The 113118-nt window shown below is 70.6% G+C and carries 106 protein-coding genes and 1 tRNA gene (1 of these 107 only partly in view); 37 read left to right on the plus strand and 70 right to left on the minus strand.

Annotated elements, in window-relative coordinates:
* The 3 genes from ACWCRJ_RS16755 to glgB all read left to right on the plus strand — a co-directional run.
* Positions 1-356: alpha-glucosidase C-terminal domain-containing protein (locus ACWCRJ_RS16755; RefSeq protein WP_450939976.1), on the plus strand; the 356-nt coding region annotated here is incomplete at its 5' end.
* A gap of 93 nt (positions 357-449) precedes the next feature.
* Positions 450-1901, plus strand: a complete 1452-nt coding sequence (locus tag ACWCRJ_RS16760; protein ID WP_450939977.1) for a maltokinase N-terminal cap-like domain-containing protein — start codon at positions 450-452, stop codon at positions 1899-1901.
* A gap of 38 nt (positions 1902-1939) precedes the next feature.
* Positions 1940-5248 (plus strand): 1,4-alpha-glucan branching enzyme, encoded by a 3309-nt coding sequence (gene glgB / locus ACWCRJ_RS16765; RefSeq protein ID WP_450939978.1) that lies wholly within the window; start codon positions 1940-1942, stop codon positions 5246-5248.
* 168 nt (positions 5249-5416) lie between these two features.
* Here the strand turns inward: glgB and ACWCRJ_RS16770 are convergent, their stop codons facing one another.
* The 5 genes from ACWCRJ_RS16770 to ACWCRJ_RS16790 form a co-directional block, all read right to left on the minus strand.
* Positions 5417-6886, minus strand: coding sequence for a cytochrome (locus ACWCRJ_RS16770; RefSeq protein ID WP_450939979.1), 1470 nt, complete (start codon positions 6884-6886; stop codon positions 5417-5419).
* 145 nt (positions 6887-7031) lie between these two features.
* Positions 7032-9275 (minus strand): HelD family protein, encoded by a 2244-nt coding sequence (locus ACWCRJ_RS16775; protein WP_450940144.1) that lies wholly within the window; start codon positions 9273-9275, stop codon positions 7032-7034.
* Between the two features lie 184 nt (positions 9276-9459).
* The gene (locus ACWCRJ_RS16780) at positions 9460-9774 is read right to left on the minus strand and encodes a thioredoxin family protein (RefSeq protein ID WP_046919038.1); all 315 of its coding nucleotides are present in this window, start codon (positions 9772-9774) and stop codon (positions 9460-9462) included.
* Between the two features lie 14 nt (positions 9775-9788).
* Positions 9789-10217, minus strand: coding sequence for a MerR family transcriptional regulator (locus ACWCRJ_RS16785; RefSeq protein ID WP_046919036.1), 429 nt, complete (start codon positions 10215-10217; stop codon positions 9789-9791).
* Between the two features lie 214 nt (positions 10218-10431).
* Positions 10432-11808 carry a cation:dicarboxylate symporter family transporter gene (locus tag ACWCRJ_RS16790; protein WP_450939980.1) on the minus strand — a complete coding sequence of 459 codons (1377 nt, stop codon included), beginning with the start codon at positions 11806-11808 and terminating at the stop codon, positions 10432-10434.
* A gap of 488 nt (positions 11809-12296) precedes the next feature.
* Here ACWCRJ_RS16790 and ACWCRJ_RS16795 point away from each other — a divergent pair, with 488 nt between their 5' ends.
* The 5 genes from ACWCRJ_RS16795 (at position 12297) to ACWCRJ_RS16815 (ending at position 17985) form a co-directional block, all read left to right on the plus strand.
* A complete protein-coding gene (locus tag ACWCRJ_RS16795; protein ID WP_450939981.1) occupies positions 12297-14006 on the plus strand; it encodes an ATP-binding protein in 1710 nt (569 codons plus the stop codon).
* Positions 14003-14686: a response regulator gene (locus ACWCRJ_RS16800; RefSeq protein ID WP_037695526.1), complete on the plus strand. Its 684-nt coding sequence runs from the start codon at positions 14003-14005 to the stop codon at positions 14684-14686. Before ACWCRJ_RS16795 ends, ACWCRJ_RS16800 begins: the two co-directional genes overlap by 4 nt.
* Before the next feature lie 125 nt (positions 14687-14811).
* On the plus strand, positions 14812-16224 hold the full coding sequence (locus tag ACWCRJ_RS16805) for an extracellular solute-binding protein (protein ID WP_450939982.1): 1413 nt from the start codon (positions 14812-14814) through the stop codon (positions 16222-16224).
* Positions 16225-16234: 10 nt separating this feature from the next.
* Positions 16235-17128 (plus strand): carbohydrate ABC transporter permease, encoded by an 894-nt coding sequence (locus ACWCRJ_RS16810; RefSeq protein ID WP_450939983.1) that lies wholly within the window; start codon positions 16235-16237, stop codon positions 17126-17128.
* Positions 17129-17133: 5 nt separating this feature from the next.
* Positions 17134-17985 (plus strand): carbohydrate ABC transporter permease, encoded by an 852-nt coding sequence (locus tag ACWCRJ_RS16815; RefSeq protein ID WP_450939984.1) that lies wholly within the window; start codon positions 17134-17136, stop codon positions 17983-17985.
* A gap of 42 nt (positions 17986-18027) precedes the next feature.
* Here the strand turns inward: ACWCRJ_RS16815 and ACWCRJ_RS16820 are convergent, their stop codons facing one another.
* Complete coding sequence (locus ACWCRJ_RS16820; protein WP_450939985.1) at positions 18028-18477, minus strand: PPOX class F420-dependent oxidoreductase; 450 nt, start codon at positions 18475-18477, stop codon at positions 18028-18030.
* 144 nt (positions 18478-18621) lie between these two features.
* On the opposite strand from ACWCRJ_RS16820, the gene ACWCRJ_RS16825 reads away from it, so the two are divergent.
* On the plus strand, positions 18622-19395 hold the full coding sequence (locus tag ACWCRJ_RS16825; RefSeq protein ID WP_450939986.1) for a helix-turn-helix domain-containing protein: 774 nt from the start codon (positions 18622-18624) through the stop codon (positions 19393-19395).
* Between the two features lie 34 nt (positions 19396-19429).
* On the opposite strand, the gene ACWCRJ_RS16830 is transcribed toward ACWCRJ_RS16825, so the two are convergent.
* Complete coding sequence (locus ACWCRJ_RS16830) at positions 19430-20455, minus strand: ATP-dependent 6-phosphofructokinase (protein WP_450939987.1); 1026 nt, start codon at positions 20453-20455, stop codon at positions 19430-19432.
* Positions 20456-20722: 267 nt separating this feature from the next.
* On the opposite strand from ACWCRJ_RS16830, the gene pta reads away from it, so the two are divergent.
* The 3 genes from pta (at position 20723) to pyk (ending at position 25650) form a co-directional block, all read left to right on the plus strand.
* Positions 20723-22861, plus strand: a complete 2139-nt coding sequence (pta, locus tag ACWCRJ_RS16835; RefSeq protein WP_450939988.1) for a phosphate acetyltransferase — start codon at positions 20723-20725, stop codon at positions 22859-22861.
* A 20-nt stretch (positions 22862-22881) separates the two neighbouring features.
* Positions 22882-24087 carry an acetate kinase gene (locus ACWCRJ_RS16840; protein ID WP_450939989.1) on the plus strand — a complete coding sequence of 402 codons (1206 nt, stop codon included), beginning with the start codon at positions 22882-22884 and terminating at the stop codon, positions 24085-24087.
* A 132-nt stretch (positions 24088-24219) separates the two neighbouring features.
* Complete coding sequence (gene pyk, locus ACWCRJ_RS16845; protein ID WP_450939990.1) at positions 24220-25650, plus strand: pyruvate kinase; 1431 nt, start codon at positions 24220-24222, stop codon at positions 25648-25650.
* Positions 25651-25773: 123 nt separating this feature from the next.
* On the opposite strand, the gene ACWCRJ_RS16850 is transcribed toward pyk, so the two are convergent.
* From ACWCRJ_RS16850 to ACWCRJ_RS16865, 4 genes are all read right to left on the minus strand, one after another.
* Positions 25774-27171 carry a hypothetical protein gene (locus ACWCRJ_RS16850; RefSeq protein WP_450939991.1) on the minus strand — a complete coding sequence of 466 codons (1398 nt, stop codon included), beginning with the start codon at positions 27169-27171 and terminating at the stop codon, positions 25774-25776.
* On the minus strand, positions 27161-27799 hold the full coding sequence (locus tag ACWCRJ_RS16855) for a DUF6114 domain-containing protein (protein ID WP_450939992.1): 639 nt from the start codon (positions 27797-27799) through the stop codon (positions 27161-27163). The genes ACWCRJ_RS16850 and ACWCRJ_RS16855 overlap by 11 nt, the downstream gene beginning before the upstream one ends.
* Before the next feature lie 160 nt (positions 27800-27959).
* Positions 27960-28595, minus strand: a complete 636-nt coding sequence (locus tag ACWCRJ_RS16860) for a DUF6230 family protein (RefSeq protein WP_275456042.1) — start codon at positions 28593-28595, stop codon at positions 27960-27962.
* Between the two features lie 698 nt (positions 28596-29293).
* Positions 29294-30271 carry a tetratricopeptide repeat protein gene (locus ACWCRJ_RS16865; RefSeq protein ID WP_450939993.1) on the minus strand — a complete coding sequence of 326 codons (978 nt, stop codon included), beginning with the start codon at positions 30269-30271 and terminating at the stop codon, positions 29294-29296.
* A 190-nt stretch (positions 30272-30461) separates the two neighbouring features.
* Here ACWCRJ_RS16865 and ACWCRJ_RS16870 point away from each other — a divergent pair, with 190 nt between their 5' ends.
* Positions 30462-31103, plus strand: coding sequence for a TetR/AcrR family transcriptional regulator (locus tag ACWCRJ_RS16870; protein ID WP_450939994.1), 642 nt, complete (start codon positions 30462-30464; stop codon positions 31101-31103).
* Between the two features lie 239 nt (positions 31104-31342).
* Here ACWCRJ_RS16870 and ACWCRJ_RS16875 read toward each other — a convergent pair whose 3' ends face one another.
* Complete coding sequence (locus tag ACWCRJ_RS16875) at positions 31343-33043, minus strand: acyl-CoA mutase large subunit family protein (protein WP_450939995.1); 1701 nt, start codon at positions 33041-33043, stop codon at positions 31343-31345.
* Positions 33044-33138: 95 nt separating this feature from the next.
* On the opposite strand from ACWCRJ_RS16875, the gene ACWCRJ_RS16880 reads away from it, so the two are divergent.
* Positions 33139-33480 (plus strand): DUF3817 domain-containing protein, encoded by a 342-nt coding sequence (locus tag ACWCRJ_RS16880; RefSeq protein WP_046914801.1) that lies wholly within the window; start codon positions 33139-33141, stop codon positions 33478-33480.
* 65 nt (positions 33481-33545) lie between these two features.
* Here the strand turns inward: ACWCRJ_RS16880 and ACWCRJ_RS16885 are convergent, their stop codons facing one another.
* The 6 genes from ACWCRJ_RS16885 to ACWCRJ_RS16910 form a co-directional block, all read right to left on the minus strand.
* Complete coding sequence (locus ACWCRJ_RS16885; protein WP_046914800.1) at positions 33546-34055, minus strand: MarR family winged helix-turn-helix transcriptional regulator; 510 nt, start codon at positions 34053-34055, stop codon at positions 33546-33548.
* Between the two features lie 121 nt (positions 34056-34176).
* Positions 34177-34809, minus strand: coding sequence for a TetR/AcrR family transcriptional regulator (locus ACWCRJ_RS16890; RefSeq protein ID WP_046914799.1), 633 nt, complete (start codon positions 34807-34809; stop codon positions 34177-34179).
* The gene (locus ACWCRJ_RS16895; protein ID WP_450939996.1) at positions 34806-35462 is read right to left on the minus strand and encodes a DUF4166 domain-containing protein; all 657 of its coding nucleotides are present in this window, start codon (positions 35460-35462) and stop codon (positions 34806-34808) included. The genes ACWCRJ_RS16890 and ACWCRJ_RS16895 overlap by 4 nt, the downstream gene beginning before the upstream one ends.
* Before the next feature lie 83 nt (positions 35463-35545).
* Positions 35546-36292 carry a hypothetical protein gene (locus ACWCRJ_RS16900; protein ID WP_450939997.1) on the minus strand — a complete coding sequence of 249 codons (747 nt, stop codon included), beginning with the start codon at positions 36290-36292 and terminating at the stop codon, positions 35546-35548.
* 150 nt (positions 36293-36442) lie between these two features.
* Positions 36443-36736, minus strand: coding sequence for an MTH1187 family thiamine-binding protein (locus ACWCRJ_RS16905; protein ID WP_450939998.1), 294 nt, complete (start codon positions 36734-36736; stop codon positions 36443-36445).
* Positions 36733-37092, minus strand: coding sequence for a DUF3817 domain-containing protein (locus ACWCRJ_RS16910; protein WP_450939999.1), 360 nt, complete (start codon positions 37090-37092; stop codon positions 36733-36735). Before ACWCRJ_RS16910 ends, ACWCRJ_RS16905 begins: the two co-directional genes overlap by 4 nt.
* A 200-nt stretch (positions 37093-37292) precedes the next feature.
* On the opposite strand from ACWCRJ_RS16910, the gene ACWCRJ_RS16915 reads away from it, so the two are divergent.
* The 4 genes from ACWCRJ_RS16915 (at position 37293) to ACWCRJ_RS16930 (ending at position 39991) form a co-directional block, all read left to right on the plus strand.
* Complete coding sequence (locus tag ACWCRJ_RS16915; RefSeq protein ID WP_005480171.1) at positions 37293-37925, plus strand: AIM24 family protein; 633 nt, start codon at positions 37293-37295, stop codon at positions 37923-37925.
* Position 37926: 1 nt separating this feature from the next.
* Complete coding sequence (locus ACWCRJ_RS16920; protein WP_450940000.1) at positions 37927-38577, plus strand: AIM24 family protein; 651 nt, start codon at positions 37927-37929, stop codon at positions 38575-38577.
* 2 nt (positions 38578-38579) lie between these two features.
* Positions 38580-39377, plus strand: coding sequence for an AIM24 family protein (locus tag ACWCRJ_RS16925; RefSeq protein ID WP_450940145.1), 798 nt, complete (start codon positions 38580-38582; stop codon positions 39375-39377).
* A 137-nt stretch (positions 39378-39514) separates the two neighbouring features.
* Positions 39515-39991, plus strand: coding sequence for a MarR family winged helix-turn-helix transcriptional regulator (locus ACWCRJ_RS16930; RefSeq protein ID WP_005480174.1), 477 nt, complete (start codon positions 39515-39517; stop codon positions 39989-39991).
* Between the two features lie 33 nt (positions 39992-40024).
* Here the strand turns inward: ACWCRJ_RS16930 and ACWCRJ_RS16935 are convergent, their stop codons facing one another.
* Positions 40025-41527 (minus strand): ATP-binding protein, encoded by a 1503-nt coding sequence (locus ACWCRJ_RS16935; protein ID WP_450940001.1) that lies wholly within the window; start codon positions 41525-41527, stop codon positions 40025-40027.
* Complete coding sequence (locus tag ACWCRJ_RS16940; RefSeq protein WP_450940002.1) at positions 41524-42192, minus strand: response regulator transcription factor; 669 nt, start codon at positions 42190-42192, stop codon at positions 41524-41526. The genes ACWCRJ_RS16935 and ACWCRJ_RS16940 overlap by 4 nt, the downstream gene beginning before the upstream one ends.
* Positions 42193-42364: 172 nt before the next feature.
* Here ACWCRJ_RS16940 and ACWCRJ_RS16945 point away from each other — a divergent pair, with 172 nt between their 5' ends.
* Positions 42365-43078 carry a PepSY domain-containing protein gene (locus ACWCRJ_RS16945; RefSeq protein WP_450940003.1) on the plus strand — a complete coding sequence of 238 codons (714 nt, stop codon included), beginning with the start codon at positions 42365-42367 and terminating at the stop codon, positions 43076-43078.
* Between the two features lie 88 nt (positions 43079-43166).
* Here ACWCRJ_RS16945 and ACWCRJ_RS16950 read toward each other — a convergent pair whose 3' ends face one another.
* The 3 genes from ACWCRJ_RS16950 to ACWCRJ_RS16960 form a co-directional block, all read right to left on the minus strand.
* Positions 43167-44384, minus strand: a complete 1218-nt coding sequence (locus tag ACWCRJ_RS16950; protein WP_450940004.1) for an MFS transporter — start codon at positions 44382-44384, stop codon at positions 43167-43169.
* 181 nt (positions 44385-44565) lie between these two features.
* The gene (gene meaB, locus ACWCRJ_RS16955; RefSeq protein WP_450940146.1) at positions 44566-45522 is read right to left on the minus strand and encodes a methylmalonyl Co-A mutase-associated GTPase MeaB; all 957 of its coding nucleotides are present in this window, start codon (positions 45520-45522) and stop codon (positions 44566-44568) included.
* Positions 45523-45566: 44 nt separating this feature from the next.
* Complete coding sequence (locus tag ACWCRJ_RS16960) at positions 45567-46769, minus strand: acetyl-CoA C-acetyltransferase (protein ID WP_450940005.1); 1203 nt, start codon at positions 46767-46769, stop codon at positions 45567-45569.
* Between the two features lie 152 nt (positions 46770-46921).
* Between ACWCRJ_RS16960 and mce the strand changes: the two genes are divergently transcribed.
* The 7 genes from mce to ACWCRJ_RS16995 all read left to right on the plus strand — a co-directional run bounded on the left by mce (position 46922) and on the right by ACWCRJ_RS16995 (position 57306).
* Entirely contained in the window at positions 46922-47362 is a 441-nt protein-coding gene (gene mce / locus ACWCRJ_RS16965; protein ID WP_046914787.1) for a methylmalonyl-CoA epimerase, read from the plus strand.
* A gap of 277 nt (positions 47363-47639) precedes the next feature.
* Positions 47640-51491 (plus strand): polarized growth protein Scy, encoded by a 3852-nt coding sequence (gene scy / locus ACWCRJ_RS16970; RefSeq protein WP_450940006.1) that lies wholly within the window; start codon positions 47640-47642, stop codon positions 51489-51491.
* A gap of 236 nt (positions 51492-51727) precedes the next feature.
* Positions 51728-52666, plus strand: a complete 939-nt coding sequence (locus tag ACWCRJ_RS16975) for a coiled-coil domain-containing protein (RefSeq protein WP_013000631.1) — start codon at positions 51728-51730, stop codon at positions 52664-52666.
* Between the two features lie 556 nt (positions 52667-53222).
* Positions 53223-54191, plus strand: coding sequence for an ATP-binding cassette domain-containing protein (locus ACWCRJ_RS16980; protein WP_450940007.1), 969 nt, complete (start codon positions 53223-53225; stop codon positions 54189-54191).
* A 2-nt stretch (positions 54192-54193) separates the two neighbouring features.
* On the plus strand, positions 54194-54964 hold the full coding sequence (locus ACWCRJ_RS16985) for an ABC transporter permease (protein WP_450940008.1): 771 nt from the start codon (positions 54194-54196) through the stop codon (positions 54962-54964).
* Between the two features lie 210 nt (positions 54965-55174).
* Positions 55175-56443: an ABC transporter ATP-binding protein gene (locus tag ACWCRJ_RS16990; protein WP_450940009.1), complete on the plus strand. Its 1269-nt coding sequence runs from the start codon at positions 55175-55177 to the stop codon at positions 56441-56443.
* A complete protein-coding gene (locus ACWCRJ_RS16995; protein WP_450940010.1) occupies positions 56440-57306 on the plus strand; it encodes an ABC transporter permease subunit in 867 nt (288 codons plus the stop codon). The genes ACWCRJ_RS16990 and ACWCRJ_RS16995 overlap by 4 nt, the downstream gene beginning before the upstream one ends.
* Positions 57307-57323: 17 nt before the next feature.
* On the opposite strand, the gene ACWCRJ_RS17000 is transcribed toward ACWCRJ_RS16995, so the two are convergent.
* Positions 57324-57674: a hypothetical protein gene (locus ACWCRJ_RS17000; protein ID WP_005480199.1), complete on the minus strand. Its 351-nt coding sequence runs from the start codon at positions 57672-57674 to the stop codon at positions 57324-57326.
* Positions 57675-57895: 221 nt separating this feature from the next.
* On the opposite strand from ACWCRJ_RS17000, the gene ACWCRJ_RS17005 reads away from it, so the two are divergent.
* Positions 57896-58924 (plus strand): LLM class flavin-dependent oxidoreductase, encoded by a 1029-nt coding sequence (locus ACWCRJ_RS17005; protein ID WP_450940011.1) that lies wholly within the window; start codon positions 57896-57898, stop codon positions 58922-58924.
* A 79-nt stretch (positions 58925-59003) separates the two neighbouring features.
* Here ACWCRJ_RS17005 and ACWCRJ_RS17010 read toward each other — a convergent pair whose 3' ends face one another.
* A complete protein-coding gene (locus tag ACWCRJ_RS17010) occupies positions 59004-59396 on the minus strand; it encodes an SCO5389 family protein (protein WP_005480204.1) in 393 nt (130 codons plus the stop codon).
* Between the two features lie 394 nt (positions 59397-59790).
* Between ACWCRJ_RS17010 and nucS the strand changes: the two genes are divergently transcribed.
* On the plus strand, positions 59791-60462 hold the full coding sequence (gene nucS, locus ACWCRJ_RS17015; RefSeq protein WP_046917293.1) for an endonuclease NucS: 672 nt from the start codon (positions 59791-59793) through the stop codon (positions 60460-60462).
* A 104-nt stretch (positions 60463-60566) separates the two neighbouring features.
* Here the strand turns inward: nucS and ACWCRJ_RS17020 are convergent, their stop codons facing one another.
* The 4 genes from ACWCRJ_RS17020 to ACWCRJ_RS17035 form a co-directional block, all read right to left on the minus strand.
* Positions 60567-63149: an ATP-binding protein gene (locus ACWCRJ_RS17020; protein WP_450940012.1), complete on the minus strand. Its 2583-nt coding sequence runs from the start codon at positions 63147-63149 to the stop codon at positions 60567-60569.
* 375 nt (positions 63150-63524) lie between these two features.
* Positions 63525-63848, minus strand: coding sequence for an STAS domain-containing protein (locus ACWCRJ_RS17025; RefSeq protein WP_033526497.1), 324 nt, complete (start codon positions 63846-63848; stop codon positions 63525-63527).
* A gap of 184 nt (positions 63849-64032) precedes the next feature.
* Positions 64033-64881: a 3-hydroxyacyl-CoA dehydrogenase family protein gene (locus ACWCRJ_RS17030; RefSeq protein ID WP_046917269.1), complete on the minus strand. Its 849-nt coding sequence runs from the start codon at positions 64879-64881 to the stop codon at positions 64033-64035.
* Between the two features lie 129 nt (positions 64882-65010).
* Positions 65011-65652, minus strand: coding sequence for a TetR/AcrR family transcriptional regulator (locus ACWCRJ_RS17035; protein WP_450940013.1), 642 nt, complete (start codon positions 65650-65652; stop codon positions 65011-65013).
* Between the two features lie 101 nt (positions 65653-65753).
* On the opposite strand from ACWCRJ_RS17035, the gene ACWCRJ_RS17040 reads away from it, so the two are divergent.
* From ACWCRJ_RS17040 to ACWCRJ_RS17050, 3 genes are read left to right on the plus strand one after another with little or no spacing between them, the layout of a single operon-like run.
* Positions 65754-66536: an ABC transporter ATP-binding protein gene (locus tag ACWCRJ_RS17040; protein ID WP_450940014.1), complete on the plus strand. Its 783-nt coding sequence runs from the start codon at positions 65754-65756 to the stop codon at positions 66534-66536.
* A gap of 19 nt (positions 66537-66555) precedes the next feature.
* Positions 66556-67305 carry an ABC transporter permease gene (locus ACWCRJ_RS17045; RefSeq protein ID WP_450940015.1) on the plus strand — a complete coding sequence of 250 codons (750 nt, stop codon included), beginning with the start codon at positions 66556-66558 and terminating at the stop codon, positions 67303-67305.
* 13 nt (positions 67306-67318) lie between these two features.
* Positions 67319-67891 (plus strand): cob(I)yrinic acid a,c-diamide adenosyltransferase, encoded by a 573-nt coding sequence (locus ACWCRJ_RS17050; protein WP_450940016.1) that lies wholly within the window; start codon positions 67319-67321, stop codon positions 67889-67891.
* A 16-nt stretch (positions 67892-67907) separates the two neighbouring features.
* On the opposite strand, the gene ACWCRJ_RS17055 is transcribed toward ACWCRJ_RS17050, so the two are convergent.
* Both ACWCRJ_RS17055 and ACWCRJ_RS17060 read right to left on the minus strand, forming a co-directional pair.
* A complete protein-coding gene (locus ACWCRJ_RS17055; protein ID WP_450940017.1) occupies positions 67908-68114 on the minus strand; it encodes a DUF5708 family protein in 207 nt (68 codons plus the stop codon).
* Positions 68111-68698, minus strand: coding sequence for a hypothetical protein (locus ACWCRJ_RS17060; RefSeq protein WP_450940018.1), 588 nt, complete (start codon positions 68696-68698; stop codon positions 68111-68113). Before ACWCRJ_RS17060 ends, ACWCRJ_RS17055 begins: the two co-directional genes overlap by 4 nt.
* Positions 68699-68850: 152 nt before the next feature.
* Here ACWCRJ_RS17060 and ACWCRJ_RS17065 point away from each other — a divergent pair, with 152 nt between their 5' ends.
* From ACWCRJ_RS17065 to ACWCRJ_RS17075, 3 genes are all read left to right on the plus strand, one after another.
* Positions 68851-70038: a sensor histidine kinase gene (locus ACWCRJ_RS17065; protein WP_450940019.1), complete on the plus strand. Its 1188-nt coding sequence runs from the start codon at positions 68851-68853 to the stop codon at positions 70036-70038.
* Positions 70035-70676, plus strand: a complete 642-nt coding sequence (locus tag ACWCRJ_RS17070; RefSeq protein ID WP_450940020.1) for a response regulator — start codon at positions 70035-70037, stop codon at positions 70674-70676. Before ACWCRJ_RS17065 ends, ACWCRJ_RS17070 begins: the two co-directional genes overlap by 4 nt.
* 126 nt (positions 70677-70802) lie before the next feature.
* The gene (locus tag ACWCRJ_RS17075) at positions 70803-72623 is read left to right on the plus strand and encodes a glycosyl hydrolase family 18 protein (protein WP_450940021.1); all 1821 of its coding nucleotides are present in this window, start codon (positions 70803-70805) and stop codon (positions 72621-72623) included.
* A 77-nt stretch (positions 72624-72700) separates the two neighbouring features.
* Here the strand turns inward: ACWCRJ_RS17075 and ACWCRJ_RS17080 are convergent, their stop codons facing one another.
* The 26 genes from ACWCRJ_RS17080 to ACWCRJ_RS17205 form a co-directional block, all read right to left on the minus strand.
* Entirely contained in the window at positions 72701-73153 is a 453-nt protein-coding gene (locus ACWCRJ_RS17080; RefSeq protein WP_450940022.1) for a DUF2550 domain-containing protein, read from the minus strand.
* A 149-nt stretch (positions 73154-73302) separates the two neighbouring features.
* A complete protein-coding gene (locus ACWCRJ_RS17085; RefSeq protein WP_005480240.1) occupies positions 73303-73677 on the minus strand; it encodes a F0F1 ATP synthase subunit epsilon in 375 nt (124 codons plus the stop codon).
* A gap of 204 nt (positions 73678-73881) precedes the next feature.
* Entirely contained in the window at positions 73882-75318 is a 1437-nt protein-coding gene (atpD, locus tag ACWCRJ_RS17090) for a F0F1 ATP synthase subunit beta (RefSeq protein WP_450940023.1), read from the minus strand.
* Positions 75318-76235, minus strand: coding sequence for a F0F1 ATP synthase subunit gamma (locus ACWCRJ_RS17095; protein WP_450940024.1), 918 nt, complete (start codon positions 76233-76235; stop codon positions 75318-75320). Before ACWCRJ_RS17095 ends, atpD begins: the two co-directional genes overlap by 1 nt.
* Positions 76236-76256: 21 nt before the next feature.
* Positions 76257-77852 carry a F0F1 ATP synthase subunit alpha gene (gene atpA / locus ACWCRJ_RS17100; protein WP_319235907.1) on the minus strand — a complete coding sequence of 532 codons (1596 nt, stop codon included), beginning with the start codon at positions 77850-77852 and terminating at the stop codon, positions 76257-76259.
* 144 nt (positions 77853-77996) lie between these two features.
* Positions 77997-78812 (minus strand): F0F1 ATP synthase subunit delta, encoded by an 816-nt coding sequence (locus ACWCRJ_RS17105; protein ID WP_450940025.1) that lies wholly within the window; start codon positions 78810-78812, stop codon positions 77997-77999.
* Positions 78809-79357 (minus strand): F0F1 ATP synthase subunit B, encoded by a 549-nt coding sequence (locus ACWCRJ_RS17110; RefSeq protein ID WP_450940026.1) that lies wholly within the window; start codon positions 79355-79357, stop codon positions 78809-78811. Before ACWCRJ_RS17110 ends, ACWCRJ_RS17105 begins: the two co-directional genes overlap by 4 nt.
* A 40-nt stretch (positions 79358-79397) precedes the next feature.
* Positions 79398-79631, minus strand: a complete 234-nt coding sequence (gene atpE / locus ACWCRJ_RS17115) for an ATP synthase F0 subunit C (RefSeq protein WP_013000660.1) — start codon at positions 79629-79631, stop codon at positions 79398-79400.
* Between the two features lie 76 nt (positions 79632-79707).
* Positions 79708-80478 carry a F0F1 ATP synthase subunit A gene (atpB, locus tag ACWCRJ_RS17120; RefSeq protein ID WP_013000661.1) on the minus strand — a complete coding sequence of 257 codons (771 nt, stop codon included), beginning with the start codon at positions 80476-80478 and terminating at the stop codon, positions 79708-79710.
* 273 nt (positions 80479-80751) lie between these two features.
* On the minus strand, positions 80752-81189 hold the full coding sequence (locus ACWCRJ_RS17125; protein ID WP_005480260.1) for a hypothetical protein: 438 nt from the start codon (positions 81187-81189) through the stop codon (positions 80752-80754).
* Between the two features lie 443 nt (positions 81190-81632).
* The gene (locus tag ACWCRJ_RS17130) at positions 81633-82928 is read right to left on the minus strand and encodes an MraY family glycosyltransferase (protein WP_450940027.1); all 1296 of its coding nucleotides are present in this window, start codon (positions 82926-82928) and stop codon (positions 81633-81635) included.
* A gap of 129 nt (positions 82929-83057) precedes the next feature.
* Entirely contained in the window at positions 83058-84296 is a 1239-nt protein-coding gene (locus tag ACWCRJ_RS17135; RefSeq protein ID WP_450940028.1) for a serine hydroxymethyltransferase, read from the minus strand.
* 225 nt (positions 84297-84521) lie between these two features.
* Complete coding sequence (locus ACWCRJ_RS17140) at positions 84522-85193, minus strand: arsenate reductase/protein-tyrosine-phosphatase family protein (protein ID WP_046917282.1); 672 nt, start codon at positions 85191-85193, stop codon at positions 84522-84524.
* A complete protein-coding gene (locus ACWCRJ_RS17145) occupies positions 85190-85837 on the minus strand; it encodes an L-threonylcarbamoyladenylate synthase (RefSeq protein WP_046917283.1) in 648 nt (215 codons plus the stop codon). The genes ACWCRJ_RS17140 and ACWCRJ_RS17145 overlap by 4 nt, the downstream gene beginning before the upstream one ends.
* A gap of 77 nt (positions 85838-85914) precedes the next feature.
* Positions 85915-86760: a peptide chain release factor N(5)-glutamine methyltransferase gene (gene prmC, locus ACWCRJ_RS17150; protein ID WP_450940029.1), complete on the minus strand. Its 846-nt coding sequence runs from the start codon at positions 86758-86760 to the stop codon at positions 85915-85917.
* Between the two features lie 39 nt (positions 86761-86799).
* Positions 86800-87876 (minus strand): peptide chain release factor 1, encoded by a 1077-nt coding sequence (prfA, locus tag ACWCRJ_RS17155; protein WP_381192642.1) that lies wholly within the window; start codon positions 87874-87876, stop codon positions 86800-86802.
* A 138-nt stretch (positions 87877-88014) separates the two neighbouring features.
* Complete coding sequence (rpmE, locus tag ACWCRJ_RS17160) at positions 88015-88236, minus strand: 50S ribosomal protein L31 (RefSeq protein WP_028804216.1); 222 nt, start codon at positions 88234-88236, stop codon at positions 88015-88017.
* Positions 88237-88472: 236 nt separating this feature from the next.
* A complete protein-coding gene (locus ACWCRJ_RS17165; protein ID WP_450940030.1) occupies positions 88473-89624 on the minus strand; it encodes an LCP family protein in 1152 nt (383 codons plus the stop codon).
* Between the two features lie 211 nt (positions 89625-89835).
* Positions 89836-91545: a trypsin-like serine protease gene (locus ACWCRJ_RS17170; RefSeq protein WP_450940147.1), complete on the minus strand. Its 1710-nt coding sequence runs from the start codon at positions 91543-91545 to the stop codon at positions 89836-89838.
* Positions 91546-91725: 180 nt separating this feature from the next.
* Positions 91726-93792: a transcription termination factor Rho gene (rho, locus tag ACWCRJ_RS17175; protein WP_450940031.1), complete on the minus strand. Its 2067-nt coding sequence runs from the start codon at positions 93790-93792 to the stop codon at positions 91726-91728.
* 409 nt (positions 93793-94201) lie between these two features.
* Positions 94202-95155 carry a homoserine kinase gene (gene thrB / locus ACWCRJ_RS17180; RefSeq protein WP_450940032.1) on the minus strand — a complete coding sequence of 318 codons (954 nt, stop codon included), beginning with the start codon at positions 95153-95155 and terminating at the stop codon, positions 94202-94204.
* A gap of 300 nt (positions 95156-95455) precedes the next feature.
* Positions 95456-96514: a threonine synthase gene (thrC, locus tag ACWCRJ_RS17185; protein WP_450940033.1), complete on the minus strand. Its 1059-nt coding sequence runs from the start codon at positions 96512-96514 to the stop codon at positions 95456-95458.
* A 6-nt stretch (positions 96515-96520) separates the two neighbouring features.
* Positions 96521-97819 (minus strand): homoserine dehydrogenase, encoded by a 1299-nt coding sequence (locus ACWCRJ_RS17190; protein WP_028796530.1) that lies wholly within the window; start codon positions 97817-97819, stop codon positions 96521-96523.
* Between the two features lie 190 nt (positions 97820-98009).
* A complete protein-coding gene (gene lysA / locus ACWCRJ_RS17195; RefSeq protein ID WP_450940034.1) occupies positions 98010-99401 on the minus strand; it encodes a diaminopimelate decarboxylase in 1392 nt (463 codons plus the stop codon).
* A gap of 270 nt (positions 99402-99671) precedes the next feature.
* Positions 99672-100931, minus strand: coding sequence for an ArgS-related anticodon-binding protein NrtL (nrtL, locus tag ACWCRJ_RS17200; protein WP_450940035.1), 1260 nt, complete (start codon positions 100929-100931; stop codon positions 99672-99674).
* A gap of 237 nt (positions 100932-101168) precedes the next feature.
* Positions 101169-101660 (minus strand): response regulator, encoded by a 492-nt coding sequence (locus ACWCRJ_RS17205; protein WP_450940036.1) that lies wholly within the window; start codon positions 101658-101660, stop codon positions 101169-101171.
* Between the two features lie 173 nt (positions 101661-101833).
* On the opposite strand from ACWCRJ_RS17205, the gene ACWCRJ_RS17210 reads away from it, so the two are divergent.
* Together ACWCRJ_RS17210 and ACWCRJ_RS17215 are read left to right on the plus strand one after the other, a co-directional pair.
* Positions 101834-101905: transfer RNA gene (locus ACWCRJ_RS17210), tRNA-Arg, on the plus strand.
* 291 nt (positions 101906-102196) lie between these two features.
* On the plus strand, positions 102197-102928 hold the full coding sequence (locus ACWCRJ_RS17215) for a DUF6308 family protein (RefSeq protein ID WP_450940037.1): 732 nt from the start codon (positions 102197-102199) through the stop codon (positions 102926-102928).
* Positions 102929-103054: 126 nt separating this feature from the next.
* Here the strand turns inward: ACWCRJ_RS17215 and ACWCRJ_RS17220 are convergent, their stop codons facing one another.
* The 9 genes from ACWCRJ_RS17220 to ACWCRJ_RS17260 all read right to left on the minus strand — a co-directional run bounded on the left by ACWCRJ_RS17220 (position 103055) and on the right by ACWCRJ_RS17260 (position 109339).
* Entirely contained in the window at positions 103055-104461 is a 1407-nt protein-coding gene (locus tag ACWCRJ_RS17220; protein ID WP_450940038.1) for a tyrosine-type recombinase/integrase, read from the minus strand.
* Positions 104458-104628: a helix-turn-helix transcriptional regulator gene (locus ACWCRJ_RS17225; RefSeq protein WP_005480293.1), complete on the minus strand. Its 171-nt coding sequence runs from the start codon at positions 104626-104628 to the stop codon at positions 104458-104460. Before ACWCRJ_RS17225 ends, ACWCRJ_RS17220 begins: the two co-directional genes overlap by 4 nt.
* Positions 104628-105992, minus strand: a complete 1365-nt coding sequence (locus ACWCRJ_RS17230) for a replication initiator (protein WP_450940039.1) — start codon at positions 105990-105992, stop codon at positions 104628-104630. The genes ACWCRJ_RS17225 and ACWCRJ_RS17230 overlap by 1 nt, the downstream gene beginning before the upstream one ends.
* 104 nt (positions 105993-106096) lie before the next feature.
* Positions 106097-106405: a SpdD-like protein gene (locus ACWCRJ_RS17235; protein WP_450940040.1), complete on the minus strand. Its 309-nt coding sequence runs from the start codon at positions 106403-106405 to the stop codon at positions 106097-106099.
* A gap of 20 nt (positions 106406-106425) precedes the next feature.
* Positions 106426-106581, minus strand: coding sequence for a hypothetical protein (locus tag ACWCRJ_RS17240; protein ID WP_097249362.1), 156 nt, complete (start codon positions 106579-106581; stop codon positions 106426-106428).
* Between the two features lie 21 nt (positions 106582-106602).
* Entirely contained in the window at positions 106603-106782 is a 180-nt protein-coding gene (locus tag ACWCRJ_RS17245) for a mobile element transfer protein (RefSeq protein ID WP_037728579.1), read from the minus strand.
* Positions 106783-106798: 16 nt separating this feature from the next.
* On the minus strand, positions 106799-107527 hold the full coding sequence (locus ACWCRJ_RS17250; protein ID WP_450940041.1) for a DUF2637 domain-containing protein: 729 nt from the start codon (positions 107525-107527) through the stop codon (positions 106799-106801).
* A gap of 88 nt (positions 107528-107615) precedes the next feature.
* Positions 107616-108986, minus strand: coding sequence for an FtsK/SpoIIIE domain-containing protein (locus ACWCRJ_RS17255; protein WP_450940042.1), 1371 nt, complete (start codon positions 108984-108986; stop codon positions 107616-107618).
* 5 nt (positions 108987-108991) lie between these two features.
* Entirely contained in the window at positions 108992-109339 is a 348-nt protein-coding gene (locus ACWCRJ_RS17260) for an SCO3933 family regulatory protein (protein WP_450940043.1), read from the minus strand.
* 217 nt (positions 109340-109556) lie between these two features.
* Between ACWCRJ_RS17260 and ACWCRJ_RS17265 the strand changes: the two genes are divergently transcribed.
* Positions 109557-109997, plus strand: a complete 441-nt coding sequence (locus tag ACWCRJ_RS17265; protein ID WP_450940044.1) for a VOC family protein — start codon at positions 109557-109559, stop codon at positions 109995-109997.
* On the opposite strand, the gene ACWCRJ_RS17270 is transcribed toward ACWCRJ_RS17265, so the two are convergent.
* From ACWCRJ_RS17270 to ACWCRJ_RS17285, 4 genes are all read right to left on the minus strand, one after another.
* The gene (locus tag ACWCRJ_RS17270; RefSeq protein ID WP_450940045.1) at positions 109979-110800 is read right to left on the minus strand and encodes an integrase; all 822 of its coding nucleotides are present in this window, start codon (positions 110798-110800) and stop codon (positions 109979-109981) included. The genes ACWCRJ_RS17265 and ACWCRJ_RS17270 overlap by 19 nt on opposite strands.
* Positions 110797-111651, minus strand: a complete 855-nt coding sequence (locus ACWCRJ_RS17275) for a sigma factor-like helix-turn-helix DNA-binding protein (protein WP_450940046.1) — start codon at positions 111649-111651, stop codon at positions 110797-110799. The genes ACWCRJ_RS17270 and ACWCRJ_RS17275 overlap by 4 nt, the downstream gene beginning before the upstream one ends.
* A 175-nt stretch (positions 111652-111826) precedes the next feature.
* On the minus strand, positions 111827-112216 hold the full coding sequence (locus ACWCRJ_RS17280; protein ID WP_450940047.1) for an ATP-binding protein: 390 nt from the start codon (positions 112214-112216) through the stop codon (positions 111827-111829).
* A 93-nt stretch (positions 112217-112309) separates the two neighbouring features.
* Positions 112310-113118, minus strand: partial view of a helix-turn-helix domain-containing protein gene (locus ACWCRJ_RS17285; RefSeq protein ID WP_450940048.1) — the 3' portion only. Its footprint extends 43 nt past the window's final position; only the last 809 of its 852 coding nucleotides appear in the window; its start codon lies off the right edge, out of view; its stop codon occupies positions 112310-112312.

Genomic DNA, 113118 nt, shown 5'->3' on the forward strand with positions numbered 1-113118 from the left:
TGTCATCACCCTCGTCGCTGCTGCACTGGACCCGCCGGATGATCGAGATCCGCAAGCAGAACCCGGCGTTCGGCCTCGGCAGCTACACCGAGCTGCAGTCGTCGAACCCGGCCGTCCTCGCCTTCCTCAGGGAGGCGCCCTCGACCGAGGGGGACGGGGACGACCTGGTGCTGTGCGTGAACAACTTCTCGCGTTTCGCGCAGCCCACCGAACTCGATCTGCGCGCCTACGAAGGGCGCCACCCCGTCGAACTCATCGGCGGAGTGCGCTTCCCGGCCATCGGTGAACTCCCCTATCTCCTCACCCTCGCGGGCCACGGCTTCTACTGGTTCCGCCTGCGGAAGGACGCCGTGTAAGCCCGACCCGAACCCCGGGCGGGCCGGTTTCTCCCGGCCCGCCCGGGGCACGCAGACAGGAACACCCCGCCCCCGGGGAAAGGACGCGAGGCCATGTCGGAAGCCGCCACGCACCCCACCGCGCCAAGTCCTGCTCCACCGCCCGCCACGGAGCCCGCCCCCGGGCTGCTCCTCTCCCTGGAGCCGCTGCTGCGGGAGTGGCTGCCACGGCAGCGCTGGTTCGCGGGGAAGGGCCGGCCGGTCGCCGGGTTCAGCCTGATGTCGGCCACCGAACTGCTGCCCGCCGGCACCGCCAAGGCCGGGCTGCTCCACCTGCTCGTCCGCGCCCACCAGCCGCTCGTGCCGTCCCAGGGGGCCCCGGCCCACCCCGGCGACTGCTACCAACTGCTGCTCGGCGTACGCGAGACGCTCCCGCCGCGGCTGGCGCCCGCGCTGATCGGGCACGTGGCCGAGGGGCCCCTGGCCGGACGCACGGTGTACGAGGCCCTGCACGACCCCCGCCTGGCCGATGTCCTCCTGGAGGCGATGCGGACCGAGGCGCACGTCGGGGAGCTGCGCTGCGGGCGGGACACCCGGCACGACATCCCCGAGGGCCTGGTGCCCCGCCTGATCACCTCGGAGCAGTCCAACTCCTCGCTCGTCTACGGCGATACGTTCATTCTGAAGCTGTTCCGCCGGGTCGTGCCCGGCGACAACCCCGACCTGGAACTGCCGAGGGAGCTGTCCCTGGAGGGCTGCCCCCGGGTACCCGCGCCGGTGGCCTGGATGGTGGCGGAGCTGGACCGGGGCGCCGGCGCCGACGGCCACCACGTCCTGGGCGTCCTCCAGCCGTTCCTGCACGGCGCGGCCGACGGCTGGGAACTGGCGCTGAGCATGCTGGCGAAGGGTGAGGACTTCACCGCCGAGGCGCGGGCGCTGGGCCGGGCGACCGCCGAGGTGCACACCGCGCTGGCGCGGGCCCTGCCGACGGTCACCCTGGGCCGACAGCAGCTGGAGTCGCTGGTCGACGGGATGACCGGCCGCCTGGAGTCCGCAGCGCAGGCCGTACCCGCGCTGCGGCCGTACGCCCCCGGTCTGCACACGGCCTTCGAGGCGCTCGCCGACCTGGCCGCCGAGGGGCGCACCTGGACCGCCCAGCGCATACACGGCGACCTCCATCTCGGGCAGTGCCTCCGCGCGCCCTCCGGGGAGTGGTCGCTCATAGATTTCGAGGGCGAGCCGTCGAAGCCGCTGGCCGAGCGGCGGATGCCGCAGCCCGTCGCCCGTGACGTCGCCGGCATGCTCCGCTCCTTCGACTACGCCGCGCACTCCCTCCAGCCCCCGGCCGCCGACTGGGCGACCGCCTGCCGGGCCGCGTACTGCTCCGGCTACGCGGACGTCGCCGGGGCCGACCCCCGTACGGATCCCGTGCTGCTGCGCGCCTACGAGACCGACAAGGCCGTGTACGAGGTCCTCTACGAGGCCCGCCATCGCCCCGACTGGCTACCGGTCCCCCTGGCCGCCGTGCACCGGCTCGCCACGGACCCCAACGCCGACACCCCCTGACACCACCCCAGCCCAGCCCTGCCGAGGAGGCAGTACCTGTGACACCCCGCCCGCCGTCCGACGACAGCACCCAGCCCACCGGCCCCGCCGACGAGGGGCCCGCCCCGGTGAAGAAGACGGCCGTGAAGAAGACGACCGCGAAGAAGGCCGTGGCGAAGAAGGCGACCGCGAAGAAGACGGCGACGAAAAAGGCGGCGACGAAGAAAGCGACGACCGCGTCTGCCGGCAGCGCTACGACCGCCGCTGCCGAGGAGACACCGCAGCCGGTGCGGACGGCCGGCGGGACGCGGAAGCCCAGGAAGACGGCGGGCGTCAAGGCCGCCGAGGTCAAGGCGGCGGCCGAGAAGGCCGGCGAGGGGGCACCGGCGGCGAAGGAGCCGATCGAGGGCGAGCCGGCCGCAGGGACGTCGGCGCCGATCAAGGCTGCCGAGCGCGAGGGCGTGGCCGAGAAGGCTCCGGCGAAGAAGGCCACCACGACGAAATCCACGGCGAAGAAGGCCGAGGCCGTGGCAAAGAAGGCTGTGGCGAAGAAGGCGGTGGCGAAGAAGGCGGTCACGAACAAGACCGCGGCGAAGAAGGCCGTCACGGACACGGCCGTGGCGAAGAGGACCGTGGGGAAGAAAGCCGTCACCGCGAAGCCCGCCACCACCGCCACCCGGACCGCTGTCGCGAAAGCCACCGCCGCGAAGACCGCCGTGGCGAAACCCGCCGCGTCGACGAAGGCCGCCACGAAAGCCACAGGCTCGAAGAAGACGGCCGCCAAGAAGGCGGGAGTCAAGAAGGCAGCCGTCAAGAAGGCAGCCGCCGAGGGGGCAGCCGTCGAGGCGTCCACGTCCGGGGAGGCTGTCACGACCGAGGCCGCCGCCAGGCGCACCGCCGCGAAGAGGGCCGTGCGGACGCCGCGGCAGTCGGAGAGGGCGCAGACCCCGGTGCTGGTCCCCGCCCTCCCGCCGGGCGCCGGGGCGGCCCCTCCCCCACCGGTGCCGGCCGACGCACCGGCCCCGGAGGCCGTGCTGCCCCAGCAGGCCTCCGCCGAGCCGGTGGTCCCCGAGCAGAGCGCCGCCGAGCCGTCGGCCCCGCAGCCGTCGGTCCCCCGGCAGGACACCCCCGAGCCGCCCGGTGTTCCCCAGGACGACCCCGCCGTCGCCCACCCCGTCGTCTCCCCCGCGATGGACGGCGCCGATCGCGAGCGGCTGCTGGCCGGGACCCATCACGCGCCGCACTCCGTGCTGGGGGCCCACCCCGTGCCCGGGAGTGTGGTGATCCGGGCGTTCAGGCCCTACGCGCTGGGCGTGAGTGTGGTGGTGGACTCGCTGCGGGCGGAGCTGCACGACGACGGGGGCGGCTTCTTCTCCGCGCTGCTGCCGTTGCGGGAGGTGCCGGGGGCGTACCGGCTGCTGGTGTCGTACGAGGGCACCGTGCAGGAGACGGAGGACGCGTACCGTTTCCTGCCCGCGATCGGTGAGCTGGACCAGCATCTGATCAACGAGGGCCGGCACGAGGAGCTGTGGAAGGCACTCGGCGCCGAGCCGATGACCCACCAGGGCGTGACCGGCACCCGCTTCACCGTGTGGGCGCCGAACGCGCTCGGCGTGCGCCTGGCCGGGACCTTCAACTTCTGGGACGCCACGGGGTACCCGATGCGTTCGCTGGGCTCCTCGGGCGTGTGGGAGCTGTTCGTGCCCGGGATCGGCGAGGGCGAGCTGTACAAGTTCGAGATCACCCGGCCGGACGGGTCGAAGACGCTCCGGGCCGACCCGATGGCCCGCCGCACGGAGGTCCCGCCGAACACGTCGTCCGTCATCCACGCCTCGCGGTACGAGTGGAGCGACGAGGAGTGGCTGGCCCGGCGGACCAAGGCCCCCGCGCACGAGGCGCCGTTCTCGGTCTACGAGGTCCATCTGCCGTCCTGGCGACCGGGCCTGACGTACCGGCAGCTGGCGGAACAGCTCCCGGCGTACGTCTCCGACCTCGGCTTCACCCATGTCGAGCTGCTGCCGATCGCCGAGCATCCCTTCGGCGGCTCCTGGGGCTACCAGGTCACCGGCTTCTACGCCCCGACCGCCCGCCTCGGCACCCCCGACGACTTCAAGTACCTGGTCGACGCCCTGCACCGGGCCGGGATCGGGGTGCTGATGGACTGGGTGCCGGCCCACTTCCCGCGGGACGACTGGGCGTTGGCCGAGTTCGACGGGCGTCCGCTGTACGAGCACGCGGACCCCTTGCGGGCGGCGCACCCCGACTGGGGGACGCTGGAGTTCGACTACGGCCGCCGCGAGGTGCGCAACTTCCTGGTGGCGAACGCCGTGTACTGGTGCGAGGAGTACCACATCGACGGGCTGCGGGTGGATGCCGTGGCGTCGATGCTGTACCTCGACTACTCCCGCGAGCCGGGCCAGTGGACGCCGAACGAGCACGGCGGCCGGGAGAACCTGGACGCGGTCGCCTTCCTCCAGGAGATGAACGCGACGGTGTACCGGCGGGTGCCGGGCGTCGTGACGATCGCGGAGGAGTCCACGGCCTGGGACGGCGTCACCCGCGCCACCCACCACACCGGCCCCGGCGGCTTCGGCGGTCTCGGCTTCGGCCTGAAGTGGAACATGGGCTGGATGCACGACTCGCTGGACTACATGGCCAAGGACCCCGTCCACCGCAAGCACCACCATCACGAGATGACCTTCTCGATGGTGTACGCGTACAGCGAGAACTACGTTCTGCCGATCTCCCACGACGAGGTCGTGCACGGCAAGGGCTCACTGGTGTCGAAGATGCCGGGCGACTGGTGGCAGCGGCGGGCGAACCACCGGGCCTACCTGGGCTTCATGTGGGCCCACCCCGGCAAGCAACTCCTCTTCATGGGCCAGGAGTTCGCCCAGGGCGCGGAGTGGTCGGAGGCGCACGGGCCCGACTGGTGGCTGCTCGATCCCGCGTACGGCGCCGAGGCCGACCACCGGGGGGTGCGTGACCTGGTCCGTGACCTCAACACCACCTACCGCGACACCCCGGCCCTCTGGCAGCAGGACACCCGGCCCGCCGGGTTCTCCTGGATCACGGGTGACTCCGCGGACGACAACGTCCTGGCGTTCCTGCGGTTCGCCGAGGACGGTACTCCCCTGCTGGCCGTGTCCAACTTCAGCCCGGTCGTCCGGCAGGAGTACCGGCTGGGTGTCCCCGAGGACGTCCCGGCCTGGCGCGAGGTGCTCAACACGGACGCGGAGGCCTACGGGGGGACCGGTGCCACGACCTCCGCGCCGGTGAAACCCGACGCCCACCCCTGGCACGCCCGCCCGGCCAGCATCCGCGTCACGCTGCCGCCCCTGTCCACGGTCTGGCTCCGCCCGGCCTGAGTTTGTCCGCAGGCCCGATGGGGCTTGTCGCGCAGTTCCCCGCGCCCCTGAAAACCAGGGGCTGCGCCCCATGCTTTTCAGGCCCGAGGGGCCTGAGCTTCCAGGGGCGCGGGGCACTGCGCGACCGGCCCCCACCGAAGCGGCAGCCGAAGGCCCCCCGATCGCCGGTCAGCCGCCCCTCCGCCCCCCGAACATCATCCGCCGCAACGCCCCCAGCAACCCACTCCCGACCCGCTCCCCCACCGGCTCCACCGACGGAGTCGCCCGCTCCACCGACGGGGTCCCCGGCGGCACCGCGGACGGCACACCCCCGCCCCCGTCCGGCTCCCGCCGCCCCACGGCCCCCCGAGCCGCGCTGTGCTCCGCGAGTTCGTACCGCACCGGCAGCAGCCGCAGGCCCCGCACCACCGGTCCCGACCGCCACGGCAGCTGGTCCGGCGGCAGAGTCAGCTCCGCCCGCGCGAAGTGATCGAAGATCCGCCCGACCGCGGTCGTCACGATCGTCCCCGCCAACTCCCGGGCGGCGCTGGGGCACTGGTGCGGCCCAGCCCCCCACGCCAGATGCGCCCGCGTACTGATCGTGGAGTCGACGATGTGGGAGGAGCCGACCGCGAGCAGGTCCCGGTGCGCGGCCGCCACCGACGGCGAGACGATGTCACCGGCCCGGATCAGGTAGTTCCCCAGCCGCACATCACGCGCCGCGAAGCGGAAGCAGAGATTGGCCGTCGGCGGATTCGCCAGCGCCGCCCTGTTCACGGTCTCCCCCAGCTGCCCGTCGGACAGGCTGCGGCGGACCGTGGCGTTGCCCCGCAGCACCTCCAGCAGCGTGTTGCAGACCATGTTCCCGGTGATGTCGTTCAGATAGACCGCGTTCATGAACAGCTCCCGGCCCAGCTGTTCGTCGCTCAGCGAGGGGTCGGACAGCAGCATGTAGGAGGTCAGGTCCTCCCCGGGACGCGAGCGCCGATGAGCCGCCAGCCGGATCATCGCGCCCAGCGACCGTTCGGTGGCCGGTCCCGCGTCCGGCCCGCCGTCCAGCATCCGCCACAGGTCCATGACCATCTCGTCGCCGAGTTCGACGGGGCACCCGAACAGCTTGGTCGTCACCATGAGGAGCAGCGGCCGGGTGTACTGCGCCGCGAGATCGGCGAACCCGGTGGTCCCGGACTCGGCCGCGAGCACGGCGATCAGCTCGTCGGCGTAGCGTGCGACGGCCGCCCGCAGTTCCCAGCCCTCGGGCGAGTGGCCGTCCTGGAAGGGGCGCAGCGCCGAGTGGTGGCTCAGCCGGGCGCGCCGGTGTTCCTCGTCGTCGAAGAACATGGTCTGCCGGACCTCGTACCCGGCGAGGAGCGGCCAGTCCTTCGGCAGCCGCCCCTCCGCCCGCGCCCGCCAGTGCCGCACGTCGCGCCGCCAGACGGTGTCGTTGCGCAGGACCTCCAGCACCTCGCGGTAGTCGAGAACCAGCCACGCCGGGACGCCCAGCAGCCCCACCGGTGCCACGGGACCGTATGTGCTCCGCAGTCGCTCGTAGACGCCGCCCGGGTCCGCGTCGAACTCCGAGGTCAGCAACGGCTCCACGCGCAGCGATTCCAGGCCGGGGCCACCGGCGGGAGCGGCCGCGAACGGATGTGTTTCCATGACCGACACGCATACCGCATGAACCGTGCACAAGCAGTGACGATGACGAGAACTGTTACGGGTTGGTGATCCCCGATGCACCTGTGGTGACGGTGACGGGAACACCGTCTGCCCGCTAGCAGGCAGACGGCTCCCGCCGTCGGCTTCACGCCGCCGTCAGTTCCTCCCCGAGCGCCCGGGGCAGGTCCTCCGCGTGGACGACGCCGAGCGCCTGGGTCGCCCGGGTCAGCGCGACGTACAGATCGCTGGTGCCGAGGCGCCCCGGCTCGACGACGAGGACGGAGTCGAACTCCAGGCCCTTGGCCTGCCGGGGGTCGAGGAGGACGACGGTCCTGGTCAGGTCGGGTTCCGCACCCGCCGTCACCCCGTCCAGCCGGGCCGCGAGCGCCCGGTGCAGTTCGCGCGGCGCGATGACGGCGAGCCGCCCCTCGGCCGGGGTCAGTTCGGCCGCCGCCCTGGCAACCTCTGCGGGCAGCTCCTTCGCCGCCGCGCGCCGCGCCCACGGCCGTACGCCCGTGGACCGTACGGAGCTGGGCGGCTCGAAGTCCGGCCGCTCGGCGCGGACGACCGCGGCCGCGACGGCCATGATCTCGGCGGGGGTGCGGTAGTTGACGCCGAGCCGGGTGTGCTCCCAGCGGTCCTGGACGTACGGGGCGAGGATGTCGGCCCAGGAGCCGACGCCCGCGGCCTCCGCGGTCTGGGCCGGGTCGCCGACGAGGGTCATCGAGCGGGTCGGGGAGCGCCGCATCAGCAGCCGCCAGGCCATCGGCGACAACTCCTGCGCCTCGTCGACGATGATGTGCCCGAACGCCCACGTCCGGTCGGCGGCCGCCCGCTCGGCCGCGCTGCGGTGGTCGTCCTCCTCGTGCCGCTCGGCGAACCGCTCGGCGTCGATGATGTCGTGCGCGGACAGCACCTCCGAGCCGTCGGGGTCGCTGTCCTCCTTGTCCTCGAACTCGTACGTCCGGGAGGCGTACGACACCTCCAGCACGCCCTGCGCGTACGCGATCTGTGTCTCCCGCTCGCGCTCGGCCCGTGCCCGCGCCAACCGGTCGTCCTCGCCGAGCAGTTCGGCGGCCTCGTCGAGCAGGGGCACGTCGGCGACGGTCCATGCCCGGGTGACCGGACGGCGTACGGCGTCGGCCTCCCCCGGGGAGAGATACGCGTCCGGCTCGGCGAGGAAGTCGGCGATCAGGCGGCGCGGGGTGATCCGGGGCCACAGCCGGCCGATGGCGGCCCAGACCTCGGGGTTCTCGGCCAGCTCGTCGCGGATCTGGGTGATGTCACTGGCGTCCAGGAGGTTGGAGCCGTCGTACGGGTCGGTGCCGATGCGTTCGGCGACCATCTCCGTGAGGGTGTTGAGGATGTGGCCCTCGAAGTACTCACGGGCCGCGTTGTGCGGGAGTTTCGCCTCGCGGGTGCGCTCGCGGGCGACCCGGACGAGGTCGTCGTCGAGCATGAGGATCTCCCGGTCGTGCTCGATGGCGATCACCGGGTCGGGCAGTGTCTGCCGGTCCCGTACGACGGCCGCGAGCACCTCGGCCATGGCGGCGCCGCCCTTCACGCGGGCCGCCGCCGGGGTGTCGGCCGCGGTCGCCCGTACGCCGGGGAACAGCTCGCCGACGGTGGACAGCAGGACGCCCGTCTCGCCCAGCGAGGGGAGCACCTCGCCGATGTAGCCGAGGAAGGCGGGGTTGGGGCCGACGACGAGGACGGCGCGCTTGGCGAGGAGTTCGCGCTGCTCGTAGAGGAGGAAGGCGGCCCGGTGCAGGGCGACGGCGGTCTTGCCCGTGCCGGGGCCGCCCTCGACGACCATCACGCCCTGGTGCGGGGCGCGGATGATGCGGTCCTGCTCGGCCTGGATGGTCTGCACGATGTCGCCCATGCGGCCGGTGCGGGCGGAGTCGAGGGCGGCGAGCAGGACGGCGTCGCCGGTGGGGTCCTCGTAGCCGGTGCGGGTGGCGTCGCCGAGGTCGAGGATCTCGTCGTGCAGGGCGGTCACCCGGCGGCCCTCGGTGGTGAGGTGGCGACGGCGGCGCAGACCCATCGGGGTGTGGCCGGTGGCGAGGTAGAAGGGGCGGGCGACGTCGGCGCGCCAGTCGATGAGGATCGGGGTGCGCTCGGTGTCGTCCTCCCGCAGCCCGATGCGGCCGATGTGGTGGACGCCCCCGTCGGCGAGGTCGAGCCGGCCGAAGCAGAGCGAACCGTCGACGGCGTTCAGCGCGGCCAGCAGCCCCGAGCGCTCGGCGACGAGGATGTCCCGCTCCAGGCGGGCCTGCATGGGTGTGTTGCCCTGGGCGAGCGCGTCCGTGACCGAGCCCTCGGTCTCACCGCGCAGGGCGTCCACGCGGGCATACACCCCGTCGATGAATTCCTGCTCCCGCCGCAATTCATCGTGCGAATAGCCGGTGTTTGACACTTCCACTCCCGCCCCGATATACTGTGCTCACTGAACTTCTTTGCGGCTCCATCTGATTGAAGTCGCGAACCATTAAATATACGCAAGAAAATCCCCCGAGCGCAATTGCTCGGGGGATTTTCCGTTCAGGCCGTCGGATCGCCGGATCGGAACTTCAGAGCACGTCGGCGATTTCCTCCAGCAGCCGCCGCTTCGGCCGCGCGCCGACCATGGACTTCAGTGGCTCACCGCCCTTGAACACCATGAACGTCGGCATCGACATCACCCGGTAGGCGTTGGTGGTCTCCGGACTGGTGTCCACGTCCAGCTGCACCACCTTCAGCCGCCCGCCCTCCTCGGCGGCGAGGGCGCTGAGCACCGGCCCCATCTGCCGGCAGGGCGGACACCAGTCGGCCGTGAACTCCACCAGCACCGGCAGCTCCGCCCCGATCACCTCCGCCTCGAAGTCCGCGTCCGTCACCTCTGCCACACCGGCCGCCCTGATCACAGCTGTCCGCCTCCCAGTTCACACTCCGGCTCCGGGCCCCCCGGAACCTCCGCCTCGGCCGCCAGCCGCTCCCGCGCCCGCTCGGCCCGCGCCAGCTGCTCGCCGACCGACGCCCGCACGGCCGCCAACTCACCGATCAGCGCGTCGAGTTCGTCCAGCTTCCGCCGGTACACCGCCAGCGACGCCGGGCACGAGTCACCCTCCGGATGCCCCGCCCGCAGACACTCCACGAACGGCCGCGTCTCCTCCAGGTCGAACCCGAAGTCCTGCAGCGTCCGGATCTGCCGCAGCAGCCTCAGATCCGCCTCGTCGTACGTCCGGTACCCGTTCCCGGCCCGCCGCGCGGGCAACAGCCCCCGCGCCTCGTAGTACCGCAGGGCCCGTGTCGTCGTCCCGGCGCGTTCCGCCAGCTCCCCGATGCGCATACGAGGACGGTATTCCTTGACGCCGACGTCAGGGAAAGCCCGCGCACCCACGACGGCAAAAAGCCGAGCGGCCAGGTCTATAGGGGGAGGACCTGGCCGCTCGGTGTTCTGGGAAGCTCTTCAGTTGTGTGTCCTGGAACCGTACGGCCGGGTCTACGGGGGGAGGACCCGGCCGTACGGGGTTCTCGGGGGCCGTGGGCCCCTCCGGGGCGCGTCACGCCTTGGCGAGTTCCTTCTCGCCGTCGGGTTCGGCCGCGGGCGCCGCGGCACCGTGCCCGTCGTCCAGCAGCGTCTTCTCGTCGAAGGGCAGCTGACCGGCGAGGACCTGGTCCACGCGCTCCCTGTCGATCTCCTTGGTCCAGGTACCGATGAGGACCGTGGCGACCGCGTTGCCCGCGAAGTTGGTGAGGGCGCGGGCCTCGCTCATGAAGCGGTCGATGCCGACGATGAGGCCGATACCGTCCACCAGGGCCGGCTTGTGGGACTGCAGACCACCCGCGAGGGTGGCCAGACCCGCGCCGGTGACACCGGCCGCGCCCTTGGAGGCCACCAGCAGGAAGAGCAGCAGCGGGATCTGCTCCCCGACCGACATCGGCGTACCCATGGCGTCGGCGATGAACAGGGACGCCATGGTCATGTAGATCATGGTGCCGTCGAGGTTGAAGGAGTAGCCGGTCGGGACGGTGATGCCGACGACGGGCTTGCTGACACCCAGGTGCTCCATCTTCGCGATGAGGCGCGGCAGCGCCGACTCGGAGGAGGAGGTGGACAGGATGAGCAGGAACTCACGGCCCAGGTACTTGAAGAGCGTGAGGATGTTCATGCCGGCGACGGCCTTCAGCAGCGCGCCGAGCACGATGAAGACGAAGAGGAAGCAGGTGACGTAGAAGCCGAGCATCAGCACGGCGAGGCTCTTGAGGGCGTCGATGCCCGCGGAACCGGTCACGGCCGCGATGGCGCCGAAGGCACCGATCGGGGCGGCCCACATCACCATCGCGAGGATGCGGAAGACAAGGCGCTGGATGTGCTCGACACCGCGCAGGATCGGCTGACCGGAGTCGCCCATGGCCTGGAGCGCGAAGCCCGCGAACAGGGCGACGAGCAGCGTCTGGAGGACCTCGCCGCCGGTGAAGGCGGAGACGATCGTCGTCGGGATGATGCCGAGCAGGAACTCGGTGGTGTCCTTGGCCTCGGCCGACACCTGCGCCTGGCCGGTCTCCTTGATCGCGTCGGTGACCGCGAGGCCGGTGCCCGGCTCGACGATGTTGCCGACGACCAGGCCGATGCCGAGGGCGACCAGCGACATCACCGTGAAGTAGGCGAGGGCGATACCGCCGACGGCGCCGACCTTCGCGGCCTTCCGTACGGAGCCGATGCCCAGCACGATCGTGCAGAAGATGATCGGCGAGATCATCATCTTGATCAGGTTCACGAAACCGGTGCCGATGGGCTTCAGCTCGACGGCGAAGTCCGGGGCGATGAGGCCCACGGCGATGCCGAGGGCCACAGCCACGATCACGGCGATGTACAGGTAGTGGGTGCGGTCCCGCTTGGCGGGAGCGGTAGGTGCCGTATGGGTGCTGCTGGCCACGGCTGCCCTCCTCGTCGACGACGTCGTCGGCTCGCTGTTCCGGCGTGCGGCTCACGACCGGGGGAATTCGGGAGACGGTCTCCCAGGGTGGGAACCGGCGGGTTCCCGGGTGGGAGACCGGCTCCCGGGGTCGGGAGCCGGCGGGCTCCCGGAGCCGGCAGCTGGGGGACTTCCGGCGGCGGTGGGAGCGGGGCTCCCGTGGGGTGTGGGAGCCGGGCTCCCGGCGGTGGAAGCCGGCGGGCTTCCGGCCGAAGGCTGGGGGCTTCCGGCGGTGGGAGCTGGGGGCTCCCGGTGGTGGGAGAGGTGCCTCCCTGGGGTGGGAGACGGGCTCCCGGCGGCTCGGGGTCGAGGTCCCTGTGCGGGAGTCGTACTCCCTGTCGGTGTCCGTGTGCTGGACGACCCGATGCGCTGACTATCCCCCGCCCTGTGAGGGCGGTCACCCTTCCGTTCATTTAGTTCACGCCAACCCGTGCGTGCAGACTGTTGCCATGCGCGTCCCGCACCGCCTCCGCCCCCGCAGCCTGGCCGGCCAGCTCTTCGCCGTGCAGGCGGTGCTCATCGCCGCCCTCCTGGCCGGATACGCGCTGTTCACCTACGTCAGCGACCGCTCGCAGGCGGAGGAGGCGGGAACCCGCCAGGCCCTCGCCGTCGCGGCCACCGTCGCCGACGCCCCCTCGGTCCGGGCGGCGATCCACACCGCCGATCCCACCGGGCGCCTCCAGCCGTACGCCACCGAGGTGCAGCGGCACGCCGGCGTCGACTTCGTGACGATCATGACCCCCGACGGCATCCGCTGGACGCACCCCGACCCCGACCGGATCGGTGAGCACTTCCTCGGCCACATAGAGAAGGCGCGGCAGGGCGGTTCGATCACCGAGACCTATACGGGCACCCTCGGCCCGTCGGTCCGCGCGGTCACCCCGATCATGGAGAACGGCAAGGTCATCGGCCTGGTCAGTGCCGGTATCCGGGTCCAGGCGATCAGCGACCGGGTCCAGGAACAGCTCACGGCCCTCGTGGGCGTCGCCTTCGGTGCGCTGGCCCTCGGCGGCATGGGCACCTACGTCGTCAACGCCCGCCTGCGCCGCCACACGCACAACATGAACGCCGCCGAGCTGAGCCAGATGCACGACTACCACCAGGCCGCCCTGCACGCCGTGCGCGAGGGCCTGCTGATGCTCGACGGGCAGTACCGGGTGGCGCTCATCAACGACGGGGCCCGGGAGCTGCTGGGGGTGACGCAGGACGTGGTCGGCCGCTCGGTGGCGGACCTGAACCTGCCGGCCCCGCTGACGGGCGCCCTGCTGTCCTCCGAGCCCCGGGTGGACGAGGTCCTCCTCACCGCCGAACGGGTGCTCGTGGTGAACACCTCCCTGGTGTCGGGAGGCCAGCGCCGGGGCACGGTGGTCACGCTGCGGGACGTGACGGAACTGCAGTCCCTCACGGGCGAGCTGAACTCCGAGCGCGGTTTCACCGAGGCGCTGCGCTCGCAGGCGCACGAGGCCGCGAACCGTCTCCACACGGTCGTGTCGCTCATCGAACTGGGCCGCTCGGACGAGGCGATCGACTTCGCGACGGCGGAACTGGAACTGGCGCAGGCCCTCACGGACAAGGTCGTCGCGGCGGTGAGCGAACCGGTGCTGGCCGCCCTGCTGCTGGGCAAGGCCGCCCAGGCGAACGAGCGGGGCGTCGAGCTGGTGGTGTCCGAGGACAGCCGTATCGACGACGGCCTGCTGCCTCAGTCGCTGCCCTCGCGTGACCTGGTGACGGTCCTGGGCAACCTGATCGACAACGCGGTGGACGCGGCGCAGGGTTCGGTGGGGGCGAGGGTGACGGTGACGGCGTACACGGACGAGACGGACCCGGCGGACGGACCGGTGGACGACCCCGTGCTGGTGCTGCGGGTGTCGGACACCGGCAGCGGCATCAACCCGGCCCACGCGGAGGCCGTGTTCGAGCGCGGCTTCTCGACGAAGCCCGCGGGCCCCGGCGGCCGGGGGCTGGGTCTGGCCCTCGTACGGCAGACCGCGCGCCGCCACGGCGGAACGCTGACCGTGTCGGAGGCGCCCGGGGGCGGGGCCCGGTTCGAGGTGCGGCTGCCGCTGGGCGCGGGCGGCGACGACCGGACGGTCCCGGCCGTGCGGGACAAGGCTGTCCAGGCCCCTCGGGCCACTGTGGCTGGAGGCGACGACGTATGACCGGTGCCGATCCCATCAGAGTCCTGGTCGTCGAGGACGACCCCGTGGCCGCCGACGCGCACATGATGTACGTCGGCCGTGTCCCCGGCTTCACGGCGGTCGGCAAGGCGCACACGGGCGCGGAGGCGCGGCGCGCGCTGGACCGTATGCCGGTGGACCTGCTGCTGCTGGACCTGCATCTCCCGGACGTGCACGGTCTGCAGCTGGCCCGCTCCCTGCGCGCGGCCGGCCATCACGCGGACGTGATAGCGGTGACGTCGGCCCGGGACCTGACGGTGGTGCGCGAGGGCGTGTCGCTGGGCGTGGTCCAGTACGTCCTGAAACCCTTCACGTTCGCGACCCTGCGCGACCGTCTGGTCCGCTACGCCGAGTTCCACGCGGCGGCCGGCGAGGCGAGCGGCCAGGACGAGGTGGACCGCGCCCTGGCGACCCTGCGGGCCCCGGGCCCGGCGGCCCTGCCGAAGGGGCTGAGCGCGCCGACCCTGGAGCGGGTGACGGTGACCCTGCGCGACGCGGGCGAGGGCCTGACGGCGGCCGGCGTCGCGGAGGCGGTCGGCATCTCCCGGATCACGGCCCGCCGGTACCTGGAGCACCTGGTGGACGCGGGGCGGGCGGCGCGGAGTCCGCAGTACGGCCAGGTGGGGCGGCCCGAACTGCAGTACCGGTGGGTGAAGGGGTAGGGCCCTTCCGGCGGATCTCCGCGGTCGTCCGGGGATCGGTGCAGACGCATTGACCTGACTAGACCATTCCTCGTACCGTCACCGGGCACCACCCAAGGCCACAACGACGTAGCCAGCAGGAGGTCGTGCCCGTGCGCCCCACCGCACCCCGCCCCCACCGATCCCCCCTCCGTCTCCTCCTCACCGCGGCTCTGGCGATCACCGCTCCCGGCGTCCTCACGGCCTGCGGCGGCGGTTCCGGCGGTGACCCGGACACCGTGGAGGTCTCCTACAAGCAGTCCACGGACAACCAGGTCCGGGTGATGGACACCTTCCTCGCCGACGTCAAGAAGCAGTTCGAGAAGGCGAATCCGGGCAAGAAGGTGAAGCTCGTCCCGATCAAGGCCCCGGACTCGGAGTACTACACCAAGGTCCAGCAGATGCTGCGGTCGCCGAAGACGGCACCGGACCTGGTCTACGAGGACACCTTCCTCATCAACTCGGACATCACGAGCGGTTATCTGCGGCCCCTGGACGACTATCTGGCCGACTGGAAGGACTGGGACCAGTTCATCGACACGGCCAAGGCGGCGGCGAAGGCCGAGGACGGGAAGACGTACGGCATCCCGGACGGCACGGACACCCGCGGGCTGTGGTTCGACAAGGCGGTCTTCGAGAAGGCGGGCCTGCCGGCGGACTGGCGGCCGAAGACCTGGGCCGACGTCCTGAACGCGGCCCGCACGATCAAGCGGAAGGTCCCCGACGTCATCCCCCTGAACGTCTACACGGGGAAACCGGCGGGCGAGGCGGCGACCATGCAGGGCTTCGAGATGCTCCTCTACGGCACGGAGGGCGCCACCGCCGCCGGGGCGGGCGACCCGCTGTACGACGAGAGGTCGAAGAAGTGGAAGGCCGGCACCCAGGGTTTCGAGGACGCCCTCGGCTTCGTGGAGACGGTCTACAAGGAGAAGCTCGGCCCGGAGGTCTCCGACGCCCTCGACCCCAACATCGCGACCCGGGTGCGCGGTGAACTCCTTCCCGAGGGCAGGCTCGGCATCAACCTCGACGGCTCCTGGCTCCCCCAGGACTGGCTGCCCGGCAGCGGCCACGCATGGCCCCAGTGGTCGGAGAAGCTCGGCCTCGCCCCCATGCCCACCCAGCACGGCCAGTCCCCCGGCAAGGTGAGCATGTCCGGCGGCTGGACCTGGGCGATCCCCGACAAGGCGGGGAACCCCGATCTCGCCTTCGAGTTCATCAAGACCATGCAGTCGAAGGCCAACGCCCGGAAGTGGTACATCGCCAACTCGGGGATCGCGGTCCGCAAGGACGTCGCCGAGGACCCGGCGTACGCCAAGGCCCAGCCCGGCATCGAGTTCTTCACGGACCTGGTGTCGAGCACGCACTACCGCCCGGCGTACCCGGCCTATCCCAAGGTCTCCACGGCCATCCAGGAAGCGATGGAATCCGTGACGACGGGCGACGCGTCCGTGTCCGAGGCGGCCGAGAACTACGCCGAGGAACTGCGGGCGGCCACGGACGACCAGGTGATCGAGGAATGAGCCCCCGCGCATGAAGGGGCCGGCCGCGAAGGGACCGCCCCGCCCCGCGTTCCGGGCGTTCACCCGGGCCCTCCCCCTCACCCCCGCCACCGTCCTCCTGCTCCTCTTCCTCGCCGGCCCCATCGGCTACTGCGCCTACATCGCCTTCACCGACCTCCAGCTCACCGGCCAGGCCGAGGACTCCTTCGTCGGCTTCGAGAACTTCCGTACGGCGTTCGGGGACGAGGCCTTCCTCAACGCGGTCCGGCTCACCCTGGTCTTCACGGTGGTCTCGGCCCTGGTCGGCCAGAACACCCTCGGCCTGGCCCTGGCCGCCCTGATGCGGCGCGCCTCGAAACCCGTGCGCACGCTGGTCGGTGGCATCGTCGTCACGGCCTGGGTCCTGCCGGAGGTCGTCGCCGGCTTCCTCCTCTACGCGTTCTTCCGCCGTGAGGGGACGCTGAACGCGCTCCTGGACTGGCTCGGTCTCCCGTCCCAGAACTGGCTCTACACGCTTCCGATCCTGGCCGTGTCGTTCGCGAACGTCTGGCGGGGCACGGCGTTCTCGATGCTGGTGTACTCGGCGGCCCTGAACGAGATCCCGAAGGAGATCACGGAGGCGGCGGAGGTCGACGGCGCGAGCGGCATGCGCCGCATGTGGCACATCACGCTCCCGATGATCCGCCGCTCCATCGGCACCAACCTGATGCTCATCACCCTGCAGACGCTGTCCGTGTTCGGCCTGATCTGGGTGATGACGCGAGGCGGCCCCGGTGGCCGGAGCCAGACCCTGCCCCTGTTCATGTACGAGGAGGCGTTCCAGAAGAGCATGATCGGCTACGGCACCGCGGTGGCGCTGTTGCTGCTGGTGGTGGGCTCGCTGTTCTCGGTGCTCTATCTGCGCCTGCTGCGGACGGAGGTGTGAGTCCCGTGGCCCCGAAGACCCGGGCCCCCGTCTCCCGCCGCGCGGTCCGCCACCGTCTGGCCGCCGACGCCGGCCTCCTCGTCGTCGCCGCGGCCTTCGTGCTCCCGCTGGCCTGGGTGGTCCTGTCGTCCGTGGATCCGCGTGCGGACCTGAGGGTGAAGGTCCCCGACGGCGTGACCCTCGACAACTTCGACGCCGTCCTGACCTCCGACATCACCTTCACGCCGCTGCTCAACAGCCTGCTCCTGTGCGGCGGAGGGACGGCGCTGACCGTGGTGTGCGCGGCTCTGGCGGCCTACCCGCTCTCCCGCTTCCGCTCCCGTCTGAACCGCCCCTTCCTGCTGACGATCCTCTTCGCGACGAGCCTCCCGATCACCGCGATCATGGTTCCGGTGTACGCGCTGTTCGTCCAGGTGAACCTGATCGACACCATGCAGGGCACGATCTTCTTCTTCGCCGCCTCCCAACTGCCGTTCGCGATCTGGCTGATGAAGAACTTCATGGACGGGGTGCCGAAGGAACTGGAGGAGGCGGCGTGGACGGACGGCGCGTCGTCGTTCCAGTCACTGCTGCGGGTGGTGCTTCCCCTGATGGGACCGGGCGTCGCCGTGGTGACCGTCTTCTCGTTCGTGATGATGTGGGGGAACTTCTTCGTCCCGTTCATGCTGCTGCTCACCCCGGAACAGATGCCGGCGGCCGTCAGCGTCAACGAGTTCTTCGGGAACCGGGGGACGGTGGTCTACGGCCAGTTGGCGGCGTTCTCGGTGATCTACTCGACGCCGGTGATCCTGCTGTACGTGGCGGTGGCCCGGCGGCTGGGCGGCGGGTTCGCGCTGGGCGGGGCGGTCAAGGGGTGAGGCCGGCCGGCTTCCGCGGCCGGCCTCAGGTCCCCTCCCCCCTCACTCCTGCGGCAGCACCCCCGCGCGGAACGGCTCCACGCCCACGACCCGCCGCACCCGCAGCGGTTCGATCAGGATCATCAGCCGCCGCTCCCCGGGCAGCAGCCACGGATACCGCTCCTGCCCGATGTACTTGCGGGTGAGCCGGTCCATGGCGTGCAGCGCCTCGTCACCCTCCACGAACCGCACCGCCCGCCCCCGGATCTCGGCCCGGTCGTAGGGGTCGTCGGGGTCGTGATGGGACAGGGACACCAGCGGGTTGCGGCGCAGGTTCTCCTCCTTCACCCGCCCCACGGAGGTGTTGACCATGACGTGTTCGGTGTCGCCGACGGCCTCGATGTCCACCCACATGGGTGATACCTGAGGCGCCCCGTCCGGCCCGACCGTCGCCAAGTGCCAGAAGTTCGGCGCCAGTAGGCGCTCGCGTATGTGTCCGTCCAGCTTCGTCATGCGGTCATTCCTACCCGGGCATCCGCGCCGAGGCCCCCGGAACCCGGGAGTCACAGCTTTCTCACCGGGCATGGAGTCCCACCATCCGTGATTGTGGCCGAACAGCCCGTAGTCACCGGCGCCGCGCGGTCCTACGGTGTGCGCGTGCACCGACGTTCAGCCCACGAACCCGAACGGCAGCTCCACCAGCCGCCCCCGGAATCCCGGACAGCCGACACTCCCACTCCGCCCTTCAACGCCCCCGCGGCCCGGCGACTGCGTATCGCCCTCGGCATGGGGCCCGAGCACGTCGCGTACGGCATGCGCTCCTCGTACGGGCTCCCCCATGTCACCCCGGACCTGGTCGCCGCCTGGGAGCGCGCCGGCATCGCGCCCACCGGCCCCGAACTCAGCGCGCTCGCCGGTGTGTTGTGGTGCTCGACCAGCGAACTCATCGGCGCGCCCCGGACCGTGCGCGAGCACCGCACGGCCCGGGGGATCGCCGCCGAGGACGTCGCCCGCGCGGTCGGGCTCGAACTCTCCGCGTATCTGGGGATGGAGGAGAGCGAGGACTGGAGCGGCACCGACCGCCAGTGCGCCGCCCTCGGCGTCGCACTCGACCTCACGATCCCCGAACTCGTCGTCGCCACCGGACGCGAGGCACGGCTCAGGGAACTTCTGCACAGCGCGGTGACCACCCGCTGGCAGGCGCAAGTGCGGCCCGCCCTCAAGCTGCTGGCCCTCGACAGACACCTCGACCGGCGTCTGCTGGAGGACGTCCTGCGGGAGATGCACACCGACTACCAGAACCTGATGACCGCCACCCTCACCTGGGCCAACGGCACCGCCGCCACCGACTCGGGCGACGCGGGCCGTGACTACCTGGACCACGTCGTCGGCCACTTCTGGGCACTCGTGCGCAGAACGGCGGCCCCCTGAAGGGGCCGGGACGCCCTCCTCACCGGCAACCGGTCTAGAACACCGACTCCGCCTCGTCCATCCGGTCCTTCGGCACCGTCTTCAGCTCGGTCACGGCCTCCGCCAGCGGCACCATCACCACGTCGGTGCCGCGCAGCGCGGTCATCCGGCCGAAGTCGGCCCGGTGCGCGGCCTCGACCGCGTGCCAGCCGAAGCGCGTGGCGAGCACCCTGTCGTACGCGGTCGGGGTGCCGCCCCGCTGGATGTGACCGAGAATGACCGGCTTGGCCTCCTTGCCGAGGCGTCGCTCCAGCTCGTACGCCAGGGCCGCGCCGATGCCCTGGAAGCGCTCGTGGCCGAACTGGTCGATCTCGCCGTGGCCGTAGTCCATCGAGCCCTCGGCCGGGTGGGCGCCCTCGGCGACACAGATGACCGCGAACTTCTTGCCGCGGGCGAACCGCTCCTCGACCATCTTCACCAGGCTGGCCGGGTCGAACGCGCGCTCGGGCAGACAGATGCCGTGCGCGCCCGCCGCCATGCCCGACTCCAGCGCGATCCACCCCGCGTGGCGGCCCATCACCTCGACCACCATCACCCGCTGATGGGACTCGGCGGTCGTCTTCAGGCGGTCCATCGCCTCGGTGGCGACCCCGACGGCCGTGTCGAAGCCGAAGGTGCGGTCCGTCGAGGAGATGTCGTTGTCGATGGTCTTCGGGACGCCGACCACCGGCAGGCCCGCGTCCGACAGCATCCGCGCCGCCGTCAGCGTGCCCTCGCCGCCGATCGGGATCAGTACGTCGATACCGAACTGGTGCGCCATGTCCTGGGCGTTCTCGCAGGCCTCACGGAGGCGGTCGCGCTGGAGGCGCGAGGAGCCGAGGATGGTGCCGCCGCGGGCCAGGATGCCGCTGACGGAATCCAGGTCGAGGGTGCGGTAGCGGCCGTCGAGGAGGCCGGCGTAGCCGTCCTCGAATCCGATGACCTCGTCGCCGTACTGGGCGACCGCTCGGTGCACGACCGACCGGATCACTGCGTTCAGGCCCGGACAGTCGCCGCCTGCGGTGAGAACTCCGATACGCATCGTGCTGTGTCTCCTGATCGTCCTGATCGGTCCTGCTCGGTGCTGGTACTTATGAGCCAGTCCGATTGTTTCACGGCTCCCAGGGGGTCGCCGCGCCCGTCCGCCCCCACCCGGCACCACGACGGGCTGATGGGCGCCTTATCCATGGCCAGGGGTATTGTCAAGAGGGTTTCTGTCCGCCGCGACGGTGATTTTCACCCCTGTCGGCCGAACCCCCACCAACCGCACCACACGTCCTACACGTCCCACATGAAACGGAGAGCACACGTGACGCGCAGCGTGTACGTGACCGGGATCGACCGCGGCGACGGCCGCCAGGTCGTCGAGCTGGGGGTCATGGAGCTCCTGACCCGCCAGGTCGACCGGGTGGGGGTGTTCCGGCCGCTGCTGCACCACGGACCGGACCGGCTCTTCGATCTGCTGCGCGCACGGTACCGGCTCACCCAGGACCCGGCGACCGTGTACGGCATGGACTACCACGAGGCGTCCACCCTCCAGGCCGAGCACGGCACGGGCGAGCTGGTGTCGACGCTCGTCGACCGGTTCCACGCCGTCGCGCGCGACTTCGACGTCGTCCTCGTCCTCGGTACGGACTTCGCCGACACCCAGTTCCCGGACGAGCTCTCCCTCAACGCCCGGCTCGCCAACGAGTTCGGCGCGTCCGTCATCCCGGTCGTCGGCGGCCGCAAGCAGCCCGCCGATTCCGTGGCCGCCGAGACGCACAACGCGTTCCGCGCCTACGAGAGCCTCGGCTGCGACGTGCTCGCCATGGTCGTCAACCGGGTCCCGCCCGCCGACCGCACCGAGATAGCCGAGCGGCTCGGCGACTCCCGGCTGCCCCTGCCCGTGCCCTGTTACGTCCTGCCCGACGAGCCGGCGCTCGCCGCGCCCACCGTCGCCCAGATCACCCACGCCCTGGGCGGCAAGGTCCTCCTCGGCGACGACGCGGGCCTCGCCCGCGACGCGCTGAACTTCGTCTTCGGCGGGGCCATGCTGCCGAACTTCCTCAACGCCCTGACCCCGGGCTGCATGGTCGTCACCCCCGGCGACCGCGCGGACCTCGTCGTCGGCGCCCTCGCCGCCCACAGCGCCGGCACCCCGCCCATCGCCGGTGTGCTGCTCACCCTGAACGAGCGGCCCAGCGAGGAGGTGCTGACCCTCGCGTCCCGGCTCGCGCCCGGCACGCCGGTGGTCGCCGTCGAGACGGGTTCCTTCCTCACCGCTTCCGAACTGTTCTCCATGGAGGGCAAGTTGAGCGCGGTGACACCGCGCAAGGCGGAGACCGCGCTCGGCCTGTTCGAGCGGTACGTCGACACCGCCGAGCTGCGGGGCCGGGTCTCCGCGCCGAGCAGCGACCGGGTCACGCCGATGATGTTCGAGCACACCCTCCTCGAACAGGCCCGCTCCGACAAGCGCCGCGTCGTGCTGCCCGAGGGCACCGAGGAACGCGTCCTGCACGCCGCCGAGGTGCTGCTGCGGCGCGGGGTCTGCGACCTCACGCTGCTCGGCCCGGTCGAACAGATCCGCAAGAAGGCCGCCGACCTGGGCATCGACCTGGGCGACAGCCAGTTGGTGGACCCGGCGACCTCCACGTGGCGGGACATGTTCGCCGAGAAGTACGCCCGGTTCCGCGCCCACAAGAACATCAGCGTCGAGCTGGCGTACGACGTGGTGTCCGATGTGAACTACTTCGGCACGCTCATGGTCCAGGAGGGGCTCGCCGACGGGATGGTGTCGGGGTCGGTGCACTCCACCGCCGCCACCATCCGCCCCGCCTTCGAGATCATCAAGACCAGGCCGGACGCGGACATCGTCTCGTCCGTCTTCTTCATGTGCCTCGCCGACAAGGTGCTCGTCTACGGGGACTGCGCGGTCAACCCGGACCCGAACGCCGAGCAGCTCGCCGACATCGCCGTCCAGTCGGCCGCCACCGCACGGCAGTTCGGGGTCGAACCGCGGATCGCGATGCTGTCGTACTCCACGGGGACGTCCGGCTCGGGCGCCGACGTCGACAAGGTGCGCCAGGCCACCGAACTGGTGCGCGCGCGGCGGCCCGACCTGCTGATCGAGGGCCCGATCCAGTACGACGCCGCCGTCGAGCCGAGCGTCGCGGCGACGAAGCTGCCGGACTCCGAGGTCGCGGGCCAGGCGACGGTGCTGATCTTCCCGGACCTCAACACCGGCAACAACACCTACAAGGCCGTGCAGCGGTCGGCGGGCGCGCTCGCGGTCGGGCCGGTGCTCCAGGGGCTGCGCAAGCCGGTCAACGACCTCTCCCGGGGCGCGCTCGTCCAGGACATCGTCACCACGGTCGCCATCACGGCGATCCAGGCGCAGACCACCGCCGCCCTCGGCACCCCCGGCACCCCCGGCACCCCCGGCACCCCCGGCACCCCCGGCAAGTGAACCCCGTCAGGAAGCAGACCGTGACCGCCACCCGCGTACTCGTCCTCAACTCCGGCTCCTCCTCGGTGAAGTACCAGCTGCTCGACATGCGCGACAGCGGCCGGCTGGCCGTGGGGCTGGTCGAGCGGATCGGTGAGGAGAACTCCCGGCTGAAGCACACCCCGCTCACCGACGGCGGCGTCTCCCGCGAGCGCACCGGCCCGATCGCCGACCACGAGGCCGCCCTGAAGGCCGTCGCCGAGGAGCTGGCGGCCGACGGGCTCGGCCTCGACTCCCCCGAGCTGGCCGCCATCGGGCACCGTGTCGTGCACGGCGGGCAGAGCTTCACGCAGCCGACGGTCGTCGACGACACCGTCCTCGCCGAGATCGAGCGCCTGATCCCGGTGGCGCCGCTGCACAACCCGGCCAACCTCACCGGTATCCGCACCGCCCGGGCCCTGCGGCCCGACCTCCCCCAGGTCGCCGTCTTCGACACCGCGTTCCACACGACGATGCCGGAGTCCGCGGCCCGTTACGCGATCGACGTGGAGACCGCGGACGCCCACCGCATCCGGCGCTACGGCTTCCACGGCACCTCGCACGCGTACGTCTCCCGTGCCACCGCCGCACTGCTCGGCAGGGCGCCCGAGGACGTGAACGTGATCGTGCTGCACCTCGGCAACGGGGCGTCCGCCTCGGCGGTCGAGGGCGGGCGGTGCGTGGACACCTCCATGGGGCTCACGCCCTTGGAGGGACTGGTGATGGGTACGCGCTCCGGGGACCTGGACCCGGCCGTCATCTTTCATTTGATGCGCGTTGGCGAAATGTCCACGGACGAGATCGACACTCTCCTCAACAAGAAGAGCGGTCTCATCGGACTGTGCGGCGACAACGACATGCGGGAAATTCGCCGCCGCGTCGACGAGGGCGACGAGCGGGCGAAGCTGGCCTTCGACATCTACATTCACCGGCTGAAGAAGTACATCGGCGCCTACTGCGCGGTGCTCGGCCGGGTGGACGCTCTCGCCTTCACCGCCGGTGTCGGCGAGAACGCGGCGCCCGTGCGGGAGGCCGCCGTGGCGGGCCTGGAGGGGCTGGGCCTCGCGGTCGACGGCGAGCTGAACGCCGTACGGAGCGATGAGCCCCGGCTGATCTCGCCGGCCGGTGCGCGGGTCGCGGTCGCGGTGGTGCCGACGGACGAGGAACTGGAGATCGCGACACAAACGTATGCCCTGGTCGCCATATGAGCGAAGAGGACGCGAGTGAGCGAAGAACAGCCGAGGAATACACACCGGTAACACGTCTGAGCGCATAGCCGCACATTTGCTATTCCATCAGACGGAATATTCCGCAGCGAAACAAACCGATAGGATCGTCCCATGCGCCGTTCGAAAATCGTCTGTACTCTCGGCCCCGCGGTCGACTCCCACGAGCAACTGGTCGCCCTCATCGAGGCCGGCATGAACGTGGCCCGTTTCAATTTCAGCCACGGCAGTCACGCCGAGCACCAGGGCCGCTACGACCGGGTCCGGGCCGCCTCCGCCGAGACCGGTGTGGCTCTCGGTGTCCTCGCCGACCTGCAGGGCCCCAAGATCCGCCTGGAGACCTTCGCCGAGGGCCCGGTGGAGCTGGTGCGCGGTGACGAGTTCACGATCACCGCCGAGGACGTGCCGGGCGACAAGCAGATCTGCGGTACGACGTACAAGGGTCTGCCCGGTGACGTCTCCCCCGGCGACCAGATCCTCATCAACGACGGCAACGTCGAGCTGAAGGTCATCGAGGTCGACGGCCCGCGGGTGCGGACCGAGGTCATCGAGGGCGGGGTCATCTCCGACCACAAGGGCATCAACCTGCCCGGCGCGGCCGTCAACGTGCCGGCGCTGTCCGAGAAGGACGTCGAGGACCTGCGCTTCGCGCTGCGGATGGGCTGCGACCTGGTGGCGCTGTCCTTCGTGCGGGACGCCGAGGACGTGCGGGACGTCCACAAGGTGATGGACGAGGTGGGCCGCCGGGTCCCCGTCATCGCCAAGGTGGAGAAGCCGCAGGCCGTGGAGAACATGGAGGACGTCGTGATGGCGTTCGACGGCGTGATGGTCGCCCGTGGCGACCTGGCCGTCGAGTACCCGCTCGAGAAGGTCCCCATGGTGCAGAAGCGGCTCATCGAGCTGTGCCGCCGCAACGCCAAGCCGGTGATCGTGGCGACCCAGATGATGGAGTCGATGATCACCAACTCCCGCCCCACGCGCGCCGAGGCGTCCGACGTCGCCAACGCGATCCTGGACGGCGCGGACGCGGTCATGCTGTCGGCGGAGTCCAGCGTGGGCGCGTACCCGCTGGAGACGGTCCGCACGATGTCGAAGATCGTCACGGCGGCCGAGCAGGAGCTGCTCTCCAAGGGCCTGCAGCCGCTGGTGCCGGGCAAGAAGCCGCGGACGCAGGGTGGTTCGATCGCCCGTGCCGCCTGCGAGATCGCCGACTTCCTGGGCGGCCGGGCCCTGGTCGCCTTCACGCAGTCCGGTGACACCGCCCGCCGGCTGTCGCGCTACCGCGCCTCCCAGCCGATCGTCGCGTTCACCACCGACGAGTCCACCCGCAACCAGCTGGCGCTCAGCTGGGGTGTCGAGTCGCACGTCGTGCCGTTCGTGAACAGCACCGACGAGATGGTCGACCTGGTGGACCAGGAGATGGTCAAGCTCAAGCGCTTCCAGGAGGGCGACATCGCGGTCATCACCGCCGGCTCGCCCCCCGGTGTCCCGGGCACCACCAACATGGTCCGGGTGCACCACCTGGGCGGCGGCGCCCGCGACTGACGCGGGCCGGCGGTCGTCCGGAAGAGCGCCGAGGGCGCCCCCTGGAACAGGGGGCGCCCTCGGTCTGTGCGGCTCCCGGAAGGGTCCTGTGCGGCGCTCAGCGGGCCGCGGGGAGGCGGGCGCTCACTTGGTGGTGAACTGGTGCAGCCCCGGCACGGTGAGCGTCCCGCCGAACTGGCCCGCCTGGACGACCTTCACCTTGGTGAAGTAGATCAGCGGGATGTTCAGCGGCGGCGGGTGCTTCGGGTCGAAGGTCACCGGGATCAGACCGAGCAGGTTGCCGGAGATGCTCTCGGTGTACATGACCGTCTGGCCGTCGCGGATGGTGGACGTCGTGCCCTTGCCGGCCTGCACGTGGTAGGTCACGCCGGCCTGCTTGTCGTCGACCGTCTGGTGGAGGTCGCCGATGTCGGTGCCGTCGGAGATGACGTACTTCAGCACCTCCTTGACCTTGCCGTCGGCGGTCCGCACCTTGACGACGCCCTTGTAGTCGGCGCCCTTCAGCGTCAGCGAGCTGGCGTTCAGGTACCAGGGCTCGGAGGGCAGCGCGGGGATGCCCTTCTCCACGCCGCTCTCGTCGTCCGTGGCGACGAAGCAGTCGTCCAGGTCCGTGCTCTCGCTCGGGGACGGGCTCGGCGTCGCGGTGGCGTCGGCGGCGGTGTCCTCCGCCGTGTCCTCGGCGTCGTCGGCCTTGTCGTCGGTCTCGTCGTCGGCGGTGCCGGTGACGTCCTTGGCGGAGTCCTCGACCTTGTCGGTGACGTCGACGGAGCCCTTGCCGTCCTTGCCGGAGTCCTTGTCCTCGCCCTTGTCCTCGTCCGAGCCGGAGCCGCTGTCCGCCGCCGAGGGCGACGGGGACGGGCTGGTGGACGGGGACGGGGTGTCGCTCCCCGTCTCCTCGTCGTCCGGCGTGAACAGGTCCTCGAGCGCGCCGCCGATGTCCTCCAGGACGTTGCCGCCGCTGCCGCTGTCCGCGGCGGAGTCCGACGCCGTGTCCGCGGCCGCCTTGTCGGAGGCCGCCTCGTCCGAGGCCGGCTTCTCGGAGGTGTCCGTCGGCGCGGAGTCGTCCCCCGTGTCCTTGTCGTCGGAACCTGAATCCGACGAAGAGGAGTCGTCCGAGGACGTGTCGTCGGAGGCGGAGTCGTCCGAGGAGTCGTCGCCCGCGGGCTTGTCCTCGTCCTTCGCCTCGTCGTCCGAGGGGTCGGCGCTCTCCGTCGCGGAGGCGGACGGCGTCGGGGAGGCGGAGGTGTCCTTGTCCTCCTCGGCGGCCTCCAGGGCCGTCACGCAGTCCTTGTACTCGTCGGCCGTCAGGCTCTTGGACGCGGGGTCCTCGGCGAGTGCCAGGGTGGGGGTGAAGCCCATGCCCATGAGGACCGCCGTAGGCATGGCCGCCAGGGCTATCGCCTTGCCCGCCGGCATGTTCAGCCGGGTGAGAAGGGGCTTCCTGGGTGCCGCGTGCCGCGGTCCGGATCTCGCACGGGACTCTCCCACCGAAGTCCCGTGGGTCACCTCGTCAGCCGGCACTGTGCCTCCCGTTCGTCCCGTTCGTGGGGGTGGTACCTGACAGGTCGTCGCCCTCGCCGTTCGCCGCCCCGCTCATCGAACCCGCTGTCGCGGGCTCGGGGGCGTCGCCCTTGTGCAGGGGGACCGCACCTTGCTGTGCCGTGTTCTGCGCCGTCGTGTTCCCGGCGGCCGTGTCCTGGGGAACCGCGGACTGTGCCGGGGTCCGGTAGGTGGACGGCACCGGCGCCTCGTCGTGACCGGGCCCCCAGGCGATGGCCAGCGCACCGCCGATCAGGGCGAGCAGGAAGCCGAAGCCGAAGCCCCCGAGGTTGGAGACGGGGATGGACACGAGCGCCAGGAGGATCGCCGCCGTACCGGCGAAGGTGCGTACATGCCGCTGGAACCACAGGCTGACCCCGAGCACCACCAGCAGCACGCCGATGATGAGGGAACCCGAACCGCCCGTCGTCGCCATGGCGAGCGTGAGGTGGCCGAGCTGGATGTTCGCGTACGGGAAGTACATGATCGGGAAGCCGCTGAGCAGTACCAACAGGCCCGCCCAGAAGGGACGGCTGCCCCTCCAGTCGCGGAAGCGCCGCCGGAGGACGCGGAGATAGTCTTCGTTCTGCCCCGTTGACTCGGCGCTCATGGACAACAGCTCCCTGGAACGGTGTTGCTGTGACAAGTTCACGTACGCCGAAGCGCGCGTACGGAATTCACGTACGGACTGCGCGTGCGCGGCGGAGCGCACGGCGCTGAGGGACGGGCGGGCGAAGAAGCACAGGCCCCCTCACCCGCCCAGGGAGTGCCTAGTAGCACTCCACCGTGCCCTTGTGGAGCGACATCTTCAGGTTGCTCAGCTTGAAGGTTCCGGCAGTGGTGGCCCACGCCGTCTGCTTCACGTCGGTCAGCGTGGCCGAGTCGGCCTGCTGGGCGAACCCGTAGGGGTTGGCCTGCTCCGAGCCACCCTTCATGCCCGGACCCTTGTTGGCGTCCTTGGCCGCCACACCGATGTCGATGCCGCGGAAGACGGCATCGGCCGAGAGGTCCTCGACGTCGATGTAGAGGTTCTCGGCCTCGACCTTCTTGCCACCCGTACCGGCGGTCAGCTTGAGGCTGACGCTACCGAGGAACGGGACGCCCGGGGTGACGACCGACTGGCACATGTTGGTGATCGACGCGGACTTGAACGCCGAAACGGCGACGGGGTGAACCGTCTTCTCGCCCTTGAGGGTGTACCCCTCGTCGAGCGCTCCGTACTGCGAGAAGCCCGTACCGTCGAGCTGGTCAGCCGTCACCTTGAACGACTGGCCCGACACACTGAACGACGCTGCGAGAGCACCCTGCGCGAGGGCGACACCTATCGCTGCCGTGGCGGCGACGCTGGGCACCATGACCACAGCGAACCGCTTCCATCTGGTCCCGCCACGCACCTGGGACTCCATATTTCCTCCTTCTCGGACGTACATCTCCTGACACCGGCTCGCCCCCATGGGTGGCGGCTCAGCCAGGCAGGGATGGGAGAAGTGCTACGTCCTCGGGAAGGAGAGCGCCCGCGCTCGGTGGCGCGAACAGCGCCCGAACTCACCGGCGATCACCCCCGAGCGACAACCACTGGTCGCGCCTGACACGCATCACGCACAACCTGCTGGACAGGCTCCACCCTCGGGCGGAGACCCCCCTGTCCAAGAGCAGGCGCCACTGTCGCCCGCTCTACTCGGTGGGGACCCAGAAAACCCGATGACCCGACTGGTTGGCGGGGTACGGGGAAGGACCGAGCGTCGCCGATCGTGGTGCATTCTCGCCGCCCCCGCAAGGGGGGTCGTTACTGGCTAGTAACGGACGGATAACCGAACAACGACCCATCGGCATCGACCAGCGACCCTGGGTGTCGCCGAGTGAGGTGACACATCGGTTGACAGATGGACAGAGTCCGACAGATCGACGAGATTCTCTTACTGCCAGTAACAGCGGCCGCGTTTACCAAGATTTGGCAAAACGCGGCCGCGGTGTCGCTGTGTCGCCAAATCTCTCACTCGCGCAACACACGTCCCGGCACTCCGGGACCGAAGGCCCCCCGGCCCCCCCGAAGCCCCCGCCCGGCGCAGCCGGCGCTCAGCCGGGCCGGGGGTTCACCGGCGGGTCAGAACAGCGCCCGAGCCAGCGCGCGCCGCGCCGCGGCCACCCGCGGATCGTCACCGCCGACCACCTCGAACAACTCCAACAGCCGCGTCCGTACGGCCTCCCGGTCGTCCCCCGCGGTGACCCGCACGGTGTCGATGAGTCGACCGAACGCGTCCTCCACATGTCCGCCGACGAGGTCGAGGTCCGCCGCGGCGATCTGCGCCTGCGCGTCACCCGGGTTGTCGGCGGCCGCCTTGCGCACGTCCTGCGGATCGGCTCCCTGCACACGCTGCAGCAACTCGGCCTGCGCGAGGCCCAGTTTGGCCTCGGTGTTGCCCGGGTCGTCGCTCAGCACGTTCTTGTACGCCTGCACCGCGCCGCCGAAGTCGCCCGCGTCCAGGGCGTGCACGGCGGCTTCGAGCAGGTGGTCGTACGGACCGGCCGGGATCTGCGGGGCCGCCTGGACGGGGGCGCCGGCCTCGGCGTCCGGGTCCACCACGAGGCCGGTGAGCCCGAAGCGCTCCTCGGCGACCTGCACGAGCTGGTCGAGGGTCGAGCGGATCTGCTGCTCGGGGGCGGCTCCCTGGAAGAGGGGCAGCGCCTGCCCGGCGACTACGGCGAACACAGCCGGGATCCCCTGGATACCGAACTGCTGCATCAACATCTGGTTGGCGTCGACATCGATCTTGGCGAGGACGAACTTGCCGGCGTACTCGACGGCCAGCCGCTCCAGCACCGGGCTGAGCTGCTTGCAGGGCTGGCACCACTCGGCCCAGAAGTCGATGACGACGGGCACTTCGGTGGACCGCTGCAGAACCTCGCTCTCGAACCCGGCCTCATCGACGTCGATGACCAGGTCGGCCGGGGAAACCGCCCCTCCCCCGCCCTGCCGTGCCGCTTCGGCGCGCGCCTGCTCCGCCTTCGCCTTGGCCTCCTGGGCCGCCTTCACCGCGGCGAGGTCGACGACTCCGCTCATGGACATGTTCCGTGGCTGCATGAGTACATCCTCCCCCTTCCGAGCACGCGGGTGAAAAGCGTCCCGAGAGCCGGTGTCCACCCCCAGCTTTCGCTACGACTCGTAGCGTAACTGCCCCGGACGGCTCCCTGTACCCCTCACTACCCACTCCGCAGTGATCTGCCTCACGCCACCACCCGGGATTTCGACAACGGCCGGATATGGTCGGCGGATGCAGAGCCGCACCCCCGCCTCCCGCGCCACGGGCGGCCGACCGCGCAGCGCAGCCGCGGACGCCGCGATCCTGGCGGCGACCCGGGAAGCGCTGGTCGACCTCGGCTGGTCGAAGCTGACCCTGGGTGACGTGGCCACGCGGGCCGGCGTCGCGAAGACGACGCTCTACCGGCGCTGGGCGGGCAAGAACGAACTGGTCGTGGACGCGGTCGCGGAACTCTTCGACGAACTGCGCCTTCCCGACCGGGGCAGTCTGGCGGCCGACATCGAGGGCGTCGTGCTCCAGTTCGCGGCGATCCTGGCCCGGCCCGAGGCCAGGAGCGGTCTGATGGCGGTCATCGCGGAGTCCACCCGCGACGACGCCCTGCGCGCACGCATCCGCGCGTCCATCGTCGACCGCCAGAAACGCCTCGTCCTGGAGGGCCGCACCCGCGCCCAGACCCGCGGCGAACTGCCCCCCGAACCCGACCCCGCCACCGCGTCCCGCACCGTCGACCTCATCTTCGACGTCGTGGCCGGTGCGGTGGTCCACCGCACCCTGATCAGCGCGGGCCCGGCGGACGAACAATGGGTACGCGACTTCACGAGGCTGCTGCTGACGGGCCTGAACGGCACGGCAGCCACTCCGACCGAGAGCTGAGTGAGGGGCGCCCCTGTCACCTTTCAGGACGCGGGGCCACGTCGCTCTCAGGGGCGCGGGGACTGCGCGAACGGGGTCCGGGGCGGAGCCCCGAGTCCGTGACGGGGGTCGCAGGGGCGCGCAGCCCTTGGGGATGGGACGGGTAGGGGCGGCGAGGGCGAAATCCCCCGGAGTCACCCCACCGACCCCCACCCCGCCCAGAAGCCCGCACCCCGCACCCCGCACCTAGAAGGCCGCACCTAGAAGCCCGCCGGCTCCGTATACACCCCCCACTCCTCCCGCAACACCCCACAGATCTCCCCCAACGTCGCCTCGGCCCGTACCGCGTCAAGCATCGGCCCGATCGTGTCGCCCCCCTCCCGGACGGCAGCGACCATCGCGTCGAGCCCCGCCCGCACGGCCGCACCGTCCCGCCGCGCCTTCCGCCCGTCCAGCACCCGTACCTGCTCCCGCTCCACTTCGTGCCCGACCCGCAGGATCTCCAGATCCCCGGTCACCGACCCCTGGTGGACGTTGACCCCGACCACCCGCTTCTCCCCCTTCTCCAGGGCCTGCTGATACCGGAACGCGGCCTCCGCGATCTCCCCGGTGAACCACCCGTCCTCGATCCCCCGCAGGATCCCGGACGTCATCGGCCCGACCGGATGCACCCCGTCGGGACGCGCCCGCAGACCCCGCTCCCGGATCTGGTCGAAGATCTTCTCGGCGTCGGCCTCGATACGGTCCGTCAGCTGCTCGACGTACCACGAACCACCCAGCGGATCGGCCACGTTGGCGACCCCGGTCTCCTCCATCAGCACCTGCTGCGTCCTGAGCGCGATCTCCGCCGCCCGCTCGCTCGGCAGCGCCAGCGTCTCGTCGAGGGCGTTCGTGTGCAGGGAGTTGGTCCCGCCGAGCACCGCGGACAGCGCCTCCACCGCCGTGCGCACCACGTTGTTGTACGGCTGCTGCGCGGTCAGCGAGACGCCGGCGGTCTGGGTGTGGAAGCGCAGCCACTGCGCCTTGTCGGTCCGCGCCCCGTACACGTCCCGCATCCACCGCGCCCAGATCCGCCTGGCCGCGCGGAACTTGGCGATCTCCTCGAAGAAGTCGAGGTGCGCGTCGAAGAAGAAGGACAGCCCCGGCGCGAACACGTCCACGTCCAGCCCACGGCCGAGCCCCAGCTCCACGTACGCGAACCCGTCCGCCAGCGTGTACGCCAGCTCCTGCGCGGCCGTGGCCCCGGCCTCGCGGATGTGGTAGCCGGAGACGGACAACGGCTTGTAGGCGGGGATCCGGGCCGCGCAGTACTCCATCAGATCGCCGATGAGGCGCAGGTGGGGCTCGGGCGGGAAGATCCACTCCTTCTGCGCGATGTACTCCTTGAAGATGTCGGTCTGGAGGGTGCCGTCGAGGACGGCCGGGTCGACACCCTGGCGCTCGGCGGCGACGACGTACATGCAGAAGACCGGGACGGCGGGCCCGCTGATCGTCATCGACGTGGTGACGTCCCCGAGCGGGATCCCCCGGAACAGCACCTCCATGTCGGCGGCGGAGTCGATGGCCACCCCGCAGTGCCCGACCTCACCGAGCGACCGCGGATCGTCCGAGTCCCGCCCCATGAGCGTCGGCATGTCGAACGCGACGGACAGCCCCCCGCCCCCGTTGGCGAGGATCGACCGGTACCGCTCGTTGGTCCGCTCCGCGTTCCCGAACCCCGCGAACTGCCGGATCGTCCAGGTCCGCCCCCGGTACCCCGTCGGATACAGCCCCCGCGTGAACGGATACTCCCCCGGCCATCCGATCCGCTCGAAGCCCTCGTACACATCCCCGTCCCGGGGCCCGTACACGGGCTCCACCCGCTCCCCGGAAAGGCTCGTGAAGTCCCCCTCCCGCTTCCGGGCGGAGTCATAACGTGCCTGCCAGCGTCGGCGTCCCTCTTCGATGGCGTCAGCGTCCATGCGTCCAATTTACTAGGACGTCCTAGTAAACGCCCGGGAACGCGGGCCGGGACGCGCGCGCGAGGCACCGAAAAGCACCCGTTACGCTCGACGCCATGAAGAAGAGCGTCTTGACCCGCTACCGGGTGATGGCCTACGTCACCGCCGTCCTGCTGATCCTGCTGACGGCGGGCGTGATCGGGAAGCGTCTGCTGGACCTGGACGGCTTCGACAGCTTCGTCACGGTGGTCGGCTTCGCGCACGGCTGGCTGTACGTGCTGTACCTGGTCTTCGCCTTCGACCTCGGCAGCAAGGCGAAGATGCCGCTGGGCCGCCTCGCCTGGGTGCTGCTCGCCGGCACCGTCCCCACGGCCGCCTTCTTCGTGGAACGCCAGGTGAGCCGCGAGGTGGAGCCGCTGATCATCAAGGAAGCGGTCCCGGACCCCGCCGCGGCCTGAGCCGGGACGGACCCGAGGGCGCCCGGCCTGGCGTCGCCGGGGAATCCGCCCGTCGGCGGGGGCGGTCAGCTCTCCTCGAAGTCCCCCGCGGCCACCCGCAGCGGTCGCAGCATCGCGAAGATCTCCGCGCATTCCTCGGCGTCGTAGGCGCCCAGGCCGAAGTCCATGGACATGAGGTCGCGGGTGGCGGCGTCGCAGACCTCGCGGCCCTTGTCCGTGATGGAGGCGAGGGTGCCACGGCCGTCGTTGGGATTGGGGCGCTTGTCGACGAGGCCGGACCTCACCAGACGGTCGACGGTGTTCGTCACGGACGTGGGGTGCACCATCAGCCGCTCGCCGATCTTGGACATCGGCAGCTCGCCCTTCTGGGAGAAGGTGAGCAGCACGAGGGCCTCGTAGCGCGCGAACGTCAGTCCGTACGGCTTGACCACCGCGTCGACCTCCGCCAGCAGGATCTGCTGGGCGCGCATGATCGAGGTGATCGCGGCCATGGACGGGACGCTTCCCCAGCGCTGCTTCCAGTGCTCGTCGGCGCGCGAGATGGGGTCGAAGGAGAGGCTGAGCGGCTTCGGCACGGCATCGACCTTACCGGCCGGTCACATGCTGGTCAGCCCCGTCTCGCCTTTCGGTACGCCCCGGCCCCGCGCCACCGCTTCCGGCCGACGTCCGGGCCCCTACGGTCAGCCCTTCCGGACGTCACCGCCCCGCGGTCTTCCGGAGGTGGTGACGGACCGCCCGCTGGGCCACCGGTCCGAGACCGTCGAGCGCGGCCGCGAGCGCCGCGAGCTGTTCGAGCGCGCCGAGGGCGGCCTCCGCCCCCTCCGGATCGACCCCCTCGTACAGCTCCAGCCCCACGAACGACGCCGCCACGGCCCGCGCCAGCCCGCCCGCGTCCGCGAACTCCCCGAGCGGCGAGCCCGACAGGACCCGCCGCAGCACCCCCTCCACCTCCGTGATCCACAGCTCCAGCCCCGCCGCCGTGGCCGGCGCCAGCCGCGGCTGGGTCTGCGCCCCCGCGAGGAGTTGCCCCAGCACGGCCACATGCCCCTGCGCACGCTCCTCCGCGTGCATCTCCCGCCCGAAGGCCAGCAGTTCGCCGAGCGAGCCGATCGCCGCCAGCCGCTCCCGGTGGCGGGCGACCCGCTGTTCGGCCCCGAACCGGCAAGCCGCCGCGAGGAGTTCGTCCACGGACCCGAAGTGGTAGAAGACGAGCGCCTGGTTCACCCCGGCGGTCGCGGCGATCGAGCGGGCGGACGTCTTGGCGATCCCCTGCTCGACGAGCGTGCGCAGCGCGCCCTCCAGCAGCTTCGCCCGGGTCGCCTCGCTCACGCCCGCGCCTCCTCACGGACCGGCCGCAGCCCCGCCCGGACCCCGCACACCCGGACGTCCTCGTAGGTCGCGGCGAACGACCCCTCGTAACCGAAGAGGGGCCCGAAGTGCCGGTTCACCACCCGCACCCGGATCCGGAAACGTCCCGTCCGCTCGTCGAACCGCTCCCGCACCTCCGCCTCCCCGCCGACGAGTTCCGGGACCCGGACGTCGACGGGCCCCTCCCGGAACCGGTGTTCCCCGGAGCGGATCAGCAGCGACCCGTCGGCCTCCGCGGCGAAGTGCAGGTCACTGGCCACGTGCTGGTGGGTGCCGAGATAGTCGAGGACACGGTCGCCCTTGGGACTGAGCACCATCTGGGCGTCGAACCGGCGGGAGCGGCCGGGCAGGTCGAAGGTACGCACGAAGGTCACCGTCTCACGGCCGAAGCGGTCGGCGTACGGCACGTTCTCGATGGTGAAGGGGACGTTCCGCCCCTCGCGCGGGACCAGGATGTTGCGGGTGCCGCCGAGCGCGAGGAACGGCTTCACCAGGCCCCGGCCGTGCCAGATCCGCTCCATCGTGCCCCGGCCGGTGCAGGCCTCACCGCTCGCCAGCCCCACCGAGAAGCGCCGGCGCAGCTCGGGATGGAGCCGGTCGAAGTCCGCGCCCATGACCGTCCGGAAGATCGAGGACGGAGAGGAGGGAGAGGAGGGAGAGGACGGAGAAGTCCTCGGAACCGTTCCGTGCATGGCGGCTATCCCTTCAGGGTCGCGAGCAGGCGCGGCGCACGCGCGCGCGGGGGCGGGGTCCGCAGACAGCGGCGGGCGGACGGGGTGCCGGGCAGGGGCGGCACGATCAGGGCGGCCAGGACCGCCGACACGGCCAGGACCGGCGTGGCGAACAGCGCCAGGGGGGCGAGGGGTCCGGCCGGGTCCACCAGCGCCCCGTACGCCAGCCCCGCGCAGGCGGCCACGATCGTCAGCGCGCGGACGGCGGCCTCGGCGAGCCAGCGGCGCAGGGCCCGCTCCGGGGCGATGTCCCGCTCCAGCCAGAGGCGCAGGCGGTCGAAGGACCAGGCGGTGGCCCAGCCCATGAGCGGGCGGAACACCAGCCGGTCGGCGAGGGCGCCGGTGCGGCCCCAGCGGGGGCGGTAGTCGTAGCCGGTGAGGAAGCGGACCGCGTCGCCGTCGGGTACGTAACGCCAGTAGCCGCTGCCCTCGGCGATCAGGGAGAGGGGGTGCGGGGAGGCGAACCGCAGTGCCGAGGTCCTGGTGCCGTCCGGCCGCTCGCGCTCCCCGGCCGAGACCCCGGTCCCGGCGACCGTCAGGCCGGGCAGGACGCGGGTGGCGTACCGGAAGTGCTGCGGCTCGCCCTCCGCGCGCGGGAGGTAGCGGATCTCGGTGAAGCGCAGGTCCCAGCGCTGGTGGCGGGCCGGGTCCTGACTGCGGGCCCACAGCTCCTCCAGATCGGCCCGTATCCGTACCTCCACATAGAGCCCCATGCCCGTTCCCCCAGGTCGGTGACGTTTTTGAGCGACTGCTCAACCCCTCTGGCACAGGACCGTACATGGTTTTGAGCGATCGCTCAAACAACGGGCACGCAAAAACCCCGGTCCAGAAGGACCGGGGTCTCGCCGTGGCGGGGACGGCGGCTACGCCGACAGGTGGCGCTCCACCGTCTCCACCTTCGACGTGAGGCCGTCCGTCACACCGGGCCGGATGTCGGCCTTGAGGACGAGCGAGACGCGGGGCGCGCGCTCCTCGACGGCGGCGACGGCGCGTCGCACGACGTCCATCACCTCGTCCCACTCACCTTCGATCGAGGTGAACATGGCGTCGGTCCGGTTCGGCAGACCGGACTCACGGACGACCCGGACGGCCTCGGCGACGTACTCACCCACGTCCTCACCGACGCCCAGCGGGGTCACGGAGAAGGCGACGATCACGCTTTCACCACTCCTTCGTCCTCGTCACGCGCGCGGGACGCGAGCGCCACGCCGACCGCACTCTCGGCCTCGCGGCGGAGCCTGCGGTCGGCGAAGAAGCCACCGGTGGGCAGGACGGAGAGGGCGAAGTAGAGCGCGGCGGTCTTCAGCGGCCACTTGGTGCGGTTCCAGGCATCGGCCCAGAAGAGCAGGTACAGGAGGAAGAGGACGGCGTGGACCCAGCCCATCACCGGCACCGCGTTGAACTCCGTGGTGCGCTTGAGCACCGAGCACACGAGCAGCAGCAGGAAGGAGACGGCCTCGGGGGCGGAGACGAGGCGCAGGCGGCGGAGGGCGGAGGCGGTCTTTATGTCCACGGGTCACCTTCGGTGAGGTCGGCGGGGTCGGCGGGGGGAGTCGTCGCGTCGCTCGGCGATCCTTGTGAAAGGAAGCACAAGCGTCTTCCATTCTGGCATCCGTCAACCTCCGGATGTCCCAGGGGGTCCCTTGAGGGTCGAGATCCTCCTCTGGGACCTGTCCTGTCCCCCCTTCGGCCGGTTACCGTCACCCCGTGGCAATGTTCCGACTTCAAGGCAGCAAAGTGCTGGCCGTCGACATGACCGGGGACGCCGTGAAGGCGAAGAACGGCTCGATGGTCGCCTACGACGGTCAGATGTCGTTCAAAAAGCTGAGCGGCGGCGGTGAGGGTCTGCGCGGGATGGTGACGCGGCGCCTCACGGGTGAACAGATGACGTTGATGGAGGTGACCGGCCAGGGGACCTGTTGGTTCGCGGACCGGGCGTCCGAGATCAACCTGGTGAATCTTCAGGGGGACAAGCTGTTCGTGGAGTCGAGCAATCTGCTCGCGACGGACTCCGGGCTGCGGACGGGCACGAGCTTCACGGGGCTGCGCGGCGCCTCGCAGGGCAACGGTCTGTTCACGACGACCATAGAGGGCCACGGCCAGGCGGCGATCATGTCCGACGGCCCGGCGGTGGTGCTGCGGGTCAGTCACCAGTACCCGCTGACGGTGGACCCGGGGGCGTACATCGCGCACCAGGGCAACCTCCAGCAGTCCTTCCAGTCCGGCGTGACGTTCCGCACGCTCATGGGCGAGGGCGGCGGCGAGGCCTTCCAGATCCGCTTCGAGGGCGACGGACTCGTCTACGTCCAGCCCAGCGAGCGCAACACGGTGGCGGGAGACGTGTGACATGGCCTTCCGTGAGATCAACTCGAAGATGATCGAGGCGACCGTGATGCCGGGCCAGCGGCTGTTCAGCCAGCGCGGCGCGATGCTCGCCTACAAGGGCGAGGTGTCCTTCACCCCGAACATGCAGGGCGGTCAGGGCGGTATCGCCTCGATGATCGGCCGCCGGGTGGCGGGCGAGGCGACCCCGCTGATGACCGTCGAGGGCAGCGGCACGGTGCTGTTCGGGCACGGCGGCCACCACATCCAGGTGATCGGCCTGACGGGCGAGACCCTGTACGTGGAGGCCGACCGTCTGCTGGCCTTCGACGGCACCCTCCAGCAGGGCACGATGTTCATGGGCTCCCAGGGCGGCGTCATGGGCATGGTGCGCGGCCAGGTGACGGGCCAGGGCCTGTTCACCACCACCCTCAAGGGGCACGGGGCGGTCGCGGTCATGGCGCACGGCGGGGTCATCGAGGTGCCGATCACCCCCCAGCGCCCGGTCCATGTGGACCCGCAGGCGTACGTGGCGCACCACGGCGACGTACGCAACAAGCTCTCCACCGCGCTCGGCTGGCGCGACATGGTGGGCCGGGGTTCCGGCGAGGCGTTCCAGCTGGAGCTGAGCGGCAGTGGTGCGGTGTACGTCCAGGCCTCGGAGGAGAAGCTGTGAGCATGTACGGGGCACCGGTCGCCGGCCCGGCCGTCTTCGACCCGATGACGCTGCCGTCCGACGACAACGTCAACAACTACACCTTCTGCGTGGAGCTCAAGGGGAGCCAGTGGTTCCTGCAGAAGGGCAAGATGATCGCCTACTACGGCCAGATGGAGTTCAACGGCATCGGGCACGGCCGTTTCGGCGGTCTCGTCCGTACGTCGTTCCATTCGCCTCTGCACGCGAGCGACTGGGTCGTGGCGGAGGGGTCGGGCAAGATGCTCCTCGCCGACCGGGCCTTCGACGTCAATTCGTATGACTTGGAGGACGGCAACCTGACCATTCGCTCGGGCAATCTCCTCGCTTTTCAGCCAAGTCTCGCACTCAAGCAGTCGATCGTTCCGGGCTTCCTGACCCTCATCGGAACGGGCAAGTTCGTGGCGGCCTCCAACGGCCCGGTGGTGTTCATGGAACCCCCCATCCGGGTGGACCCGCAGGCCCTGGTCGGGTGGGCCGACTGCCCCTCGCCCTGCCACCACTACGACCACGGCTACATGGCGGGTCTCATGGGCGGCCTACGTGCGATGACGGGCCTGGGCGGCGCCTCCGGGGAGGAGCACCAGTTCGAGTTCGTCGGGGCGGGCACGGTCCTGCTCCAGTCCTCCGAGACCCTCATGGCCGAGCAGGCCACGGGCGTGGTTCCGCACGAGCCGGGCGTACCCGGTGGCGGTGGGGTACCCGGTCACCACGGACAGCCGGCGGGGGCACCGCGCCTTCCCGGACAGCTGGGGGACCTCCAGCGTCGCTTCGGGCTGTGAGCGGTAGTCTGCGGAGTGTGACGTCGAACGTGTGCGCGTTGTCATGCTCCACCCCCGTAAGACCCGACCTGTCCGTACGACCGGAACAACCTCACCCTCACTAGTTCGCCTTTCAACCTTTTAGGTAGACTTCATTCATGGAGACCGAAACGGCCACACGCTGGCTGACCGATGCGGAGCAGTGCGCCTGGCGCACCCATCTGGACGTCAACAGGCTGCTGACCCACCAGCTCGAAAGGGACCTGCAGCCGTTCGGCCTGACGATGAACGACTACGAGATCCTGGTGAACCTCTCCGAGTCGGAGGGCCGCCGGATGCGGATGAGCGACCTCGCCGCCGCCACCCTCCAGTCCAAGAGCCGTCTCTCGCACCAGGTCACCCGCATGGAGAACGCGGACCTGGTGCGCCGGGAGAACTGCGAGTCCGACCGGCGCGGTCTGTTCGCCGTGCTGACGGAGCACGGCCTGGAGACGATGCAGCGGGTCGCGCCGCATCATGTCGCCTCCGTGCGACGCCACTTCATCGACCTGCTGCCGGAGGAGTCGCTGGAGGAACTGCACAAGTCGCTGACACCGATCGCGGATCACCTCCGGAGCCATCGCGGCAGGCCGTGACCCTCCTTCGGTGACGAGCCGGGGACCGCGGCCTCAGCTTCGGCCGCGGGTCCCCCGCCGCCGCTCACGCCCCCGGGGCGGAGCCGCCTGCGTCGCCGCCCCGCGCCCCTGGCTCTCCCGGGGCAGCCGGAGTTCGAACAGCGCTCCCCCGCCGGGCGCGTCCCCGATCGTCAGGGTGCCCGAGTGGCGCAGGGCGATGTCCCTGGCGATCGCCAGGCCGAGGCCCGCGCCGCCGTCGTCCCTCGCCCGGGACTCGTCCAGCCGGACGAAGCGTTCGAAGACCCGCTCCCGATCGGCCTCGGGGACGCCCGCTCCGTCGTCCGTGACCTGGAGAATCGCCCACTGCGGGGTGGTGCGCAGGGTGACGGCGACCCGGTCGTGGGCGTGACGGCGGGCGTTGTCCAGGAGATTGCCGAGGACACGGCAGATCTGGGTGCGCGAGCCGCGCAGTTCGACGGACTCGTCGCCTTCCCAGGTCACACCCTCCCGGGACGCCACCTCCTCCCGTACGACCTCCGCCAGGTCGAACCGCGCCTGTGGCGGCGGCCTCTCCCCCGCGTCCAGCCGGGCGAGCAGCAGCAGGTCGGCGGCGAGGCTCTGCAGCCGTACGGTGTCCTCGACCGCCCCCTCCAGATCCAGCAGCTCCGGGTGTGCCGCACCCACTTCGAGCTGGGTGCGCAGGGACGCGATCGGGCTGCGCAGCTCGTGCGAGGCGTCCGCGACGAACGCCCGCTGCCGCTCCACGGAGGTCTCCAGCGCGGCCAGGGTCTCGTTCGTCGTCCGCGCCAGCCGGGCGATCTCGTCGTGCGTGTCCGGCTCGGGGACGCGTCGGGAGAGGTCCTCGGAGGCGGTGATGGCGGCCATCTCGGACCGGATGCCCTCCACGGGGCGCAGCGCCCGCCGGGTGACGGCGTACGTCACCCCGCCGACCGTGAGCAGCAGCAGCGGCAGCCCGATGAGCATCGTCGTCAGCGTGGTGCCGACGGCGTCCTCCTCGGTGGAGAGCGGGGCGCCCGCGTAGACGGTGAGCGGGACGCCGGCCGGCGTGACCACGTCGACGGCCGCGAACCGGTAGTCCGCCGTCACCCCCTCGACGGTCGCGGTGCCCTCGCCGTACCAGGTCTCGTCGGCGACCTCGCGGGCGCCGAGCGTGCCGTCGTCCTCGGCGTCCCGGTCGCCCTCCGCCCGGTCGTCGGCGTCGTCGTTGGTCTCGGAGTTCAGCCGGTCCGAGGCGACGGCGGTCACGTTCATGGCCTCGACGTCCTCGCCGACCGCGACGGGCTTCTCCGCGCGGTCCAGAACCTCGACGGGGTTCTCGTCGCCGTCCGGCAGCCTCAGCTCGTCGTAGGCGAACCCGTTCGCCAGCGCCGAGGCGGCGTTGCGGGCCACGGAGTCGGCCTCGGTGTCCGCCTTGTCGACGAGGGTGAACCGCAGCGAGAGCAGGACGGCGGCGCCCGCCGCGACCAGGGCGACGGCGACGACGACGGTCGCGGCGAGGGTGGCGCGGGCCCGCACCGAACCCAGGCGGCGTCTCACGGGCGGGCCTCCAGTCGGTAACCGGCCCCGCGCACGGTCGTGATGAGCGTGGGGCCGAGCTTGCGGCGCAGGGTGCTGATGTAGACCTCGACGATGTTCGGGTCGCCGTCGTAGGCGAAGTCCCAGACGTGCTCCAGGATGTCGGCCTTGGAGACGACCTCACCGGCTCTCAGCACGAGCTGCTCCAGGACGGAGAACTCCTTGGTGGTGAGGGTGATCTCCTCCTCGGTGAGGAACACGCGCCGGGCGGCGGTGTCGAGCTTCAGCTCGCCGACCTCGTGCACGGGCGAGGCACCGCCGGAGGCGTTGCGCCGCCGCAGCAGCGCCTTCACCCGGGCGACGAGGACGACGTAGGAGAACGGCTTGGTCAGATAGTCGTCGGCGCCCGTGTCCAGGCCCTCCGCCTCGTCGTACTCGCCGTCCTTCGCGGTGAGCATCAGGATCGGTACGTCGTGGCCGGCGGCGCGCAGGGCGGCGCACACGCGGTAGCCGTTCATGCCGGGCAGCATGATGTCGAGGATCACGAGGTCGTACGCCCCCTCGCTCGCCCGGTGCAGGCCCTCGACTCCGTCGTGGACGACGTCCACGGCGTACCCCTCGGCCGTCAGCCCCTTGGCCAGCGACACCGCGAGCCGCTTCTCATCTTCCACGATCAACAGGCGCATGCGTTCAGCTTGGCAAACCGAACCTGAAGCGGTCTTCAGGGGGCTTCAGGTCCGCTTCAGCGTCGGTCCGCCAGATTGGTCCTCGTCAAAAGCAGACGAGGCCGACAAGCCGCCTGCAACCGGCGACATCACCCGTAACTGGTTGCAGCCAGTCGCATTCTGGAGGAAAACCATGAAGCGCAACATCGTCATCGCCACCCTCACGGCCGTCGCGCTGATCGGCGGCGGCACCGCGACCGCCATCGCGGTGGCGGGTGACGACGAGGCGCCGGCGAAGAAGACCGTGTCGGTGGCGAACGACGACAACGACCGCGACGACGTCAACGACCCGGACGACCGCGACGACTCGGCCCAGGACAAGGCGGAGGACAGGGCCGAGGACAAGGCCGCCCGCGACACGGACCAGGACGCCGAGGACAAGGCCGAGAACGCCGCCGAGGCGAAGGCCGGCCAGGTCACGGCCGCCGACGCGATCACGACGGCCCTGAAGCACAAGGCCGGTACGGCGGTCTCCGCCGACCTCGACGACGAGGGCACGGCCCTGGTGTGGGACGTCGACGTCCTGACCGGCGGCGACAAGTGGTTCAGTGTCCAGGTCGACCCCCGCACCGGCAAGGTGCTCGGCTCGCACGCCGACCGGGACGACGACGGGGACGACGCCGCCGAGACCCGGCAGATCCGCGCCGCGCTGAAGGGCGGCGAGGTGACCGCCGCGGAGGCCGCCGAGGCCGCCGCCGCGAAGGGCACCGTGACCTCCGTCGACCTCGACGAGGAGAGCACGGACCAGGCCTGGGAGGTCGACACCACCGCCGCCGACGGCACCGGCAGCGACTGGAGGGTCGCCCTCGACTCCGGCAAGCTCACCGCCGACCGCACCGAGGACTGACCTCCCGCACCCCTCGGCCACCAGGCTTCTCTCTCCCCCCACAGGTAGGGGCACCCGGCGCATGGCACCGGGTGCCCCTACCGCCGTTTCAGCCGGCGTCGCCCGCCGTACGGAGCCCGAGGCCGACGGCGGTCGCCGCGAGCAGCGCCGCGCCGCCCGCGAGGGCGAAGCCGAGGGCCGGGGGGAAGTGGGCCACCAGCAGGCCCGAGGCGGCCGCGCCCGCGGAGATACCGGCGTTCACGGCCGTGTTGACCCAGGCACCGGCCTGGGTGCGTGCGGTGGACGGGGCGGAGGCGTCGGCGACGAGGTACGCGGTGGTCAGGGCCGGCGCGACGAAGAGGCCGGCACAGACGACGGCGCCGGTGAGCGCCGCGAGGTTCGGGGCGAGCCCGGCGGCGGCGAGGGCGAGGCCGAGGCCTCCCGTCAGCAGCGACAGCCGTACGCGGGCGCCGGAGCGCCACTCGATCGCGCCGTACGCCAGGCCGCCCACCGCGCTTCCGGCGGACAGGGCGGCGAAGATCCAGGCCACGACGGTGTCCCCGCGCCCCTGGTGCTCGGCGAAGGCCAGCACCAGCAGGTCGAGTGCGCCGAGCGACAGGCCGACCCCGCCGGCCGCGACGACGGGCGGCACGATCCCGGTCACCATCCGGGGCGTCCGTTTCCGGGCCCCCTCCTGCGGCGCGGGCGCACGTCCCGGCACACGCGCCACGGCCGGAGAGGTCACGAACCCGCATGTCCCCGCCACGACCAGCAGCGCCGCCACGGCCACGGCGGCGGCCGGGGCGGTGACCTGCACGATCCCGCCCACCACCAGCGGCCCCGACACGAACAGCAGTTCCTCCGCGACCCCGTCGAGGCTGTACGCGCGACGCAGCAGCCCCGGGTCCGGGGCGAGTGCGCTCCACACCGTCCGCATCGTCGGGCCGAGCGGTGGCGTACAGGCCCCCGCCGCCACCGCGACGGCACCCAGCACCGGCCCCGACGCCCCCGGCCGCCAGCCCGCCACGGCCAGCGCCCCGAGCAGCGCGGCGTACAGCGAGGCCATCGGCAGCAGCGCGCGGCGGGGGCCGTAGCGGTCGACGAGCGCCGCCCGCACGGGCGACAGCAGGACACTGGTGGCCCCGAACAGGGCCATCACCGTACCGGCGACGGCGTACGACCCGGTCGTCCGGGTCACGGCGAGCAGCACGGCGATGGACACCATGCCGTAGGAGAGCCGGCCGACGAGCACGGCGGCGAAGGTGCGGCGGGCGTACGGGATGCGGAGCACCGAGGCGTACGACGGCCGCGGAATGGTCGCGGACATGCGAAATGTTCCTCACCAGGAGGCGAAAAGGGGGACACCGATGTCCCGCGCGGCGACGACACGTCGCCGGCGGAAGGGTCCGCCTCTACGCACGGTGAAGGAACATGCGGCCAAGCTAGCAGCCGCCCGTGACAGGGCCCCAGGGGATTTCGGGCTGGTGGCGAAGGTGAGGGCGGGGGGCTCAGCCCTCCGTCAGGCCCGCCACCAGTTCGTCCGCCGCCCGGTACGGATCCAGCTCCCCCGCCACGATCCGCTCGGCGAGAGCCGACAGGCGGCGATCGCCGTGCAGGTCCCCGATCCGCTCCCGCAGCGCGGTCACCGCGATGGTCTCCACCTCGCGCGCGGCCCGGGCCCGCCGGCGGTCCGCGAGGACCCCCCGCTCCTCCATCCAGGCCCGGTGCTTCTCCAGGGCCTGGACGACCTCGTCGATCCCCTCGGCCCGCGCCGCGACCGTCTTGACGATCGGCGGGCGCCAGTCCCCGGGACGACGGGACTCGCCCAGCCCCAGCATGTGGTTCAGCTCGCGCGCGGTCGCGTCGGCGCCGTCCCGGTCGGCCTTGTTGACCACGTAGACGTCACCGATCTCCAGGATTCCGGCCTTGGCCGCCTGGATGCCGTCCCCCATGCCGGGTGCCAGCAGCACCACCGACGTGTCCGCCTGCGAGGCGATCTCCACCTCGGACTGGCCCACGCCGACCGTCTCGACCAGGATCACCTCGCACCCGGCCGCGTCCAGCACCCGGATGGCCTGCGGGGCCGACCACGCCAGACCACCCAGATGGCCGCGCGTCGCCATCGAACGGATGTACACGCCGGGGTCGGAGGCGTGCTCCGACATCCGGACCCGGTCGCCGAGGAGGGCGCCGCCCGAGAAGGGCGACGAGGGGTCGACGGCGAGCACGCCCACCCTCTTCCCGGCCCGCCGGTACGCCGTCACCAGCGCCGACGTGGACGTGGACTTGCCCACGCCGGGCGAGCCGGTGAGGCCGACGACGTACGCGCCTCCGGTCAGCGGGGCCAGCGCCGCCATGACCTCACGGAGCTGCGGGGACGCCCCCTCCACCAGGGAGATCAGCCGGGCCACGGCCCGCGGCCGGCCTTCCCTGGCCTGGGCCACCAGGGTGGAGACGTCCTGCATCACAGCTCCGTTCACGAGGAAGGCCGTACGTCGTGCACCAAGGTTCAGGCCTTGGGCACCCGCACGACCAGCGCGTCACCCTGCCCGCCGCCACCGCACAGCGCGGCCGCGCCGACACCGCCGCCGCGCCGCTTCAGCTCCAGGGCCAGGTGCAGGACGAGACGGGCGCCGGACATGCCGATGGGGTGCCCGAGGGCGATCGCCCCACCGTTGACGTTCACCTTTTCCGGGGAAACACCGAGGTCCTTCATTGACTGCACGGCGACCGCGGCGAAGGCCTCGTTGATCTCGATCAGGTCGAGATCGGCGACGTCCAGGCCGTCCTTCTTCAGGGCGTGCAGGATCGCGTTCGAGGGCTGCGACTGCAGGGAGTTGTCCGGGCCCGCGACGTTGCCGTGGGCGCCGATCTCGGCGAGCCACGTGAGGCCCAGCTCCTGCGCCTTCTCCTTGCTCATGACGACCACCGCCGCCGCGCCGTCGGAGATCTGCGAGGCCGACCCGGCCGTGATCGTGCCGTCCTTGGTGAAGGCGGGCCGCAGCCTGCCGAGGGACTCGGCGGTCGTCTCGCCGCGGATGCCCTCGTCCTGGCTGAAGACGACCGGCTCGCCCTTGCGCTGCGGGATCTCCACCGGCGTGATCTCCGCCTCGAAGAGGCCGTTCTTCTGGGCGGCGGCGGCCCGCTGGTGGGACAGGGCGGCGATCTCGTCCTGCTCGGGCCGCAGGATGCCGAGGCGCGTGTTGTGCTTCTCCGTGGACTCGCCCATGGCGATGTTCTCGAAGGAGTCCGTCAGCCCGTCGTGCGCCATCGCGTCGAGCATCTGGATCGCCCCGTACTTGTAGCCCTCACGGGACTTCGGGAGCAGGTGCGGGGCGTTCGTCATGGACTCCTGGCCGCCGGCCACGATCACGTCGAACTCGCCGGCGCGGATCAGCTGGTCGGCCAGGGCGATGGCGTCGAGGCCCGAGAGACAGACCTTGTTGATCGTGAGCGCGGGCACGTTCATGGGGATGCCCGCCTTGACGGCGGCCTGGCGCGCCGGGATCTGCCCCGCCCCGGCCTGGAGCACCTGGCCCATGATCACGTACTGCACCTGGTCGCCGCCGATGCCCGCGCGGTCCAGTGCGGCCTTGATCGCGAATCCGCCGAGGTCGGCTCCGGAGAAGGACTTCAGCGAACCGAGCAGTCGTCCCATGGGCGTACGGGCGCCCGCGACGATGACCGAGGTCCTGCCGTTCGTTCCAGTCATGAGGTGCGATCCCCTTCCAGCTTGCACAGCCGAGAAGTGAGTGAACGAGGGTTTACTTCGAATGTACTGAGTGGCACTCCGTGCCGTCACCGGGCTGTCGGTGTGATCGCGCGCACGTTGCGTAACCGGCGCGGGGGCGCTGCACTGACACCATGCTGACGCGAATCGACCACATCGGGATCGCCTGTTTCGACCTGGACAGGACCGTCGAGTTCTACCGGGCCACCTACGGCTTCGAGGTGTACCACTCCGAGGTCAACGAGGAGCAGGGCGTGCGCGAGGCCATGCTCAGGATCAACAGCACGGACGACGGCGGCGCCTCCTACCTGCAGCTCCTGGAGCCCACCCGCGAGGACTCCACCGTCGCGAAGTGGCTGGCCAAGAACGGCGAGGGGGTCCACCACATCGCCTTCGGCACGGCGGACGTCGACGGCGAGGCGGCCGCGATCAAGGACAAGGGCGTACGCGTCCTGTACGAGGAGCCGCGCATCGGTTCCATGGGGTCACGAATCACGTTTCTGCACCCCAAGGATTGCCACGGCGTACTGACAGAACTGGTCACTTCGGCGCCAGTTGAGTCACCTGAGCACTGACCCCCGTACATATGGGCCGGTAGGGTTGGGGTCGGCCGTCGCCTTCGAGGGGGACGGCCCGGGTCCCGCCGCCTTCCGACGAGCGGGATCCAAGGGCACCGCGGCGATCCATCAGCGGCTGTCCGAGGGCCGGGGTCCAGGTTTCGGGGGACGAGGGTGAGGGCGGCAGCCCGTGCTCCGCCGTTGATCTGACACCATTCCCCGGGGGGCACCGTTCGGCGGTTGGACGGAGCCCGTTTGCCAGAGGTTGCGACCAGGGGACGGATGGGACCGCGCAGTGCGGGGCTACGAACGCCAGGAGCGAGAGCCGGCGGCTGACGTCGACCACCTCTCTCGGTTCGAGGCCGAGATGGAGCGGCTGAAGACCGAGCGGGAAAAGGCGATCCAGCACGCCGAGGACCTCGGCTACCAGGTCGAGGTGCTGCGCGCCAAGCTGCACGAGGCGCGCCGCACCCTCATGTCCCGGCCCGCCTACGACACCGGGGGCGACCTCGGGTACCAGGCCGAGCAGATGCTCCGCCAGGCCCAGATGCAGGCCGACCAGCTGCGCACGGACGCCGAGCGCGAGCTGAGCCAGGCGCGGGCGCAGACCCAGCGGATCCTGCAGGAACACGCCGAGCAGGCCGCGCGGCTCCAGGCGGAGCTGCACCAGGAGGCCGTCACCCGCCGCCAGCAGCTCGACCAGGAGCTCTCCGAGCGCCGCCAGACGGTCGAGTCGCACGTCAACGAGAACGTGGCGTGGGCCGAGCAGCTGCGCGCCCGCAGCGAGGCCCAGGCCCGCAGGCTCGTCGACGAGTCCCGCGCGGAGGCCGAGCAGGCGCTGGCCGCCGCCCGCGCCGAGGCCGAGCGGCTCGCCACCGAGGCCCGCCAGCGGCTCCAGGGCGATGCCGAGGCCGCCCGCGGCGAGGCCGACCAGATCCTGCGCCGGGCCCGTGCCGAGGCGGAGCGGCTGCTGAACGCGGCCTCCACCCAGGCCCAGGAGGCCACCGAGCACGCCGAGCAGCTGCGCACCTCCACCGCCACCGAGTCGGACTCGGCCCGCCGCCAGGCCTCCGAGCTGAGCCGGACCGCCGAGCAGCGCATGGCGGAGGCCGAGACGGCCCTGCGCGAGGCTCGCGCCGAGGCCGAGAAGCTGGTCACGGAGGCGAAGGAGAGCGCGGCCAAGGCCGTCGCCGGCGCCGAGTCGACCAACGAGCAGCGCACGCGTACGGCCAAGGAGCAGGTCGCCCGGCTGGTCACGGAGGCCACGAAGGAGGCCGAGGCCACCAAGGCGGCCGCCGAGGAAGCCGTCGCGGACGCCAGGGCCCAGGCCGAGAAGATCGTCGCCGAGGCCTCCGAGAAGGCCCGCTCGATCACGGCGGAGGAGTCCGCCTCTCAGCTCGCCAAGACGGCCAAGACCGCCGAGGACGTGCTGAACAAGGCGTCCGAGGAGGCCAGGAGCACCACCAAGGCCGCCGTCGAGGAGGCCGAGCGCATCCGTTCGGAGGCCGAGGCCGAGGCCGACCGGCTGCGCGCCGAGGCCCACGACCTCGCCGAACAGCTCAAGGGCACGGCGAAGGACGACACCGAGGAGTACCGCGCCAAGACGGTCGAGCTGCAGGAGGAGGCGCGCCGGCTGCGCGGCGAGGCCGAGCAGCTGCGCTCCGACGCGGTCGCCGAGGGCGAGCGGATCCGCTCCGAGGCCCGGCGCGAGGCCGTCCAGCAGATCGAGGAGGCGGCCAAGACCGCCGAGGAGCTGCTCGCCAAGGCCCGCACGGACGCCGACGAACTGCGGCAGACGGCCACCGCGGACAGCGAGAAGGTCCGCACCGAGGCCATCGAACGCGCGTCCACGCTGCGCCGCCAGGCCGAGGAGACCCTGGAGCGCACCCGCAAGGAGGCCGAGCGCTACCGCGCCGAGGCCGCCGAGCAGACCGAGGAGCTGAAGGCCGAGGCCGAGCGCGCCGCCCGTGAGCTGCGCGAGGAGACCGAGCGAGGTGTCGAGGCCCGCAAGGCCGAGGCCGCCGAGGAGCTGACCCGGCTGCACACCGAGGCCGAGGGCCGTCTGGCCTCCGCCGAGGAGGCGCTCGCCGACGCCCGCGCCGAGGCCGAGCGGATCCGCCGCGAGGCGGGCGAGGAGAGCGACCGGCTGCGTTCCGAGGCCGCCGAGCGCATCCGTACGCTCCAGGCGCAGGCCGAGGCCGAGGCCGAGCGGCTGCGCGACGAGGCAGCGGCCGACGCGTCCGTGTCCCGCGCCGAGGGCGAGTCCGTCGCCGTACGGCTGCGCTCCGAGGCCGCGGCCGAGGCGGAGCGGCTGAAGTCCGAGGCGAAGGACACCGCCGACCGGGTACGGGCGGAGGCGCAGGCCGCGGCCGAGCGGCTCGCCACGGAGGCCTCGGAGACCCTGGCCGCCGCGCAGGAGGAGGCCGCCCGTCGCCGCCGCGAGGCCGAGGAGCTGCTCGGCGCGGCCCGGCAGGAGGCCGACCAGGAGCGCCGTCGGGCCCGCGAGCAGAGCGAGGAGCTGCTGGCCTCGGCGCGCACCCGCGTGGAGGAGGCCCAGACCGAGGCCGTACGGCTCGTCGAGGAGGCCGAGCGGCGCGCCGGCGAGATGGTGTCGGCGGCCGAGCAGCACGCCCAGCAGGTGCGGGAGTCGGTCGCCGGGCTGCACGAGCAGGCCCAGGAGGAGATCGCCGGGCTGCGCAACACCGCCGAGCACGTGGCGGACCGTATGCGCCGGGAGGCCGAGGAGGAGTCCGACCGGGTCCGCGCCGACGCCTACGCGGAGCGGGAGCGGGCCGCCGAGGACGCGGGCCGGGTCCGCCGGGAGGCCCGGGACGAGACGGACGCCGCCAAGGCGCTCGCCGAGCGCACGGTCGGCGAGGCCATCAGCGAGGCGGAGCGCATCCGTTCGGAGGCGTCCGAGCACGCCCAGCGGGTCCGGACGGAGGCCTCGGACGCCATCGCGCGGGCCGACCAGGACGCCTCACGCACCCGTGCGGAGGCCCGCGACGACGCCAACCGCATGCGGTCGGACGCGGCCACCCAGGCCGACACCCTCATCACCGAGGTCACGGCCGAGGCGGAGCGGCTGACGCGGGAGACCAACGAGGAGGCCGAGCGCGTCCGGGCCGAGTCCGTGGCCAAGGCCGACCGGCTGGTCGGCGAGGCCACCGACGAGGCCGAGCGGCTGCGGGCCGAGGCCGCCGCGACGGTGGGCTCCGCGCAAGCGCACGCCGAGCGGGTACGGGCCGACGCCGAGCGGGCGCGGGCCGAGGCGGAGGCGGAGGCCGACCGGCTCATGGCGCACGCCCGCGAGGAGGCCGACAACACGCTCGACGCGGCCCGCAAGGACGCCAACAAGCGGCGCTCCGAGGCCGCCGAGCAGGTCGACACGCTCATCACCGAGACGGCGGCCGAGGCCGACAAGCTGCTCGCCGAGGCGCAGTCGCAGGCCCTGAAGACCACCGCGGACGCCGAGGGGCAGGCCGACTCCATGGTCGGCGCGGCCCGCAAGGAGGCCGACCGGCTGGTCGCCGAGGCGACCGTCGAGGGCAACTCCACGGTGGAGAAGGCCCGCACGGACGCCGACGAGCTGCTGGTCGGGGCGCGCCGGGACGCGACCGCCATAAGGGAGCGGGCCGAGGAGCTGCGGGACCGCATCACCACCGAGATCGAGGCGCTGCACACGCGGGCCCGCCGCGAGGCCGCCGAGACGATGAAATCGACCGGCGACCGCTGTGACGCGCTCATCAAAGCGGCCGAGGAGCAGTTGGAGAAGGCGACGTCGAAGGCCAAGGAGATCGTTTCCGAGGCCAACTCCGAGGCGGGGAAGGTCCGTATCGCCGCGGTGAAGAAGGCCGAGGGTCTCCTGAAGGAGGCCGAGCAGAAGAAGTCCACGCTCATCCGCGAGGCCGAGGAGCTGAAGGCCGAGGCGATCCGCGAGGCGCGCCGCACGGTCGAGGAGGGCAAGCGCGAGCTGGAGGTGCTGGTCCGGCGCCGCGAGGACATCAATGCGGAGATCTCCCGTGTCCAGGACGTCCTGGTGGCGTTGGAGTCTTTTGAGGCCCCGTCGGGCGGCAAGGACGGTGGAGTCAAGACGGGTGCCACGGCGGGTGCGACCCGTTCGGGTGGCAAGTCGTCAGACGGCTAGCGGTACCGGGGCGTTGCGGGTATGTTCCCGCCCCGCCTCGGCGCTACGGACACCTATTCGTGCCCGTTCTGTGCTTGCCAAGGCGGTTATGCAAAGTTTCTGGCAAGTATTCCGATGGTCGGCCACCCAAAAGGGGCGTCATTCTCCAGATCAAACGTGCATCTGCTCGATGACACGCCGCTTCGCCCCCTAGGATTCCACCTATCACCTCACCGGTCTCATTCGACAGGAACCCCATGAGCGACACTTCCCCCTACGGCTTCGAGCTTGTGCGGCGTGGATACGACCGCGCTCAGGTGGACGAACGTATCTCCAAGCTCGTCTCCGACCGTGACTCCGCTCTCGCCCGCATCACCGCTCTGGAGAAGCGCATCGAGGAGCTCCACCTCGAGACGCAGAACGCCCAGGCCGCGGTGACCGACGCCGAGCCGTCCTACGCCGGTCTCGGCGCGCGCGTCGAGAAGATCCTCCGCCTCGCCGAGGAGGAGGCGAAGGACCTGCGCGAGGAGGCCCGCCGCGCCGCCGAGCAGCACCGCGAGCTCGCCGAGTCGGCGGCCCAGCAGGTGCGCAACGACGCGGAGTCCTTCTCCGCGGAGCGCAAGGCCAAGGCCGAGGACGAGGGCGTCCGGATCGTCGAGAAGGCCAAGAGCGACGCTTCGCAGCTGCGTGCCGAGGCGCAGAAGGACGCTCAGTCCAAGCGCGAGGAGGCGGACGCCCTCTTCGAGGAGACCCGCGCCAAGGCCGCGCAGGCCGCCGCCGACTTCGAGACGAACCTCGCCAAGCGCCGCGAGCAGTCCGAGCGGGACCTGGCGTCGCGGCAGCAGAAGGCGGAGAAGCGTCTCGCCGAGATCGAGCACCGTGCGGAGCAGCTCCGCCTGGAGGCCGAGAAGCTGCGCACCGACGCCGAGCGCCGTGCCCGCCAGACGGTGGAGACCGCGCAGCGTCAGGCCGAGGACATCGTCGCGGACGCGAACGCCAAGGCCGACCGGATCCGTTCGGAATCCGAGCGCGAGCTGGCGGCGCTCACCAACCGCCGCGACTCGATCAACGCCCAGCTGACGAACGTGCGCGAGATGCTGGCGACCCTCACGGGTGCGGCCGTCGCCGCGGCCGGCACGCCGGTCACCGACGACGAGCCGATCTCGCGTGGGGTGCCGGCGCAGCAGTCCCGGTAACACCTTCGCCTGTCGGCAGCGGCCGGACGAGGCAACGGACCCGCGTCTCCCCTCCGGGGGCGGCGCGGGTTCTTGGTGTCCCGGCGGCGGAGACCTGCACCTCTGCCTCCCGGCGCGTAGGGCTGCGCCTATGCGCTCGGGGGCTTCTGTTGGGTCGCGGGTGACCGATGTGGGTGGCTGAGCGCGCAGTTCCTCGCGCCCCTGGGGGGGAGGCCGGGGCCGGGTTTTCGGTGAACGGGGCCGTCGCTGCGCCCACCGGCTCGGGGGCTTCTGGCGTGTCGCGGGTGACTGATGTGGGTGGCTGAGCGCGCAGTTCCTCGCGCCCCTGGGGGGAGGCTGGGGCCGGGTTTTCGGTGAACGGGGACGTCGCTGCGCCCACCGGCTCGGGGGCTTCTGGCGTGTCGCGGCTGACGGCCTGGTGTGGCTGGGCGCGCAGTTCCTCGCGCCCCTGGGGGCGGGGCGGCAGAGTCGGTGGGCCTTGCAGCCCCTGGGGGCCGGGCGGTGGCCGGCAGGTGTTCCGGTGGCAGGCCTTCGGGGGCCGTCCTAGCGTGGCCGCATGATCGAGATCGGCGGGCTGACCAAGCGGTACGGCGAGAAGGTGGCGGTGAACAATCTGACCTTCGCCGTGCGGCCCGGGATCGTGACCGGGTTCCTCGGGCCGAACGGGGCCGGGAAGTCGACGACGATGCGGATGATCCTGGGGCTCGACCGGCCCACCGCGGGGGACGTACGGATCGACGGCACGCACTACGCCGGCCTGCGGGACCCGCTCACCCGCATCGGCGCGCTGCTGGACGCCAAGGCTGTGCACGGGGGCCGCAGCGCCTTCAACCACCTGCTCTGTCTCGCCCAGAGCAACGGGATCCCCCGGGCACGGGTGCACGAGGTGCTGGACACGGTCGGGCTCACCACGGTCGCGCGGCAGAAGGCCAAGGGGTTCTCCCTCGGGATGGGGCAGCGGCTCGGGATCGCCGGCGCGCTGCTCGGCGACCCCCGCATCCTGATGTTCGACGAACCGGTCAACGGCCTCGACCCCGAGGGCATCCACTGGATCCGGAACCTGATGAAGTCCCTCGCGGCACAGGGCCGGACCGTCTTCGTGTCGTCGCACCTGATGAGCGAGATGGCGCTGACCGCCGACCACCTCGTCGTCATCGGGCAGGGCCGGCTGCTCGCCGACACCTCGATGGCGGAGTTCATCCGGCAGAACTCACGCTCGTACGTACGCGTTCGCACACCTCAGCGAGAGCGGCTGCTCGACGTGCTGCACGCGGTCGGCCTGATGGTCGTGGAGACGGGCAGCGGGGCGCTGGAGGTGGACGGCGGGAAACCGGAGGCGATCGGCGAGCTGGCCGCCCAGCACCAGATCGTGCTGCACGAGCTGAGCCCCCAACAGGCCTCGCTGGAGGAGGCGTTCATGCAGCTGACGGCCGAGTCGGTGGAGTATCACGCGCACGACGGCACCCCGGCGCGGAGCCCGGCCCCCGTCGCCGACTGGGGCGGTACCTGGAAGCGGGAGGGCTGACCATGGCCGCCACCCAGGTGGTCCGCTCGGAGTGGACCAAGATCCGGTCGGTGGCGTCCACGGTGTGGACGCTGTCACTGGCCGGGGTCGTCACGATCGCCCTCGGCGTGCTGATCTCGCTGCTGTCGAAGAACGAGTTCGACCATCTGAGCCGCCGGGACAGGCTGTCGTTCGACCCGACGTTCATCAGCTTCGCGGGGATGACCCTCGGACAGCTGGCGATGATCGTGTTCGGGGTGCTGGTCGTGTCGAACGAGTACAGCACCGGCATGATCCGGACCTCACTGGCCGCCGTCCCGCAGCGCGGCACCTTCCTCTTCGGCAAGATCGCGGTGGCCACCGCCCTCGCCTTCGCGGTGGGGCTCGTGACCAGCTTCGTGACCTTCTTCCTGGGGCAGGCGATGCTCGGTTCGCACCGTGCCGAGATCGGTGATCCGGGCGTCCTGCGCGCGGTCTTCGGCGGCGGGCTCTACATGACCCTCATCGCCATGTTCTCCATGGGCGTCGCGGCGATGCTGCGCAGCCCGATGCTGTCGCTCGGCATCCTGATGCCGTTCTTCTTCCTGATCTCCAACATCCTCGGCAACGTCGGCGCCACCGAGAAGGTCGGCCGGTACCTGCCCGACCAGGCCGGCAGCAAGATCATGCAGGTCGTCACACCCCTGGACGACGACACGCCGTACGGCCCGTGGGGCGGTCTCGCCATCATGGCGCTGTGGGTGGCCGCGGCCCTGCTCGGCGGGTATCTGATGCTGAGGCGACGGGACGCGTGAGCGTCGCGCACCGGCCGTCCCCCTGTGACCAGCGGCCTGACAAGCGGCCTGGCCAGCGGTTACGTACATGCCAAGTCGCTGCCGCGGTGACCTGCGAGGTTTTACTCCCTCTTGGGCGGAACCGTCAACGCCCCGATAAGCTCCTCATCCATACGGGGGCGTGCGCCCCGACGTCCTCGGACGTCCTGAACCGTTCGATGGGTGCATAGCATGATCGAGGCAGTCGGCCTGACGAAGCGCTACGGCGCCAAGACGGCCGTGTACAACCTTTCCTTCCAGGTGCGGCCGGGGGCCGTCACCGGTTTCCTGGGGCCCAACGGCTCCGGCAAGTCGACGACGATGCGCATGATCCTGGGCCTGGACAACCCCACCTCCGGGCAGGTGACGATCGGCGGCTATCCGTACCGCAAACTGCCGAACGCGGCCCGACAGGTCGGCGCCCTCCTCGACGCCAAGGCGGTGCACGGCGGCCGGCACGCCCGGAACCACCTGCTGTCCCTGGCCCAGCTGTCCGGCATCCCGGCCCGCCGGGTGGACGAGGTGCTCGGTGTCGTCGGCCTCCAGGACGTGGCCAAGAAGCGTTCCAAGGGCTTCTCCCTCGGCATGGGCCAGCGGCTCGGCATCGCCGCCGCCCTGCTCGGCGACCCGCAGGTGCTCCTCTTCGACGAGCCGGTCAACGGCCTCGACCCCGAGGGCATCCTCTGGGTCCGCAACCTGATGAAGGCGCTGGCCGCCGAGGGCCGTACGGTCTTCGTCTCCTCGCACCTCATGAGCGAGATGGCGCTGACCGCCGACCATCTCATCGTGATCGGGCGCGGACAACTGCTCTCCGACATGAGCATCAAGGACTTCATCTCGGCCAACTCCGCCGACTTCGCGCGGGTCCGGACGCCGGACGCCGAGCCGCAGCAGCGCGAGAAGCTGACGTCCGCGCTGACCGAGGCGGGCGGCCAGGTGCTGCCCGAGCAGGACGGGGCGCTGCGGGTCATGGGTCTGCCGCTCCCCCGCATCAGCGATCTCGCGCACGGCGCCGACGTACGCCTGTGGGAGCTGTCGCCGCACCAGGCGTCGCTGGAGGAGGCGTACATGCGGATGACGCAGGGCGCCGTCGACTACCGCTCGACGACCGACCAGAAGGCCGGCCTCCAGCAGCCCCTGCCGCCCGGCGCGCAGCCGCCGATGCCGGTGCCCGGGCAGGGCCAGCCGGGCTGGTACGTCCCGCCGGCGCCCCAGAACGGCCAGCCGTACGCGCCGCAGGGCCAGCCCGTGGCGCCCGGGCAGCAGGGCATGCCGCCTGCCGGTCCCTACGGGGCTCCGGCGCCCGGCGCCCCGGCTCCGGCCCCCGGCCAGTCCCCGCCCAACCCGTACGCCCAGGCCGCGCCCCAGGCCCCCGCGCAGCCCGCCGCCGCGCCGGCCCCGGCACCGGCCGCCTCCGCCGCGCCCGCCGCCGACCTGACGAAGTCCGAGGACGCCCGATGAGCACGCCCCAGCCGCCCCTCACACAAGCGCCGCCCGCCCCCCAGTGGCAGGGCGCGCCGGGCACGTCGTACACCTCGCCGATCCCGGTGGTGCGTACCCACCTCGGGCACGCGATCTCCTCCGAGTGGACGAAGATCAAGTCGGTCCGCTCGACGATCTGGACGCTCGGCGTCTTCGTCGTCCTGGTCATCGGCCTGGGTCTGCTCTTCGCCCTGATCGCCTCCTCCACGGACATGAACCTGGAGGGCGAGTCCCCGCTGGGCCTCGGTCTGTTCGGACTGATGATCGGCAGCGTCTGCATCCTCACGCTCGGAGTGCTGACCACCGCCTCCGAGTACGGCACGGGCATGATCCGGACCACGATGACCGCGTGCCCGAACCGCGGCCGGGTCCTGGCCGCGAAGGCGATCGTGTTCTTCGCGCTCACGTTCACGGTCACTCTGGTCACCACCGCGTTCGTCGGTTTCGCCCAGGTGGCGATCCTGGAGGGCAACGGCGCGACGAACCCCGACGGCCAGGAGTGGTTCAAGGCCACCGTCGGCGTGAGCCTGTTCCTCGCGCTGTTCGGGCTGCTGGCGCTGCTGATGGGCTCGCTGATCCGGCACTCCGCGGGCGCGATCACCCTCATGCTCGGCGTCTTCCTCGCCCCGCTGGTCATCGCCATCTTCATGTTCTCGGAGTCGCTGAAGGAGGTCCAGGAGTTCCTGCTGGAGTACTCGATCCCGAGCCAGCTGAGCGTCTTCTACGGCGCGGAGCTCAGCCAGTCCGGTCCGTCCGGCTGGGAGCCCCTGTGGATCATGCTCGCGCTGACGGGGGCGGCGTTCGTCGGCGCCTACGCGCTGCTGGAGCAGCGGGACGTGTGACCGGGGACCGAGGGGTGTCAGAACCTCGGCGCGTTACGGGACCGCTGCACCCGCGAGGTGCGGCGGTCCTTCGCGTTCCAGCACGCCTTGTGCCAGTGCCGACGCTCGTCGACGCCCGAGTGCTCGGGCCAGGCGACGACGTGCGGCACCCCGGAGGGGATCATCTGGTCGCAGCCTGGGCAGCGGTAGGTCTTGCCCGCCGCGCTCGCGCCCGCCACATGACGCACGCTCCACTCCTCGCCCCGCCAGGGCTCGCTGGTCTGCCAGCCGCCGTAGCGGTCCGACCGGTCGTCCTCCGCGCTGCGGCCTGACGGACCCGACGGACCCGACGAACCCTGGTCCTTGGGGCGGTTGCGACGCGGGGACACGGGACACCTCACGGGGCTATACAGGGAGCAGGATTGGTGTCCAGCCTACGCGGGCCCGGCAGGGGTACGCGTACGTCACCAAACCCCCCAGATCGCCCTCCGCTCGGCCCATTCTGCAGACAATCGGCAAATCTCGCCGCCAGGCCGTGACTTCGGCACGTGTCACACGGTTATGCCGGTGGGGGAGCTCCCGATTCGGAGCCGAGGAAGCAGGAAGAGCGATGCACGTAGGAACATTTGTACTGGGCGCCCAGTTCCCCGGCCAGGGCCAGGGGGAGGCGCTCCACCGGGCGGTGCGGACCGCGGAGGTGGCCGAGGAGGCCGGGCTGGACGCGGTCTGGCTGGCCGAGCACCACTTCGTGCCGTACGGCACCTGCCCGTCGGCGATCACCCTCGCCGCGCTGCTGCTGGGCCGCACCCGGCGCATCCGGGTCGGCACGGCGGTCAGCGTGCTGCCCACCGTCCATCCCGTGGCCCTCGGCGAGCAGGCCGCCCTGCTGCATGTGACGTCCGGCGGACGCTTCTCCCTGGGCGTCGGGCGCGGCGGTCCGTGGGTCGACCTGGAGGTGTTCGGCGCCGGACTGGCGGCCTACGAGAAGGGGTTCCCGGAGTCACTCGATCTGCTCATGCGCTGGCTGCGCGAGCCGTCGGTGTCGGCGTCGGGGGAACGATTCAGCTTCCGCGAGGTCCCGGTCGTCCCGAGGCCCGCCGAGGACCTGGACGAGACGCCCGGCCCGGAGGTCGTCGTCGCCTGCACCTCGCCGACGAGCGTACGGCTGGCCGCCGAGCGGGGGCTGTCCATGCTCCTCGGGATGCACGTCGGGGACGAGGAGAAGTCCGAGATGGTCGCCCTGTGGCGCAAGCACGCCCGGGCGGCGGGCCGTTCACCGGAGGAGATCTCCGGCGCGGCCCATGTCTCGGCCGGCGTCTGCCAGATCGCGGACCGGCGCACCGACGCCGTGGAGGCGCTCACCAAGGCGATGCCGGGCTGGCTGAAGCAGGGCCTCGACGCCCATGTGACCGTCGACGGCCGCGCCCGCGCCATGCGGGACCCGTTGGCGTACACCGAACTGCTCTGCGGGCTGCACCCGGTGGGGACCCCCCGGCTGTGCGCCGACCGCCTCGCGGCCACCAGCGAGCGGACGGGCATCTCCCGCTTCGCCCTGCTCGTCGAGGGCTCCGGCGATCTGGCGGCGACGGAGGAGAACGTACGACGACTCGGTGCCGAGGTGCTGCCTCACCTCGGCTGAGCCACTACGGGGAGCTTGCCGCCCCGGTCACTGATGCACCTCCCGCGGTTGGAGCGGCAAGCCGTGCTGCGTCACGACCTCAGCAGTCCCTGAGTTCCGGGGACTGGTTGAGGAGTTGGCCGCGGATCGAGGTGAAGCGGGCCAGCCTGTCGTCCACGGACGGGTCCAGAGGGAACACCGCCACACGGTGGCAGTTCTGGAAGGCCAGCCGTACACCGAAGTGCCGCTGCAGCGCGCCGCGAATCGCGTCGCTGGCGAGCGCGCGCAGCAGTTGTCCGCGTGCCTGCTCGTCCGGCGGGGGCGTCTGGTTGTCGGCGAACTCTCCGCCGTCGACCTTCAGCTGGGCCACCAGAGAGCTGATCATCTCCCACGCGTAGGGCAGGGAGGTCCGGACGCAGTCGACGAAGGCGGCTTCGTCGACCTCGCCTCGCTCGGCCTGTTCGAGTAGGGCCGGTGAGACGTCGAGCGACATGGGTTCTCCTCTCGCACCCCCACAACAACGGGGGTTGACGGACAAGGGCGGAGGGCGCACGCCGAACACGCAGAGTGCATGGTTCGCGACCTCCAGTTTCTACGGTAAGGAACCGAACGGGGCCGCACCAGGAGATTGCGCGCACCGACACGGCGCGAGACGCACACAATCAGCCAATGCCGAACAGGAGTTGACAGAGGCACATGCCGGAGGACGACGGAAGCCCACGTGAGGGGGCTGACGAACGTGACGGAGGGCGACAGCGACCGCACGGGATCGGCCTGGCAGTCGAACGGGCCGGTGCCGGACGCGCCGACGGCGGGGTGACCTCGGGCCGAGCCCTCACGACGGTCGAATCGCGCGCACCCGTCGGCGTCGAGTAGCGTTGCCGACCATGCGTCTCGTCATTGCCCGCTGCTCCGTCGACTACGCGGGCCGGCTCACCGCCCATCTCCCCTCGGCCCCCCGTCTGATCCTCGTGAAGGCGGACGGCAGCGTGTCGATCCACGCGGACGACCGGGCCTACAAGCCCCTCAACTGGATGTCGCCGCCCTGCACGCTGAAGGAGGGGTCGGGGGACGAACAGGGCGTCTGGACCGTCGTCAACAAGGCGGGCGAGAAGCTCATCATCACGATGGAGGAGGTCCTCCACGACTCCTCGCACGAACTGGGCGTCGACCCGGGCCTGATCAAGGACGGCGTCGAGGCGCACCTCCAGGAACTCCTCGCCGACCGCATCGACACCCTCGGCGAGGGCTACACGCTCATCCGCCGCGAGTACATGACGGCCATCGGCCCCGTCGACATCCTGTGCCGGGACGCCGACGGCGCGACCGTGGCAGTCGAGATCAAGCGGCGCGGCGAGATCGACGGGGTGGAGCAACTCACCCGCTACCTGGAACTGTTGAACCGCGACCCGCATCTCGCGCCGGTCCGCGGCATCTTCGCCGCCCAGGAGATCAAGCCCCAGGCCCGCGTCCTCGCCACCGACCGCGGCATCGGCTGCGCGGTCCTCGACTACGACGCCCTGCGCGGCATCGAGGACGACAAGCTGCGGCTGTTCTGAGCGTCTTCGAGGAACACGCGGGAGGGCCGGGTCCGGTGGACGGACCCGGCCCTCCCGCGTCGGACGAGGCCGTGAACGAGCCGTCGAACGGACGGCACGGAAGCTCAGGCGGGCGTCCCGGCCCGTGAGTCGGTGGTGGTCACCGGGGTGCCCGCGGCGCCGGTGGACTCGACGGCCCGCCCGGAGGTCGGCGCGCTGGCGCTGTTGGTGTCGTCCGGCGGCGGCGGATCCTGGCTCCCGCCACCGGTCGGCGTCGGGGTGGGCGTGGGAGTCGGGGTCGGGGTGGGTGTCGGGGTCGGCGTGGGCGAGCCGGACTCGTCCTCGGACTCCGACGGCGTCGGCTTCGGCGACGACTTCGTCGGGGACGGCGTCGGCTTGCCCGTCGGCCCCTCCGTATCGCTCGGGTCGTCCGACGGGTCCGCGCTGTCCGTGGGCGTCGGGTCGTCCGACGTGCCGTACGCGCCGTCGGGGCCCGGATCGGTCGGCTCGGGCACGGCACCCGGGGCGTCCCCGTCCTCGCCCGTCTTGGGGCGGTCCGCGACGAGCCCGCCGTCGTCGACGCCCGCGCTGGCGGAGGGGTTGACGCCGACCCTCTCCGCCGGGGTGTCGCCGCCCCGGTCGGAGGTCGCGCCGAGAATCACCACGGTGCCCAGGACGGCGGCGAGCAGGGCCCCCGCGCCCGTGGCGACCAGGTTGCGCCGGGCGCCGCCCACGAGGCTCCTGAAGCCGTCGAACCTGAGCGCGGGCGAGGCGCCGCCGGACCGGTGCGTGACGAGCGTGCTGTCGTGGGCCGGGGCGTTCGACGACGGTCCACCGCCGCCGATCGCCGCTGCCGCCCCCGTCGCCCCCGCGCCGACCACGCCGAAGCCCGTCGGCCCGTAGGCGGACGGCACGCCCCCGGGCGGTGAGGCCGACTCCTCGTGCCGGGCTCCCGGCACCTCCTCCCCCGCCGCCGTACGCCCGCCGGGCGGGGTCGCCCCGGAGCGGTCGGCGACCAGGGCGAGTGCCCGGCGGCCTGCGACGGTGCCGCGCTTGTCCGCGAGGACGTTGCGCAGCCCGATGGAGGCCTCCAGCTCGGCCCGGGCGCGCTCCAGCTGCCCGCAGCAGAGCGCGAGGACACCCAGCTCGTGATGGAAGTAGGCCTGTTCGCCGGTCTCGTCGGCGAGGGCCGCCGCTTCGGCGCCGGCCCGCAGCGCCCGCTCCCAGGCGCTCCAGCGCTGCCCCGCCGCGAACGCGGGCGCGGCCTGCCGGGCCAGCACCAGGGCGGCGCTCTCGTCGCCCTCGCCGGGCGGGGTCGTGCCCGGGACGAGCGCGGTGAGGGCGGCCAGTACGGCGTCCGCCTCGGCCGAGACCCGCTCGGGGGTGACCGAGGGGTGCCCGGCCCACCAGGCGTAGTGCTGGGCGGCGGCGCCGGCGCGTGTCTCGGCGTCCTCGGCGTACCCGGCGGCCTCCAGCTGGGTGCGCACCCCGGCGGCGAGCCGATAGCGGGTACCGACAGGTGTCACCAGGGCGCAGCCGACCAGCTCGCCGAGGGCCGCGTCGGCGTGGGTGTCGCCCACGAGCGCGGGCAGGTGCGCCTGGTGCGGGATCTCCCCGCCGAGGGCGACCGCGAACCTGAGGGTCTCGCGGGCCGAGGCGCCCAGCCGGGAGGCGAGCAGTGCGGCGGGCGCGGCTCCCTCGGCGAGCGACGGCAGGGGGACGTCGTGCTCGCCCGCGGCTTCGTAGGGGGCGTCGACGGGCGGCGCGTCCTGGAAGACCCCGAACTCGTCGACGGCGTCCTCGCCGGCCCGCTGCCGGTCCCGCTGCCTGAGCAGCGCCCCGGCCTGGGTGAAGCGCAGCGGCAGTCCCTCGGACTCGAACCAGAGGTCGCCGGCCCAGTTCGACTCGTCGTCGGTGAGCGCCCGCCCGACGGCGCGCTCCAGGAGCTGCTCGCTGCCGGCCCGGTCGAGACCGCCGAGGACGATCTCCTCCAGGGGCGCGTCGGGGGACGGCAGGGGGATGTCGGGGGTGGCGGCGATGAGGAAGGCGCACTCGGGGGTCGCGTCGAGCAGCTCGTCGAGCGCGATGCCGCCGAACTCCAGGTCGTCCAGGACGACGACCGCGCCGATGTCCCGCACGATGTCGATGATCTGCTGCCGGGCGGGCCGGAACAGGGATGTGCTGTACACGGCTGCGAACAGTTCGTACAGCAGGTCGTCGACCGTGCGCCGGAAACCGCTCAGCCGGACGACGCCGTCGGGGGCCAGGTCCGCGCAGTCCTCGGCGACCGTGTCGAGGAGGGTGGTGCGACCGGAGCCGGGGGATCCGGTCAGGCGGACGGAGCGGCCGCGGGCGAGGAGCCGTACGAGCCGGTCTCTCTCCTCGTCGCGCTGGAGCAGGGGGAGCCGGGGCAGCGAGGGGCCCGGGGGCACCGGCGGACGGGCGGCGCGGTCGAGTGCGGCGCGGTCGTCCGGCGTGTGCTTCACGGGCCGACCAGGCAGTTCAGCCGGTGGGCAGGTCTCTATCTCGCTGCCGTCGACGGGGTTGACGGTGAGCAGGAAGTCGCCCGAGACGAGCTGGACGGTGCGGGCGAGTGCCGGAGCGTGCCGGTCGAAGTCCTGCGTCAGCGCGTCCCGTGGTGGACGCTTGCTCTGCGCCTGTCCGTCGTCGTGGCCGTACTCTTCGGGTCCCCGGTTGTTCGGGTCCATCGGTTCAAGCCCCCCAAAAGCGTCTCGTGTGCTGGAGCCCCTCCCGGCCTTGCCGCACACCGCGCTGTCGCTTCTGGTCCGGAACCCGCGCGAGGGTAGCTGGCAGCGGGCAGCCGAACCCTAAACCTTTGCACAGTATCTCCGACAGTCCGGGGTCCCGCGCCGTCCGAGACATCACGGTCTCGTGAGGATTGCGCGTGTGGTGCGTTTCGCCCTCATGGTCCTCATGGCCCCCATGGCCCCTGGTCTCCACAGCCCTCGGGGTCCATGACGACGGAAGGGGTCATACCGACCGAAGGGCCGTACCGACCGGTGGGTCATGCCGACCGGGTGTCCCGCACACACCGAGGCATACGTAGAGATCCGCACACGCGTTCAGACTCTGGGCAACGACTCCAGACCGATACCGCCCTCGATCGCCAGGATGCGGTGCAGCCGGGTGGCCACGAGCAGCCGCTGCATCTGCGGTGGCACGTCGCGCAGCACCAGCCGCCGTCCGCACCGTCCCGCCCGCCGGTGGGCTCCCATGATCACCCCGAGTCCGGTGGCGTCCCAGGAGTCCAGCTCTGACAGGTCGAGCACCAGGTCGCCGGCTCCGTCGTCGACGGCCGAGTGCAGGACCGTACGGGCGTCCGCCGCGCTGCGTACGTCGAGGCGGCCCCCGACGACCAGCTCGGCGTGGTCGCCCCTGATGTACATAAGCGCTCCCCGTGAGTGCGTCTCGTACTCCGTGATGTGGGTGATGCAACGTCTGACGGCGTTTGACACCGTCAGGTTGCCGTCTGTGAGCGAACCGATACCGAATTCACCTCAAGGGGTGAGGCCGGAGAGGCTCATGCGTTCACATGCGTGGGAAGAGCCGCCCGTGACGCGTGGATCGGCGTCAGTAGGTGTAGAAGCCCTGCCCGCTCTTGCGTCCGATGTCACCGGCGTCCACCATCCGGCGCATCAGCTCCGGAGGGGCGAACTTCTCGTCCTGGGACTCGGTGTAGATGTTGCTCGTGGCGTGCAGCAGGATGTCGACGCCCGTCAGGTCGGCGGTGGCCAGCGGCCCCATCGCGTGGCCGAAGCCCAGCTTGCAGGCGAGGTCGATGTCCTCGGCGGTGGCGACGCCCGACTCGTACAGCTTCGCGGCCTCCACGACGAGGGCGGAGATGAGACGGGTCGTCACGAAGCCCGCGACGTCACGGTTGACGACGATGCAGGTCTTGCCGACCGACTCGGCGAACTCCCGCGCGGTGGCGAGCGTCTCGTCGCTCGTCTTGTAGCCGCGCACCAGTTCGCACAGCTGCATCATCGGCACCGGCGAGAAGAAGTGGACGCCGACGACGCGCTCGGGGCGCTCGGTGGCCGCCGCGATCTTGGTGATCGGGATCGCGGAGGTGTTGGAGGCGAGCACGGTGTCCTCGCGGACGACCTTGTCGAGCGCCCGGAAGATCTCGTGCTTCACCTCCAGCTTCTCGAAGACCGCCTCGACGACGATGTCCGCGTCGGCCGCCGCGTCGAGGTCCGTGGTGGCGGTGATCCGGCCCAGCGCCGCCTCGGCGTCCTCGGCGGCCAACTTGCCCTTGCTCACGAACTTGTCGTACGACGCCGTGATGCCGCCGATGCCACGGTTCAGCGCCTCGTCGGTGACGTCGCGCAGGACGACGTCCCAGCCCGCCTGCGCGGACACCTGGGCGATGCCGGACCCCATGAGCCCGGCTCCGATGACGGCGAGCTTCCGTGCCACTGTGCGACTCCCCTGGTACGCGCTGTCGATGGGTTACCTCTCCGGCGGACACTAGCGCTCGTGAGGGGTCGTGTGACCGCTTAGTAACGCGAGTCACGTCTCAAGGGGCGGACGTCACACCGGCAGCACTCACTCGGAGGGTCGTACGGCGTAGTTGAGCACCTTCTCGCTCAACAGGCCCTCCATCCCGTCCAGGAGAAGAAGTACCTCTCGGGATACTTCGCCCGGATTGCGCCCGGCGAGCATCTCACGTCCGATGACGGCCATCACCGTCTGGTGGACCCAGTTGATCTGACCCGCGATCAGGGTGGGCGTCGAGTCGCCGGGGGCCGCGCCGGTCTCCTCCCGCAGGGCCGCCTCCAGGTTGTCCTGGACCTCCTGCTGGATGCTCCACAGCCGGGACCGCAGGGCGGGCGCCTCGTGGATGGCCCGCATGAAGCGGTCGTAGCCCTCCATCAGGCCCACGCGCGGCGAGACCGCCTCGACCTCGGCGCGCAGTTCGCGCAGGACGGCGGCGACGGCCGACTCGCCCCGGTCGCGGGCGCGCACCCAGCGGGCGAGGCGTTCGACGATGCCCGCACTGCGGTCGAAGAAGAGGTCCTCCTTCGCCGGGAAGTAGTTGTAGACCGTGTTCACGGAGACGTCGGCCGCCTCGGCCACCTCCGCGATGGTGACGGTCACGAAGCCGTGCTCCAGGAACAGCCCGGTGGCGATGTCCGAGATCCGCTGCCGCGTCTCGCGCTTCTTGCGCTCCCTGAGCCCCTCTGCCATGGCCACATCGTAGGTCGCCGCGCCGGCCGACGGGGCTTCCATGGGGTCTCCCAAAATTTGGGGCCATTGCAAAATTTGGGGGACTCTGTTTTTCTGGGGTCATGCCCATCATCAGTACGGCCGGCCTGGCCCACACCTTCCGCACGAAGCGCGGTCCCCTGGAAGCAGTGCGCGGAATCGACCTCACCGTCCGGCCCGGCGAGATCCTCGGGTTCCTCGGACCGAACGGCGCGGGAAAGACGACGTTCCTGCGGATGCTCACGACCCTGCTCCCGCCGACCGGCGGCGCGGCCACGGTCGCCGGCCACGACCTGGCGACCGACCCGGCAGGGGTGCGCAGGGCCTGCGGCTACGTGGCCCAGTCGGGCGGGGTGGACCCGCAGATCACCGTGCGGGAGGAGCTGGTCACCCAGGGACGGCTCTACCGCCTGCCGAGAAGCCGGGCCGTGGAGCGCGCCGAGGAGCTGGCCCGCGAGCTGGACCTGACCGAACTGCTCGACCGCAAGTGCGCCGCCCTCTCCGGCGGGCAGCGGCGCCGCCTCGACATCGCGATGGCGCTCACCCACCGCCCCCGGGTCCTCTTCCTGGACGAGCCGACGACCGGACTCGACCCCGGCAGCCGCGCCGGTCTCTGGGAGCTGGTCCGCCGGCTGCGCGACGAGCACGGCACCACCGTCTTCCTGACGACCCACTACCTCGACGAGGCGGACGCCCTCGCCGACCGGATCGTCGTCGTCGACCACGGGCGGGTCGTGGCGGACGACACCCCGAGCGCGCTCAAACTGCGGCACGGCGGCTCGGCCGACGCCACGCTCCAGGACGCCTTCCTGGCCATCACCGGGCGCGGGCCCTCCCCCGCCGACACCACCCCCGTAGCCGTCTAGAACCGGTCCGAGGACTTCGATGCTTCTTCACGACACCGCGCTGATCTTCGGGCGATACGCCCGCCAGACCCTGCGCTCCCGCTTCGCGATGCTGTTCGGCGTGCTGATGCCGCTGCTGTATCTGCTCTTCTTCGGCCCCCTGCTCACCGGCGTCCCGCTCGGCTCGCGGGGCAGTTCCTGGCAGGTGCTGGTGCCGGGCCTGCTGCTTCAACTGAGCCTGTTCGGAGCCTCGTTCGCGGGCTTCATGGTAATCCTCGAAAAGCAGACGGGGGTGATCGAGCGGATGCGGGTCACCCCGGCGAGCCGGCTCGCCCTGCTGCTGGGCCGGGTGCTGCGCGACGCGGCGGTCTTCGTGTTCCAGGCGGTCCTGCTCGTCCTCGCGGCCCTGCTCATGGGCCTGCGCGCACCACTCGCGGGCGTCCTGATCGGCTTCGCCTTCGTGGCCCTGCTGACGGTCTCGCTCGCCTCGCTGTCGTACGCGCTCGCCATGAAGGCGCGCTCCCAGCACGAGTTCGGCCCGGCGGTGAACGCCCTCACCATGCCGTCGATGCTGCTGTCGGGCCTGATGCTGCCGATGTCCCTGGCGCCCGGCTGGCTCGACGTCCTCTCCCACCTGGTCCCGTTCCGCTACCTGGTGGACGCCGTGCGCGACGCGTACGTCGGCGCCTACACCACCCCGGCCATGCTGTACGGCGTCCTCATCGCCGTCGGTCTCGCGGGGCTCGCCGTGACGGTGGGCACACGTGTCTTCCGGACGGCCGGGGCGTAACTACGCTGGTCGCATGGTCAATCTGACGCGCATCTACACCAGGACCGGCGACAAGGGCACCACCAACCTCGGCGACATGAGCCGGGTGCCCAAGACCGATCCGCGGATCTCGGCGTACGCGGACGCCAACGAGGCCAACGCGGCCCTCGGGACGGCGATCGCGCTGGGCGGGCTGGACGAGGAGATCGTCAAGGTCCTCACCCGCGTCCAGAACGACCTGTTCGACGTGGGGGCCGACCTCTCCACGCCCGTCGCCGAGAACCCCGAGTTCCCGCCGCTGCGCGTCGAGCAGTTCTACGTCGACAAGCTGGAGGCGGACTGCGACCACTTCAACGAGCGGCTGGAGAAGCTCCGCTCCTTCATCCTGCCCGGCGGCACCCCCGGAGCGGCCCTGCTGCACCAGGCCTGCACGGTGGTCCGGCGCGCCGAGCGCTCGACCTGGGCGGCCCTGGAGGCCCACGGCGAGGACATGAACCCCCTCACCGCGACCTACCTCAACCGCCTCTCCGACCTCCTGTTCATCCTCGCGAGGACGGCGAACAAGGAGGTCGGGGACGTGCTGTGGGTGCCGGGCGGGGATCGGTAGCCGCCGCACCGGGGTGCTAGGGCCCTTCCGCGCGGCGGGCCCGCTGGAAGAGGCCCGTCGCGACGAGGACGCCACCCACGCACATCATCACCACTCCTACCTTGGTCAGGGTGACGACCGGCACCTCCACCCCGTCCGTGAACAGCCACAGCACCAGGCCGATCACGAACGTGCCGGCCCCTTCCCAGACGTTCCTCGACGCCCCGACCGCCGTCCCGCTCATCGCCCGGCCCTCTCCTTCGCGACGGTGACCCGGTCCTCGCCCTCCGCGGCGCCCGGGTCCTTCTTCGGCCAGATCGTGTAGGTGAGGGCGACCAGGAGGTGGATGCCCGCGGCCCGGAGCGCGACCCACTGGAACGACCTCAGCGAATCGACGTTCCCGTCGTCGCCGACGTACCGGACGGCCAGTTGGAGGAATGCCAGCGCCACCCCGGCCGCCACCACCGTCCGCGTCCACAGCTTCCCCTCGTGCCGGGCGCGGGCCAGGCCGTACTTCGGCGGTGGCGGCGGCTTGGGCCCACCGCCCAGCCGGTGCGCCGCCCAGGCGTCCAGCCGGCGGATCATGTAGTGGCCGTACCCCACGGTGAAGCCGATGTAGAGGGCCGCGACCCCGTGCTCCCAGCTCGGCTCGGCCCCGTTCTTCAGGTCGATCGCGGTCACGACGAAGAGCACCAGTTCCAGGACGGGCTCGCAGAGCAGCAGCACGACACTGGTCCGGCGCCTGTTCAGCAGGTAGCGGACGGCCAGGGCCAGCGCCAGCAGCACCCAGAAGCCGACCTCACAGGCGATGATCAACGCGACGATCACGACTCGCTCCTCTCGGTCACCCTTCCAGGCTCCCGGCGGGTGGCCGCCGACGCGTCGTCGGCGGTGACGAAGTCGCGGTACATCGAAAGATGCAGTCCAGGACCGTTCGCGGGGATCAGGCGCCGGGCACCCGTGACGTGTTGGATGGAGTCATGGCCGTACGACCGCCCCGCCCGCACCGCTTCGACCTGTACGCGGCCCTCGCCGGACTGCTCGGAGGCCTGCTGCTGTGGGGGCTGGGCCTCTACACCCGCCCCGCCGACGAGGGGATCGTGCTGCTCCACGGCCAGTGGTGGATCCTGCTGCCGCTCGTCGTGACCGCCGGCTGCGAGACGCTGCGCCGCACCATGCCGCGCACGGCCCTGCTGGTCGGATGGGCCGCGCTGACCGTGGACACCATCACCCGGGGCAGTCTGCTCACCGTGCTGATGTTCACCGATCTGGTGTACTCGGCCGTGCTGTACGGCTCACCCGCCACGGCCCGCCGGGTCCCCTGGATCGCCGGACTGATGACCGTGGCCGCCACGGTCGTCCCCGTCGCCGTGTGGCGTCGGCCGGAAGCACTGCTCATCGGGGTGGTGGTCGGGCTGGTCGGCTTCACCCCCGCCGCCACCGGCTGGATCGTCCGCAACCACCGCGACGCCGCCGAGGCCGCCCGGCTTCGCGCCGAACAGACGGCCCTGCTGGCCGAGATGGACCGCACCCAGGCGGTGGTGTCCGAACGGGCGCGCATGGCACGGGAGTTGCACGACCTGGTCGCCAACCACCTCTCGGCGATCGCGATCCACTCCACGGCCGCGCTCTCCATAGACGACCCGGACACCTCACAGAAGGCCCTCGGGGTCATCCGTGAGAACAGCGTCGAGGGCCTGGCCGAGATGCGCAGACTGATCGGCATCCTGCGGGACGCCGGCGACGACACCGAGCCGTCCGCCGCGCCCACGCTCGACGGGCTCGGCTCCCTCGTCGACGGCGCCCGCACCAACGGCCTCGACGTCACCCTCGACGCCGACCACGACGCCACCCTCCCGGCCCCCGTCGAACTGGCGGCGTACCGCATCGTCCAGGAATCGCTGACCAACGCCCTCAAGCACGCCTGCCCCGGCCGGGTCACCGTCGCGCTGCGCCAGGCGGACGGCACCCTCGACATCGCCGTGACCAGCCCGTACGGCGACCGCGACCGCCCGAGCGCGCCCGGTTCCGGCGCCGGTCTGGTCGGTATGCGGGAGCGGGTCGCCCTGCTGGGCGGCACGTTCGAGGCGGGCCCCGAGAGCATGGCCCACGGCAAGGTCTGGAGCGTCCGTGCCGCCCTCCCCGTCGTCGAAGGAGAACCCGCGTGATCCGTGTGCTCGTCGCCGAGGACCAGTCCGCCGTACGGGCCGGACTGGTCCTCATCCTGCGCAGCGCGCCGGACATCGAGGTGGTCGGTGAGGCGGTGGACGGCGAGCGGGCGGTGGCGCTCGCCCGGGAGCTGCGGCCCGACCTGGTGCTGATGGACGTGCAGATGCCGAGGCTGGACGGGGTGTCAGCGACCCGGCAGGTGGTCGCCGAGGGGCTGGCCGATGTGCTGGTGCTCACCACGTTCGACCTCGACGAGTACGTCTTCGGGGCGCTGCGGGCCGGTGCCGCCGGCTTCCTGCTGAAGAACACGGAGGCGAGGGACCTCATCGAGGCGGTCCGGGCGGTGGGGCGCGGCGAGGGTCTGCTCGCCCCGGCCGTCACCCGGCGGCTGATCGCCGAGTTCGCCGCCAAGCCCGTACGCGAGCCCGCCGTCGATCCGTCCGTCCTGGACTCGCTCACCCGGCGTGAGCGGGAGGTCCTGTCCTGTCTGGGCGAAGGGCTGTCGAACGCGGAGATCGCCGGGCGGCTGGACATGGCCGAGGCGACGGCGAAGACGCACGTCAGCCGTCTGCTGGGGAAGCTCGACCTGCGCAGCCGGGTGCAGGCCGCGGTGCTGGCGCAGGAGTTGGGGGTCTGATCTCACCGGGGTGTCCCGCATGAGCGCACTGGTCCAGACCCATTGACCTATGGTCCAGACCTTTCTATTCTCGCCACACTGCGCCACGTCATGCTCATGCTCAAGACACCCCACAAGGAGGCGCACATGCGCTTCAGGCACAGAGCCATAGCGGGTCTCGCCACCCTTCTCCTCCCCCTCGCCGGACTGGTCGGCCTCGCCGGCCCCGCGCAGGCGGCCACACAGGCGACCGCCACCTATGCCAAGCCCCAGGACTGGGGCACCGGCTTCGAAGGCAAGTGGACCGTCAAGAACACCGGGACGACCACGATCAGCTCCTGGACCGTCGCATGGGACTTCCCCTCCGGCACCTCCGTCACCTCCGCCTGGGACGCGGACGTCACCTCCTCCGGCACCCACTGGACCGCCAAGAACAAGTCCTGGAACGGCACCCTCGCCCCGGGCGCCTCCGTCTCCTTCGGTTTCAACGGGAGCGGCTCAGGCTCCCCGGCCAACTGCAAGCTCAACGGCGGGAGTTGCGACGGCGGCCCGTCCGTCCCCGGTGACACGGCCCCCTCCGCCCCCGGCACCCCGACCACCTCGGACGTCACCAACACCTCGGTGAAGCTGAGCTGGAGCGCCGCCACCGATGACAAGGGCATCAAGAACTACGACGTCCTGCGGGGCGGCACGAAGGTCGCCACCGTCACCGGCACCACCTACACGGACACCGGCCTGAGTGCCGGCACCGACTACTCGTACACCGTCCAGGCACGCGACACCGCCGACCAGACCGGCCCCCTGAGCGGTGCGGCGGCCGTGCGGACCACCGGCGGCACGAACCCGAACCCCGGCTCGAAGATCAATCTCGGCTACTTCACCGAGTGGGGCGTCTACGGCCGGAACTACCACGTCAAGAACCTGGTGACCTCGGGCTCCGCGTCCAAGATCACCCACATCAACTACGCGTTCGGCAACGTCAAGAACGGCCAGTGCACCGTCGACGACACCTTCGCCGCCTACGACAAGGCCTACACCGCCGACCAGTCCGTCAGCGGCACCGCCGACACCTGGGACCAGCCGCTGCGGGGCAACTTCAACCAGCTCCGCCAGCTCAAGGCCAAGTACCCGCACATCAAGGTGCTGTACTCGTTCGGCGGCTGGACCTACTCCGGCGGCTTCGGCCAGGCCGCGCAGAACCCGGCCGCCTTCGCCAAGTCCTGCAAGGCCGTCGTGGAGGACCCGCGCTGGGCCGACGTCTTCGACGGCATCGACATCGACTGGGAGTACCCGAACGCCTGCGGGCTGACCTGCGACACCAGCGGACCCGCGGCCTTCAAGAACCTGATGTCGGCCCTGCGCACCGAGTTCGGCTCGAACTACCTGGTCACCGCCGCGATCACCGCCGACGGCTCCTCCGGCGGCAAGATCGACGCGGCCGACTACGGCGGCGCCGCGACCCATCTGAACTGGTACAACGTGATGACCTACGACTACTTCGGCGCCTTCGACGCGGATGGTCCGACCGCCCCGCACTCGCCGCTGACCTCGTACCCCGGCATCCCGGCGGCGGGCTTCAACTCCGCCGACGCGATCGCCAAGCTGAAGTCGAAGGGCGTCCCCGGCTCGAAGCTGCTGCTCGGCATCGGCTTCTACGGGCGCGGCTGGACCGGTGTCACCCAGTCCGCCCCCGGCGGCACGGCGACCGGCGCGGCACCCGGCACGTACGAGGCCGGCATCGAGGACTACAAGGTCCTGAAGAACTCCTGCCCGGCCAACGGAACCGTCGGCGGCACGGCGTACGCGCACTGCGGCAACCAGTGGTGGTCCTACGACACCCCGGCCACGATCGGCTCCAAGATGACCTGGGCCAAGAACCAGGGCCTGGGCGGCGCCTTCTTCTGGGAGTTCAGCGGCGACACGGGCAACGGGGAGCTGGTGAGCGCGATCAGCAACGGCCTGAAGTGACCGACTGAAAGATCACGTCACATTGACGCTCCCCCAGACTTCGTCCGGGGGGACCCCCACCCAGCGAGTGAATGTGGCTACGCCACGTTCACTCGCTGTCCGGGCGGGGCTGCCTCCAGCCACGCGAGGAAACCGGTCAGCGCGTCGTCGCTCATCGCCAGTTCCAGCCGGGTCCCGCGGTGCAGACACGCGAGGATCACCGCGTCGGAGAGGAGCGCCAGTTCCTCCTCGCCCTCGGGGGTGCGGCGCCCGGCCACCTCGATCGCCGAACGCTCCAGGACTCGGCGGGGGCGGACGGAGTACGAGAAGACGCGGTACCACTCGATGCGGTCGCCGTTGTAGCGGGCGACTCCGTAGCCCCAGCCCTTGCCGTTCTTGTCGTCCCCGGGTTTCTCGGGTGCGTTCCACCGCAGGCTGCAGTCGAAGGTGCCGCCGGAGCGCTGGATGAGGCGCCGGCGCAGTCCGAAGACGAAGAGCCCCACCACCACGAGCCCGATCACCGACCCGCACACAGTCAGAGCGAGGACCATCGACACCGACCTCCTCGTCTCCTAGGTAATGCCACTGCTAGGTAATGGAACGTAAAAAACACCCACATTTGCCTCAGCCGCGGCCGGATCAGGATGAAGACATCCAGACCCAGCCGCGGCTGAGGTACAGCATCACACGACGTGCGGGCTCAGCGCGCCGCCGCCGTACGCAGTCGTACATCCGCGCGGCGCTCGGCGGCGGCGTCGCCCGCCGCCTTCGCGCGCTCCAGCTCCCGCTCCGCGCTCTGGACGTCGATCTCGTCGGCCAGCTCGGCGACCTCGGCCAGCAGGGACAGCTTGTTGTCCGCAAACGAGATGAAACCGCCGTGCACGGCGACGACGACGGTGCCGCCCTCACTCGTACGGATGGTCACCGGGCCCGACTCCAGCACACCGAGCAGCGGCTGGTGACCGGGCATGACGCCGATGTCGCCGGACGTGGTACGGGCGACGACCAGGGTGGCCTGGCCCGACCAGACCTCTCGGTCGGCCGCGACCAGCGCGACGTGCAGCTCAGCAGCCAAGGTGGCTCCTCGGGTCACCACCCGGCGGTCCCGCCGGGTGTTGGGTACAAGTCTAGTAGGGCTCCGGGAGTCGGATCGCCGGGGCCCACCCCGGGCCTTTCGGCCGGGGATCCGGGGGTTGCCCCCCGGGCAATACAGCAGAGGGGGCGGGACGCACCCCATGAGGTGTGGCCTCGCCCCCCACTGCTCACGAGTCGCCGGGCGTCAGGAGACGCCGAGCTCCTTCGCGTTCTTCTTCAGGTCCTCGATACCACCGCAGAGGAAGAACGCCTGCTCCGGGAAGTGGTCGTACTCGCCGTCGATGATCGCGTTGAAGGCCACGATCGACTCGTCCAGCGGGACGTCCGACCCGTCGACGCCGGTGAACTGCTTGGCGACGTGGGTGTTCTGGGAGAGGAAGCGCTCCACACGACGGGCACGGTGGACGGTGAGCTTGTCCTCCTCGCCGAGCTCGTCGATACCGAGGATCGCGATGATGTCCTGGAGGTCCTTGTACTTCTGCAGGACCGTCTTGACGCGCATCGCGGTGTTGTAGTGGTCCGCCGCGATGTAGCGGGGGTCCAGGATGCGGGACGTGGAGTCCAGCGGGTCCACGGCCGGGTAGATGCCCTTCTCGGAGATCGGACGGGAGAGAACCGTCGTCGCGTCGAGGTGGGCGAAGGTGGTGGCCGGGGCCGGGTCGGTCAGGTCGTCCGCGGGGACGTAGATCGCCTGCATCGAGGTGATCGAGTGACCACGGGTCGAGGTGATGCGCTCCTGGAGGAGACCCATCTCGTCGGCCAGGTTCGGCTGGTAGCCCACCGCGGAGGGCATACGGCCGAGCAGGGTCGAGACCTCGGAACCGGCCTGGGTGAAGCGGAAGATGTTGTCGATGAAGAACAGCACGTCCTGCTTCTGCACATCGCGGAAGTACTCCGCCATGGTCAGACCGGCGAGGGCCACGCGCAGACGGGTGCCCGGGGGCTCGTCCATCTGACCGAAGACCAGGGCGGTCTTGTCGATGACGCCCGACTCCGCCATCTCCTCGATGAGGTCGTTGCCCTCACGCGTGCGCTCACCGACACCGGCGAACACGGAGACACCGTCGTGGTTGTTGGCGACGCGGTAGATCATCTCCTGGATGAGCACCGTCTTGCCGACGCCGGCACCGCCGAACAGGCCGATCTTTCCACCCTTGACGTACGGGGTGAGAAGGTCGATGACCTTGACGCCGGTCTCGAACATCTCGGTCTTCGACTCGAGCTCGTCGAAGTTCGGGGCCTTGCGGTGGATGCCCCAGCGCTCGCCCGTGTACTGCTCGTCGACGTTCAGCACCTCACCGAGGGTGTTGAACACCTTGCCCTTGGTGAAGTCGCCGACCGGGACCGTGATGGAGGCGCCGGTGTCGGTGACCGGGGCCTGGCGGACCAGACCGTCGGTGGGCTGCATGGAGATGGTGCGGACCAGGCCGTCACCCAGGTGCTGGGCGACCTCCAGGGTCAGCGTCTTCTTCGCGCCGTCCTGGGCCGGGTCGGCCACCTCGACGTGAAGGGCGTTGTAGATCTCCGGCATGGCGTCGACGGGGAATTCCACGTCGACGACCGGGCCGATGACCCGGGCGACGCGGCCCGTGGCAGCGGCCGTCTCAACTGTCGTCGTCATTACCTGTCACTCCCCGCGTTCGCGTCGGCGAGGGCTGCGGAGCCACCGACGATCTCGCTGATTTCCTGGGTGATTTCGGCCTGGCGGGCCGCGTTGGCAAGGCGGGAGAGCGTGTTGATCAGCTCGCCCGCGTTGTCGGTGGCCGACTTCATCGCGCGGCGGGTGGCGGCGTGCTTGGAAGCGGCCGACTGAAGCATCGCGTTGTAGATACGGCTCTCGACGTAGCGCGGCAGCAGGGCGTCGAGGACGTCCTCCGCCGACGGCTCGAAGTCGTACAGCGGAAGGATCTCGCCCTTCGTCGCCGACTCCTCGGCCACCTCGTCGAGGCTGAGCGGCAGCAGCCGGGCGTCGAGCGCCGACTGCGTCATCATCGAGACGAACTCGGTGAAGACGATGTGGAGTTCGTCCACGCCGCCGTCGGCCGTGTCCTTCTCGATGGCCTCGATCAGCGGACCCGCGACCTTCTTCGCGTCCGCGTAGGTGGGCTCGTCGGTGAAGCCCGACCACGACTCCACGACCTTGCGCTCGCGGAAGTTGTAGTGGGCCAGACCGCGGCGGCCGACGATGTACGTGTCGACCTCCTTGCCCTCCGCCTGGAGGCGCGCCGTCAACTGCTCGGCGACCTTGATGGCGTTGGAGTTGAAGGCGCCGGCCAGTCCGCGGTCGCTCGTGAGGAGCAGCACCGCGGAACGGGTCGCCGTCTCCGCCTCCGTGGTCAGCGGGTGCTTGGTGTTCGAACCGGTACCGACCGCCGTGACCGCGCGGGTGAGCTCGGCCGCGTACGGCGCGGAGGCCGCCACCTTGCGCTGCGCCTTGACGACACGCGAGGCGGCGATCATCTCCATCGCCTTGGTGATCTTCTTGGTCGCGGTGACGGATCGGATGCGACGCTTGTAGACCCGGAGCTGGGCTCCCATGAGTCAGGTCCCTTCCTTACGTCACTTGGAGACGTTGACGGCCGGGGCGTCCTCGCCGAGCAGCTTGCCGTCCGAGGTCTCGAACTGCTTCTTGAACTCGGCGATCGCGTCGGCGACAGCGGTGAGGGTGTCGTCCGACATCTTGCCGCCCTCCTTGATGGAGGTCATGAGGCCCTGCTCCTTGCGGTGCAGGTACTCCAGCAGCTCCTTCTCGAAGCGGCGCACGTCGGCGACCGGAACGTCGTCCATCTTGCCGGTGGTACCGGCCCACACGGAGACGACCTGGTCCTCGGTCGGCATCGGCTGGTACTGCGGCTGCTTGAGCAGCTCGACCAGACGCTGACCGCGCTCCAGCTGCGACTTCGACGCGGCGTCCAGGTCGGAACCGAAGGCGGCGAACGCCTCCAGCTCACGGTACTGGGCAAGGTCGAGGCGCAGACGGCCGGAGACCTGCTTCATCGCCTTGTGCTGCGCGGAACCACCGACTCGGGAGACGGAGATACCGACGTTCAGCGCGGGGCGCTGACCGGCGTTGAAGAGGTCCGACTCCAGGAAGCACTGGCCGTCGGTGATGGAGATGACGTTGGTCGGGATGAACGCCGAGACGTCGTTGGCCTTCGTCTCGACGATCGGCAGACCCGTCATCGAGCCGGCACCGAGGTCGTCGGAGAGCTTCGCGCAGCGCTCCAGCAGACGGGAGTGCAGGTAGAAGACGTCACCCGGGTAGGCCTCACGGCCCGGCGGGCGGCGCAGCAGCAGCGACACGGCGCGGTAGGCGTCGGCCTGCTTCGAGAGGTCGTCGAAGATGATGAGGACGTGCTTGCCCTCGTACATCCACTGCTGACCGATGGCCGAACCGGTGTACGGCGCCAGGTACTTGAAGCCGGCCGGGTCGGACGCCGGGGCGGCGACGATGGTCGTGTACTCCAGCGCGCCGGCCTCTTCGAGGGCGCCACGCACGGAGGCGATGGTCGAGCCCTTCTGGCCGATGGCGACGTAGACGCAGCGGACCTGCTTGTTCACGTCACCGGAGCGCCAGTTGTCGCGCTGGTTGATGATCGTGTCGACGGCCAGGGCGGTCTTGCCGGTCTGGCGGTCACCGATGATCAGCTGACGCTGGCCGCGGCCGACCGGGGTCATGGCGTCGACGGCCTTGTAGCCGGTCTCCATCGGCTCGTGCACCGACTTACGGGCCATGACACCGGGAGCCTGCAGCTCCAGGGCACGGCGGCCGGACGTCTCGATCTCACCGAGGCCGTCGATCGGGTTGCCGAGCGGGTCGACGACGCGGCCGAGGTAGCCCTCGCCCACGGCGACCGACAGGACCTCGCCGGTACGGGTGACCGGCTGACCCTCCTCGATGCCGCTGAACTCACCGAGGACGATGGCGCCGATCTCGCGCTCTTCCAGGTTGAGCGCGAGGCCGAGGGTGCCGTCCTCGAACTTCAGCAGTTCGTTGGCCATGGCCGAGGGAAGACCCTCGACCTTCGCGATGCCGTCGCCGGCAAGGGTGACCGTACCGACCTCCTCGCGCGAGGCCGCGTCCGGCTTGTACGACTGGACGAAGTTCTCCAGCGCGTCCCGGATCTCCTCCGGCCGGATCGTGAGCTCCGCCATCTGGGTTCCCTGCTCTCCTTGTTGGGCCCGAAGTTTCACTTTGGGGGGTGCCTAAACTCCCGGACTCCCCCCTGAAAGAGGTGAATCCTCTGCACGGCCCAACCGGGCCGCAGACATACGTACGTACTGCTATGAAGTTTGGTGCTAGCTCGCCAGGCGGCGGCCGGCGTCCTCGAGTCGGTCCGCGATCGAGCCGTTGATGATCTCGTCGCCGACCTGGACCCTGATCCCGCCGAGGACCTCGGGGTCCACGTCCAGGTTGAGGTGCATGGCACGGCCGTAGAGCTTCGCGAGGGCGGCGCCGAGGCGTCGCTTCTGCGGGTCGCTCAGCGGAACCGCCGAGGTGACGGTGGCGACCATGCGGTCCCGGCGCTCGGCGGCGAGCTTGGACAGGGAGTCGAGTCCCGCTTCCAGGCTACGTCCACGCGGCGCGGCCACGAGGCGCGTCACCAGACGCTCGGTGGTGGCCTTGGCGCGGCCGCCGAGCAGGCTGCGCAGCAGCTCGCTCTTGGCCGAGGCGCCCGCGGCACGGTCTGTCAGCGCGGACCGCAGCCCGGTGTTCGAGGCGACGATCCGGCCGAACCGGAACAGCTCGTCCTCGACGTCGTCGAGCGTGCCCGACTGCTGCGCGGCCGTGAGGTCGGCGACGTCGGCGAGCTGCTCCAGCGCGTCCACCAGGTCACGGGGCTGCGACCAGCGGGAACGCACCAGTCCTGACACCAGGTCGGCGGTGGTCGCGCCGACCTGGCCGCCGAGGATACGGCCGACCAGTTCGGCCTTGGCCTCGCCGGACTGCGCCGGGTCGGTGAGGACCCGACGCAGGGACACCTCGCGGTGGAGCAGAGCGGTGACGGCGGCCAGCTCGTCGGCGAGCCGCGCCGCGTCGACGGACGTGGAGTCCGTCAGCGCGTCGAGACGCTCACGTGCGGCTGCCAGGGCCTCGCGGCTCGCTCCGTTCATCGCGCGGCCTCGGCCTTCTCCTCGAGATCATCGAGGAAACGGTCGATGACGCGGCTCTGCCGGGCGTGGTCCTCCAGGGACTCGCCGACGAGCTTGCCGGCCAGGTCGGTGGCGAGCTTGCCCACGTCCTGACGCAGCGCCGAAGAGGCGGCCTTGCGGTCGGCCTCCAGCTGCGAGTGACCGGCGGCGATGATCTCCTCGCGCTGCCGCTGGCCCTCGGCCCGCATCTCGGCGATGAGCGTGGCGCCCTGCTCCTGCGCCTCCTGGCGCAGACGCGCGGCCTCGTGCCGGGCTTCGGCGAGCTGAGCCTTGTACTGCTCGAGCACGCTCTGGGCTTCGACCTTCATGGCGTCGGCCTCTTCGATACCGCCTTCGATCGCCGCGCGACGCTCGTCCAGAACCTTGTTGATGTTCGGGAGAAGCTTCTTCCAGAAGAAGAAGAACACGATGGCGAAGGCGATGGCGCCCACGAGCAGCTCGGGGCCGGGCGGGATGAGCGGGTTCTGCTCTTCCTCGGCCGCCAGCTGTACCAGGTTGGCGATCACATCAGTGCCTTTCGTTGAAAGGTTTGCTCGTCAGGGCTCGTCAGTTGTAGACGAACGGCATGACGATGCCGATGAGGGCGAGCGCCTCACAGAAGGCGAAGCCGAGGATCTGGTTGGCACGGATCAGACCGGCAGCCTCGGGCTGACGGGCCAGGGCCTGGGTGCCGTTGCCGAAGATGATGCCGACGCCGACGCCGGGGCCGATGGCGGCGAGGCCGTAGCCGACGGAACCGATGTTGCCTTCAAGGGCGGCGAGGGTCTCCATGGCAGCCATGCTGATTCTTCCTTCTCTTTCATGGACCGGCGGGGGTTGGCCACCGGACGTTCTGGGGGCTGGTGGCGCGCGGGGCTCAGTGGTGCTCGGCGAGCGCGCCCTGGATGTACGAGCAGGCGAGGAGCACGAAGACGTACGCCTGGACGGCCTGCACGAAGAGCTCGAAGAGGATCATGACGATGGTCATGACGAAGGAGACACCGGCCGCCGGGATCATCCAGCTGTTCAGCAGGTACCAGGAGGCAACGGTGAACATGACGAGCATCAGGTGGCCGGCAAACATGTTGGCGAACAGTCGCACCGCGTGGGTGAACGGGCGGACCAACAGGTTCGAGAAGAACTCGATGACCATCACGAGGGGCAGCACCGGGCCGAGCGACTTGTCGTAGCCGGTGACGTTCTTGAAGAAGCCGACGAAGCCGTGCCTCTTGAAGGTCAGCGAGACCCAGACCACGTACACGATGGCCGCCAGGACCATCGGATAGGCGATGATCGACGACACCGGGAACTGGGCCAGCGGAATCACTGACCAGATGTTCATGACCCAGATGAAGAAGAACAGCGAGACCATGAGCGGGACGTACTTCTCGCCCTCGCGCCGGCCCAGCGTCTCGTACACGATGCCGCGGCGTACGAAGTCGTAGCCCGCCTCACCGATCATCTGCAGCTTGCCCGGCACCACCTTCGCCTTGCCGAAGGCGAGCGTGAAGAAGGTGATCACCAGGAGGGTGGTGATGAGCGCGAGCAGCATCACCTTGTTGAACTCGAACCCCCCGACCGTGGCGATCGGCTTGAAGAGGAACGAGTGCAGGCCCGGAGCCGGGAAGCCACAGCCGTTGTCGGACATGATCCGACAGCTCCAGTCAAAGGCGAGCTGGGTCTGGTCAGCACTCACCACGGGCTCCTTCGGCGTGACGCATGGGTACGGCAACCTCGTTGTGTCGGCGCGGCGCACAGCCGCGGGTCGGCACTGGACTGGTGTTACGGATGTGGGGGCGGCTGGGGGGCATCAAGCCTCGCGATTGAGCAGGCGTCAGCTCAGATGCCCGCGCCCGCGATGCCGCAGTTGGCACCGGACGATAGCAGGAGTTCGTACACGCCCTTATCCCGGCCCTACTCCTCACGACGAGTGCCCCGATTTTTCGGGCTTGTTGCCCGTGGACGCATCGGGTTCGACATAGAGGATCTTGGCCTTCATATGCGCGCGCGTCTGTGCCGCGATCCACACGAGCGTGGTGGCGACGAGCGTGAACGCGAAAGCCTTGGGATGGAACAGCGTGGTGTTCTTGAACGCGGACAGGAAGATGAACAACAGCAGAATCTGTGCCGCGTAGAGCATCAAGCCCATCATCTGGAACAGATGAGGAAGCGATTTGGCGGTGCGCTGCAGAACGTAGAACCCGATCCCCATGAAGACGATCGTGATCACCGCCGCGACGACGGCACCGAGAGCCCCCTTGCCTCCGACGACCACAGCGCTGATGACAGCGGCGATCGCGCCGGCGGCGGCCGTGGGTACGGCAGCCTGAAGGAGGGTCCGGACGTCATTGGACGGCATGGCGGCAACTCCGCTTGCTGAGGGGGCAGGGTGTCGTCATGGACGAGCGTAGACCCCGGGGGCGAGCGCAAATCTCGCGCCGGCGGACCGTCTCACTGCGGTCCTTCGACTCTGTCCCGGGTTCTCGTGAACCGTATCACAAACTATTTGATGAGGTCTTTACCTGAATGCTGTGCCAGGTGTCACACATGAGAGTGAACCTGCCCGTCTGTGCAAAATCCAGGCCGACTTGTCTGGTATAAGGCCGTTTTGCACCGTCAGGTTCATGCATGGCGTCGGCAAAGCGTTAGTCAGATTCTTACCTTGCCGTCAGCACGACGCCCGGCCCCGGCGCCCGCACGACGGACGGCCGGGGGCCGTGTGCGACGTACGCACACGGCCCCCGGCCGCTTCCCGAAGATCCTCGGCGCACCGCGTCGGCGCGCGCGACAGCGGGCCGCGCCTCAGCGGGGCGCACCCGCCGGGCTGCGTTCCGCTTCGTGGTCGTGGTCGTGGGCGCGGCCGCCGATCGCCGTCGCTCCGTTGAGGGACGGGGTCCAGTCCGCGACCGGCTCCGGGGTCGCCGGCACGACCGCGCGGCGGCGGTAGCGCGGCGGGACGAAGCGCTGCGCCCAGCGCGGGGCACGCGGGGTGAAGCGCGGCAGCAGCAGGAGGAAGAGACCGACCCCGCTGAGCATGGCGATGGCGAGGACGATCCACATCGACGCCGCGTTCACGGTGTAGGCGAGGGCGCCGAAGGCGATGACCGCCGACCAGAAGTACATGATGAGCACGGCCCGGCTGTGCGAGTGCCCGACCTCCAGCAGCCGGTGGTGCAGATGTCCCCGGTCCGCGGCGAACGGCGACTGGCCGCGCCAGGTGCGGCGCACGATCGCGAGGATCAGGTCGGCCGCCGGGATCGCGATGATGGTCAGCGGCATCAGCAGCGGGATGTAGACCGGCACCATCGCGTAGACCGTGCTGCGCTCCGAGCCGTACAGGTTCATCACGTCCGGGTCCACCTGCCCGGTGACCGAGATCGCGCCGGCCGCCAGCACCAGGCCGATCATCATCGAGCCGGAGTCGCCCATGAAGATCCGGGCGGGATGCATGTTGTGCGGCAGGAAGCCCAGGCACATGCCCATCAGGACCGCCGCGAAGAGGGTGGCGGGGGCCGCCGCCTCGATGCCGTAGCTGTACCAGAGGCGGTAGGCGTACATGAAGAACGCGGCGGAGGCGATGCAGACCATGCCGGCCGCGAGGCCGTCGAGGCCGTCGACGAAGTTGACCGCGTTGATGGTGATGACGACCAGGGCGACCGTGAGCAGCGTGCCCTGCCACTGGGTCAGCGCGACGATGCCGACACCGGGGACGGGCAGCCAGAGGATCGTCAGACCCTGCATGACCATCACGCCGGCGGCGATCATCTGGCCACCGAGCTTGATCAGGGCGTCGATCTCGAACTTGTCGTCCAGGACGCCGATGAGCCAGATCAGCGCGGCCCCGGAGAGCAGTGCGCGCGGTTCGTCGGACTTGGCGAAGACCTCGCTGAGGTTGGTCAGATGGTCGGCGACCAGCAGACCGGCGCAGAGCCCGAAGAACATCGCGATGCCGCCGAGGCGCGGTGTCGGTTCTCGGTGGACATCGCGCGCACGGATCTCCGGCATGGCTCCGGCCACGATCGCGAACTTCCGTACCGGCCCTGTCAGCAGGTACGTCACCGCGGCCGTGATGCAGAGCGTCAGGAGGTATTCACGCACGGGCTTCCCCACAGGTCTCGCTGGCCATCACAGCCCCACACCCTAGCGAGGCGCGCATAAGGGTGAGGACATCCGGGTAGCGACGATGGTTGCACGTGATGCTGTGCCTGGTGGTCCGTCTACCCCACCTCAGCGCGGATACGGCGGAAATCTTCCGGCCAGCTCCCGCACTTCCTCACGTGTCCGCTTGCCGTCCCCGCCTTCCCGCAGGGCCCCCGCGAACAGCACGGCGAGCCGGGCCATCTCCGTCTCGCCCATGCCCTGGGTGGTCAGCGCGGCCGTACCGAGCCGCAGGCCACGGGCGTCGCCGTGGGGCAGGGCGCAGCAGTCGAGGACCATCCCGGCGGCGGCGAGCCGGCCCCGGGCGGTACGGCCGTCGACGCCGAGTGGCGCGGGATCGACGGTGAGCAGGTGGGTGTCGGTGCCGCCGGTGACGACCACGAGCCCCTCCTCGGCCAGCCCCCGGGCCAGGACGCGGGCGTTCGCGACCACCTGATGGGCGTACGCGGTGAACGCGGGTGTCGCGGCCTCGCCGAACGCGACGGCCTTCGCGGCGATGGTGTGCATCTGCGCGCCGCCCTGCGTGAACGGGAACACCGCCCGGTCCACGCGTTCGGCCAGTTCGTCCCCGCACAGCAGCATTCCGCCTCGCGGCCCGCGCAGCACCTTGTGCGTGGTGGCGCACACGATGTCGGCGTACGGCACCGGGTTGGGCGCCGCTCCCCCGGCGACCAGCCCGATGGGGTGGGCCGCGTCGGCGATGAGATAGGCGCCCACCTCGTCGGCGACCTCGCGGAAGAAGGCGTAGTCGATGTGCCGGGGGTAGGAGATCGACCCGCAGACGATGGCCTTGGGGCGGTGCGTGCGGGCCAGGGTCCGCACCTGTTCGCGGTCGATGAGTCCGGATTCCGCCTCGACCCCGTATCCGACGAAGTCGAACCAGCGGCCGGAGAAGTTCGCGGGGGACCCGTGGGTGAGGTGGCCGCCGAAGTGCAGGCCCATCGCGAGCACGGTGTCGCCGGGGCGCAGCAGGGCGGCGTACGCGGCGAGCACGGCCGAAGAGCCCGAGTGGGACTGGACGTTGGCGTGCTCGGCCCCGAACAGCGACCTCGCCCGCTCCACGGCCAGCCGCTCGGCGACGTCCACCATCTCGCAGCCGCCGTGGTGCCGGGCCCCCGGATAACCCTCCGCGTACTTGTTCGCGAGCGGCGAGCCCAGGGCGGCCAGCACGGCGGGCGAGGTGAAGTTCTCCGCGGCGACGAGCTGCAGTGTCGTCGACTGCCGATCCAGCTCACCGAGCAGGATGTCGGCCAGCTCGGGGTCCTGCCGTCGCAGGACATCGGCCTCTAGGACAGGGGTGACCGACATGATGGGCTCCGGGGCGTCGACGGTGACGTACGACCAATGTAGGCCCGCCGTGCTCCGGGCGCCCGGTGTTGCCGGTGCTGTTACGCCCGGACGGGCACCCCGGTGAGAGCGGTGACCACCGGAACCCGTCCCCGACGCGTCTCTCGCGACGCTCGGCCCTGGCGGGCCTCCCGGCTTCGAGACGCTGCGCCGGACTCCGTCCGCCGACCCACCCCACGCCCGGGATCAAGCCCGCGCGGGCACCCCGGTGAGAGCGGTGACCACAGGATCGAGGGCCTGGTTTATCTCGTCGCCCACCGAGCGGAAGAACGGCAGGGGCGCCCCGTAGGGGTCGTAGACCTCGTCGGCCTCGGCGGTGGGGGCGAGGAGCCACCCGCGTAGAGCGGCGGCGGCGCGGACCAGGGCGCGTGCGCGGACGACCATGCCCTCCTCCAGGGAGGGCAGGGTGGTGGGGTCGATGGCGCGGACCAGGCGGGTGAACTCCTTCAGCGTGAAGGTGCGCAGCCCCGCGGAGTGCCCCATGGAGATGACCTGGGCCCGGTGGTCCCGGGTGGCCGTCAGCACGAGGTCGGCGCGGATGACGTGTTCGTCGAGCAGCTCACGCCCCGTGAACCCGGAGGCGTCCGCGCCGAAGTCCGCGAGGACGGCCTCCGCGTTCGCCTCCATCGGCGCCCCCTCGTGCCCCCAGGTCCCGGCGCTCTCGACGACCAGACCACCCCACAGCGGGTCCCCGAGCCGGTCGGCCAGGGCATGCCGGGTCAGCCGCTCGGTGATCGGCGAGCGGCACACGTTGCCTGTGCTGACGTGGAGGATGCGGAAGGTGTCCCGCGGCAGCCCCGTGAAGGTCCGCGTCTCTTCCCCGTCCCATATGCCACGCCCCGCGTCAGGGGCCGTCAATTCGCCACCTCGAGGTCGGGTACGACCTTGCGCAGCTCCTCCGCCGACAGGGCGCCCGCACGCAGCAGGACCGGCACCTTGCCCGTGACGTCGACGATGGAGGACGGCTCGTTGCCGGGGGTCGGGCCGCCGTCGAGGTAGACGGAGACGGAGTCGCCCAGCATCGCCTCGGCGGCGTCGCAGTTCTCCGGCGCCGGGTGCCCGGTCAGGTTGGCCGAGGAGACCGCCATCGGGCCGACCTCGGTCAGCAGTTCGATGGCGACCGGGTGCAGCGGCATGCGCACGGCGACGGTGCCGCGGGTGTCGCCGAGGTCCCACTGCAGCGACGGCTGGTGCTTGGCGACGAGGGTCAGCGCGCCCGGCCAGAAGGCGTCGACGAGTTCCCAGGCCATCTCGGAGAAGTCCGTGACGAGGCCGTGCAGCGTGTTCGGGGAGCCGATGAGCACGGGCGTGGGCATGCTGCGGCCCCGGCCCTTGGCCTCCAGGAGGTCGGCCACGGCCTCGGAGGTGAAGGCGTCCGCGCCGATGCCGTACACGGTGTCCGTCGGCAGCACGACGAGTTCGCCCCGGCGGATGGCGGACGCGGCCTCGCGCAGACCGGTGGCGCGGTCGGTCGCGTCATTGGTGTCGTATCGCCGTGCCATCTAGCGGGCCTCCTCGTACACGTACTGCTGCTGGGGGGATTTCGTCGTGCGCGGGCGCGTGCCCATGCTCGTGCTCATCAGGGCAGCGCCTTGCGGGCGGTCGCGAACCGCGGCCGGTTGTTGAGGTCCGGGTGGTCGGCCGCGTCGGCCCAGCCCCGCTCCTCGGTGAAGATCCAGGGCACCTGGCCGCCCTGGGTGTCGGCGTGCTCGATGACGACGACACCTCCGGGACGCAGGAGCCGGTGTGCGGTGCGCTCGATACCGCGGATGAGGTCCAGGCCGTCCTCCCCCGAGAACAGGGCGAGTTCGGGATCGTAGTCCCGGGCCTCGGGCGCCACGTACTCCCACTCCGTGAGCGGGATGTACGGCGGGTTGGAGACGACCAGGTCGACCTGGCCGTCGAGGTCGCGGAAGGCGTCCAGGGCGTTGCCCTGGCGCAGGTCGACGCGGGAGCCCGCCATGTTCTTGCGGGTCCACGTCAGGGCGTCCTCGGACAGCTCCACGGCGTGCACCCGCGAGCGCGGCACCTCCTGGGCGAGGGCGAGCGCGATGGCGCCGGACCCGGTGCACAGATCGACGATGAGCGGCTCGACGACGTCCATCGCGCGCACGGCGTCTATGGCCCAGCCGACCACCGACTCGGTCTCCGGCCGGGGCACGAACACCCCTGGCCCGACCTGAAGTTCGAGGTAGCGGAAGTACGCGCGTCCGGTGATGTGCTGGAGCGGCTCACGCTGCTCGCGCCGGGCGACGACCTCCCAGTAGCGGGCGTCGAAGTCGGAGTTCTTGACGGTGTGCAGCTCGCCCCGCTTGACGCCGTGCACGAACGCGGCGAGTTCCTCCGCGTCGTTGCGCGGCGAGGGCACGCCGGCGTCGGCCAGGCGCTGGGTGGCCTGGGCCACTTCCCCGAGCAGCAGGTTCACGCAAGTCCTCCGTCGTACTTCTTCGTGCTCGTACGTGCCTTACGCCGCTGCCAGCTTCGCGGCCGAGTCCGCGTCGACGCAGGCCTGGATCACCGCGTCGAGTTCACCGTCCAGGACCTGGTCCAGGTTGTAGGACTTGAATCCGACCCGGTGGTCCGAGATGCGGTTCTCCGGGAAGTTGTACGTGCGGATCTTCTCGGAGCGGTCGACGGTGCGGACCTGGCTGCGGCGGGCGTCGGCGGCGTTCTTCTCCGCCTCCTCCTGAGCCGCGGCGAGCAGCCTGGAGCGCAGGATACGCATCGCCTGCTCCTTGTTCTGCAGCTGGCTCTTCTCGTTCTGGCAGGAGGCGACGACTCCGGTGGGAAGGTGCGTGATGCGCACGGCGGAGTCGGTGGTGTTGACGGACTGCCCGCCGGGCCCGGAGGAGCGGTAGACGTCGATCCGCAGGTCGTTCGCGTGGATCTCGACGTCGACCTCCTCGGCCTCGGGGGTGACGAGCACGCCGGCCGCGGAGGTGTGGATACGGCCCTGGGACTCGGTCGACGGCACGCGCTGCACGCGGTGCACCCCGCCCTCGTACTTCAGCCGGGCCCAGACGCCCTGGCCGGGCTCGGTGGCACCCTGGCCGCCCTTGGTCTTCACCGCGACCTGGACGTCCTTGTAGCCGCCCAGCTCGGACTCGGTGGCGTCGATGATCTCGGTCTTCCAGCCGACGCGCTCGGCGTACCGGAGGTACATGCGCAGGAGGTCACCGGCGAAGAGGGCGGACTCGTCGCCGCCCGCGCCGGCCTTGATCTCCAGGATGACGTCCTTGTCGTCGCTGGGGTCGCGGGGGACGAGGAGCAGCCGCAGCTTCTCCGTCAGTTCCTCGCGCTGCTTCTCCAGCTCCTTGACCTCGGCGGCGAAGTCCGGGTCGTCCGCGGCGAATTCGCGGGCCGTGTCGATGTCGTCGCCGGTCTGCTTCCAGGTGCGGTACGTGCCGACGATCGGGGTCAGCTCCGCGTAGCGCTTGTTCAGCTTGCGCGCGTTGGCCTGGTCGGCGTGGACCGACGGGTCGGCGAGCTTCTTCTCCAGATCGGCGTGTTCCCCGACCAGTTCCTCGACCGCCTCGAACATCTCTCCGGCTCCCTGTACGAACGTTGTGAGTGGGCCGCTCCCGTGGGCGTCGCCCCTGGGCCGCGCCTGTGCGCTGCACCGCAAAGCGCCGGTCCCGATGCCCCCGTAGGGGCACCGCGGACCGGCGCTGGGGGCTCGCTACTTCTTGGCAGCGGCGGCCTTGCCGAAGCGGGCCTCGAAGCGGGCCACGCGGCCACCGGTGTCGAGGATCTTCTGCTTGCCCGTGTAGAACGGGTGGCACTCGGAGCAGACCTCGGCACGGATGGTGCCGCTCTCGATCGTGCTGCGGGTGGTGAACGACGCGCCACAGGTGCAGCTGACCTGCGTCTCGACGTACTCGGGGTGGATGTCGCGCTTCAAGGTGTCTCCTAGGTTCGGGAGGGCGCCGGGTCGCCGCTGCGGGATGCGGGGGCGTGAACCGGAGCCGACGTACCAGTCTGCCAGCACTGGTGCCATCTCCCCAAACCAGGGGGTGGCCGCCGGTATTCCCACCGGGTCCTCGCGCCGCCGTTCCCCGTGCGTGTCACGGAGTGCCTCACCGGCCGTGTGGGCGGCCGCGGGGCCGTCGTGGCCGGCCGCGCGGTTCCCCGACGCCCCTACTGCCGGCGGCCGGCGGTCACGACGCCCTCGGCGGTGCCTGTGGCTGTTCCCTCGACGGCCGACTTGGGGATGGTCCTGTCGGCCTTCAGGGCCGCCCAGACCTGCTTCGACTTCGGCTCGTCCACCAGGACGCGGTTGGGGTCGTCGGGGTCGTACTGGACCGGCATCGTGACCATCGTCATGTTCTTCGATCCGATGCCCTTGAGGCCGCTCGCGAAGGACGCGAGGTCCTTGACCGTGTTCAGGTCGGAGTCCGTGGTGATGGCGTCGGTCGCGGAGACCGCGAGGTCGTAGGCCTTCTTCGGGTCGCTGAGGATGCCGACGTCCTTGACCTGCTCGATGAGGGCCTTGATGAAGGCCTGCTGGAGCTGGATGCGCCCGAGGTCGGACCCGTCGCCGACCCCGTGCCGGGTGCGGACGAGGCCCAGCGCCTGCTTGCCGGTGAGCGTGTGCTCCCCCGCCTTCAGGTTCAGATGGCTGTCCGGGTCCTTGATGTCCTTGGTCGTGGTGATGTCGACCCCGTCGAGGACGTTGATCAGCTTCTCGAAGCCCGCGAAGTCGACCTCGACGTAGTGGTCCATGCGGATGCCGGTCATGGACTCGACGGTCTTCACCGCACAGGCCGCGCCCCCCGTGGAGTACGCGGAGTTGAACATGGCGTACGAGGCGGCGGGGTGCGTCTTGCCGTCCGCGTCGGTGCACTCCGGCCGCTCGACGAGGGTGTCCCGGGGTATGGAGACCACGCTGGCCCGCTTGTGGCCCTCGTAGACGTGCACGACCATCGCCGTGTCGGAGCGGGCGCTGCCGTCGTCGACACCGCCGCCGAGCTTCTTGTTGCTGCCGGAGCGGGTGTCGGAGCCGAGGACGAGGATGTCCTGCGAGCCGTTGTCGACGTCGAGGGGCCGGTCGGTGCCGAGGGCCTGGTTGATGTCGACGCTCTTGATGTTGCCGTTGAGCTTGAAGTACAGGTAGCCGATGCCCGTGCCGCCCAGCACGAGCACGCCCGCCGCGGTCCAGACGACGGCGACCGCCGCCCTGCTGTGCCCGCCGCGTGTCGTGCGGCGGCGGCGCCTGGTCGCGCGATGGCGCGGGCCGGTGGTGCCGGGACTGCCCAAGTTGCCGGTTGCCGGCGTGTTCTCGGCGGACATCTGCTCCTCGGTTCTCTTTCCGGTCGGTTACCCCCTGCGCTCAGGCCCAGGCCTGCCGGGACGGATGTGGCCGTACCGCTCCATGGTCACTCCGTTCGGTCAGACGGAGTAATCCGGGAAAGGGTTGCACGACGAACGGTGCCCATCGCGTGGAACGCGATGGGCACCGTGGGTGACCGGTGCGCCCGAGGAGCCGGGCTCACCTGGTGTTTCAGCCGAGCAGGTCGTACTGGGCGTAGCTGGTTCCGACCGAGCCCCGTGTGCCGAAGATCTCGCTCGTGGCCTTGCCGGTGCCCTTGTAGAGGTACAGCGTGCCGGCCGGCGTACGGGCCAGGAGGTCCGCCCTGCCGTCGCCGCTCACGTCACCGGGGGTCAGGAGCGTGTTGTAGGCGCTCCAGTCCGAGCGGACCTTGATCCGGGTGGCGAAGGCGCCCGTGCCGGACTTGCCGGTGCCCTTGTAGAGGTAGACGTTCGAGCCGGTCTTGGTGCGCGCGATCAGGTCGGCCTTGCCGTCGCCGGTGAAGTCGCCGTGACCGACGACCGCGTTGTACTGGCTCCAGCCGGTGCCGACCTTGACGCGGGTACCGAAGGAACCGGTGCCCTTGCCCGGGTAGATCCACAGGGCGCCCGCCGAGTCGACCGAGAGCAGGTCGGGCAGGGCGTCACCGGTGACGTCGCCGGGGGTGAGGATCCGGGTGCGGGTCTTCCAGTCGTCGAAGATCTGCGTCGTCGTCCAGGTCTTCGACGAGGGCACGTACCGCCGCCAGAAGACGTCACCGTCGGAGGAGCGGCGCAGCACGAAGTCCTGGTAGCCGTCACGGTTCAGGTCGGTCTGCTGGACGAGGTTGTAGCCGGTCCAGTCGCCGTTGGAGCTCAGCGACTGGCGGTCGCCGAGCTTGGAGCCCGTGGATGCGCGGACGTAGCCCGTGCCGGTCTCCTTGTTGCGCAGGAAGACGTCGGCCTTGCCGTCCCGGGTGATCGCGGCGTCGTCGACGCGCGGGTAGGCCGCGCCGGTGTACTTGCTGACCTTGGCGAAGACCGGGTAGGCGCCCTTGTAGACGCAGTCCGTGACGCCCCAGGAGACGACGCCGACCACCTTGTTGTTGACGACGAGCGGGCCGCCGGAGTCACCGTTGCAGGTGGCCGTGGTCGTGGCGTCGGTGCCGCCGGCGGGCTTCCCCGCGCAGACCATGTGCCCCTTGATGAAGTAGTCGCCCCACGTGTTCCCGCAGGTCGTGTCGCTGACGATCGGCAGCGTGGCCGTCTTCAGCGTCTGCGAGATGTCGTCGGTCTTGGAGCTGGTGCGGCCCCAGCCGTAGGCCTTGGCCGAGGTGCCGGCCTTGTACGACGCGGTGTCGTCCGACGTCGTCATCTTGATCGGCGTGGCCTTGACCGGCGCCGACAGCGTCAGGACGGCGACGTCGTTGTCGATCGCGACCTCGTCCCACGAGGAGTGGTTCCACTGGCGCGACAGCGTGCTCTGGGTGCCACCGTGGTAGTCGACGTGGTCGAGGGTGCCGTCCTCGTTGTAGACGGCCGTGGGCAGCTGGTCGGTGCCGGTGATGATCTCGCCGTACTCGACCCAGTTGTAGTAGTCCTTGTCGACGCAGTGCGCGGCGGTGAGGATCTTCGTCGGCGAGACGACCGTGCCGCCGCAGAAGAAGCCGAGGTCCTGGGTCGGGTCGTAGTACCACAGCTGCGCCATCCACGGCGCCGAGCCGATCGTGGTCGTCGAGCCGCCGATGATCTGGGCGGACTGCTGCAGGCCACTGTCGGAGCTCGTGCTCGACGACGGCTGCCGCTCCGGCAGGTTCGCGTTCGCGGTGTCGTCCGCGGCCATGGCCTTGGCGATCCGCACGTCCAGCGCGTCGGGCGTCGTGCCGGTGTCGGCGGAAACCCCGCTCGCCGACGTCAGCAGCAACGCCCCGGCTATCGCGGCGGCAATGGCTCCGGACAAGGGTCTAGCCACTCGATTCCCCCCTGGGAGTGCAACGGTTGTTCAGAGCATGAAGACCGTGATCGTACACGTGTCCCCCACAGAAAACTGGGGCCACCCTCACATGGAGGGTGGCCCCAGCGCTTCGTCCGGTCGACGGGTCGACTAGTCGCCGTTACCGGGCATCGGCGTCGTCTTCTGGATCTGCAGCAGGAACTCGCCGTTCGACTTCGTCTGCTTCATCTTGTCGAGGAGCAGCTCGATCGCCTGCTGGGAGTCGAGCGCGTGCAGCACACGGCGCAGCTTCCAGGTGATGGCGAGCTCGTCGCTGCCGAGCAGGATCTCTTCCTTACGGGTACCGGACGCGTCCACGTCCACCGCCGGGAAGATGCGCTTGTCGGCGAGCTTCCGGTCGAGCTTCAGCTCGGCGTTGCCCGTGCCCTTGAACTCCTCGAAGATGACCTCGTCCATGCGGGACCCGGTGTCCACCAGCGCGGTGGCGAGGATGGTCAGCGAACCGCCGTCCTCGATGTTGCGGGCCGCACCGAAGAAGCGCTTCGGCGGGTACAGGGCGGTCGAGTCGACACCACCGGACAGGATGCGGCCGGACGCGGGCGCCGCCAGGTTGTAGGCACGGCCCAGACGCGTGATCGAGTCGAGCAGCACGACCACGTCGTGACCCAGCTCGACGAGCCGCTTGGCCCGCTCGATGGCCAGCTCGGCGACCGTCGTGTGGTCCTCGGCCGGGCGGTCGAAGGTCGAGGAGATGACCTCGCCCTTCACCGACCGCTGCATGTCGGTGACCTCTTCCGGACGCTCGTCGACGAGGACGACCATCAGGTGGCACTCGGGGTTGTTGTGCGTGATCGCGTTGGCGATCGCCTGCATGATCATGGTCTTGCCGGTCTTCGGCGGGGCCACGATCAGACCGCGCTGGCCCTTACCGATCGGCGCGACGAGGTCGATGATGCGGGTGGTGAGCACACCCGGGTCGGTCTCCAGACGGAGCCGGTCCTGCGGGTAGAGCGGCGTCAGCTTGTTGAACTCCGGGCGGCCACGGCCGTGTTCGGGCGCCATGCCGTTGGTGGAGTCCAGCCGGACCAGCGCGTTGAACTTCTCGCGGCGCTCGCCGTCCTTGGGCTGCCGGACCGCACCGGTGACGTGGTCACCCTTGCGCAGGCCGTTCTTGCGGACCTGGGCGAGCGACACGTACACGTCGTTCGGGCCCGGCAGGTAGCCGGAGGTCCGGATGAACGCGTAGTTGTCGAGGATGTCCAGGATGCCCGCGACGGGGATCAGGACGTCGTCGTCGGCGAGCTGCGGCTCGGGGGTGCCGATCTCGTCACGGCCGCGACGGCCACGACGGTCCCGGTAGCGGCCGCGACGCCCGCGGCGTCCGCCGTCGAAGTCGTCGTCGTCCTGCGGCCCGTTGTCACGCTGGCGGTCACGGTCCTGGCGGCCGCCGCCCTGCTGCTGGCCCTGCTGCTGGCCGCGGTCACGCTGCGGCTGACCGCCGCCGCCCTGCTGCTCGTCGCCCTTGCCCCGACGGCCGCGCTCACCGCGCTCGGTGCGGTCCGTACGGTCGGTGCGGTCCGTGCGGTCCGTGCGGTCCGTGCGCTCACCGCGGTCACGGCCGCGCTCGCGGCGGCCCTGACGGCCCTCGCCCTGGTCACCGGCGTCGGTCTTGACCTCGGCCTGGGCCGGCGTCTCGGCCTTGGGCTCGGTCTTGGCCTCGGCGGTGACCGTCTCCGGGCTGCCCGCGTCGGCGGTGGCACGGCGGCGGCGGCGCTCGGTGGGCGCCTCGTCACCACCGGCCGGCTGGCCGGGGATTTCGATCTGCTGCTGGGCCACGGCCTTCTCGGCCTTCTCGGCGGGCGCCTCGGCCTTCTTGGCGGCGGCCTTCTCGGCCGGCGCGGCGTCGTCGCCCGTGCGCGCCTTGGAGGTGGCGCGACGCTTCGGCTTGGTCTCGGTGGCCGCCTCGGCCTTGGCCGGGGCGCCTCCTCCCGCCTGCGCGTCCTTGATGACCTCGATCAGCTGGCTCTTGCGCATACGCGCGGTGCCCCTGATGCCGAGGCCGGATGCGACCTGCTGCAGCTCGGCCAGCACCATGCCCTCTAGGCCGGTGCCGCGGCGCCGCCGGGAGCCGGCACCGCTGGCAGGCGCGGCGTCCGTGGCGGGCGCGGCAGCGGTGTCCTCGACACGTGCGCCCATCAGATCGGTGGTGTCGCTCACGAAGGGTCCTTCCCTGGAGCGGACGTCGGCCTTCTGGCTCGGCGACCGTTTGTGCTGTCCGGCTTCGGCCCTGTTCGGGTGGACCGTGCCGGGGCGGTGGTCCGCCAAAGGCGGCGGAGGAAAATTTCTGATGATTCGGCGCTTTCCGGGCCGTGGCACTGAGTGTCTGTGTCACGCGGCTCGGCAACGCGCCGGTTCCGGGGCCTGCTCGGCAGACCGCTCAGTGCCTGCGTACGGCGTACAGCTTGACGTACGAAGCACAGTGCGGCTTGGGAGACTCCCGGAAGAAAGGTTGTCCCTGACGGGGACGATAAGCACCTCGCCATGGCTGGGGCAGGTGCAGACTTGAGGTTAACACTACCGGATCCAACAAACATTCCCCCTCTCGAAATCCCGCAACCGGACTCCGCTATTCCTCGGCGCCGTCGGCGCCGGGTCCGGTGACGGTGGTGGTGAGCGGCAGGACGCACGCCCCTCGGGCGTCGAGGTCCAGCCGGTTGGCGGCCCAGCCCGCACCCGCGAGATCGGCCACCTTGTCGGCGCTCGCGTGGTCGGCCAGGGCCAGGACGGTGGGTCCCGCGCCGGAGATGACGGCGGGAACGCCGTCGGCCCGCAGTCGCTCGACCAGGGCCGCGCTCTCCGGCATGGCGGGCGCCCGGTACTCCTGGTGCAGCCTGTCCTCGGTGGCGGGCAGCAGCAGCTCGGGGCGCCTGGTCAGGGCTTCCACGAGGAGGGCCGCCCGGCCCGCGTTGGCCGCTGCATCGACGTGCGGGACGGTGCGCGGGAGCAGTCCGCGCGCCGTCTCCGTCAGAACGGGCTTCCCGGGCACGAAAACCACCGGAACGATGGAATCCGCGGGCTTCATCCTGATCGCCCGCGCGGCGCCGCCCTCCATCCAGGAGAGCGTGAAGCCGCCGAGGAGACAGGCCGCCACGTTGTCGGGGTGCCCCTCGATCTCGGTGGCCAGTTCGAGCAGCGCGGCGTCGTCGAGCCGGTTGTCGCCGCCTATGGTCACGGCGCGGGCGGCGACGATGCCGGCGCAGATCGCGGCGGAGGAGGAGCCGAGGCCGCGGCCGTGCGGAATGCGGTTGGCGCAGACGATCTCGAGGCCCCGGGGCTGTCCGCCCAGCAGGTCGAAGGCGGTGCGCAGGGAGCGGACGAGCAGGTGCCGCTCGTCTCGCGGGAGGGTCTCGCTGCCCTCCCCCGCGATGTCGACGTGCAGGCCGGAGTCGGCCACCCGGACGACCACGTCGTCATAGAGCCCCAGCGACAGGCCCAGGGCGTCGAAGCCCGGACCGAGGTTGGCGCTGGTGGCGGGGACGCGCACCCGTACGGCGGCGGCGCGGAACGCTGGACCGGCCATCGCTCGATGACTCTCCTTGAACTGCGGGATTGACGATTGTCGAATGACATTCGATGCGTACGTGAGGCCCCTGCGGCCGTTCAGGACGGCGCGGCGCCGCACCCCTGGGGGGCATATGCGGCGGGCGGGTTCACTACAGCCTATCGAAGGAAGGTTCTGTGGCGACATAGGGCGCACAAGAGGCGCACGATGCGTGTCGTAAGCCCCCCGTGCACCCCCTGTCGGGTCCTGTCAGGGTTATCCCCCGGGAATCGTCGTCTACGCGCGACTCCCAGGTCTTTTCGAACGGCTGGACGAAGGTTACGCCAGGCCGAGGCGCTCGGCCGCCGTCGCCGCGTCCACCGGGACGGTGACGGGCTGCGGGGCACCGGCGACGGCCCAGTCCGGGTCCTTGAGGCCGTTACCGGTGACCGTGCAGACGATGGTCTGGCCCGGGTCGACCTTGCCGTTCTCCGCGGCCTTCAGCAGACCGGCCACGGAGGCGGCGGAGGCGGGCTCCACGAAGACGCCCTCCTGCGCCGCCAACAGGCGGTAGGCGCGCAGGATCTCACGGTCCGTCACCTCGTCGATGAAGCCGCCCGACTCGTCCCGCGCCGCCAGGGCGTAGTTCCAGGACGCGGGGTTGCCGATGCGGATCGCGGTGGCGATCGTCGACGGGTCCTTGACGATCTCGCCGCGCACGATGGGCGCGGAACCGGAAGCCTGGAATCCCCACATGCGCGGGGTCCTGGCCGCGATGCCGTCGGCCGCGTACTCCGTATAGCCCTTCCAGTACGCCGTGATGTTGCCCGCGTTGCCCACCGGCAGGACGTGGATGTCGGGGGCGTCGCCCAGCATGTCCACGATCTCGAACGCGGCGGTCTTCTGGCCCTCGATGCGTACCGGGTTCACCGAATTGACCAGCGCCACCGGGTAGTTGTCGCTCAGTTCACGCGCGAGGGTGAGGCAGTCGTCGAAGTTGCCGTCGACCTGGAGGATCTTCGCGCCGTGCACCAGGGCCTGGCCCATCTTGCCCAGCGCGATCTTCCCGCGCGGGACGAGCACGGCGCAGACCATGCCCGCGCGGACGGCGTAGGCGGCCGCGGAGGCAGAGGTGTTGCCCGTGGAGGCACAGATGACCGCCTTCGCGCCCTCCTCCTTCGCCCGCGTGATGGCCATGGTCATGCCGCGGTCCTTGAAGGACCCGGTCGGGTTGGCACCCTCGACCTTGAGGTGGACCTCGCAGCCCGTGCGCTCGGAGAGCACCTGCGCGGGTACGAGGGGCGTGCCGCCCTCGCGGAGCGTCACGACCGGCGTGCTGTCGGAGACGGGCAGCCTGTCCCGGTACTCCTCGATGATTCCGCGCCACTGGTGGGTCATAGCTCGTTACTCTCCTTCAACCCGCATGATGCTGGCGACACCCCGCACGGTGTCGAGATTCCGCAGTGCCTCGACGGTCCCGCTGAGGGAGGCGTCGGAGGCGCGATGGGTGACGACGACGAGAGAGGCCTCGCCGCCGCCGTCCGGCCGTCCTTGCTGCCGCACCGTATCGATCGATACGCCGTGCTCCGCGAACACGGTCGCCACCTGGGCGAGAACACCCGGTTTGTCGGCGACGTCAAGGCTGATGTGGTAGCGGGTGACCACGTCACCCATCGGCGAGACCGGCAGGGCGGCATACGCGGACTCGCCGGGGCCGGTGGCGCCCGCGAGCCGGTTGCGGCACACGGCCACGAGGTCGCCGAGCACGGCGGAGGCCGTGGGGGCGCCGCCCGCGCCCGGCCCGTAGAACATCAGCTGCCCGGCGGCGTCCGACTCCACGAACACGGCGTTGTAGGCGCCGCGCACGGAGGCGAGGGGGTGGGTCAGCGGGATCATCGCGGGGTGCACGCGCGCCGTGACGGAGCCACCGTCCGCGGCCCGCTCGCAGATGGCGAGCAGCTTGATGGTGCAGCCCATGTTCCGGGCGGAGGCGAAGTCGGCCGACGTCACCTCGGTCATGCCCTCGCGGTACACGTCGTCGAGCCGCACACGCGAGTGGAAGGCGATGCCGGCGAGGATCGCGGCCTTGGCGGCGGCGTCGAACCCCTCGACATCGGCGGTCGGGTCGGCTTCCGCGTATCCGAGGGCGGTGGCCTCGTCGAGGGCCTCCTGATACCCGGCGCCCGTGGAATCCATCTTGTCGAGGATGAAATTGGTGGTGCCGTTGACGATGCCCATCACCCGGTTGATCTTGTCGCCGGCGAGGGACTCGCGCAGCGGACGGATCAGCGGGATGGCGCCTGCGACGGCGGCCTCGTAATAGAGGTCCTTGCCGGCCTCGCCGGCCGCGGCGTGCAGCGCGGCGCCGTCCTGGGCGAGGAGCGCCTTGTTGGCGGAGACGACGGAGGCACCGTGCTCGAACGCGGTGGTGATGAGGGTGCGGGCGGGCTCGATACCGCCGATGACCTCGACGACGACGTCGATGTCCCCCCGTTTGACCAGGGCGGTCGCGTCGGTGGTGACGAGCGCCGGGTCGATGCCCGCACGCACCCGCGAGGGCCGCCGGACGGCCACGCCCGCGAGTTCGACCGGGGCACCGATACGGGCGGCGAGGTCGTCGGCGTGCGTCGTCATGATGCGCGCCACCTCTGAGCCGACTACCCCACAGCCCAGCAGCGCCACCTTCAGCGGACGCGTACGCATCATCCGACCTCGTTTCCTCACATACCGACATACCGAATACGGTGGAACCAGTCTCACTCACCGGACGGGAGTTTCTATCCCTCGTCCGGATCGTGAGACATCTATTTCATTTTCACCGGGCCGGAAGACGGAGATCTTTCGGCCCACTCAGATCTTTCGGCCCGGCGCTTTTCCTGTCCGAAGGTGCCGTTCAGCCGACGTCGAGACGGAGAAGATCCTCCTCCGTCTCCCGGCGGACGATGACCCGGGCCTGTCCATCATTGACGGCGACGACCGGCGGGCGCAGTACGTGGTTGTAATTGCTCGCCATCGAACGGCAGTACGCGCCGGTCGCCGGCACGGCGATCAGGTCACCCGGTGCCAGGTCCGCCGGCAGGAACGCGTCCCGCACCACGATGTCACCGCTCTCGCAGTGCTTGCCGACCACGCGCGCGAGCATCGGCTCGGCGTCGGAGGTCCGGGACACCAGCGCGACGCTGTACTCGGCGTCGTACAGCGCGGTGCGGATGTTGTCGGACATGCCCCCGTCCACCGAGACGTACGTCCGCAGCCCGTCCAGCGGCTTGATGGTGCCGACCTCGTACAGCGTGAACGCGGTGGGACCGACGATCGCGCGCCCCGGCTCGACGGAGATCCGGGGGGTGCGGAGCTTGGCGGCGTCGCACTCACGGTTGACGATCTCGGTGAGGGCCTTCGCGATCTCGTGCGGCTCGCGGGGATCGTCGGCGCTGGTGTAGGCGATGCCGAGGCCACCGCCGAGGTCGATCTCGGGCAGCTCGACGCCGTGCTCGTCACGGATGTCCCTGAGCAGGCCGACGACACGGTGGGCGGCGACCTCGAACCCGGACGTGTCGAAGATCTGCGACCCGATGTGGGAGTGGATCCCGATGAGTTCGAGCCCGTCCAGCTTGAGCGCCCGCCGCACGGCCTCCGCGGCCTGTCCGCCCGCGAGCGGGATCCCGAACTTCTGGTCCTCGTGGGCGGTGGCGATGAACTCGTGCGTGTGGGCCTCGACGCCGACGGTGACACGGATCTGCACCCGCTGCCGCCGGCCGAGCGACTGCGCGATGTGGGCGACCCGCACGATCTCCTGGAAGGAGTCGAGCACGATGCGGCCGACGCCGGCGTCGATGGCCCGGTGGATCTCGTCGGTGGACTTGTTGTTGCCGTGGAAGGCGATGCGGTCGGCGGGCATCCCGGCGGACAGGGCGGTCGCCAGCTCGCCGCCGGAGCAGACGTCGAGGTTGAGCCCCTCCTCGTGCAGCCAGCGCACGACGGCCCGGGACAGGAACGCCTTCCCTGCGTAGAACACGTCGGCGTCCTGCCCGAACGCCGTACGCCAGGCGCGCGCCCGCGCCCGGAAGTCGGCCTCGTCGACGAAGTACGCCGGCGTACCGAACTCCTCCGCGAGCGCCTTCACATCGATCCCGCCGACGCTGACGACCCCGTCGTCCGCGCGGGTGACGGTCTGCGCCCACACCTTCGGGTCCAGCGTGTTCAGGTCGGCGGGCGGGGCGGCGTAGTGCCCCTCGGGAAGCACGTCGGCGTGACGGGGACCGGCGGGGTGTGCGGAACGGCTCATGTCTGTACGACTTTCTGTGAACTCTGGGCTGCGGCGCGGGGGCTGGCGACCGGGGCGTGGCTTTGACTGGGCCTGGGGCTGGGCCTGGGCCTGGGCTTGGGATTAAGCCTGGGCCTGGGCTTCGGCTTGGGCTTCCGCTGGGGGCGGTGGGCTCTCGGCGGTGGGTTTCGCCGTTCGGCTCTCGGCTCTCGGCTGTCTGCTCTCGGCTGTCTGCTCTCGGCTGTCTGCTCTCGGCTGTCTGCTCGGTGGCTTGGGGCTTCGCGGGCTCGCTCAGAGATATTCGGGTGCGTCGATGCCGAGCAGGGACAGGCCGCCGGCCAGCACCGTCCCGGCGGCTTCGGCAAGCGCCAGCCGGGCCCGGTGGGCGGCCGAGGGTTTCTCGTCGCCGCGCGGCAGCACCGTGTGCTGAAAGGCGAGCAGGGCGTCGGCGAGGACAACCAGGTGCCGGGCGAGTCGATCGGGAGCGCGGAGGGTGGCGGCTCGGGTGAGGGCGGAGGGGTAGGTGGTGAGGGCGGTGACGAGGGGGGTTGCTGTGTCGGTGGGGTCGGTGGGGTCGGTGGGGTTGGCGGTGCGCTCGGTGTTGATGGAGGAACTACGGAGGTCGCCCGGGGCGCAGGGGGTGTCCAGCGGCCCCGGGGCGGCGGTGAAGCCGAGGGCCGCGGCGTTGCGGGTGAGCGCGCGGGCTCGGGCGTGGGCGTAACGGACCCGGAAGAGGGGGTTCGCGGCCCGCTGCAGGAGGAGGTCGGCGGTGATCCGGGGGCGGTCGTGAGCGGCCGGATGCAGGAGTGCCCAGCGGAGGGCGTCGGGGCCGAGGGGGGTGGGGTCCTCAGGGGCGGGGACGGGGCGGAGGTTGATGGGGGTGGGGGTGGGGCTGGGGGTAACGGTCCCGCTGGGGCGATCGGGGGCGGGTGTCTCGTGCGCGAGGCCGGGGTCGTCGGCGTTCGCTGGGCCGTGGGGGTTTTCGAGGTTCCCGTGATCTTCGAAGTCACCCTCGCCGACGACGGCGTGGGACCGAAGGTGATCGACCTCGACGCGACCGCCCTGACTGGCGACGATCCGCACGAGCGCGTCGGCGATGACCTCCGCACGGATGTCGTACGGGATCCGCAGCCGGACGACCTGCCCGGCGAGGGCGTCGCTGTGGCCGTACGGGAGGGGATCGGAGCCCTCGCCGCCCCGGGTGCCCCGGGTTCCCTGAACGCTGCCCGCCGTCCCTCGGATCCGCCGTACCAGCGTGGTGACGGCAACCCGTTCGAGGTGGAAGTTGAGGAACCCGGGGCCGGTGATCTCGACGGCGGCGACGCCCGCGGTCTCGCTGAGGTGGGGCCGCAGTATTTCGGCGACCCGCAACGGCGGCCGCCCGGCGGGCCTGGCCAGCTGCAACGCGATGTTCGTCGCGAAGTCCCCGCTCCCCCCGGGCCCGGGGGGAGTCACGACGGCATGTGCGGGCACGGCGACACTCAGCTCCCCTTCGTCCACAGCACGACGCACCGCGCGCAGCACGGTACGGGAGAGCTCGACGGGGGTCACGGGACAAGGGTATGGGAGGAGGGGGGTGGGTATGCGAGCCGGTTTGGCCTGAGGTCCGGGATGTGGACAGGGTTGGGTGGGGCCTGCGGCTGGGGCGTCCACGAGGGGACGGCGTCGGGGCGATGCGTCATGGGGTGACGAGCGGGGCCGGGCGTATCAAGGTCTCTACGGCCCCCGAGGTTCCGAGGCCGCGGTCCCACGGTCCCGCGGTCCCGAAAACTCACATGCTCTCGGAGTTCAGCTGCCGGTGCGACCGGCGCGCTCCGCGCACTCGGTGTGCTCCGTGCCACCGACTGGGGCGGAACCATCGCCACCGATCCCGTACGACGGCCCGGCCTCACCGTCACCGGAGGCCCCACTCTCCACCAACTGCCGCACGAGGGCGACGAGTTCGGCCGGGTCGAAGGGCTTGGCAAGGAACGCGTCGACGCCGACGTCGAGCCCGGCCTCCACCTCGTACTGCGAGCAGGCACTGACGATGGCGAGCGGAAGGCGCCGCGTCCGGGGGTCACTGCGCAGCTGGGCGGCGGTACGGAGGCCGTCGAGACGGGGCATGACCACGTCGAGGGTGATGAGGTCGGGCCGCACCTGGTGAACGACGTCCAGGCATTCGGCACCATCGGCCGCGGTCACCACCTCGAAGCCCTCCAGCTCGAGATTGACCCTGATCAGCTGCCGGATGACCTTGTTGTCGTCTACAACAAGCACCCGGCCGGACGCGCCTGGCACAACTCGAGAGTAGGTCCGCCCCCACCGCCGCGTCCGGGTTTTCCCCACTTCCACCCCCTGCGGGCGGTCTCCCCCAGCTCAACCCCACCCTCCACCCGCCAAAAACCGTTCATGATCTCCCTCGGAGAGCTGGTAGGGTTCTACCCGTCGCCGCCCCACAAGGCGCCCGACACGCCCCCGTAGCTCAGGGGATAGAGCAACGGCCTCCGGAGCCGTGTGCGCAGGTTCGAATCCTGCCGGGGGCACCTTGCAGAAGGTGCCCAAAGACCCCGTCACCAGCGGAAACGCTGAGGCCGGGGTCTTCGCGTATGTGCAGGCGTGTGCCGCTCGGAGCGGGCGTATGTCGGGTGTTGTGGACTATGCGTGGACTGGCCGCAGGGTAGGAACCCGCAGGCCAGCCAGGGAAAACGACGAGGCCCGGGACGCAGCCCGGGGCCATCATGTCGCAGCCAGGTACGTCCGGAATCAGGGCCCGTCGTGGTACCCCGTGCCTGATAGCTTGCCCCTGCCGCATGTGCGGTCAGGGCGGGGAGGGCATGAGCCGGGAGACCTTGTGTGTCGGCGGCCGAAGCGTGGTTGTGGACCAGGCCACGCAGTGGATACGGCAGTACTTCGATGCCGAGGCGAACCGGGCGGCCGCAGTCGCCGCAAAGGGCAGACCGTATGCGTTCCCGGCCTACGACCGGATGAACACCGGAAGTGGGCCGAACGAACTCAACGACGGAGACCTGCTGGCACCGGTACTGCTGAACGTCGCGCCGAAACTTCATGCCGTCCTCAACCTCCAAGCCGTGCGCCCGGACCTGGAGGCAGTGCTAGCGGCGATTCCACCGAGACTCACGCTGCAAGATGCGGTCGCCTCCGGCGTGCACACGGAGCCGTTGCGGCGCATTGGCGGGCTGCTCGACGACCCAGCCCTGCTCCGGGGGGTAGGTGGAACGATTCTGATGAAGATCATGCACCGCAAGCGCCCGCTGTTCCTGCCGCTCTACGACACCCAGGTCTACGCCTGCTACTGCGGGCCCGGTGCTCGGTATCCGATCAAGAAGTCCCCCCAACGTACCTGGGCGGAGTTCTTCCCACTTCTCGGCGACGCCGTGGCGCGCGACTTGGACGGACAGCCTGATGCGTGGAAGGCACTGTTGAGCTGGGCCCCGCACGACGTGAGCGTGCTGCGCATTCTGGATGTCGTCGCATGGAACCTGGGTGGCGGGCGCGGGATGCATACCCCTGAGTCCATCGACTTGATCGACGACCCGGAGCAGTGACACATGGCCGACCACCACGTGCGTGGACTGGCCGCAGGGTAGGAATCCGCAGGCCAGCCACGGAAAACGACGAGACCCCCGGACCGTAGTCCAGGGGCCATCATGCCGCAGGTGGGTGCGTCGGGATCAGGGCCTGTCGCCGGGCTCTGTCTCCTGGCCGTCGTCCTCCCCGAGGAGTTCGGCGATCCGGCGGTTGGCGACGTCTTGGCGACCATCGAGGCACTTCGCGTAGCGGCTCAGGAGCACCTCCACACTGTTGCCCGCACGCTCGGCAACCTCGGTGGGGTCGACGCCGGCGTTGAGCCACGAGGAGAGCGCGGCGTGCCGCAGGTCGTACGGGCGGGCGGCGAGCGGCGAGGCCACCTGCTCCGGGGTGAGCGCCAGGTGCCGCGCCTCGTCCCAGACACGCCAGTACGTGGTGGAGGCGACCACTCCCCCACGTTCGTTGGCGAACAGCCGGCCGTCCTTGGCCGTACCGAACTCCTCAATGTGAGCGAGCAGGATGCGGACGAGACGGGGCGGAATCGGAACGATGCGGGTCTCGTTCGCGGGACGGTTCTTGAGCCCGCGGTTGTCGTGCACCTCCCCCGTGCCAGTCCAACGCTTACCGACGGTGGGGCGGCTCTTCTCAAGGATCAACGAGCCCCACCCGGTTTCTGGCAGCGTGCAGTCCGGACGACGCAGCGCCACCGCTTCCGCTGGCCGAAGCCCACCGAAGTACATGCAGGCGAAAAGCGCGACCAGGCGGCGCCCACGAGCGCGACGGTAGCCACCGACGTACGAGACAGCGCCAAGGAGTTCAGCAGCTTGCCGCGGGTTCACCACGACTCGGCGGTCTACTTCCTTGGTCACCTTCGGCAGCTTCCACTTCACGAGCGTGACCGGGTTCTCCGGAAGCTCCCCCAGCTCGACCGCATAGGCCAGGGCGTTGAACAGGACGGCCCGCTTGCGCCGCACCGTCTCAGCGGCAGCCGGGGCCCCGGACAACGTGAGCTTGAGCGAGTCGAGAACGCTGCGGATATCTGCCGCATTCTTGAGCGTGGCCAGCGACAGCGAGGCTTTGGCAACCCAGCGGAGGGCATTGGCGATGTCCACTGGCGGCGCCTCCTCGTCCGGGGCCTGGACGACGAAGGCCCAGCCGCGCAGGGCACGCCGCAACACATCGTCTGCCGGACGACCGGGCCGGTCGCCCAGGAGCTGAGTGGTGACGAGCGTCATCGTCTCGTTCAGGCTGTCTCGCGAGTTCGGGGCAGCATGCGGCCACTTCATGGCGACGTACGCCCGCGCGAAGTCGTACCAGGAGAGGGACTCTTTGACCGGTGCCATGGAGTCCGGCAGCCCGGTTTCGGTGTCGAATGCCTCGCCCTTTTGCGCAGCCCGAAGCAGCTTCGCGCGGAAGTTGTCGGCGAGTGCCTTCGTTCGGAAGGTCTCGGAGAACGGCGGGACATCGCCGACCTTCCATCGCACGTCGTAGGACGGCGTCTTGTACGGCCGCTTACGGATGCTCCACACCTTCACGTCATGCGACTTCACGCCGCCTCCCCGAGTCCGTGAAGCCACGCGGTGAAGTCACTGCGCCAGAAGCGGAGTTCACCGTTCGGGAGCTTGATCGCTTCCGGAGCCTGTCCCAGCTCACGCCAGCGGTAGAAGGTGCGGCGGGAGATTCCACCCAGCTCGGTGAGGACCTGCGGGACAGTCATCAGTTCGTCTCGTCGGCGATCCACGCCGAGTCTCCTTCCGTGTCGGGGACAGCGGGTCGCCGTGAGGTGGCGAACCAGGTCTCAGCAGCGGTCAGACCAGTGCCGGCGAAGCTCCAGTGCGAGAGGACGAGCACGGTGTCCGGGTCAGGCATCGGGCGGCCCGCTTCGGCGGCGCGTGCGCGGGTGAGGGCTTCGTTGTGGTCGGCGCGTTCCTGGCGGAGGGCGCCGAGGGTGACGGAGTAGGCGCGGGACTTGGTGGAGAAGTGGCCGCGGAAGCCGAGCATGTGGGCCCACTTGCGCAGGCGGAGGGCTTCGAGTTCGGGGCGGGCGCCGAGGTGCCAGCAGGTGAGGATCAGCTGTCGGGCGTGGTCGGTGACGCCGGAGCCGATCAGGTCGGTGATTGGGTTGCGAATGGGGCGGTCGAGGGTGCCGGCCGTCTCGGCGCCCTTGGTCGCGTACTTCGCGATGTACGAGGCGACGGCGCGGCTGGAGAGTTCCGAGGTGCCCGCGAAGTCGGCCGAGCGGATGGGACGGACGTCGAGCTGTTTGCCGAAGCGGAAGGTGTAGGGGCGTGCGTCCAGGACAGGGCCAGGGGCTTCGGCAAGGCGCGCTGACGTGCGGATGGTGTCGGCGAGGAGTTCGGTCGTTGCCCAGGACGGTGGGGTGTCTTCGGCGCCGTCGGGGCCGTCGAGGCGGATGACGGCGTGGAAGTGGACAGCGCCGCGTTGCTGGTACTCGGCGACCTTGGCGTACGAGACCTTGAGGTTGTCGCGGAGCTCCGAGCGGGTGAGGCCGGCTCGGGCGGCGAGCTGTTGGCGCAGGTAGGTAGTGAAGCGGGCCCAGAGGGCTCCCGCGTGGGCGTTCCAGAGGACTGCGGCGCGGTAGTCGTAGCGGTCGGGGTCCAGGGGTGTGCCGAGTGCGGGGTCGTCGTCGGGGTGGAGTCGTCCGCAGCGGCACCGGCCGCCGCCGGGGCGGTTGTGGACGGGGCCGAAGGAGGGGGCGGTGAAGGTGGCGAAGACGCGCGGGTGTTCTGCGACGGCTGGGCCGATGCCCTTGCCGCCGCTGAGTCCGGCAGTGACGAGGTGGAATGTGTCCTTGCGGTACACCTCGGCGCAGGTGGCGCACCGGGTGGCCCGGCGGTTGTTGCAGCGGATGAGGAGCTGACCGGCCGGGAGGTCGGTATCAACGATCTCGCGGACGATCTCACCCGTTGCGGCGTGGACGTCGAGCCGGTGGCCCTCCATCCGTACGGGCCGCTCGCAGCCGCCGAGGCGCTGGACCTGGCGGGCGTAGGCGCCGAGGTCGCCGTGTCGGGCGAGGGTGGTCAGGTGGCGGATGGCTCCGAGGGGAGCCGGGGGGTGCATGTGCGGGTTCCTCCTGCCAGGGATCAGGGTCTTCGCGCCCGCCGCCCACACCGTCCAGGGGGCTAGACAGTGTGGGCAGGCTGAGCGCAGGTGGAGCCGTTGAGTCAGCGCCGGGTGAGGAGGGAACGGATGACGACGGCGCAGACGGCGGTCGAGGTGGCCGTGATGGCGACGGCGAGGAGCATGGAGACGAGGACCGCGCCGACGACCAGGACCACGGCGGTGCCGCCGCCGACAAGGGCGATCGCGGTTCCGGGGGTGAGCTGGATAGCGGGCCGGGAGGGGGCCGGAGCGGCGGCGGGAGCCAGCTGCGGGATTTGGGCGGCAGGGGCGACGGTGGCCGGCTCGACGACTGCGGGCGGGGTGACCAGGCCGGTCGGCTGGGGCATGGTCGGGATCTTCGGATGGAACATGGGCGGGTCTCCTTCGGTGGCTACTTGACGAGGGAGTTGATGACGGGGGCGAGCAGGCTGTCTGCGATGAGGTAGCCGCCGAGGAGCAGCACGGCGATGAGCCACCAGGGCGGGCGGATGAGCTTGACGCCCAGGACCCCGACGCAGAGCAGGGCGAGCCAGAGCGGTACGTCCATGGGGGTTGATCTCCTGTCAGGTCAGGGCGAGCAGCGGTGGGTGCGGGCGGCGAGTTCAGCGGCAGCGCGGGAGTCGTACTCGGCGGAGAAGTCGCAGCGGGGCGCGGTGCAGGCGGCCAAGTGGCGGTTCTTGCCGCGCTCAACGAACGAGGCGACGTTCACGGGGCCGATACGGCGGACGTTGCGGAAGCGCCGGTTCATGGCGGGCTCCTCTTTCTCAGAGGTGGGCGGCGACGGATGCCGTCATGGACGGGGGCAGGCCGAGTCGGGCGCGTACGGCGTCGGGGTCGGCCGGGTGGCCGGTGGCCGAGTGGTGTTCATCGGCCAGGGCGCGGACGCGGTCGACGAGGGCGGGAGGGAGCGCGACGGCGGGCACGGGCGCCGGGGCCGGAGCGGGGACGAGATCGGTCACCGGTTCGGCGGTGGTGGGCTGAGGGGTGGGGTCGGGCTCAGTGGGCAATGCCGGGAGCGCGTCCCGGTCGGCCATGTCGACGGCGACGGGGGCGGTGGTCGATTGGTCGTGCAGGCCGGTCGTCGACGGGGCCGGGACCTCTGGTGCTTTCTGGGTGTGGTGTGGTGCGTGGGCGAGGAGGGTTCCGCCGAAGAAGGCGACGGCCGGCCAGCCCGCGACCACGACGCAGAGCCAGGCGGGTACGTGGTCCAGGTCGAGGAGCCCGGCGGTGGCGACGTTGGCGCCAAGGGATGCTGCCAGGGCGACAAGGAACCACAGCCGCGGGCCCCCGGAGGGCTGTCCGGCCCGCTGTTGTTCGCGCATCCGACGCCAGGCGGCGACCAGCAGGAGGTCAACGCTGATCGGGTAGGCCCATGCCTTCCAGCCGCCCTGTCCGGCCGCTTCGGCGAGGTCGTGGAGGTGGGAGAAGGACAGGGCGCCCGCGATGACGGCTTGGATGATCACGGCGTCCAGGCGGGCAAGTTGGGCGCGCATCGGCTCGTCTTCCTTCCTGTTTTCGGCATGGGAGGGGTAGGGACCTTGGCGTGAGGCGGTCACGCCGACCGTGGGAGGAGGGGGTGCGCTACTCGGTGACCGGGCGCGTGGTGGGCGGGGCAGGTACGGCGACCGGGGCCGACTCGACCGGCGTCGCGGCGAGGGCGGGGCGGAAGGAGGCGAGCCGGGGCAGGTCCGGGACCAGGGCCGAGGTGTCGCGGCAGATGGCCGCCGCTTCGTCGAGGGTGAGGTGGGGCGAGCGGACGCGGCACCAGCCGCCGGAGGAGTCGCCGACGACCGCGACCCCAGGCCGTACGGCCGGAATGGACGTTGCGGCGAGGGCCGCTTCGGGGGCAATGTCGGCGAGCGCCATATTGGCGGAGGTCTCGTCGTTGACGCGGTGGCAGATACGGCCGGTGAGCTGGGCGCGGAGCATGGTGGCGCCCTTGCCGAGTTCGGAGCCGAAGCGCTGCCCGCAGACTTCCAGGTAGATGCCGGCCGCGCGGCCAAGCTGGGCGAGGCGGATGAGCTTGGTGACCATGGCATCGCGTCGCTTCTCGTCGTCGCGACTGGCGGCGAGGAAGAGTTCCGCGACCTCGTCGACGACGACCACGACCGGCACCGGCCGTACCTCGTCCGGCAGCCCCCACACGTCGGAGGTGAGCACGGCGTCCGGACCGGCCACGCTCGACAGGCCGATGAGCCGGAACCGTGCCTCCATCTCCTCCAGGAGGGCGTCAAGGATGTCGTTGGCACGGTCCGAGGTGTCGGCGAGGGCCGACAGGCGGGGCGCGAAAGGCGCCAGTTCGACACCCCACTTGCAGTCGATGCCGACGAGGGCGACGGGTTGCCGGGCCAGTCCGCACAGCAGGTTGCGCAGGTAGACAGACTTGCCGGACTGCGTGGCGCCGAGGATCAGTTCGTGCGGCACGGTGCGGAAGTCCCGTACGTGCCAGTGACCGTCTTCCCGCAATGCCAGCGGGAGAGTGAGCGGTCCACTCCCCCGCCAGCGACGGGCAGGGCGTACGTCGGAGAGCACATCCCAGCCGATCAGGCGCAGTTCGAGGCGTCCCGGCTTGGTGGGGCGGATGTGCACGGCGTGCGCGCCCCAGGCGTGGCGTAGCCGGTCGGCCGAGGCGGTGAAGTCTTCGGGCGCCTGCCCGGCCGCCATACGCAACTGCATCACGAGGCCGGCCCCGGTCGGGCGGGGCAGGGACCGGCGAGGCGGCACCGGAGCCGCTTCCCGCCCGATCATCCGGGCCGTGGCCCGGCGGACGGCCGAAGCCGGAACCGTCAAGCCGCAGGCGTCCATGGTCGCCCGGTACGAGGCGAGCACGCGCAGGGCGATGACCGGGTACCCGACGAGCCACCAGAACAGGACCGGCGTCCGCCGACGCAACACGAGCAGCGCGGCCAGTACCAGCAGCACCAGGATCAGTGTCCAGACGGAATCGGTCATGGTGCTCAGCCCTGCACCGAGGTCGGAACGTTGACCATGACGGCGTCGGCCCGGTAGGCGATGCCGTGGCGGGCCCGGCCGCCGAACTCGCTCTCCCAGGGCCGGGCCACCAGGCCGGACAGGACGACCGGGGCGCCCATGACCAGACCCTCACCGATGCCCGGCTCCGGCACCGTCACCTTGATCATGTCGGAGCCACCCGATGCGATGAACACCAGCTCCAGCACCATGAGCCGGGCGTTGCTCACCGGGTCCATAGCGATCTCGCCAGTCTGACGGTCCTTGACCTTGGTCTCGGGCAGCTTGGTGACCAGCAGCGTCGCGGCGGAAGTGTCTACGGGGATGACACGCATTCTTCGAACCTCACTTGGTTGATGGCGCCTTTCTCGACGCCGATCCGGTCTGGATACCCCCCTAGACAGCAGGAGGATGACCCCGCCCGAACCGTCTAGGGGGGTTGACGCCAACGGTAACCCGACGACCCATCAACTGTCTAGGGGGGTATACGGAATCTTCTATGCGATCAACACTTCAGCGGATGACCCTGCGCCTACTGAGAGGATCGTGGGCATGGCTCACTCCCCTATGCAGGTCAATGCCCTCATCATCGAGGCCAGCGCCCCCGAGGAACTCGCTGCGTTCTGGTCCGAGTTGCTCGGCAGGCCGGTCGTGGGTCGCATGGGCCCGTACGTATGGCTCCGGCGAGAGAACGGCCTTGGCTTGGGCTTTCAGCAGACCAACGAGCCCAAGTCGGGCAAGAACCGCATGCACTTCGACATCACCTCACCCAACCCAGCCGGCGAGCAGCAGCGGGTGGAGACGCTCGGCGGGCGCAGACTGGATCAGTACGACGACGGCGGGTTCCTGGTGATGGCGGACCCCGAGGGCAACGAGTTCTGCATCATCCCTGACGGGACCTTCGAGGTCGACGACAACGGACGCGCGAACTATCTCGACGAGGCCGCCCCGGACGAGTCACACGGAAGTGTGCCTCAGGCGAGTACCCAGTGAAGGGCCGTCGCATCGTCCTGAGCCTTGCCGCGCGGCCAGCACCGACCGTGCGGGTCCCCAGCTTCGGCCTCTCGGACCATGCGGATCAGCTCGTCCGGCCCTGACGTGTTGAGGATGTCCAACACCGTTGCCCAATCGGCGAGTTCGAAGCGGTCCACGAGCCGCGTGGCCCCGTCGCTCAGCAGACTCACGGAGTCGAGGGAGTCGAGCGGCACAGACCCGGTCAGTGCGTGCTCAGCCGCCCGAGGGTCGGGGCCGGCGATCCAGAAGCCGCCCGGCCGGTTGCGTAGACCGGTCAGCGCGTCGCGATACTCGGCCAGCGCGGCAGCGTGTTCGGATGAGCCGGTGGGATGTGCGTCGACCGGGCCCCGAAGGGACTCGCCGACCTCGTCCAGGCGCCGGTCAGTGACGACCGAGCAGCCCCCGCCCGTCTCGTCGAGCAGCAGGGAGGAGTCGCCTAGGACGAGGTACTCCAGTTCCTTGTCACCGGCGCGGACCGCCACGACCGTACTGGTCGGACTCGCCCGGTAGGTCAGGTCACAGCTGTCGCCGTGCAGGGATCGAACCGAGGCGATGGAGTCGGCAAGGCAGTCGGCGAGGGGGCGTTGCGGATCCGCGGTGACGGCTCGTAGCAACAACGCGCCCAGGGTCCCGGAGAACCACGCGATGCTGTGCACGCAGCCGGTCTCAGCCCCCGCCACCCCGGCTCCGTCAAGGAGCACGGCAGCACCGGGCGCGACAGCGGCGAAGTCCTCGTTTTTCTGGCCTGGTTCGGAGGGGCGGGAGCCAAGGGCGACTCTCACGCCTCACTCTCCTCGTCATGCAGGTACAGCGGGCAGACCAGCTCTACGGACTGCGGCTCGCTGGTCTCAGGGTCGTACTCGACTCCGACCAGCGTGGAGAACCGGCGCTCACCGACCTGCCCCCACAGGGCATTGAGATCCGACGCCAGCAACTGGACCGCCCCGAGGGAGCCTTGGGTGTGGATACCGGCAATGGCGAGCACCGACCCCTTGCCGTCCGGGCGGGGCAGCCGGCCGAGGTATCCCACGTCGTGCGGGCGAGCTGGATCACCGTCCTGCCCGGAGCGGTGAACAGTCCCGGTGCGCCGGTCCAGCAGTGTCCAGGGTTCGCCGTCCTCGTGCTGCCAGCTGAGAACCGGGTCCTGGGCGTACAGCTGGCGCATGTCCTCGGACATACCCGGGCCGCAGACGACGATCAGCCCGTCTCGGTTGAGGTTGACTTCACCGCTCACGAGCACGTTGCCGGTAGCCACATCGAGGCTGTACGACTTCGCCAGGTCCTCAAGACGCTTGCCCGAGTTCATGTCGTCCATGGCGACGACCGTGCGCTTCTTCACGTCGTCCACGCGCCGCAGCGGAGTGACCACCGTGACGATGCCCGCGCCGAAGAAGGCACCTTCGGGGGCCGGGCCAGTGTGGCGGATCTGATGAATCCGACCACGGCTCAGACCAGCCTTCTCAGCGATCTGCGCGTACGAGAGCCCTTGCGCATGGAGATCCTGGACCACGCGCCGGCGAAGCCGCGCCAGCTCTGTCACCTCCTGCTGAGCGTCCGCCAACCGGGTCGTGACCTCACGCAGGAGCAGGTACGGATCATCAATCGACATGATCCGCCGCAACTCGTCCGACATGCCTTCACCTCCTAGGGCTCCTCCGAAGTCTAGGCCCCTAGACAGAAAAGGCGGAAGCAGGCGACCCGAGTGAGCGCCGATCACGTAGAAGCCGGATCTGCGTCGAGGTACACCCCGAGGGCTCACCCGCCACCACCGACGCGGCAGCGGACGGCGGGAGCCAGACCGACTCCCATCAGGCGCCGTCCCCGACCATGTCGGCCCACACGGTGCGCCCGCTCGGGACCTCCTTCACGCCCCAGTCCTTGGCGCAGGCCGAGACGAGCCACAAGCCGCGACCGCCGTCGCCTTGACTGACCGCATCGCGCATTTGCGGGTCGTTGTCACCACCCTCGTCGACCACTTCGAGGCGCACGCAGTCCGCCCGGAAGGTGACGACCACGAGGAACCAGCCGCCCGCCGAGCCACTGCGGGTGTGCCATACGGCGTTGGTCGCGAGTTCGCTCACGACCAGGACCGCGTCCTCGGCAACGCTTCGTTCCTGGAGGAGGGCGGCGACGAAGTGACGGGCTTCGGCTACCTGCTCCGGCAACCCGGGGAAGGCACGGCACCACTTGGTGAACATGGGAAGACTCCTTGTCTAGAGGGCTAGACAGCACAGGAGGCAGAGTATTCCCCGAGTGAACCAACAACCAAGACATCTAGAGGAATTATTCCTCTATGGAGTGACGGTGTCCGCCAGACCGCGAAACTCCTTCATCACCCGCAACAGCAGTTCCCGCACCTCACCACCGAAGACGGCCGCACCCTCGAAGGAACCGAACACCTCCTCGTACGAGGCGACGTCATCCACGTCATGCGAGACCCGCTCATCCCGGAACGCCTCCACCACGACGGCACCCCGGTCGCACAGGGTGAAGCCATGCCGGGGCATGACCGGTACCGGCCGATCCCACGGGATCACTCCGAGCCGCACAGTGGTCAGACTCTCGACAGCGAGCAGACGGTCAAGCTGGGCAAGCATGAGCGACGGCGTTCCGGGCCAGGTCCGCAACACGCCTTCATTGACGACGAACACGGACTCACGGCCCGGCTCGTAGAGAACGCTCTGCCGCTCCACACGGGCAGCGACGGCACGGCCGACGAACTCGGGGTCAGCATCGGGAGCACTCGCGAAGACGTGACGGGCATACTCGGCACTCTGAAGCATGGCTGGCAGCACCACACACTGAAACGAGCGCACGACCCGGGCCCCGCGGATCGCACCATCCAGTACGGCACCGGGAAGCGCATCCGGCTCGGACTGCGGAGCCGTGACAGCTGCCGCTTCCACAGCGGCCAGGAGTTCCCGCACCTCACCCGAGGTCGGCTCATCGAGCCCCAGGGCCCGGGAGAGCCGGTCGAGGACATCGGAGCTGGGAACCATCCGCCCGGTCTCGACCTTGGACACGGTTGGTTGCCCAACACCGGCTCGCTGCGCCAGAACTGCACCCGTCAGACCGGCATCTGCCCGCAGAGCACGAAGAC

Source organism: Streptomyces sp. NPDC002324, assembly GCF_053593335.1.

Bases quoted from the DNA above. Each gene is read 5' to 3' on its own strand.
- ACWCRJ_RS16760 (WP_450939977.1), top strand. From the start codon at position 450: ATGTCGGAAGCCGCCACGCACCCCACCGCGCCAAGTCCTGCTCCACCG.
- ACWCRJ_RS16770 (WP_450939979.1), bottom strand. From the start codon at position 6,886: ATGGAAACACATCCGTTCGCGGCCGCTCCCGCCGGTGGCCCCGGCCTG.
- ACWCRJ_RS16785 (WP_046919036.1), bottom strand. From the start codon at position 10,217: ATGCGCATCGGGGAGCTGGCGGAACGCGCCGGGACGACGACACGGGCC.
- ACWCRJ_RS16795 (WP_450939981.1), top strand. From the start codon at position 12,297: ATGCGCGTCCCGCACCGCCTCCGCCCCCGCAGCCTGGCCGGCCAGCTC.
- ACWCRJ_RS16800 (WP_037695526.1), top strand. From the start codon at position 14,003: ATGACCGGTGCCGATCCCATCAGAGTCCTGGTCGTCGAGGACGACCCC.
- ACWCRJ_RS16810 (WP_450939983.1), top strand. From the start codon at position 16,235: ATGAAGGGGCCGGCCGCGAAGGGACCGCCCCGCCCCGCGTTCCGGGCG.
- ACWCRJ_RS16820 (WP_450939985.1), bottom strand. From the start codon at position 18,477: ATGACGAAGCTGGACGGACACATACGCGAGCGCCTACTGGCGCCGAAC.
- ACWCRJ_RS16830 (WP_450939987.1), bottom strand. From the start codon at position 20,455: ATGCGTATCGGAGTTCTCACCGCAGGCGGCGACTGTCCGGGCCTGAAC.
- pyk (WP_450939990.1), top strand. From the start codon at position 24,220: ATGCGCCGTTCGAAAATCGTCTGTACTCTCGGCCCCGCGGTCGACTCC.
- ACWCRJ_RS16855 (WP_450939992.1), bottom strand. From the start codon at position 27,799: ATGAGCGCCGAGTCAACGGGGCAGAACGAAGACTATCTCCGCGTCCTC.
- ACWCRJ_RS16860 (WP_275456042.1), bottom strand. From the start codon at position 28,595: ATGGAGTCCCAGGTGCGTGGCGGGACCAGATGGAAGCGGTTCGCTGTG.
- ACWCRJ_RS16865 (WP_450939993.1), bottom strand. From the start codon at position 30,271: ATGCAGCCACGGAACATGTCCATGAGCGGAGTCGTCGACCTCGCCGCG.
- ACWCRJ_RS16870 (WP_450939994.1), top strand. From the start codon at position 30,462: ATGCAGAGCCGCACCCCCGCCTCCCGCGCCACGGGCGGCCGACCGCGC.
- ACWCRJ_RS16875 (WP_450939995.1), bottom strand. From the start codon at position 33,043: ATGGACGCTGACGCCATCGAAGAGGGACGCCGACGCTGGCAGGCACGT.
- ACWCRJ_RS16880 (WP_046914801.1), top strand. From the start codon at position 33,139: ATGAAGAAGAGCGTCTTGACCCGCTACCGGGTGATGGCCTACGTCACC.
- ACWCRJ_RS16895 (WP_450939996.1), bottom strand. From the start codon at position 35,462: ATGGGCGCGGACTTCGACCGGCTCCATCCCGAGCTGCGCCGGCGCTTC.
- ACWCRJ_RS16900 (WP_450939997.1), bottom strand. From the start codon at position 36,292: ATGGGGCTCTATGTGGAGGTACGGATACGGGCCGATCTGGAGGAGCTG.
- ACWCRJ_RS16915 (WP_005480171.1), top strand. From the start codon at position 37,293: ATGTTCCGACTTCAAGGCAGCAAAGTGCTGGCCGTCGACATGACCGGG.
- ACWCRJ_RS16920 (WP_450940000.1), top strand. From the start codon at position 37,927: ATGGCCTTCCGTGAGATCAACTCGAAGATGATCGAGGCGACCGTGATG.
- ACWCRJ_RS16925 (WP_450940145.1), top strand. From the start codon at position 38,580: ATGTACGGGGCACCGGTCGCCGGCCCGGCCGTCTTCGACCCGATGACG.
- ACWCRJ_RS16930 (WP_005480174.1), top strand. From the start codon at position 39,515: ATGGAGACCGAAACGGCCACACGCTGGCTGACCGATGCGGAGCAGTGC.
- ACWCRJ_RS16940 (WP_450940002.1), bottom strand. From the start codon at position 42,192: ATGCGCCTGTTGATCGTGGAAGATGAGAAGCGGCTCGCGGTGTCGCTG.
- ACWCRJ_RS16945 (WP_450940003.1), top strand. From the start codon at position 42,365: ATGAAGCGCAACATCGTCATCGCCACCCTCACGGCCGTCGCGCTGATC.
- ACWCRJ_RS16950 (WP_450940004.1), bottom strand. From the start codon at position 44,384: ATGTCCGCGACCATTCCGCGGCCGTCGTACGCCTCGGTGCTCCGCATC.
- meaB (WP_450940146.1), bottom strand. From the start codon at position 45,522: ATGCAGGACGTCTCCACCCTGGTGGCCCAGGCCAGGGAAGGCCGGCCG.
- ACWCRJ_RS16960 (WP_450940005.1), bottom strand. From the start codon at position 46,769: ATGACTGGAACGAACGGCAGGACCTCGGTCATCGTCGCGGGCGCCCGT.
- mce (WP_046914787.1), top strand. From the start codon at position 46,922: ATGCTGACGCGAATCGACCACATCGGGATCGCCTGTTTCGACCTGGAC.
- ACWCRJ_RS16975 (WP_013000631.1), top strand. From the start codon at position 51,728: ATGAGCGACACTTCCCCCTACGGCTTCGAGCTTGTGCGGCGTGGATAC.
- ACWCRJ_RS16980 (WP_450940007.1), top strand. From the start codon at position 53,223: ATGATCGAGATCGGCGGGCTGACCAAGCGGTACGGCGAGAAGGTGGCG.
- ACWCRJ_RS16985 (WP_450940008.1), top strand. From the start codon at position 54,194: ATGGCCGCCACCCAGGTGGTCCGCTCGGAGTGGACCAAGATCCGGTCG.
- ACWCRJ_RS16990 (WP_450940009.1), top strand. From the start codon at position 55,175: ATGATCGAGGCAGTCGGCCTGACGAAGCGCTACGGCGCCAAGACGGCC.
- ACWCRJ_RS16995 (WP_450940010.1), top strand. From the start codon at position 56,440: ATGAGCACGCCCCAGCCGCCCCTCACACAAGCGCCGCCCGCCCCCCAG.
- ACWCRJ_RS17005 (WP_450940011.1), top strand. From the start codon at position 57,896: ATGCACGTAGGAACATTTGTACTGGGCGCCCAGTTCCCCGGCCAGGGC.
- ACWCRJ_RS17010 (WP_005480204.1), bottom strand. From the start codon at position 59,396: ATGTCGCTCGACGTCTCACCGGCCCTACTCGAACAGGCCGAGCGAGGC.
- nucS (WP_046917293.1), top strand. From the start codon at position 59,791: ATGCGTCTCGTCATTGCCCGCTGCTCCGTCGACTACGCGGGCCGGCTC.
- ACWCRJ_RS17020 (WP_450940012.1), bottom strand. From the start codon at position 63,149: ATGGACCCGAACAACCGGGGACCCGAAGAGTACGGCCACGACGACGGA.
- ACWCRJ_RS17025 (WP_033526497.1), bottom strand. From the start codon at position 63,848: ATGTACATCAGGGGCGACCACGCCGAGCTGGTCGTCGGGGGCCGCCTC.
- ACWCRJ_RS17035 (WP_450940013.1), bottom strand. From the start codon at position 65,652: ATGGCAGAGGGGCTCAGGGAGCGCAAGAAGCGCGAGACGCGGCAGCGG.
- ACWCRJ_RS17040 (WP_450940014.1), top strand. From the start codon at position 65,754: ATGCCCATCATCAGTACGGCCGGCCTGGCCCACACCTTCCGCACGAAG.
- ACWCRJ_RS17045 (WP_450940015.1), top strand. From the start codon at position 66,556: ATGCTTCTTCACGACACCGCGCTGATCTTCGGGCGATACGCCCGCCAG.
- ACWCRJ_RS17050 (WP_450940016.1), top strand. From the start codon at position 67,319: ATGGTCAATCTGACGCGCATCTACACCAGGACCGGCGACAAGGGCACC.
- ACWCRJ_RS17055 (WP_450940017.1), bottom strand. From the start codon at position 68,114: ATGAGCGGGACGGCGGTCGGGGCGTCGAGGAACGTCTGGGAAGGGGCC.
- ACWCRJ_RS17065 (WP_450940019.1), top strand. From the start codon at position 68,851: ATGGCCGTACGACCGCCCCGCCCGCACCGCTTCGACCTGTACGCGGCC.
- ACWCRJ_RS17075 (WP_450940021.1), top strand. From the start codon at position 70,803: ATGCGCTTCAGGCACAGAGCCATAGCGGGTCTCGCCACCCTTCTCCTC.
- ACWCRJ_RS17080 (WP_450940022.1), bottom strand. From the start codon at position 73,153: ATGGTCCTCGCTCTGACTGTGTGCGGGTCGGTGATCGGGCTCGTGGTG.
- atpD (WP_450940023.1), bottom strand. From the start codon at position 75,318: ATGACGACGACAGTTGAGACGGCCGCTGCCACGGGCCGCGTCGCCCGG.
- ACWCRJ_RS17095 (WP_450940024.1), bottom strand. From the start codon at position 76,235: ATGGGAGCCCAGCTCCGGGTCTACAAGCGTCGCATCCGATCCGTCACC.
- atpA (WP_319235907.1), bottom strand. From the start codon at position 77,852: ATGGCGGAGCTCACGATCCGGCCGGAGGAGATCCGGGACGCGCTGGAG.
- ACWCRJ_RS17105 (WP_450940025.1), bottom strand. From the start codon at position 78,812: ATGAACGGAGCGAGCCGCGAGGCCCTGGCAGCCGCACGTGAGCGTCTC.
- atpE (WP_013000660.1), bottom strand. From the start codon at position 79,631: ATGGCTGCCATGGAGACCCTCGCCGCCCTTGAAGGCAACATCGGTTCC.
- atpB (WP_013000661.1), bottom strand. From the start codon at position 80,478: ATGTCCGACAACGGCTGTGGCTTCCCGGCTCCGGGCCTGCACTCGTTC.
- ACWCRJ_RS17125 (WP_005480260.1), bottom strand. From the start codon at position 81,189: ATGCCGTCCAATGACGTCCGGACCCTCCTTCAGGCTGCCGTACCCACG.
- ACWCRJ_RS17135 (WP_450940028.1), bottom strand. From the start codon at position 84,296: ATGTCGGTCACCCCTGTCCTAGAGGCCGATGTCCTGCGACGGCAGGAC.
- ACWCRJ_RS17145 (WP_046917283.1), bottom strand. From the start codon at position 85,837: ATGGCACGGCGATACGACACCAATGACGCGACCGACCGCGCCACCGGT.
- prfA (WP_381192642.1), bottom strand. From the start codon at position 87,876: ATGTTCGAGGCGGTCGAGGAACTGGTCGGGGAACACGCCGATCTGGAG.
- ACWCRJ_RS17165 (WP_450940030.1), bottom strand. From the start codon at position 89,624: ATGTCCGCCGAGAACACGCCGGCAACCGGCAACTTGGGCAGTCCCGGC.
- thrB (WP_450940032.1), bottom strand. From the start codon at position 95,155: ATGGCCGGTCCAGCGTTCCGCGCCGCCGCCGTACGGGTGCGCGTCCCC.
- thrC (WP_450940033.1), bottom strand. From the start codon at position 96,514: ATGACCCACCAGTGGCGCGGAATCATCGAGGAGTACCGGGACAGGCTG.
- ACWCRJ_RS17190 (WP_028796530.1), bottom strand. From the start codon at position 97,819: ATGCGTACGCGTCCGCTGAAGGTGGCGCTGCTGGGCTGTGGGGTAGTC.
- lysA (WP_450940034.1), bottom strand. From the start codon at position 99,401: ATGAGCCGTTCCGCACACCCCGCCGGTCCCCGTCACGCCGACGTGCTT.
- ACWCRJ_RS17215 (WP_450940037.1), top strand. From the start codon at position 102,197: ATGAGCCGGGAGACCTTGTGTGTCGGCGGCCGAAGCGTGGTTGTGGAC.
- ACWCRJ_RS17225 (WP_005480293.1), bottom strand. From the start codon at position 104,628: ATGACTGTCCCGCAGGTCCTCACCGAGCTGGGTGGAATCTCCCGCCGC.
- ACWCRJ_RS17230 (WP_450940039.1), bottom strand. From the start codon at position 105,992: ATGCACCCCCCGGCTCCCCTCGGAGCCATCCGCCACCTGACCACCCTC.
- ACWCRJ_RS17235 (WP_450940040.1), bottom strand. From the start codon at position 106,405: ATGTTCCATCCGAAGATCCCGACCATGCCCCAGCCGACCGGCCTGGTC.
- ACWCRJ_RS17240 (WP_097249362.1), bottom strand. From the start codon at position 106,581: ATGGACGTACCGCTCTGGCTCGCCCTGCTCTGCGTCGGGGTCCTGGGC.
- ACWCRJ_RS17245 (WP_037728579.1), bottom strand. From the start codon at position 106,782: ATGAACCGGCGCTTCCGCAACGTCCGCCGTATCGGCCCCGTGAACGTC.
- ACWCRJ_RS17250 (WP_450940041.1), bottom strand. From the start codon at position 107,527: ATGCGCGCCCAACTTGCCCGCCTGGACGCCGTGATCATCCAAGCCGTC.
- ACWCRJ_RS17255 (WP_450940042.1), bottom strand. From the start codon at position 108,986: ATGACCGATTCCGTCTGGACACTGATCCTGGTGCTGCTGGTACTGGCC.
- ACWCRJ_RS17260 (WP_450940043.1), bottom strand. From the start codon at position 109,339: ATGCGTGTCATCCCCGTAGACACTTCCGCCGCGACGCTGCTGGTCACC.
- ACWCRJ_RS17265 (WP_450940044.1), top strand. From the start codon at position 109,557: ATGGCTCACTCCCCTATGCAGGTCAATGCCCTCATCATCGAGGCCAGC.
- ACWCRJ_RS17275 (WP_450940046.1), bottom strand. From the start codon at position 111,651: ATGTCGGACGAGTTGCGGCGGATCATGTCGATTGATGATCCGTACCTG.
- ACWCRJ_RS17280 (WP_450940047.1), bottom strand. From the start codon at position 112,216: ATGTTCACCAAGTGGTGCCGTGCCTTCCCCGGGTTGCCGGAGCAGGTA.